112 protein-coding genes, 1 tRNA gene and 3 pseudogenes (2 of these 116 cut by a window edge) are annotated in these 112138 nt (G+C 64.2%); 69 read left to right on the forward strand and 47 right to left on the reverse strand.

All coding sequences use genetic code 11. The annotated features are described in order from the left end of the window. From flgF to flgB, 5 genes are all read right to left on the reverse strand, one after another. Positions 1-348, reverse strand: partial view of a flagellar basal-body rod protein FlgF gene (flgF, locus tag PXJ20_RS01655; RefSeq protein WP_017772134.1) — the start only. 411 nt of this gene lie to the left of the window's left edge; 348 of the gene's 759 nt are visible here — the first part of the coding sequence; it begins with the start codon at positions 346-348; the stop codon falls past the left edge of the window. Positions 349-365: 17 nt separating this feature from the next. Beyond that, entirely contained in the window at positions 366-1871 is a 1506-nt protein-coding gene (locus tag PXJ20_RS01660; protein ID WP_017772135.1) for a flagellar hook protein FlgE, read from the reverse strand. A gap of 82 nt (positions 1872-1953) precedes the next feature. Further along, on the reverse strand, positions 1954-2676 hold the full coding sequence (locus tag PXJ20_RS01665) for a flagellar hook assembly protein FlgD (protein ID WP_017772136.1): 723 nt from the start codon (positions 2674-2676) through the stop codon (positions 1954-1956). A gap of 44 nt (positions 2677-2720) precedes the next feature. Then, entirely contained in the window at positions 2721-3146 is a 426-nt protein-coding gene (gene flgC / locus PXJ20_RS01670; RefSeq protein WP_017772137.1) for a flagellar basal body rod protein FlgC, read from the reverse strand. Positions 3147-3364: 218 nt separating this feature from the next. After that, positions 3365-3859 (reverse strand): flagellar basal body rod protein FlgB, encoded by a 495-nt coding sequence (flgB, locus tag PXJ20_RS01675; protein WP_017772138.1) that lies wholly within the window; start codon positions 3857-3859, stop codon positions 3365-3367. 337 nt (positions 3860-4196) lie between these two features. Between flgB and flgA the strand changes: the two genes are divergently transcribed. The 3 genes from flgA to PXJ20_RS01690 all read left to right on the forward strand — a co-directional run bounded on the left by flgA (position 4197) and on the right by PXJ20_RS01690 (position 6891). Then, positions 4197-5669, forward strand: coding sequence for a flagellar basal body P-ring formation chaperone FlgA (gene flgA / locus PXJ20_RS01680; protein ID WP_421030017.1), 1473 nt, complete (start codon positions 4197-4199; stop codon positions 5667-5669). Positions 5670-5960: 291 nt separating this feature from the next. Continuing rightward, positions 5961-6314 carry a flagellar biosynthesis anti-sigma factor FlgM gene (gene flgM / locus PXJ20_RS01685; protein WP_017772140.1) on the forward strand — a complete coding sequence of 118 codons (354 nt, stop codon included), beginning with the start codon at positions 5961-5963 and terminating at the stop codon, positions 6312-6314. 133 nt (positions 6315-6447) lie between these two features. Continuing rightward, positions 6448-6891: a flagella synthesis protein FlgN gene (locus tag PXJ20_RS01690; protein WP_017772141.1), complete on the forward strand. Its 444-nt coding sequence runs from the start codon at positions 6448-6450 to the stop codon at positions 6889-6891. A 244-nt stretch (positions 6892-7135) separates the two neighbouring features. Here PXJ20_RS01690 and PXJ20_RS01695 read toward each other — a convergent pair whose 3' ends face one another. The 21 genes from PXJ20_RS01695 to flhD all read right to left on the reverse strand — a co-directional run bounded on the left by PXJ20_RS01695 (position 7136) and on the right by flhD (position 31184). Then, a complete protein-coding gene (locus PXJ20_RS01695; protein ID WP_126878133.1) occupies positions 7136-7579 on the reverse strand; it encodes a hypothetical protein in 444 nt (147 codons plus the stop codon). Between the two features lie 394 nt (positions 7580-7973). Beyond that, on the reverse strand, positions 7974-8708 hold the full coding sequence (locus PXJ20_RS01700; RefSeq protein WP_017772143.1) for an RNA polymerase sigma factor FliA: 735 nt from the start codon (positions 8706-8708) through the stop codon (positions 7974-7976). Between the two features lie 32 nt (positions 8709-8740). Further along, positions 8741-9637: an AAA family ATPase gene (locus tag PXJ20_RS01705; protein WP_017772144.1), complete on the reverse strand. Its 897-nt coding sequence runs from the start codon at positions 9635-9637 to the stop codon at positions 8741-8743. Further along, complete coding sequence (gene flhF / locus PXJ20_RS01710; protein WP_421030018.1) at positions 9630-11753, reverse strand: flagellar biosynthesis protein FlhF; 2124 nt, start codon at positions 11751-11753, stop codon at positions 9630-9632. Before flhF ends, PXJ20_RS01705 begins: the two co-directional genes overlap by 8 nt. Before the next feature lie 420 nt (positions 11754-12173). Then, positions 12174-14273, reverse strand: coding sequence for a flagellar biosynthesis protein FlhA (flhA, locus tag PXJ20_RS01715; RefSeq protein WP_017772146.1), 2100 nt, complete (start codon positions 14271-14273; stop codon positions 12174-12176). Then, on the reverse strand, positions 14270-15526 hold the full coding sequence (gene flhB, locus PXJ20_RS01720) for a flagellar biosynthesis protein FlhB (protein ID WP_277597021.1): 1257 nt from the start codon (positions 15524-15526) through the stop codon (positions 14270-14272). Before flhB ends, flhA begins: the two co-directional genes overlap by 4 nt. Before the next feature lie 473 nt (positions 15527-15999). Further along, positions 16000-17262 (reverse strand): DUF3443 domain-containing protein, encoded by a 1263-nt coding sequence (locus PXJ20_RS01725; protein WP_421030019.1) that lies wholly within the window; start codon positions 17260-17262, stop codon positions 16000-16002. A 61-nt stretch (positions 17263-17323) separates the two neighbouring features. After that, a complete protein-coding gene (locus PXJ20_RS01730; protein ID WP_421030020.1) occupies positions 17324-17890 on the reverse strand; it encodes a DUF2844 domain-containing protein in 567 nt (188 codons plus the stop codon). A 344-nt stretch (positions 17891-18234) separates the two neighbouring features. Then, positions 18235-18927, reverse strand: a complete 693-nt coding sequence (gene cheZ, locus PXJ20_RS01735) for a protein phosphatase CheZ (RefSeq protein WP_026120913.1) — start codon at positions 18925-18927, stop codon at positions 18235-18237. A 31-nt stretch (positions 18928-18958) separates the two neighbouring features. Then, entirely contained in the window at positions 18959-19354 is a 396-nt protein-coding gene (cheY, locus tag PXJ20_RS01740; protein ID WP_026120914.1) for a chemotaxis response regulator CheY, read from the reverse strand. A 67-nt stretch (positions 19355-19421) separates the two neighbouring features. After that, positions 19422-20510: a protein-glutamate methylesterase/protein-glutamine glutaminase gene (locus tag PXJ20_RS01745; protein WP_017772152.1), complete on the reverse strand. Its 1089-nt coding sequence runs from the start codon at positions 20508-20510 to the stop codon at positions 19422-19424. 5 nt (positions 20511-20515) lie between these two features. After that, positions 20516-21298, reverse strand: coding sequence for a chemoreceptor glutamine deamidase CheD (cheD, locus tag PXJ20_RS01750; RefSeq protein ID WP_017772153.1), 783 nt, complete (start codon positions 21296-21298; stop codon positions 20516-20518). Beyond that, complete coding sequence (locus PXJ20_RS01755) at positions 21295-22242, reverse strand: CheR family methyltransferase (protein WP_026120915.1); 948 nt, start codon at positions 22240-22242, stop codon at positions 21295-21297. The genes cheD and PXJ20_RS01755 overlap by 4 nt, the downstream gene beginning before the upstream one ends. A gap of 108 nt (positions 22243-22350) precedes the next feature. After that, positions 22351-24387, reverse strand: coding sequence for a methyl-accepting chemotaxis protein (locus PXJ20_RS01760; protein ID WP_421030021.1), 2037 nt, complete (start codon positions 24385-24387; stop codon positions 22351-22353). Positions 24388-24629: 242 nt separating this feature from the next. Then, positions 24630-25166, reverse strand: coding sequence for a chemotaxis protein CheW (locus PXJ20_RS01765; RefSeq protein WP_017772156.1), 537 nt, complete (start codon positions 25164-25166; stop codon positions 24630-24632). A gap of 45 nt (positions 25167-25211) precedes the next feature. Next, positions 25212-27473 (reverse strand): chemotaxis protein CheA, encoded by a 2262-nt coding sequence (cheA, locus tag PXJ20_RS01770; RefSeq protein WP_421057405.1) that lies wholly within the window; start codon positions 27471-27473, stop codon positions 25212-25214. Positions 27474-27578: 105 nt separating this feature from the next. Further along, the gene (locus PXJ20_RS01775; protein ID WP_017772158.1) at positions 27579-27956 is read right to left on the reverse strand and encodes a response regulator; all 378 of its coding nucleotides are present in this window, start codon (positions 27954-27956) and stop codon (positions 27579-27581) included. Positions 27957-28034: 78 nt separating this feature from the next. Continuing rightward, positions 28035-29069 carry a flagellar motor protein MotB gene (gene motB, locus PXJ20_RS01780; RefSeq protein ID WP_017772159.1) on the reverse strand — a complete coding sequence of 345 codons (1035 nt, stop codon included), beginning with the start codon at positions 29067-29069 and terminating at the stop codon, positions 28035-28037. A 22-nt stretch (positions 29070-29091) separates the two neighbouring features. After that, positions 29092-29952, reverse strand: a complete 861-nt coding sequence (gene motA / locus PXJ20_RS01785) for a flagellar motor stator protein MotA (RefSeq protein ID WP_017772160.1) — start codon at positions 29950-29952, stop codon at positions 29092-29094. Between the two features lie 308 nt (positions 29953-30260). Next, positions 30261-30812, reverse strand: coding sequence for a flagellar transcriptional regulator FlhC (gene flhC / locus PXJ20_RS01790; protein ID WP_017772161.1), 552 nt, complete (start codon positions 30810-30812; stop codon positions 30261-30263). Positions 30813-30857: 45 nt separating this feature from the next. Next, entirely contained in the window at positions 30858-31184 is a 327-nt protein-coding gene (flhD, locus tag PXJ20_RS01795) for a flagellar transcriptional regulator FlhD (RefSeq protein ID WP_026120916.1), read from the reverse strand. A 693-nt stretch (positions 31185-31877) separates the two neighbouring features. On the opposite strand from flhD, the gene PXJ20_RS01800 reads away from it, so the two are divergent. Further along, the gene (locus tag PXJ20_RS01800) at positions 31878-32942 is read left to right on the forward strand and encodes a glycosyltransferase family 4 protein (RefSeq protein WP_199544516.1); all 1065 of its coding nucleotides are present in this window, start codon (positions 31878-31880) and stop codon (positions 32940-32942) included. A 336-nt stretch (positions 32943-33278) separates the two neighbouring features. On the opposite strand, the gene PXJ20_RS01805 is transcribed toward PXJ20_RS01800, so the two are convergent. Further along, positions 33279-33578, reverse strand: a complete 300-nt coding sequence (locus tag PXJ20_RS01805) for an H-NS histone family protein (RefSeq protein ID WP_026120917.1) — start codon at positions 33576-33578, stop codon at positions 33279-33281. Positions 33579-33861: 283 nt separating this feature from the next. Here PXJ20_RS01805 and aqpZ point away from each other — a divergent pair, with 283 nt between their 5' ends. From aqpZ to PXJ20_RS01820, 3 genes are all read left to right on the forward strand, one after another. Beyond that, a complete protein-coding gene (gene aqpZ, locus PXJ20_RS01810) occupies positions 33862-34608 on the forward strand; it encodes an aquaporin Z (protein WP_421030023.1) in 747 nt (248 codons plus the stop codon). A 318-nt stretch (positions 34609-34926) separates the two neighbouring features. Further along, a complete protein-coding gene (locus PXJ20_RS01815) occupies positions 34927-35571 on the forward strand; it encodes a histidine phosphatase family protein (protein ID WP_421057406.1) in 645 nt (214 codons plus the stop codon). 354 nt (positions 35572-35925) lie between these two features. Continuing rightward, positions 35926-36255: a PXPV repeat protein gene (locus PXJ20_RS01820; RefSeq protein ID WP_199544518.1), complete on the forward strand. Its 330-nt coding sequence runs from the start codon at positions 35926-35928 to the stop codon at positions 36253-36255. A gap of 171 nt (positions 36256-36426) precedes the next feature. On the opposite strand, the gene PXJ20_RS01825 is transcribed toward PXJ20_RS01820, so the two are convergent. Together PXJ20_RS01825 and PXJ20_RS01830 are read right to left on the reverse strand one after the other, a co-directional pair. After that, on the reverse strand, positions 36427-37248 hold the full coding sequence (locus PXJ20_RS01825; protein ID WP_421030956.1) for a Cof-type HAD-IIB family hydrolase: 822 nt from the start codon (positions 37246-37248) through the stop codon (positions 36427-36429). A 116-nt stretch (positions 37249-37364) separates the two neighbouring features. Further along, positions 37365-38249 (reverse strand): BadF/BadG/BcrA/BcrD ATPase family protein, encoded by an 885-nt coding sequence (locus PXJ20_RS01830; protein ID WP_421030025.1) that lies wholly within the window; start codon positions 38247-38249, stop codon positions 37365-37367. Positions 38250-38440: 191 nt separating this feature from the next. Between PXJ20_RS01830 and PXJ20_RS01835 the strand changes: the two genes are divergently transcribed. After that, a complete protein-coding gene (locus PXJ20_RS01835) occupies positions 38441-39037 on the forward strand; it encodes a DNA-3-methyladenine glycosylase I (protein WP_421030026.1) in 597 nt (198 codons plus the stop codon). Positions 39038-39512: 475 nt separating this feature from the next. Continuing rightward, positions 39513-39938: a hypothetical protein gene (locus PXJ20_RS01840; RefSeq protein WP_017772171.1), complete on the forward strand. Its 426-nt coding sequence runs from the start codon at positions 39513-39515 to the stop codon at positions 39936-39938. Positions 39939-40128: 190 nt separating this feature from the next. On the opposite strand, the gene rpsU is transcribed toward PXJ20_RS01840, so the two are convergent. Together rpsU and PXJ20_RS01850 are read right to left on the reverse strand one after the other, a co-directional pair. Next, positions 40129-40341 (reverse strand): 30S ribosomal protein S21, encoded by a 213-nt coding sequence (gene rpsU, locus PXJ20_RS01845; protein WP_017772172.1) that lies wholly within the window; start codon positions 40339-40341, stop codon positions 40129-40131. 369 nt (positions 40342-40710) lie between these two features. Further along, a complete protein-coding gene (locus PXJ20_RS01850; RefSeq protein WP_421030027.1) occupies positions 40711-41652 on the reverse strand; it encodes an aldo/keto reductase in 942 nt (313 codons plus the stop codon). A gap of 292 nt (positions 41653-41944) precedes the next feature. On the opposite strand from PXJ20_RS01850, the gene PXJ20_RS01855 reads away from it, so the two are divergent. The 3 genes from PXJ20_RS01855 to fliT all read left to right on the forward strand — a co-directional run bounded on the left by PXJ20_RS01855 (position 41945) and on the right by fliT (position 44798). Beyond that, positions 41945-42763, forward strand: a complete 819-nt coding sequence (locus PXJ20_RS01855) for a flagellin domain-containing protein (RefSeq protein WP_017772174.1) — start codon at positions 41945-41947, stop codon at positions 42761-42763. A gap of 260 nt (positions 42764-43023) precedes the next feature. Further along, positions 43024-44457 carry a flagellar filament capping protein FliD gene (gene fliD, locus PXJ20_RS01860; RefSeq protein WP_017772175.1) on the forward strand — a complete coding sequence of 478 codons (1434 nt, stop codon included), beginning with the start codon at positions 43024-43026 and terminating at the stop codon, positions 44455-44457. 44 nt (positions 44458-44501) lie between these two features. Beyond that, complete coding sequence (gene fliT / locus PXJ20_RS01865) at positions 44502-44798, forward strand: flagellar protein FliT (protein WP_017772176.1); 297 nt, start codon at positions 44502-44504, stop codon at positions 44796-44798. Positions 44799-44965: 167 nt separating this feature from the next. Here fliT and PXJ20_RS01870 read toward each other — a convergent pair whose 3' ends face one another. From PXJ20_RS01870 to PXJ20_RS01885, 4 genes are all read right to left on the reverse strand, one after another. After that, a complete protein-coding gene (locus PXJ20_RS01870; protein WP_421030028.1) occupies positions 44966-46945 on the reverse strand; it encodes a tetratricopeptide repeat protein in 1980 nt (659 codons plus the stop codon). Next, complete coding sequence (locus PXJ20_RS01875; RefSeq protein WP_421030029.1) at positions 46942-49248, reverse strand: tetratricopeptide repeat protein; 2307 nt, start codon at positions 49246-49248, stop codon at positions 46942-46944. Before PXJ20_RS01875 ends, PXJ20_RS01870 begins: the two co-directional genes overlap by 4 nt. Positions 49249-49312: 64 nt before the next feature. Continuing rightward, positions 49313-51127: a tetratricopeptide repeat protein gene (locus PXJ20_RS01880; protein WP_421030030.1), complete on the reverse strand. Its 1815-nt coding sequence runs from the start codon at positions 51125-51127 to the stop codon at positions 49313-49315. After that, entirely contained in the window at positions 51124-51810 is a 687-nt protein-coding gene (locus PXJ20_RS01885; RefSeq protein ID WP_042302092.1) for a glycosyltransferase, read from the reverse strand. Before PXJ20_RS01885 ends, PXJ20_RS01880 begins: the two co-directional genes overlap by 4 nt. 373 nt (positions 51811-52183) lie before the next feature. On the opposite strand from PXJ20_RS01885, the gene PXJ20_RS01890 reads away from it, so the two are divergent. The 9 genes from PXJ20_RS01890 to PXJ20_RS01930 all read left to right on the forward strand — a co-directional run bounded on the left by PXJ20_RS01890 (position 52184) and on the right by PXJ20_RS01930 (position 60378). Beyond that, positions 52184-53047: a hypothetical protein gene (locus tag PXJ20_RS01890; RefSeq protein ID WP_017772181.1), complete on the forward strand. Its 864-nt coding sequence runs from the start codon at positions 52184-52186 to the stop codon at positions 53045-53047. 167 nt (positions 53048-53214) lie between these two features. Beyond that, a complete protein-coding gene (locus tag PXJ20_RS01895; RefSeq protein ID WP_126878115.1) occupies positions 53215-53640 on the forward strand; it encodes a sugar 3,4-ketoisomerase in 426 nt (141 codons plus the stop codon). Positions 53641-53689: 49 nt separating this feature from the next. Beyond that, positions 53690-54811: a DegT/DnrJ/EryC1/StrS family aminotransferase gene (locus tag PXJ20_RS01900; RefSeq protein ID WP_421030031.1), complete on the forward strand. Its 1122-nt coding sequence runs from the start codon at positions 53690-53692 to the stop codon at positions 54809-54811. A 4-nt stretch (positions 54812-54815) separates the two neighbouring features. Further along, on the forward strand, positions 54816-55766 hold the full coding sequence (locus PXJ20_RS01905) for a glycosyltransferase family A protein (protein ID WP_017772184.1): 951 nt from the start codon (positions 54816-54818) through the stop codon (positions 55764-55766). Between the two features lie 81 nt (positions 55767-55847). Then, complete coding sequence (locus PXJ20_RS01910) at positions 55848-56513, forward strand: acetyltransferase (RefSeq protein ID WP_277597038.1); 666 nt, start codon at positions 55848-55850, stop codon at positions 56511-56513. Positions 56514-56531: 18 nt separating this feature from the next. Further along, on the forward strand, positions 56532-57482 hold the full coding sequence (locus PXJ20_RS01915; protein WP_421030032.1) for a hypothetical protein: 951 nt from the start codon (positions 56532-56534) through the stop codon (positions 57480-57482). A 15-nt stretch (positions 57483-57497) separates the two neighbouring features. Continuing rightward, a complete protein-coding gene (locus PXJ20_RS01920) occupies positions 57498-58436 on the forward strand; it encodes a GNAT family N-acetyltransferase (RefSeq protein ID WP_199544542.1) in 939 nt (312 codons plus the stop codon). A 29-nt stretch (positions 58437-58465) separates the two neighbouring features. Beyond that, positions 58466-59287 carry a phytanoyl-CoA dioxygenase family protein gene (locus PXJ20_RS01925; protein WP_017772188.1) on the forward strand — a complete coding sequence of 274 codons (822 nt, stop codon included), beginning with the start codon at positions 58466-58468 and terminating at the stop codon, positions 59285-59287. Further along, positions 59284-60378: an FkbM family methyltransferase gene (locus PXJ20_RS01930; protein ID WP_421030033.1), complete on the forward strand. Its 1095-nt coding sequence runs from the start codon at positions 59284-59286 to the stop codon at positions 60376-60378. Before PXJ20_RS01925 ends, PXJ20_RS01930 begins: the two co-directional genes overlap by 4 nt. A gap of 31 nt (positions 60379-60409) precedes the next feature. On the opposite strand, the gene PXJ20_RS01935 is transcribed toward PXJ20_RS01930, so the two are convergent. Next, positions 60410-61441, reverse strand: a complete 1032-nt coding sequence (locus PXJ20_RS01935; RefSeq protein WP_421030957.1) for an aldo/keto reductase — start codon at positions 61439-61441, stop codon at positions 60410-60412. Positions 61442-61574: 133 nt separating this feature from the next. On the opposite strand from PXJ20_RS01935, the gene PXJ20_RS01940 reads away from it, so the two are divergent. The 5 genes and pseudogenes from PXJ20_RS01940 to PXJ20_RS01960 all read left to right on the forward strand — a co-directional run. After that, positions 61575-62483 (forward strand): LysR substrate-binding domain-containing protein, encoded by a 909-nt coding sequence (locus PXJ20_RS01940; protein ID WP_421030034.1) that lies wholly within the window; start codon positions 61575-61577, stop codon positions 62481-62483. 304 nt (positions 62484-62787) lie between these two features. Further along, positions 62788-65079: a nitric-oxide reductase large subunit gene (locus PXJ20_RS01945; protein WP_042302097.1), complete on the forward strand. Its 2292-nt coding sequence runs from the start codon at positions 62788-62790 to the stop codon at positions 65077-65079. Between the two features lie 111 nt (positions 65080-65190). Then, positions 65191-65502 (forward strand): metal-sulfur cluster assembly factor, encoded by a 312-nt coding sequence (locus tag PXJ20_RS01950; RefSeq protein ID WP_017772193.1) that lies wholly within the window; start codon positions 65191-65193, stop codon positions 65500-65502. Between the two features lie 4 nt (positions 65503-65506). Next, a complete protein-coding gene (locus PXJ20_RS01955) occupies positions 65507-66712 on the forward strand; it encodes a hypothetical protein (RefSeq protein ID WP_421030035.1) in 1206 nt (401 codons plus the stop codon). A gap of 42 nt (positions 66713-66754) precedes the next feature. Beyond that, positions 66755-66994 (forward strand): annotated as a pseudogene (locus PXJ20_RS01960) (DUF2249 domain-containing protein); the annotation flags it as partial. 287 nt (positions 66995-67281) lie between these two features. On the opposite strand, the gene PXJ20_RS01965 reads toward PXJ20_RS01960, so the two are convergent. Next, a complete protein-coding gene (locus tag PXJ20_RS01965; RefSeq protein WP_421030036.1) occupies positions 67282-67689 on the reverse strand; it encodes a putative zinc-binding protein in 408 nt (135 codons plus the stop codon). A gap of 251 nt (positions 67690-67940) precedes the next feature. Between PXJ20_RS01965 and PXJ20_RS01970 the strand changes: the two genes are divergently transcribed. The 3 genes from PXJ20_RS01970 to PXJ20_RS01980 all read left to right on the forward strand — a co-directional run bounded on the left by PXJ20_RS01970 (position 67941) and on the right by PXJ20_RS01980 (position 70164). After that, positions 67941-68411: an Rrf2 family transcriptional regulator gene (locus tag PXJ20_RS01970; RefSeq protein WP_026120924.1), complete on the forward strand. Its 471-nt coding sequence runs from the start codon at positions 67941-67943 to the stop codon at positions 68409-68411. A gap of 69 nt (positions 68412-68480) precedes the next feature. After that, the gene (locus tag PXJ20_RS01975; RefSeq protein WP_126878107.1) at positions 68481-68897 is read left to right on the forward strand and encodes a PAS domain S-box protein; all 417 of its coding nucleotides are present in this window, start codon (positions 68481-68483) and stop codon (positions 68895-68897) included. Positions 68898-68961: 64 nt separating this feature from the next. Continuing rightward, positions 68962-70164: an NnrS family protein gene (locus PXJ20_RS01980; protein WP_421030037.1), complete on the forward strand. Its 1203-nt coding sequence runs from the start codon at positions 68962-68964 to the stop codon at positions 70162-70164. Between the two features lie 70 nt (positions 70165-70234). On the opposite strand, the gene PXJ20_RS01985 is transcribed toward PXJ20_RS01980, so the two are convergent. Both PXJ20_RS01985 and PXJ20_RS01990 read right to left on the reverse strand, forming a co-directional pair. Further along, positions 70235-72010 (reverse strand): methyl-accepting chemotaxis protein, encoded by a 1776-nt coding sequence (locus PXJ20_RS01985; protein WP_421030038.1) that lies wholly within the window; start codon positions 72008-72010, stop codon positions 70235-70237. Positions 72011-72618: 608 nt separating this feature from the next. Then, the gene (locus PXJ20_RS01990) at positions 72619-73092 is read right to left on the reverse strand and encodes a hypothetical protein (protein WP_199544553.1); all 474 of its coding nucleotides are present in this window, start codon (positions 73090-73092) and stop codon (positions 72619-72621) included. A gap of 814 nt (positions 73093-73906) precedes the next feature. On the opposite strand from PXJ20_RS01990, the gene PXJ20_RS01995 reads away from it, so the two are divergent. Beyond that, positions 73907-74638, forward strand: coding sequence for a DsbA family protein (locus PXJ20_RS01995; RefSeq protein ID WP_277597048.1), 732 nt, complete (start codon positions 73907-73909; stop codon positions 74636-74638). A 224-nt stretch (positions 74639-74862) separates the two neighbouring features. Continuing rightward, positions 74863-75009 (forward strand): annotated as a pseudogene (locus tag PXJ20_RS02000) (sn-glycerol-3-phosphate ABC transporter ATP-binding protein UgpC); the annotation flags it as partial. Positions 75010-75436: 427 nt separating this feature from the next. Here the strand turns inward: PXJ20_RS02000 and PXJ20_RS02005 are convergent. From PXJ20_RS02005 to PXJ20_RS02020, 4 genes are all read right to left on the reverse strand, one after another. Beyond that, the gene (locus tag PXJ20_RS02005) at positions 75437-76426 is read right to left on the reverse strand and encodes a sulfotransferase family 2 domain-containing protein (protein ID WP_421030039.1); all 990 of its coding nucleotides are present in this window, start codon (positions 76424-76426) and stop codon (positions 75437-75439) included. A 438-nt stretch (positions 76427-76864) separates the two neighbouring features. Next, positions 76865-77938, reverse strand: coding sequence for an acyltransferase family protein (locus PXJ20_RS02010; protein ID WP_421030040.1), 1074 nt, complete (start codon positions 77936-77938; stop codon positions 76865-76867). A gap of 299 nt (positions 77939-78237) precedes the next feature. Then, positions 78238-78333: transfer RNA gene (locus tag PXJ20_RS02015), tRNA-OTHER, on the reverse strand. Between the two features lie 436 nt (positions 78334-78769). Then, complete coding sequence (locus PXJ20_RS02020; RefSeq protein WP_421030041.1) at positions 78770-79258, reverse strand: hypothetical protein; 489 nt, start codon at positions 79256-79258, stop codon at positions 78770-78772. 174 nt (positions 79259-79432) lie between these two features. On the opposite strand from PXJ20_RS02020, the gene PXJ20_RS02025 reads away from it, so the two are divergent. The 4 genes from PXJ20_RS02025 (at position 79433) to PXJ20_RS02040 (ending at position 85372) form a co-directional block, all read left to right on the forward strand. Beyond that, entirely contained in the window at positions 79433-80476 is a 1044-nt protein-coding gene (locus PXJ20_RS02025) for a DNA cytosine methyltransferase (RefSeq protein ID WP_421030042.1), read from the forward strand. 126 nt (positions 80477-80602) lie between these two features. After that, a complete protein-coding gene (locus tag PXJ20_RS02030; protein WP_421030043.1) occupies positions 80603-82495 on the forward strand; it encodes an ATP-binding protein in 1893 nt (630 codons plus the stop codon). Next, entirely contained in the window at positions 82495-82926 is a 432-nt protein-coding gene (locus PXJ20_RS02035; protein ID WP_421030044.1) for a very short patch repair endonuclease, read from the forward strand. Before PXJ20_RS02030 ends, PXJ20_RS02035 begins: the two co-directional genes overlap by 1 nt. A gap of 499 nt (positions 82927-83425) precedes the next feature. Continuing rightward, the gene (locus PXJ20_RS02040; RefSeq protein WP_421030045.1) at positions 83426-85372 is read left to right on the forward strand and encodes an AAA family ATPase; all 1947 of its coding nucleotides are present in this window, start codon (positions 83426-83428) and stop codon (positions 85370-85372) included. Between the two features lie 62 nt (positions 85373-85434). On the opposite strand, the gene PXJ20_RS02045 is transcribed toward PXJ20_RS02040, so the two are convergent. Then, the gene (locus tag PXJ20_RS02045; RefSeq protein WP_421030046.1) at positions 85435-86448 is read right to left on the reverse strand and encodes a phage portal protein; all 1014 of its coding nucleotides are present in this window, start codon (positions 86446-86448) and stop codon (positions 85435-85437) included. Further along, on the reverse strand, positions 86445-88253 hold the full coding sequence (locus tag PXJ20_RS02050; protein ID WP_421030047.1) for a terminase ATPase subunit family protein: 1809 nt from the start codon (positions 88251-88253) through the stop codon (positions 86445-86447). Before PXJ20_RS02050 ends, PXJ20_RS02045 begins: the two co-directional genes overlap by 4 nt. 139 nt (positions 88254-88392) lie before the next feature. Here PXJ20_RS02050 and PXJ20_RS02055 point away from each other — a divergent pair, with 139 nt between their 5' ends. The 12 genes and pseudogenes from PXJ20_RS02055 (at position 88393) to PXJ20_RS02110 (ending at position 94652) form a co-directional block, all read left to right on the forward strand. After that, positions 88393-89229 carry a GPO family capsid scaffolding protein gene (locus tag PXJ20_RS02055; RefSeq protein WP_421030048.1) on the forward strand — a complete coding sequence of 279 codons (837 nt, stop codon included), beginning with the start codon at positions 88393-88395 and terminating at the stop codon, positions 89227-89229. Positions 89230-89267: 38 nt separating this feature from the next. Next, complete coding sequence (locus PXJ20_RS02060) at positions 89268-90296, forward strand: phage major capsid protein, P2 family (protein ID WP_421030049.1); 1029 nt, start codon at positions 89268-89270, stop codon at positions 90294-90296. Continuing rightward, the gene (gene gpM / locus PXJ20_RS02065; protein WP_421030958.1) at positions 90293-90979 is read left to right on the forward strand and encodes a phage terminase small subunit; all 687 of its coding nucleotides are present in this window, start codon (positions 90293-90295) and stop codon (positions 90977-90979) included. Before PXJ20_RS02060 ends, gpM begins: the two co-directional genes overlap by 4 nt. Before the next feature lie 99 nt (positions 90980-91078). After that, complete coding sequence (locus PXJ20_RS02070) at positions 91079-91558, forward strand: head completion/stabilization protein (RefSeq protein WP_421030050.1); 480 nt, start codon at positions 91079-91081, stop codon at positions 91556-91558. Continuing rightward, positions 91558-91764 carry a tail protein X gene (locus PXJ20_RS02075; protein ID WP_421030051.1) on the forward strand — a complete coding sequence of 69 codons (207 nt, stop codon included), beginning with the start codon at positions 91558-91560 and terminating at the stop codon, positions 91762-91764. The genes PXJ20_RS02070 and PXJ20_RS02075 overlap by 1 nt, the downstream gene beginning before the upstream one ends. Positions 91765-91770: 6 nt before the next feature. Then, entirely contained in the window at positions 91771-92118 is a 348-nt protein-coding gene (locus PXJ20_RS02080; RefSeq protein ID WP_421030052.1) for a putative holin, read from the forward strand. Beyond that, the gene (locus tag PXJ20_RS02085; RefSeq protein ID WP_421030053.1) at positions 92118-92387 is read left to right on the forward strand and encodes a phage holin family protein; all 270 of its coding nucleotides are present in this window, start codon (positions 92118-92120) and stop codon (positions 92385-92387) included. Before PXJ20_RS02080 ends, PXJ20_RS02085 begins: the two co-directional genes overlap by 1 nt. Beyond that, a complete protein-coding gene (locus tag PXJ20_RS02090; RefSeq protein ID WP_421030054.1) occupies positions 92384-93184 on the forward strand; it encodes an N-acetylmuramidase domain-containing protein in 801 nt (266 codons plus the stop codon). Before PXJ20_RS02085 ends, PXJ20_RS02090 begins: the two co-directional genes overlap by 4 nt. A gap of 29 nt (positions 93185-93213) precedes the next feature. Further along, positions 93214-93534, forward strand: a pseudogene (locus PXJ20_RS02095) (protein lysB); the annotation flags it as partial. Next, positions 93455-93727, forward strand: coding sequence for an Rz1-like lysis system protein LysC (lysC, locus tag PXJ20_RS02100; RefSeq protein ID WP_421030055.1), 273 nt, complete (start codon positions 93455-93457; stop codon positions 93725-93727). The pseudogene PXJ20_RS02095 and the gene lysC, both read left to right, overlap by 80 nt. Then, the gene (locus PXJ20_RS02105; RefSeq protein ID WP_421030056.1) at positions 93724-94173 is read left to right on the forward strand and encodes a phage tail protein; all 450 of its coding nucleotides are present in this window, start codon (positions 93724-93726) and stop codon (positions 94171-94173) included. The genes lysC and PXJ20_RS02105 overlap by 4 nt, the downstream gene beginning before the upstream one ends. Continuing rightward, positions 94161-94652: a phage virion morphogenesis protein gene (locus PXJ20_RS02110; protein ID WP_421030057.1), complete on the forward strand. Its 492-nt coding sequence runs from the start codon at positions 94161-94163 to the stop codon at positions 94650-94652. The genes PXJ20_RS02105 and PXJ20_RS02110 overlap by 13 nt, the downstream gene beginning before the upstream one ends. 71 nt (positions 94653-94723) lie before the next feature. On the opposite strand, the gene PXJ20_RS02115 is transcribed toward PXJ20_RS02110, so the two are convergent. After that, the gene (locus PXJ20_RS02115; RefSeq protein ID WP_421030058.1) at positions 94724-95500 is read right to left on the reverse strand and encodes a dCTP deaminase domain-containing protein; all 777 of its coding nucleotides are present in this window, start codon (positions 95498-95500) and stop codon (positions 94724-94726) included. A 65-nt stretch (positions 95501-95565) separates the two neighbouring features. Between PXJ20_RS02115 and PXJ20_RS02120 the strand changes: the two genes are divergently transcribed. After that, positions 95566-96042 carry a deaminase gene (locus PXJ20_RS02120; RefSeq protein WP_421030059.1) on the forward strand — a complete coding sequence of 159 codons (477 nt, stop codon included), beginning with the start codon at positions 95566-95568 and terminating at the stop codon, positions 96040-96042. Between the two features lie 254 nt (positions 96043-96296). Here the strand turns inward: PXJ20_RS02120 and PXJ20_RS02125 are convergent, their stop codons facing one another. Further along, entirely contained in the window at positions 96297-97073 is a 777-nt protein-coding gene (locus PXJ20_RS02125; protein ID WP_421030060.1) for a DNA-methyltransferase, read from the reverse strand. 140 nt (positions 97074-97213) lie between these two features. On the opposite strand from PXJ20_RS02125, the gene PXJ20_RS02130 reads away from it, so the two are divergent. From PXJ20_RS02130 to PXJ20_RS02230, 21 genes are all read left to right on the forward strand, one after another. Beyond that, positions 97214-97900 carry a phage baseplate assembly protein V gene (locus PXJ20_RS02130; RefSeq protein ID WP_421030061.1) on the forward strand — a complete coding sequence of 229 codons (687 nt, stop codon included), beginning with the start codon at positions 97214-97216 and terminating at the stop codon, positions 97898-97900. Continuing rightward, complete coding sequence (locus PXJ20_RS02135; protein WP_421030062.1) at positions 97897-98253, forward strand: GPW/gp25 family protein; 357 nt, start codon at positions 97897-97899, stop codon at positions 98251-98253. Before PXJ20_RS02130 ends, PXJ20_RS02135 begins: the two co-directional genes overlap by 4 nt. After that, positions 98250-99161, forward strand: coding sequence for a baseplate J/gp47 family protein (locus tag PXJ20_RS02140; protein ID WP_421030063.1), 912 nt, complete (start codon positions 98250-98252; stop codon positions 99159-99161). Before PXJ20_RS02135 ends, PXJ20_RS02140 begins: the two co-directional genes overlap by 4 nt. Continuing rightward, positions 99154-99723, forward strand: coding sequence for a phage tail protein I (locus PXJ20_RS02145; RefSeq protein WP_421030064.1), 570 nt, complete (start codon positions 99154-99156; stop codon positions 99721-99723). The genes PXJ20_RS02140 and PXJ20_RS02145 overlap by 8 nt, the downstream gene beginning before the upstream one ends. Then, positions 99720-100946 carry a gp53-like domain-containing protein gene (locus tag PXJ20_RS02150; protein WP_421030066.1) on the forward strand — a complete coding sequence of 409 codons (1227 nt, stop codon included), beginning with the start codon at positions 99720-99722 and terminating at the stop codon, positions 100944-100946. The genes PXJ20_RS02145 and PXJ20_RS02150 overlap by 4 nt, the downstream gene beginning before the upstream one ends. An 8-nt stretch (positions 100947-100954) precedes the next feature. Continuing rightward, complete coding sequence (locus PXJ20_RS02155; protein ID WP_421030067.1) at positions 100955-101398, forward strand: phage tail assembly chaperone; 444 nt, start codon at positions 100955-100957, stop codon at positions 101396-101398. Between the two features lie 41 nt (positions 101399-101439). Further along, positions 101440-102612: a phage tail sheath protein gene (locus tag PXJ20_RS02160; protein ID WP_421030068.1), complete on the forward strand. Its 1173-nt coding sequence runs from the start codon at positions 101440-101442 to the stop codon at positions 102610-102612. Positions 102613-102639: 27 nt separating this feature from the next. Further along, complete coding sequence (locus PXJ20_RS02165) at positions 102640-103149, forward strand: phage major tail tube protein (protein ID WP_421030069.1); 510 nt, start codon at positions 102640-102642, stop codon at positions 103147-103149. A 59-nt stretch (positions 103150-103208) separates the two neighbouring features. Further along, positions 103209-103544 carry a phage tail assembly protein gene (locus PXJ20_RS02170; RefSeq protein WP_421030070.1) on the forward strand — a complete coding sequence of 112 codons (336 nt, stop codon included), beginning with the start codon at positions 103209-103211 and terminating at the stop codon, positions 103542-103544. A gap of 8 nt (positions 103545-103552) precedes the next feature. Further along, complete coding sequence (locus PXJ20_RS02175) at positions 103553-103666, forward strand: GpE family phage tail protein (protein ID WP_421030071.1); 114 nt, start codon at positions 103553-103555, stop codon at positions 103664-103666. 13 nt (positions 103667-103679) lie between these two features. Further along, positions 103680-106370 (forward strand): phage tail tape measure protein, encoded by a 2691-nt coding sequence (locus PXJ20_RS02180; protein WP_421030072.1) that lies wholly within the window; start codon positions 103680-103682, stop codon positions 106368-106370. A 5-nt stretch (positions 106371-106375) separates the two neighbouring features. Beyond that, positions 106376-106792 carry a phage tail protein gene (locus tag PXJ20_RS02185; protein ID WP_421030073.1) on the forward strand — a complete coding sequence of 139 codons (417 nt, stop codon included), beginning with the start codon at positions 106376-106378 and terminating at the stop codon, positions 106790-106792. Then, positions 106789-107874, forward strand: coding sequence for a phage late control D family protein (locus tag PXJ20_RS02190; protein ID WP_421030075.1), 1086 nt, complete (start codon positions 106789-106791; stop codon positions 107872-107874). Before PXJ20_RS02185 ends, PXJ20_RS02190 begins: the two co-directional genes overlap by 4 nt. Before the next feature lie 101 nt (positions 107875-107975). Then, entirely contained in the window at positions 107976-108392 is a 417-nt protein-coding gene (locus PXJ20_RS02195) for a PAAR domain-containing protein (protein WP_421030076.1), read from the forward strand. A gap of 57 nt (positions 108393-108449) precedes the next feature. Then, entirely contained in the window at positions 108450-108899 is a 450-nt protein-coding gene (locus tag PXJ20_RS02200) for a DUF4123 domain-containing protein (protein ID WP_421030077.1), read from the forward strand. Further along, entirely contained in the window at positions 108892-109359 is a 468-nt protein-coding gene (locus tag PXJ20_RS02205; RefSeq protein WP_421030078.1) for a hypothetical protein, read from the forward strand. The genes PXJ20_RS02200 and PXJ20_RS02205 overlap by 8 nt, the downstream gene beginning before the upstream one ends. Next, entirely contained in the window at positions 109247-109840 is a 594-nt protein-coding gene (locus PXJ20_RS02210) for a restriction endonuclease fold toxin 5 domain-containing protein (protein WP_421030079.1), read from the forward strand. The genes PXJ20_RS02205 and PXJ20_RS02210 overlap by 113 nt, the downstream gene beginning before the upstream one ends. Positions 109841-109858: 18 nt before the next feature. Continuing rightward, positions 109859-110575, forward strand: coding sequence for an immunity 52 family protein (locus PXJ20_RS02215; RefSeq protein ID WP_421030959.1), 717 nt, complete (start codon positions 109859-109861; stop codon positions 110573-110575). A gap of 100 nt (positions 110576-110675) precedes the next feature. Next, entirely contained in the window at positions 110676-111029 is a 354-nt protein-coding gene (locus PXJ20_RS02220) for a lysozyme inhibitor LprI family protein (RefSeq protein ID WP_421030080.1), read from the forward strand. Between the two features lie 408 nt (positions 111030-111437). After that, the gene (locus tag PXJ20_RS02225) at positions 111438-111965 is read left to right on the forward strand and encodes a hypothetical protein (protein WP_421030081.1); all 528 of its coding nucleotides are present in this window, start codon (positions 111438-111440) and stop codon (positions 111963-111965) included. A 128-nt stretch (positions 111966-112093) separates the two neighbouring features. Then, positions 112094-112138, forward strand: the 5' portion of a protein-coding gene (locus PXJ20_RS02230; protein ID WP_421030082.1) for a hypothetical protein. It continues 132 nt past the right edge of the window; the window shows 45 of its 177 coding nt (coding positions 1-45); it begins with the start codon at positions 112094-112096; the stop codon falls past the right edge of the window.

The following is a 112138-nucleotide window of genomic DNA, read 5'->3' on the forward strand; positions in this document are numbered from 1 at the left end:
GTTGGTGTCCACGTGCAGGTTGCCCGCGCGCGTGTAGGCCTCGTTGCCGTTGTTGTCGAGCACCGTGAGCCAGCCCGGGCCCTGCACCGCGACGTCGAGCGGATTGCCGGTCTGCTGGATCGGGCCCGGCGTGTAGTCCGCGCCGGGCGTGGACGCCAGCACGAAGGTGCGCGTGGTGTCCGTGTTCACCGTGTTGCCGTCGCCGAACGACATCGGCACGGCGCGAAACGCGGCAAGCTGCGCGCGAAAGCCCGTCGTGGAGACGTTCGCCAGATTGTTCGCGACGACAGCCTGCTGCTCGAGCGCCTGGGTGGCGCCCGTCATCGCGGTATAGATCAGCCGGTCCATGATGAGGCCGCCAGGTATTACAGGTTGATGAGCGTCTGGTCGACGGTCTGCTGGGTCTTGATCGTCTGCGCGTTCGCCTGGTAGTTGCGCTGCGCCGTGATCAGGTTCACCAGCTCGCTCGTCAGGTCGACGTTCGAGTTTTCCACCGCGCCGCCTTGCAGCGTGCCGTGGTTCGTGCTGCCCGGCGCGGAGATCTGCGCCACGCCCGAGGCCGAGGTGGCTTCGTACTGGTTGTTGCCCAGATCGACAAGGCCGTTCGGGTTGTTGAAGTTGGCAAGCACGACCTGGCCCAGCGCCTGGGTCTTGCCGTTCGAGTAGTTGCCCGTGAGCGTGCCGTCCGTGCCCACCGTGAAGTTGGTCAGCTGGCCTGCCGCAAAGCCGTCTTGCGTCAGGTTGTTGGTGCCGTCCTTGCCGCCGAACTGCGTCGTGCCCGCGATGTTGAACGTGAGCGACTGCGGCGTGGACGAACCGTCGCTGGTCGGAATCGTGAAGTTGAACGCGAGCGGCGTGGTGGTCGCGGCGCCCGAGGCATCCGTCGTGCTCACCAGCGTGCCGGACGAATTGAACGTGGCCGTGCCGATCTTCGAGATCGTGCCGCCGGCCACGCCGCCGTACACGGTCCATGCGCCCACGCCCGTCTTCGCGAAGTACAGGTCCACCGTCTGCGTGCCGCCCAGCGAGTCGTACGCCTGAATCGAGGTCGGGTAGTTGTACGTGCTCGCGCTGTTGGCGTTGAACGCGGTGGGGTTCGGCGTAATGGCCACGCTGTCGCCCGCAACCGGGGTGCCCGTCAGCGTGACGGTCTGGCCCGTGCCGAGCGAAATCGCCGCGCCCGTGCTGTAGGTCTGCGCCGAGCCGGTCACGCCCGTGGTCGTGTCCGTCACCGTGTAGGTGGTGGGCGACGTGAAGTTGATCGTGTAGTGGTCCAGGTTCGTGCCCGTGGCGCCGTTCGTGATGGTGGAGCCGCTGGTGGCGAGCGAACCCGTGGTCGTCACGGCCACGGTGGGCGCGCCCAGCATGAGCGAATCCTGCGCGTTCAGGTTGAACTGGCCGGTAATCACGCTGGTGGCCGTGGGCGCGATGTTGGTGGTGGGCACCTGCAGCGGCACCGTGCTGGCCGTGTTGATGACGCCGCCGTTGCTCGCGGCGTAGCCCATCAGCTTGAGGCCGCTGGTGTCGGTGATATAGCCCTGGTTGTCCAGCTGGAACACGCCGTTACGCGAGTACGTGAGCGTGCCGTTGTTCGACATCTGGAAGAAGCCGTTGCCGTTGATCGCCACGTCCAGCGCCTGGTTGGTCGTGGTGATCGTGCCCTGGCTGTACTGCTGCTGCACGGCCGCAAGGCGCGAGCCGAGGCCGATCTGGTTGTTGACCGCCGTGGCCACCGAGTTCGCGTAGACATCCGCGAAAACCGCCGCGCCCTGCTTGAAGCCGATCGTGTTCGCGTTCGCGATGTTGTTGCCGATCACGTCGAGGTCGTTGGACGCGCTCGACAAACCGCTCAAACCTTGTTGATAACCCATGACGATCTCCGTATCGGGATATATCGATGAATACTGTGCTGTGAATCTGCCTGAGAGCTCCGGGAGCCCTGTGGCGCGCGCCTTACAGGATCGCGGCCACGCCCGTCATGCCGATCGTGTTGCCGTTCGAGAGCACGAGGCCCGGCGTGCCGTCCGTCTGCTGCACGACGCTTTGCACCGTGGCGGCCGACAGCGTGGTGGGCGAGCCCGACTTGCCGGCAATCGTGCCGGTCGCGCTGATGGTGTACGTGCCGTCGGCGAGCGTGTTGCCCTGCGCATCGGTGGGCGTCCACGAAATGGGCGTGACGCCTGCCGGCACGCTGCCCACGTTGATCGTGTTGACCACCTGGCCCGACGAGTTCTTGATGGTGATCTGCACGTTGCTCGCCGCGGTGGCCACCTGCAAGCCGATGGCCGATGCCTTGCCGCTCGCCACCGTCGAGGTCGATCCCGGCGCGAGCACCGTGGAGCCGATCAGGAGCGCCGCCTGGCCCTGCTGGCTCGCATTCAGTTGCGTGGCGAGCGAGCTGAGCGACGTGTTGAGCTGGCTGATGCCCGTCACCGTGTTGATCTGGGCGAGCTGCGAGGTCATCTGCGAGCTGTCCATCGGGTTGGTCGGGTCCTGGTTCTTCATCTGCGCGATGAGCAGTTGCAGGAACGTGTTCTGCAGCGCGGTGGGCGACGTGCTCGACGTGCTGGACGAACTCGACGACGAGCTGCTTGCGCTCGAAGTGCCGTTCATGGTGTCGAGCAGCGTCTGCGAAATGGTCGTGCCGTTGCTGCCGATCGTGGTCTGGGTGGTCAAGGCGGTTCTCCGTCTGTTCTTCAGGTGCCGATTCAGGTGCCGGTTCAGGTGCCGATAGTGAGCGTCTTGAGCATCAGCGTCTTGGCGGTGTTCAGGGTTTCCACGTTCGCCTGGTACGAGCGCGACGCCGAAATCATGTTCACCATTTCCTGCACCGGATCCACGTTCGGCAAGGTCACGTAGCCGTTCGCGTCCGCCGCCGGGTTGCCGGGGTCGTAGGAAGTCTTCATGGGCGTCGGGTCGTCGACCACGCCCGTCACCTGCACGCCGCCCACCTGCTGGCCGCTCTGCGTGCGCGCGCCGCCCAGCGGCTGCACCGCGAAGACGACCTGCTTGGCCTTGTACGGCTTGCCGTCCGGTCCCGTCGTGCTGTCCGCGTTCGCGAGGTTCGACGCGGTCACGTTGAGCCGCTCCGACTGCGCGGACAGCGCAGAGCCGGCGACGCTAAAGATGTTCATCAGCGATGGCATGGCGAATCTCACCTCTCGTTGCCGGCCTGCGTTGGCCGGCGGTTGTGGCGGGCCGCGCCTGTCACCTTTGCGCTTTCGCGCTTCCGGTGCCTCCTGCGCACGGCCCGCCTGCTTTCCCGTAGCGATTTGTCTCTTGCCTGACCGGCGCAGCCTGCTGCCTGTGCCGTGGTCTGGCTTCCTGCTTTCCTGCTTGCCCTGCACGAATGCAGGCCGCCGCGTCAGCTGCCTGACGTGATGGCCGCGAGCATGCCTTTGATCTGCTGCGTGAGCACGGTCATGCCGGTCTCGAAGTGCAGCGTGTTGTCGGCGAACTGCACCCGCTCGCTGTCGAGGTCGACGGTGTTGCCGTCAAGCGCCGGTTGCGTGGGAATGCGGTACTGGAGCTGGCCGTAGTCGTCGGGGGAACCGCCCGTGGGCGTCAAGCGCGCCTTGCCGGCCATGTGGCCCGCTTCGGTCGTCGCCATGGTCATGCCGCTCGTCACGCCGGCCGGCTGCGCCATGGCGAGCGGTGCCGCGTTCGAGGTGGCCGTTCCGGTCGCAGCGCCGCTCTTCCTCAGCGCACCGGCGAGCGACGACGCGAAATCGACGTCGCGTGCCTTGTAGCCCGGCGTGTCCGAGTTGGCGATGTTCGACGAGAGCAGTTCCTGACGGTATGCGCGCACATCGAGCGCCTCGCGCCCAAAGGCGAATTCGGCATCGAGTTTGTCCAGCATTGCGGTTCTCCGAAAAAACGCTTCTTCCTTGCGTCACGCTTGCAGTAGCGGCTGCGTGGAAGGCCTTTTTGCTTGTGGAGCATCTTAGGTCTGGGACGCAAGCAGCAATCGGAGGAATAGCCGGGGAAGGGGGCCTCTATTCAACGTTTGCGCGAAGGGGGGTGTCTCTAGAATGCCTCTCGTATTGTTGGCCCTTGGTTGGCCCCTGGTTGGCCCTTGGGTTAGCCCTTGGGTTAGCCCTTGTCTGGCCGCCTTGTTTGGCTTCTTCTTGTCTTGCTTCTTGTCCGGCTTCTTGCCTGGCGCCTGTCTGGTCCCCCGGGGGCCGTGGAGAGTGGCGATGAACGAGCCCGCTTCAAATGCTCCGACCGCCTTGTTGACCGCTGAAACCGCTGCTGAAACGGCTTTCGATGCTTCGCCCGCGCCGGGCGCATCGACATCGGCCACTTCGCACGCACCGGCTGCTCCGGCGCGAGCGAGGCGCGCGCCTGCGCTGCGCGGCCTCCTCGTCGCGCTTGCGTGGACGCTCTCGGTGAGTGCCGGCACGCTGGCCCTGCTCGCTTCGAACGCCGCGCATGCGCAAGGCACGGGCGAGCCGATCGTGATCCCGGGTCCGGGCGAAAAGAACCCGGATGCACTGGCCGCCATGAGCAAGATGGTGACGAGCCCGTCCGCGCCTGCCGGCGTGACGGCGCAACGTGCGAATGCCGGGATGCAGCCCACCCCAGCCGCCCTCGCCGCGTCGATGCGACCGGCCGCCGCTGCCGGCGACCGCTTCGAGCAGGCAGCGAAGGCCGACGGCGCCATCGTGATCGCGGGGACGGGCGAAGCGTCGGCGGCCCGGCCCGGCATGGCATCTGGCCTGACGCGCGTGAACCTGCCCGTGGCGGCCAGCCAGGTCATGCCGGTGGTCGTGACACCCGCTGTGGCGACCCTCCCGGCGCGCGGCCGCGAGGCGAATCTCGCGCCGCAGGCCATCGCGATGAACCCGCCTGCCAGCGGCGGCTACGCAGCAACCGCGCCGCGCTTCGAGCGCATGGTGCCGCGCGCTGTGCCGGCCCAGGGAACCCAGGCGGCACAACCGTATCAACATGTGCAGCCGGCGCAGGCGCCTGCATCGAACGTTCAGCCCGCGCAACCGGCCCAGTCGGCCCAGGCCGCCACAGTCGCGCAAGCCGCCGTGCCCGAAGGCCAGCAGGACGGCGAGTCGATCCGGCGCGCTGCGCTCGCCTGGCTTCAGCAGCAGGTCGTGGGCCTTCCCGGCAAGGTCAACATCACCGTGGCCAACGTATTTCCGCGCGGCCTTGCGGCCTGCACGACGATGCAGCCGTTCGCGCCCGCCGGCACCCGCATGTGGGGCCGCACCACGGTGGGCGTGCGCTGCGCGGGCGAGCGTCCGTGGACGCTCTACCTTCAGGCGAAGATCTCGGTTCAGGCCACCTACTACACGGCGTCGCGCGCGATTGCCCCGGGCGAGCCGCTCAGCGCCGCCGACCTGGTGGCACGCGACGGCGACCTCACGCTGCTGCCGCAGGCGGTGGTCACCGACCCATCGCAGGCGATCGGCGCCGTGGCGCTGGTCCGCGTGCCTGCCGGGCTGCCGCTGCGCCAGGACATGCTGCGCAGTGCGAGTTCCGTGACGATCGGGCAAACCGTGCGCGTGGTCGCGCAGGGCCCGGGCTTTTCGATTTCGTCCGAGGGCAGCGCCATGAACAACGCGTCGCCCGGCCAGCAGGTCCGTGTGAAGACGGCGGGCGGCCAGATCATCAGCGGCATCGTCAAAGAAGGCGGCACCGTGGAGATCCAGCTTTGAACGTTGCAGGTTGGGTGGATTTGAACAGGAGATTGGACCGGCGCCTGCTGCGCCTCGAATGATGTGAAGTGGTTTCGACCGGGGCTGTTATGGCCCCTTGCGTGCAGCCGTCGCGCCTCGCGGCGCTTTGGCGGCCTTGCCGTCCATGCACTAAAGTTTGATTGGTACCTGCCGTTAATCCGGGCAAAGCGGCGCCCATGACGCGCCCCACCGTGGCCGAAGAAGGCCACGCGGAAGCCGGATTCCTCAGTCGAATCCGGGCACCGCGGTCAACCGTTCAGGAAGCCAATCGTGAAAGTCGATTCCACCAGCAATTCGAGCCTGCAGTCGCTAAAAGACGGGCTGCAGCGTACCCAGCAAGGCGAAACGGCCGCGTCTGGCGCGCAAGGCGCAGCCAGCAGCCCCGTACCGTCCACCGGCGGCGGCGCGTCCGGCGACGCGAACGTGAACCTGTCGGCGCTGTCGGCGCAACTGCGCGGCCTCGCCGCGTCCGGCGCGGCGGACATCGATACGGCACACGTCGAGTCGATCAAGCAGGCGCTGCGCGACGGCACCTTGAGTATTGATACCGGCAAGATTGCCGACGCCGTTCTCGAAACGGCACGTAGCCTGCTGCAAACGCGCGCGGGGTCGGCGGGGAGCTAACCCCGGTTGGCCAGCGCGTTCAGCGTGCCTCGCCGCACCTTCGGGCGAAGCGCGCACGTGCAGCAGCCAATTGACCACGGCTTGTGCGCCCCAGTCAGGGCGCGGCAAGCCGACTGCGAGTTGAGTGATTGTGATGAAAGACGCCCTCCTTGCCACCGTCATCGACGAATATGCCGCCGTCGAAGCGTTCGCTTCGGTGCTCGCGTGCGAAGAGAAGGCGTTGACCGCCGTCTCTCCGCTCGAACAGCTGCCGCCCATCATCGAGATGAAGACCGAACTGGTCGAAAAGCTCTCGGCGCTGGAAAAGCAGCGCGACGCGCAGCTTGCGGAGCTGGGCTTTCCGCCGGGCTGGCGCGGCATGGAGCTGGCCTCCGGCGCCGACCCGAGGCTCGCCACGCAATGGGCGCTGCTGCAAAAGGCGGCCGAACGCGCGAAACGCTCCAACGCCACCAACGGCGTGCTGATCCATACCCGCATGGAATACAACCGCCGCGCCCTCGACGTGCTCAAGGGCGCGCAGCATAAGGCCGGTTTGTACGGGCCGGATGGGCGAATTCCCGCGTTCGGGCGAGTTTGATCGATTTCCCCGGAGCCGGGTTTTGAGGCGCGCGGCGCGATGATCCGGGCGCAGCATCCTCGCTGAATTCGCCGGCCAGCCGCACCAAAAACCAACGGGCCGCACATCCTTGCGAATGTGCGGCCCGTTGTGTTTTCAAACCCTGGTTTTTAAACCCGGTTTTCAAGACCGGTTTTCAACCCCGGCCTTCAACCTCAGGCGTCGTTGCGCCTTTCTCGATCCTCTTGCCTTTGCTGCTCGCGGCTCAATCCCAGTGCTTGCGATGCTTGCGGTGGTGGCCGGTGCTGCGATAGCCGCGCTCGCCCTCGTCCGCGTAGGAGTTGCTGCGCGAGATGTTGCCGCCCAGTGCCGCGCCGGCACCACCGCCCAGTCCCGCACCGATCAGCCCGCCCGTGCGGCCGCCCATCGCGTTGCCTGCCGCCGTGCCCGCGCCGCCGCCCAGCGCACCGCCCACGATGGCGCCCGTACGTTCGCGCCGGTTCGACGTGACCGCAGCGCCTGCACCGCCGCCCACCGCACCGCCGATCACGGAGCCCGTGCTGCCGCCCAGCGCGCCGCCCACTGCGGCACCCGCCACCCCGCCGAGGCCCCCGCCGAGCGCATTGTTCAGGTCACCCGCCATAGCGGGCAGCGATACAGCGGCCGAAGCCGCGGTCAACACGGCGATTCCTGCGATTTTTTTGAGCATCTGGTTTAACCCCATTGTCTTCGTAATAACGCGGCGCAAGTGTAGCCACCCGTCAGAAAGGGTGGTGTAAGAAAATGTTAGTGGTGTTACGGCCTGAAGCGGCCCGATGAACGAGCCGGGAAGCCGGCCCGAAAGACGGCGAAAAAGCCGCCGAAGAATTGGAGGACGCGCGGACAGGGTGCGAATGACGTACCGCTCACGCAGCGGTGAAACGGCAGCAAAGCAGCCGCCCCACACAAGCCAGCACAGCGCCAGCCGAACCGATGCCGCCCGAGGCCCGGCGCCTTGGGCCCTGGGGTCCGGGGTCCGCTACCCGGCGCCCTCTAACGCCAACAACAGCGCCACCCGCCCGGAAAGGCGCGAACGCCCCTCGAACGCACCCCGCTCGGGTTTCTCAGTCGGCCTCGGCGCCCGCCCAGGCCAGTTCGCGCAGACGCGTGCGCAGACGCGCCACGGCCTGGCTGTGCAGCTGGCACACACGCGATTCGCTCACTTCCATCACCGCGCCGATTTCGCGCAGGTTCATGCCGCGCTCGTAGTAGAGCGACATCAAGAGCTTCTCGCGCTCAGGCAGCTTGTCGATGGCTTCCACCAGCGCCGCGCGCAGGCTTTCGTCGAGCAGCGCGGAAAGCGGATCCGAGTGATCGACGCAGTAGCGGTCGAGGAACGGCTCGTCGTCCGCGGACCGGTCGAAGTCTTCGTAGTAGATCAGCTGGCTGCCATGCAGGTCCTGCAGCATGGACTGATATTCGTCGAGCGGCATCTTGAGATGCCCGGCGATCTCCGTCTCGCTCGCCGAACGGCCCAGCTGCTGCTCCACCTGGTGCACCGCGCTCTCCACCTCGCGCGACGTGCGCCGCAGGCTGCGCGGCAGCCAGTCGTTGCTGCGCAGCTCGTCGAGCATGGCGCCGCGAATGCGCTGGCTCGCGTAGGTTTCGAACTGCGCGCCCTGATCTTCCTTGTAGCGGCTCGCCGCATCGAGCAGACCGATCATGCCGGCCTGGATCAGATCGTCCAGATCCACGCTCGCCGGCATCTTGGCCACGAGCTGCAAACCGAGACGTCTTACGAGCGGCGCGTACTTCGCCAGCACCTCGTCCTGCGAAATCTTTCCCTGAGCGTTATACATCGTGCTCTCCTGCCTGAAGTCCCCGAGTGGCGTCACGCATGCTGCGCCGACGGCCATTCGGCGGCCGGGTCGGCCTGCCACATGGATGGCGATGGGGCCGACGTTGTTACGGTCGGGCGCGTCATGGCCGCGCGCGACGACATGGCTGGCCGCATGGGCCAGTACTGCAGTTCTGCGGCGACATGCCGGTAGTCGCGCGCGGCGGCCGTGGACGGAAAAGCGTCCACGATGCAGCGTGCGAGCTCGACGGCCCGCGCCATGTGTGGGTCAGCCGCAATGCAGCCTGCGTTTTCGAGCGAGACGGTGAGGTAACGACCCGCCACGCCTGCGAGGTTCTCGAATGCCGTGTGGGCATCGGCCGCGCTTTGGACGTAATTGACGAGCACGCGGAACTGCGCGATTGCGTGCGCGAAATGAAGACGTTTCATGGCGGCGTAGGCATCGGTGATGGCCTGCGCCGAGACGCGCGTCACGACCATCACGTCGTGCGAGCGCATGGCGAGCCCGGAGAGCGCGCCGTTTCTGTCGAGCCCGGCGTCGATCAGCACGACGTCGGCGGGGCCGTTCAGCACGAGTCCGTACTGTTCGGCGCTATAGCCTTCCTGGCTGCCGCGCCAGGCCGAGAGCACGCCGAAGCCGAGCGGATGCCGGCTCACGGCCGCCGCGAGAGACACCTCGCCGCGCATCACGCCGGCGAGATTCCCCACGCGTTGCATGCCGCCAAGCGTGGCGCTCACCGACCGGTCGCCCAGGCACTCGTCGATGACGAGCACGTCTTTGCCCTGCTCGGCCAATGCCGCTGCAAGGTTCACTACTGTCGTGGTGCGTCCGACGCTCTCCGAGCCGCCGGTCACCGCGATCACTCGCGAGCCGCTGCGGGCGAGCAGCCGCCGCAGCCCCTCCGCCTGGTCGGCTACGAATTTATCCAAAGCGAACCTCGTGCAGGTCGGCATTCGAACGCGTGGACAGCGCCGAGAGCAGCGCCGGGATGTCGTCTTCGTGCGGCACGAAGGGCGAGTGCTCGCGCGGAATGCAGAACGCGCTGCGGATCAGGAAACGCTTCGTCGCCACATAGAGGTTCTCGGGCACCTTCTGGCCGGTCGACACGTAGTGAACCGGCAGCCGGTAGCGCAGCACGGTGTCCAGCGCGCCGCCCAGGTTGGTGGCCTCGTCGAGCTTGGTGAGAATGCAGCCCGCGAGCGGCGCCTTGTCCGGCGTGCTCTGGTAGGCCTGCACCACTTCGTTGAGCGTGTCGCCGTGGCTCGTTGCGGACATCAGCAAGAGACGCTGCACCGGCTGGCCGGCGCTGCACAGCATGGCGATCTGGTCGGTCACGGCGCGGTCGCGCTGGCTCATGCCGATCGTGTCGATCAGCACGATGTGCTTGTTCTTGAGTTCGGTGAGCGCGAGCTGCAGGTCGGCGCCGTCGCGCACCGCGTGCACCGACACGCCGAGAATGCGGCCGAAGATGCGCAGTTGCTCGTGGCCGCCAATGCGGTAGCTGTCCGTGGTGAGCAGCGCCACCTTGCTCGCGCCGAAGCGCATCACGCAGCGCGCGGCGAGCTTCGCCGTGGTCGTGGTCTTGCCGACGCCCGTGGGGCCCATCAGCGCGAACACGCCGCCGCGTTCCATGAGCGCGTCTTCGTTTTCGAGCACGGGCAGGTTCGATTCGAGCACCGACTGCGCCCATTCCAGCGCGCCTTCCGGGTCTTTGCCTTCGGGCAGGTTGTCCACCACCATCTTCACGAGCTGGGCCGAGAAGCCGGCGGCGAACAGCTGCTTGGTGAGCGCGCCGTGCGTGGGGCTGCGGCGTTGGCGCTCGCCCCAGAGGAGTCCGGCGAACTGCTCTTCCATCATGCCGCGCATGGAGGCCAGCTCGCTCATCACCGTTTCGTTCACCACCTGTTCGATGCGGGCCTTGATGGCTTCCGTGACGCTGGCCGAGGCGTTCGCGCCTGCGGCATCGGCGGCGGTCCTGGCGTTGCCCGAGGGCGTGGCCGATTGCGTCGGCGGCTGGCTGTTGCCCGGCAGATCGAAGGCCGGTGAGATGCGCTGCGTGGCGCGGCGCGCCGCCAGTTGAGCCGCTTCGCGCGCCCAGTCCGGCGTGCTGACGTTGAGCACGCCCTCGCCTTGCGGGCGGGGCTGGCCATGTTCGGCGTGCGGGTCGGCGGGCATGCCGAGTCCCTTGGCCATGGCGTCGGCGGGCGTCATACCTGCGGCTTTCGTGCTGTGACCCGCGCTGTGACCCGCGCCTTGACCTTCGCTGTCCTTGTCGGCAATGCGGCGTGCGTGGTCGATGAGCCAGGGGTTCGTTTCGGCCATGGTGCGCGGAGCGTGTGCCTTGTCCGAGTAGGACGGCACAGCCGATGCCGGCATGGTCACGCCTGCGGCCGGCGTCGCGAACCCCGCGGCGCGGCTCGCCGCCGGCACATGAGCGGCCGGATGAGCGGCCGGATGAGCGGGAGCGTGCGCCGGCGTGGGACGCGCAGCCGGACGAGCCGGTGCACCCGCCTGGATAGTCGCGGGTTCGGCGGCGAAGCGGTCCGCGCCGCCGCCGGTATCGGCCTGGCCTGCGGGCTGGGCCGCAGACTGAGCCATAAACGCGCCCGGGCGGTCCAGCGCGGCACCGCGCGTGGCGAGCGCGCCGCCTGCTTGCGCTTCGGGCTTGGCCACCGGTTGCGCGGCGGCGTTCATGTAGGGCGAAGCGTCGTCTTCGTCGTCCGACGCGGACAGGCGGTCCGCGCCCGCTTCCGGGCTTGCCCCGAACACCGACGAGAACACGTCCGGCATGCCGTTCGCGTAGGGGTTGCCGGCAACCGGCGCGGCGGCGCTGCGCGGCAAGCCGCGCGAAGCAGCACCCGCGTTGGCGCCTTCACCCGCGGCAGGCGCGATGGCCGCGAGTTCGCGGTCGGCTACGGCGACGATCTCGACGCTGCCGTCGTCGAGCGTGCGATTCGACAGCACCACTGCGTCAGGACCCAGCACTTCGCGCACTTGGCGCAGCGCGTCGCGGCTGGTGGCACCGATAAATTTGCGGATGTTCAAGCTGACCCCCGATGAGGTTGACGACCCTGACGTGGCGTTTCAATTGCGAGGCGCCAGCTTCGTTGCGCGGTGGCTCCGCAGGAACCTGGTGCGCGGCAAAGCCTTTGCCGATGGTGAAATTATTGAGGAGGTGAACGCCGGACTATCGATGGATCAGCGCGGGGAAAAGCAGGCAATTCGTTTGATCGGGTCGAAAGGGGGGCTGCGGGGAGGCGCTGAGGGGAGACTGCGGAGGTACTGCGGAAACACTGAGGGAGTACTGCGGAGGCACCGCGAAGGCACTGCGAGAGTACTGCGGACGTGCCCGCCGCAGCGCCGAACGGCACACCGGACAGGCCGGCGTCGCGCCAACCCAAGCCATGCCCGGCCCCGCCCCAGGCACAGCGAAGACGGCAAGCGCCGCAACCGGCGCCCGCCCCGTCAAGCCGTGCCGATCAGATTGACCACCTTGACGTGCCGCGTGTCCGGCACTTCGGCGTAGGAGAGCACCTTCAGCTGCGGCAGGCTGCGCCGCAGGAAGCGCGCGAGCATGGCGCGCAGCGAGTGCTGCACGAGCAGCACTGGCGCAAGCCCCAGGCTTTGCTGGCGCGTCATCGCCTTCTGGGTCTGTTCGAGCAGCGTATGGGCGAGCCCCGGTTCCAGGCCCGGGTTCGCCCCCGTGGTGAGCGCCTGGGACAGCACGCGCTCAAGATTGGCGTCCAGACCCATCACCTGCATGTCGCCGTTGCCGGGGAACCACTGCTGCGTAATGGCGCGGCCCAGCGCGAGGCGCACGATGGCCGTGAGGTCGTGCGGGTCGCTGATCTTCGGCGCGTGTTCGGCCAGCGCTTCGAGAATGGTGCGCATGTCGCGGATGGGCACCGCCTCGTCCAGCAGGTTTTGCAGCACCTTCTGCAGCGTCGTGACGGGCAGCGCCTTCGGCACGAGGTCGTCGACGAGCGAGGGCGTGTCCTTCTGCATGCGCTCGAGCAGCGCCTGCACTTCCTGGCGGCCCAGCAGTTCGGACGCGTGCGTCACCACGAGGTGGTTCAGGTGCGTGGCGACCACGGTGCTCGAATCCACCACCGTGTAGCCGTACACCTGCGCCTGCTCGCGCAGGTTGGTATCGATCCAGATGGCGGGCAGGCCGAAAGCCGGGTCCTGGGTGGGCGTGCCCGGCAGCGCGGCCGTGACCTGCCCCGGGTTGATAGCGAGCCATTGGCCCGGATACGCCTCGCCCGTGCCCACCTCCACGCCTTTGAGCGCGATGCGGTAAGCGTTGGGCCGCAGTTCGAGGTTGTCGCGAATATGAATCACAGGCGGCAGGAAGCCGATTTCCTGCGCGAACTTCTTGCGGATGCTCTTGATGCGCTTGAGCAGCTCACCGTCCGAATTCTTGTCGACGAGCGGAATCAGGCGGTAGCCCACTTCGAGGCCCAGCGTGTCGATGAGCGCCACGTCGTCCCAGCTGGCTTCGGTGTTCTCGGCCGGCGCGAGCGCAGCGGGCGCCACGTCCACGAGTGCCGCGGAGGTCTTCTTTTCCTCGCCGCGCTTCTTCATGACGCGGCCCAGCTGGATGGCGCCGCCGCCCAGCACCAGAAACGCGAAGTGCGGCATGCCCGGAATCAGGCCCATCAATACGAGAATCACGCCCGTAATCATCAGCACGCGCGGATTCGTGAAGAGCTGGCCGGTGAGCTGGGTGCCGATGTCCTCGTTGGTCGCCACGCGCGACACGATCACGCCCGCCGCCGTGGAGATCACGAGCGACGGAATCTGCGCCACGAGGCCGTCGCCGATGGTGAGCAGCGTGTAGTTCTTGCCCGCCGCGGCGAAGCTCATGTCGTGCTGCACGACGCCCACAATCAGCCCGCCGATGATGTTGATCACCATGATGAGCAGGCCGGCAATGGCGTCACCGCGCACGAACTTGCTGGCACCGTCCATGGAGCCGTAGAACTCGGCTTCCTGGGACACCTCGGAGCGGCGCTTTCTCGCCTGCTCTTCGTTGATGATGCCGGCGTTCAGGTCGGCGTCGATGGACATCTGCTTGCCGGGCATGGCGTCCAGCGTGAAGCGCGCCGCCACTTCGGCAATACGCCCCGCGCCCTTGGTGATCACCATGAAGTTGATGACCATCAGGATGATGAAGACGACGATACCGACGGCGAAGTTGCCGCCCACGAGGAAGTGGCCGAACGACTCGATCACCTTGCCCGCCGCGTCCGGGCCCGTGTGGCCTTCCAGCAGCACGACCCGCGTGGAGGCCACGTTCAGCGAGAGGCGCAGCAGCGTGGAGAACAGCAGCACGCTCGGGAAGGCGGCGAAGTCGAGCGGCTTCATCGTGTACATGGACACGAGCAGCACCATCACCGAAAGGGCGATGTTGAAGGTGAACAGCAGATCCAGCAGGAACGGCGGCAACGGCAGGATCATCATGCCGAGGATCATGCAGATCAGGATCGGCCCCGCCAGCGCGCGCAGGTTCGTGCCCTGAAGCACGTCGGGGCGTCGCGCGAGCAAACCAGTGCGGGCGTTCATGCAGAAGCTCCTTCGTTACCACGTTTGTTGCGGCCGCCGGACGGGGCGCCCGGTGAGCCTTCGCCGTCTCCTTCGCCCGAAAGCGTTTCGGCGGCTTCCTCGGCGGCGTCTTCGTCGGAGACACCACCCTTGTCGAGTTCGGGCGGCACGTCGAATTCGGTGGGCGCGACGGGCGCCTCGCCGCCTTCGGTCTTGAAGCGGCGCAGCTGATAAACCCACGCGAGCACCTCGGCCACCGCGCCATAAAGCGGGCCCGGAATCTCGCGGTTCAGATCCACGTTGTGATAGAGCGCACGCGCAAGCGGCGGCGCTTCGAGCAGCGGCACGTTGTTTTCCGTCGCGATTTCGCGGATGCGCGCCGCCACCAGGTTCACGCCCTTGGCGATCACCTTCGGCGCGCGCATCTCGCCGTCCGTGTACTGGAGCGCCACGGCGAAGTGCGTCGGGTTGGTCACCACCACGTCGGCCTTGGGCACCTCGCTCATCATGCGGCGGCGGGCCATGGCGCGCTGCTGCGAACGGATGCGCGCCTTCACGTGCGGGTCGCCCTCGCTTTCGCGGTGCTCGCGCTTCACCTCTTCCTTCGTCATGCGCAGCTTCTTGTGGTAGCTCCACATCTGGTACGGCACGTCGAGCGCCGCGACCACGAACATGCCGGCCACCGTCATCGCGCAGCAGACGGCCACCAGGTGCGTGGCGTTGGCGAATGCCGTCAAGAGCGGCTGGGTGGCGAGCGCGAGGATGTCGTCCTTATGGCGCCAGATCGCGACGCCGCCAATCAGCCCCACCACCGCCGTCTTCGCGAGCGACATGCCGAGCTGGATCGGTCCGTTGATCGAGAAGATGCGGCCGAGGCCCGCCACGGGGTCGAGCCGGCTGAAATTCGCGCCGATCGACTGGGTGGAAAAGAGCCAGCCGCCCAGCGCCATGGGCGCAAGCAGCGCAGCCAGGCCCGTCAGGCCGAGCACCGGCAGCAGCACCCAGGCGGCTTCGCGGACCACGCCGCCCGCGCCCACCAGCATGCGGCCGGTGTCGAAGGCGGTGGCGTGGTCGAAGGTGAGCGAGCTGCGCAGAATGGTCTGGAAATGCTGGCCGATAGGCCCGGACATCGCCCAGACGCCGAAGAACCCCGCCGAAAGCAGCGCGAACGTCGCGAGCTCGCGCGAACGCGCCACCTGCCCTTCCTCACGCGCCTTTTCGAGGCGCCTGGGAGTGGCTGATTCGGTTTTTTCGAGGTCGCTGTCCTCTGCCACAGGTTCTCCAGTCGATCGCGGCGCAATGCCCTTTTTCAGTGAGAGCGATTATTCCCGCGCCGCGCAATGGATGATCGACGGATAAAGACGGAGAAACGGGGGTATTTCGGCGGATGAGGCGGGGTGGGCGCGTGCGGTTGTTACGGCGGAGTGCCTTTGGCGGGGAGCCTGCGGTGGCGGGGGCGGCTGGGGCGGCTTTGGGCGGAGCGCTTTGGGCGGAGCGCTTTGGGCGGAGCGCTTTGGGCGGAGCGCTTTGGGCGGGGCGGCTTTGGACGGGGCGGCTTTGGACGGGGCGGCTTTGGACTGAGCGGCTTTGGACTGAGCGGCTTTTTGGACTGAGCGGCTTCGAGCGGAGCGGCTTCGGCCGCCCGCTCAAGCCGCCGCAGGCGGACGCTCAGGCGGCAAGCCCCTCCAGGCTGGCCGCCTGAGTGGCCGGGCCGCCTGCGCGGCGACCCGGCCAGCGGCCCGTTGGACTAGAAGGCCACGAACGGCGCCGAACCGCCCGAGCCTGTGCGGTCCATGCCCACGAAGACGTTGCGGCCGAAGTGGAACGGCAGACCGAGGTCGAGGGTACCTGCGCCGACACCAGTCCCCGCCAGGTCGTTGAAGGCGAAGTTGCTGCCGTTGCCGAACAGCGCGGAGGCGCTCGCCACGTTGAAGCTCACCGTGGCCTTCGCGCCGTTGGCGCCTAGCAGCGTGGCGTTGAGCGTCTGCGTTGACGGCGGGCAGTAGAAGCCCTGGAAGTTGCTGCCGCACTGCTGCAACGCGCTGTCCTCGAAGAAGAGCCCGTTGGAGCCCGAATCGAGGAACGCCGTCACCGTTGCGCCGTTGAACGTGCTGCCCACCAGGTCGCCCCACTGCGTGGTCTGGAACTGCTGCGAGGCCGTCATCGTGTTGTTGGCCGACGTGCCGATGCCGAACACGAGCGTGCCGCTCGCCGACGCCTGGCCCGAGTCCGAGATCTGCGGCAGTTCCAGAATCAAGCCGTTGTTGTCCGTGGCGAAGTGCGGCACGGGGTTGGCGACCTGCTGCGAGATCTGCACGGCGGTCGCGGTGCAGGTGGTCGAGGTCAAACCGCCTGGGCACGTGTAGTAATTGCTGCTCGCCGCCGAGCCGACGCAGGCCGCGCCGCAGTCCGCAGGCGCCACACCCACGCCGAGAATGCCGTTCGCGCCCAGATCCTGCGCCGTGTTGTTGCCCACGCCGAAGTTCTGGCACGCCTGCGGAACCGTGCCGCTGCCCATGTCGCCAATCACCTGGATCGGGATGTTGCCGGCCGCCTCGCCGCCCAGCTTGACGTCGGCGTTGCGAATGGAGCCCCAGGTGTAGCCGTCGGCGAAGTGCGGGCATTCGGCAAGCGGCTGGCCGCCCACGCTCGCCTGCTGCAACTGGGCGAGCATCGTGGAATTGAGCGCCGTGTTGACCACGCGAAGCCCGTAGGACGCGGTGTCGAGCTGCACGTGATCGATGGTCTGGCACGTCGATGTCCCCGGCACGCAGATCGTCACGCTCACGCTGGGAATGTTGACCACGCCGAAGAGCCCGCGGTCCACGGTGACGGGCACGGTGTTGGCCGCGCTCGGCGTGCCGCCTCCGCCCCCTCCACCACCGCCTCCGCCGCCCCCTCCGCAAGCCGCGACGATGCCTGCCGCCACGACGAACGTGGCCGCCTGCCCCCATTTGACGAACCGGGCCGCGACCTGCCCGGCGAATCCGCTGCGAAGTCCGATGCGCACGTTATGTCTCCCTGGCTCGATGGCCTGCTTGAATCTGCTTGAACCTGCTTGTGCCTCATTTTCACTGGATGTCGGACGTGCTCACGCCCGCGGGCAGCGCCTGCGGCAGCCATGCCTGTCCGGAGAAAGCGCCCATGTGGCCGCCCGAATGCACGACGAGGCCGCTCTGTTCCACCGCGGCCGGGCCGCGCACGGCGCCCGCCGCCCGGTTCGCCTTGAGGCCCGCTATGTACTGCGGGAAATACGTGCCGAGCAGCGCCGAGAGATCGGGCATCTGCTGGCCCTGCCATGCCACGCCGAACACGGTGCCGTCTTGCCCGACGTACTCGCGCACCACGGTGCCGCTGGCAAGCCTCGTCTCGCGCACGGTGTAGGAGGTGGAAGCGGCGGTGCCGCTGCTGGCCGCCATGCCCGCCGACGAAGCCTGCGTTGCCGCGCGTGCGACGGCGGAGGTAGAGGCGGCGCCCGCGCCGGGCGAGCGTGTCGTTACGCCCGTTACGGCGGCGCCCGCGGGCGTCGTCATGGGCGCCGCGCCCAGGCCCGCAAAGGCATTGGTGCTGGCGACGAGCCAGCCAAGCGTGAGCGACGTCGCTGCGACGCCGCGCGTGATTCGGTTCAGCGCGCTCATAGTCCTCCCGATGCACGGCCAGGGTGGCCGCTGTGATGAGGGGGCGCAACGCCGGCCAGACAGACGACGCTGTGCCGCGGCGGCCTCGGTCCCGCGCCGGGCGGCGGGCGATGCGCTGCGGCATGAGCGCCGCGCGGGGCCGGGCTTACGGCGTAGTATGCCTGCGCTTGCGACGGGCGGCCAAACGCACCGTCCGCGCTCAAGGCCGGGCAAGCGAAGCACGGGGCGTGCCGCACAGGCGGCCGCCCCGGCTTGCGGGAAGGAGGAACGGGAGAGAACGGAAGCCGGTCGGGAACCGGCCTGACCCGGCCGAAGGTCCGGCTACGAGGGGACGCGAAAGCGGACTAGAAGCCCAGGCTCGCGAGCAGGTCGTCCACTTGCGACTGGTCCTGCATGACGTCGGCCTTGCCTTCGGGATTGATCTGCGGGCCGTTGAGCAACCCTTCGGGGCTGCCGGTCGACGACTCGGCGGCGGCCAGCGCCGCCGCCGTGGCCGCGAACTGCTCCCGGCGCTCCGGTGCGATGTTCTCCACGAGCACGCCCAGCAATTGCTGCTCGATCACGTAGACCACGTCCATGATCTTCTTGATCACCTGGCCCGTCAGATCCTGAAAGTCCTGGGCGAGCATGATTTCGAGCAGCTGCTGGCTGGTCGCCGAAGTAGCGTCGGGCACCGTGGTGATGAACGCGCGCGTGTCGTCCACGAGCGTGCGCACCTCGTCGCGGCCGAGCGGCGCTTCGTACCACCGCGCCCAGCGCTCGTTGAGCGCGCCGGCGTCGCGCTCGAGGCGCTCCTGCAACGGCTTGGCGATTTCGATGGCGTTGAGCGCGCGCTCGGCGGCCTGCTCGGTCATCGCGACCACGTACTTGAGGCGGTCGCGGGCGTCCGGCACGGCTTCGGCGGCGCGTTCCACGTGCTTGTCGAGCCCGAGTTCTCGCATCGAGTCGCGCAGCGTGCGCGTCAATTGTCCGATGCGGGCAAGAATGCGGTCGGTCGCGAATTCTCCCGCGTCCTCCTGGCCGCCCTCGCGCGGCATGGCGGCTTGCGCACTGGTCGGCTGGTTCACGTCAGCTCCCGGCTTTCGCCATCTTTTCGAGGATCTTGTTGAGCTTCTCGTCGAGCGTAGCCGCCGTGAAGGGCTTCACCACGTAGCCGCTGGCGCCTGCCTGCGCTGCCGCGATGATGTTTTCCTTCTTCGACTCGGCGGTCACCATCAGCACCGGCAGGTGCGAGAGGCTCGCGTCGGCGCGGATCTCCTTGAGCATGGCGAGACCGTCCAGGTTCGGCATGTTCCAGTCCGAGATCACGAAGTCGTAGCCGCCGCCGCGCAGGCGCGAGAGCCCCGCCGCGCCGTCTTCCGCCTCGTCGACGTTGGCGTAGCCCAGTTCCTTCAACAGGTTGCGGACAATCCGGCGCATCGTCGGAAAGTCGTCCACCACCAGAATTTTCATTCCCTTATCCATCTTGGTTCCTCTGTGCAAATTGTGTGTGCGGCGTGCGCGCGCCCGTTCGCGTCGCAGCCGAACGGCATCATACGCGCTGCACGCGATCGCCCATCAACGCAAGGCGTGCCATCACGCGGCGGCTCATGTCGGCAAGCGGCGCGATTTCGTCGGCGGCGCCCATCGCAATAGCCTCGCGCGGCATGCCGAACACGACGCAGCTCGCTTCGTCCTGGGCGAGCGTGTAAGCACCCGCCTTGCGCATTTCGAGCAGCCCCGCCGCGCCGTCGCGGCCCATGCCGGTCAGGATCACGCCGATCGCGTTCTTGCCCGCATGCTGGGCCGCCGAGCGGAACAGCACGTCCACCGACGGACGGTGCCGGTTCACCGGCGGGTCGTCGGACAGATGGGCGATGTAGTTCGCGCCGCTACGCGCGAGCAGCAGGTGCGCGTGGCCCGGCGCGATATAAGCATGGCCCGGCAGCACGCGTTCGCCGTGCTCAGCCTCTTTAACGGTAATCCGGCACAAACCATTGAGCCGTTGCGCAAAAGATTTTGTGAAACCGGGCGGCATGTGCTGCGCGATCAGCACCGCGGGGGCGTCCGGCGGCAGCGGCACGAGCACTTCGCGAATGGCTTCGGTACCGCCCGTGGAGGCGCCCACGATGATGAGCTTTTCCGTACTCACGAGCGGATTGTTAATGAGCGGCGCCGCCGCGCCGGCACCTGCCGCCGCAGCCGCCGCCGCGACGTGCGCGGGCGCGGCCTGGCGAACCCGCGCGCGGGCTGCTGCGCGAATCTTGTCGGCGAGCTTCTCGGAATATTCGAGCATGCCGTCGCGAATGCCCACCTTCGGCTTGGTCACGAAGTCCACGGCGCCCAGTTCGAGCGCGCGCAGCGTGATTTCCGAGCCGCGCTCGGTCAGCGACGACACCATCACCACCGGCATGGGCCGCAGACGCATCAGCTTCTCGAGGAAGTCGAGACCGTCCATGCGCGGCATTTCCACGTCGAGCGTGAGCACGTCGGGGTTGTGCTGCTTGATGAGCTCGCGCGCGACGAGCGGATCCGGCGCCGTCGCCACCACCGTCATGTCCGGCTGGCTGTTGATGATTTCCGTCATCAGGCTGCGGATCAGCGCTGAGTCGTCCACACACAAAACCTTGATCTTTTGCACAGCTGTCACGCCTCCTCTACTGTCTTGGCGTTGTTGTCCTGGTTATTGGGGCGGGGGCGCGCACCGAACAGTTCGATGCGCGGCTTCGCGGCGCCGCCCGGGCGCGCAGGCGCACCGGCGGGGCCGGCTCGCGGCAGGTCGGGACGTGCGGCGCCCGTCTGCGCGCCGGCGAAGAGTTCCATGTGGGCGCGCGCTCTGGCGAGGCGCTCGGCGCGGGCTTCGGCGGTCTGCCGCGCGAGCGCCTGTTCGCGCTCGGCCACACTCGGGTCCTGCTGCAGGCGCAACTTCTTCACCATGACCTGGCCCGTGCGCGGCAGGAACGCCACCTTGCGCGGATGCTCGCCCTGCAGGTCTTCGGCCACGATGGGAATTTTTTCCAGCGCGAGGTAGCGGCGCACGAATTCGGAGTTGCGGTCGCCGATGTTGATGGTGGTCATGCCCGCCAGCACTGCGGCGCCGCCGAACACTTTCGCCTCGAAGCGCTCGCGCCGGCCGCCCGCCTTGATCATCTCGTTGATGAGCACTTCCATCGCGTACGCGCCGTAGCGCATGGAGTCCGACGCGGCGTGCCCGGCATCCGCGCCGTCGTCGGGCAGCATGAAATGGTTCATGCCGCCGATGCCCGCGGTGCGGTCGCGAATGCACGCCGCCACGCACGAGCCCAGCACCGTGACAAGCACCATGTCTTCGCTCGTCATGTAGAACTCGTTCGGCAGCAGCTTCACGCCGGGGCGCTGGAAGTGGTTGTCGTAGTAGAGGTTGGTGGCAACCGGCAAGGTCGTGCTCATGCGATCGCTCCGCTCGTTGCCGCGGTGCCGGCGCGCGCGCTGCTGCGCGCGTGGTCGGCGCTGTCGCGCGTGAGTTCGTAGACCGTCTGGCCGCGCAGGCGGAACGCCTGCGTGACGTAGGTGAAGTTCTCCGAGTGGCCGGCAAACAGCAGCCCGCCCGGCTTGACGAGCGGCTCGAAGCGCGAAAGCACCTGCGACTGCGTCGGCTTGTCGAAATAGATCATGACGTTGCGGCAGAAGATCGCGTCGAACTGCGTACGCAAGCCGTAGTCGGCATCCGTCAGATTGAGCTGTTCGAAGCGGATCATCGCGCGCAGCTCGGGCCGCACCTTCACGAGCCCCGCGTGCGCGCCGGTGCCCTTCAGGAAGAAGCGCTTCAGGCGCTCCTGCGAAAGATGCTTCACCTGGTCGAACGCGTAGACGCCGGCCTCGCCTTTGGCGAGCACCTGGGTGTCCAGGTCCGTGGCAAGGATGGTGGCGTGGCGCGCGGCCTGCTCGCCGAGCGCTTCCACGAGCGTCATCGCGATCGAATACGGCTCCTCGCCCGTGGACGCCGCCGAGCACCACACCGAAACGGGCTGCTGGCGGCGCTTCACGAAGTCCGCGAGGATCGGGAAGTGATGCGCCTCGCGGAAGAATGCCGTGAGGTTCGTGGTGAGCGCGTTCGTGAACGCTTCCCACTCGGCCGGATCGTTGGTGGCTTCCAGCCGGTCGAGATAGTCGCGAAACGTGTCGAGCCCGAGCGCCCGCAGACGCCGCGCGAGGCGGCTGTACGCCATGTCGCGCTTGTGGTCCGAGAGCGAAATGCCCGCACGGCGGTGAATCAGCTCGCGAATGCGTGCGAAATCCGCCGACGTGAACTCGAAGTCCCGACCGGGCTCGCCCATTTTCTGCCGGTCAGACAGATCGGGCTGTGCGGACTGTGGTGTGCGCCTTGCCATCATGATGTTTCGTGCCTGTCATGCAAGGCATTGCGCCTGTTCACGTTCGTGGGGACATGCCTTGCAGTTGCCTGCAACTACTTGTGAATTGCCTGCAACGCAGCATGCCTGCTAGAAAGTTTCCCAATCCGCATCCGAGGCGCTCGTCTCGCTTGCGCGCGACGCGGCGGCGGATGCACCTGTCTTCGGTCTCAAGAGCGGCTCGGCGCGAGGCGCCAGCGCCGCTTTGGCGGCCGGGGCGGCAGCTGCGCGGGTAGCGCGGGCCGGGGCGGCGCGGGTCGCGCTGCCGGCTGCGCTGCTCCGGGCTTCAGTCGCCGCCTCGGTTGCGGCCTCGGTTGCGGCCCCGGTTGCGATTTCGCCTGCCGCGGCTGCGCCATGCGCTTCGACCGCTGCGGGCTTGTCTGCTGCCTTATCTGCTGCCTTATCCACCGCCAATGCCGCCGCGCTACGTTTGCTCGTCGCCGTCGTCACAGCCTTTGCCTTCGTCGATACAGCCTTCGCCGAGGTCGCCAACGCGCCACTCGTGTTCGAACCCTTCGCCGACGTCACGGCCGCTGCCGGCCGCGCGCTGTACGACGCCTGCTGGCGCTGGCCGCCCGTCACGCGCCAGCCGCCCACTACGGTCTGAAGCTGGCGCGTCTGCTCTTCGAGCGATGCCGCCGCGGCTGCGGCCTGCTCCACAAGCGCCGCGTTCTGCTGCGTGACCGTATCCATCTGCACGACGGCGCGGTTCACCTGTTCGATTCCGCTCGACTGCTCTTCGGACGCGGCGCTGATCTCGCCCATGATGTCCGTCACGCGGCGCACGGCCTGCAGGATTTCGTCCATCGTGGTGCCCGCGCGGCCCACCAGTTCGGAGCCGCTGTCCACCTTCCCGGCCGCGTCGCTGATGAGTTCCTTGATTTCCTTGGCGGCACTCGCGCTGCGCTGCGCGAGGCTGCGCACTTCGCCCGCCACCACGGCGAAGCCGCGGCCCTGCTCGCCGGCGCGTGCGGCTTCCACCGCCGCGTTCAACGCGAGGATGTTGGTCTGGAACGCAATGCCTTCGATCACGCCGATGATGTCCACCACCTTGCTCGAACTCGTCGCGATGTCCTGCATGGTGTGAACCACCTGGCTCACCACTTCGCCGCCGCGCGTGGCGATGTCCGACGCGTTCACGGCAAGCTGGCTCGCCTGGCGCGCGTTCTCAGCGTTCTGCTTCACCGTGCCGGTGAGCTGTTCCATGCTGGAGGCCGTTTCCTGCAGCGAGGCCGCCTGCTGCTCGGTGCGCTGCGAGAGGTCCGTGTTGCCCATCGCGATTTCGCGCGCGCCGGTGTCGATGGATTCGGTGCTCGTATGCACGGACTTCACCATCGTCGTGAGGCTGTCCTGCATGCGGCGAATGCTGCCGAAGAGCCGGCCGATTTCGTTGTCGCTGCGCACTTCGACGGGCTGCGTGAGGTCGCCCGAGGCCATGCGCTCGAAGCAGTTCACGGCGTCGGCGAGCGGCTGCACGATGAGGCCGCGCAGCATCAGGCGAATCGCCACCACCATCACGAGCGCCACCGCGATTACCGCGCCGATCAGCGTCTGCATCAGGCTGATCTGCGATTGCGCACCCGCCTGCTGGTTCTCGGCGTGGTCCTGAAGCGCCTTCACGATCTGCGCGGCCGTGTTGTCGTAGGAGACGAACATCGGGCTGATCTTCGTGTCCGCAATGGCGTGGTACGCGTTGAGGTCGCTTGCGCGCAGCGCGGCGAGTTCGGCGTCCACGCCGTCGCGCAGCAGCGCCGTGCGCTTCGTGCCGAGTTCGTCGAGCGTTGCCTGTTCGATGCCGGCCTTCGGCGTATCGAGGAATGTCTTCCAGTTTTCGTTGGACTTGCCGTACAGCTCCTGGGCACGGTCCAGCACCTTCTTCGCTTCGTCCGTGTTGCCGCCCGCCGTCAGCGTGCTAACGCGGTCGATCGCCACGCGCGTGCGCAGCATCAATGAAGACGCATCGTTCAGCGCGCGAATGGCCACGAGGTCGCCGTGCGCGATCGTTTCGATGGAGCCGTTCGCGCGCGAAAGCGCGACGAGCCCCAGCGCGCCCACCACCAGGGTCAGCGCGACCAGAATGAGTCCGACCACCGTCAAGGTCGTGCGGATCGACCACTTCTGCAACATCGTCATACTCCTTGCCTGAGCTGCAGTTGCCCTGCCTGAAAACCGTGCGCGCACGTGCGCGTGTCCATACCCCGTTCATTCCATGTGGGCGTTGCGCCGCTTCTCATGAACTGCGTCCTGTCGGCTTGCACCCTTTTTCACTGCTTTTCCCCGGTCAGGCAACGAACGCCCGCCTGCTGCGAGCCCGCAGGCATCCGTCACCGCCGACTGCGCCCCCCGGCGTAACTTTTAATGCACCCGGCTTATACGCCCAGCGCTTCGATGAGCGCCATTTCGCGGCTCGTCATCAGCTTTTCGATGTCCATCAGAATCAGCATGCGGCCGTCCACGGTGCCAAGGCCCGTGAGGTACTCGGTGGTGAGCGTCGCGCCGAATTCCGGCGCCGGCATGATCTGGTCGGTCTGGAGCGTGAGCACGTCGGAGACGCCGTCCACCACCATGCCCACCACGCGATGCGCGACGTTCAGGATGATCACCACGGTCTGGTGGTCGTACTCGACGCGGCCCAGGTGGAACTTGATGCGCATGTCCACGATCGGCACGATGATGCCGCGCAGGTTGATCACGCCCTTGATGAAGTCGGGCGCGTTCGCGATGCGCGTCACGCTTTCGTAGCCGCGAATTTCCTGCACCTTCAGGATGTCGATGCCGTACTCTTCCGCGCCCAGCGTGAAGACGAGGAATTCCTGACCGCCCGCCTCGGCCTGCTGCGCGTCGCGGCGATGCGCGAGGGCGCCGCCGCCCGCGCCGCTGTTCTGGATGGATTGGACTTCTGCCACGTTAGCCCCCAAACGGTTGGGAAAAGGTTCAGTTAATAGGTCTGCTTATGCGAGCGCCGCGAGCGAACCGTGCGCGGCGCGCGTCTCGCGGTTCAATGCCGCCACGTCCACGATCAGGGCGACACTGCCGTCGCCCAGAATGGTCGCGGCGGAAATGCCGTGCACCTTGCGGTAGTTCGTTTCGAGGTTCTTCACCACCACCTGCTGCTGGCCGACCAGTTCGTCGATCAGCATCGCGAAGCGCCGGCCTTCCGTCTCCAGAATGGTGACGATGCCCTGCGTCGGATCCGTACGCGCGCCTTCCACCGAGAACACTTCGTGCAGCGCCACGAGCGGCAGGTACTCGCCGCGCACGCGCACCACGCGCTCGCCGTTGGCGACCGTGTAGATGTCTTCGTTGCGCGGCTGGAGCGACTCCATCACGAAGTTGAGCGGCAGGATGAAGATCTCGTTGCCCACCTTCACCGACATGCCGTCGAGAATGGCGAGCGTGAGCGGCAGCACGATGCGTGTGGTCGTGCCCTTGCCCGCGTGCGACGTGATCTCGACGTGGCCGCCCATGGCCTGGATGTTTCGCTTCACGACGTCCATGCCCACGCCGCGGCCCGAGACATCGGTGACCTGCTCGGCGGTGGAGAAGCCCGGCATGAAGATGAGTTGCCAGACTTCGTCGTCGCTCATCGTGTCGGAGACGGGCAGGCCTTGCTTGACCGCCTTCGCGAGAATCTTGTCGCGGCGCAGGCCGGCGCCGTCGTCGCTCACCTCGATCACGATGTTGCCGCCGTGGTGCGCGGCGGAGAGCACGAGCTGGCCCGTGCCGTCCTTGCCCGCGGCGCGGCGCGCTTCCACCGTTTCGATGCCGTGGTCGAGGCTGTTGCGCACGAGGTGCGTGAGCGGGTCGATGATGCGCTCGATCAGGCTCTTGTCGAGTTCCGTGGCCTGACCGAACGTGACCAGTTCCACTTCCTTGCCGAGCTTCGACGCGAGGTCGCGCACGAGACGCGGGAAGCGGCTGAACACGTAGTCCATCGGCATCATGCGGATGGACATCACCGCTTCCTGCAGGTCGCGCGCATTGCGTTCGAGCTGCGCCATGCCGTTGAAGAGCCGGTCGTGCAGCGCCGGGTCGAACGTGCTGGTGGTTTCGGCCAGCATGGCCTGCGTAATGACGAGTTCGCCGACGAGGTTGATGAGCTGGTCGACCTTTTCGACGCCCACGCGGATGGAGCTGCCTTCGCTGCCCGCAGCGGCGGCGGCGGGGCGCGCCTTGCGGTCGTTGTCGGCAGGTGCGGCGGCTGCGGCAGACGCGGCGGAGCCGCAGCCGGCGGGGCTCGCCGGCGCGCTCGCTGCGGCATCGGTTTGATTCGAAGAAGTGGCGGGCGGCGGCGCAACGGGTTGCGTGGCGGCCGCCGCCGGCAACGCCGGTTCATGAGCGGCAGCGGCAGGCGTTCCAGGTTCGCCCTGCTGTTCGCCCTGTCCCGGCGCGGAGCCGCGGCCAATCGAGATCTGACTTTCGTCGATCACGAAACAGCACACGGCAACGATGTCGTCGGACGGTACGTCGGTGTCGACCCACAGTGTGAGGTCGTTTCCTTCTTTTACCTGTCCGGCAATGTGACCGAGGTTGCCCAGTTCTTCGACGAGCAGTTCCTGGTCCTTTTCCCCTACGCCCCGTAGCGTAATTTTCAGGTGGGGTCCTTCTGCCGCGCCGGCGCCGGCGGCTGCGCCTGCGCTCGACGGTGCGGCTTGAATGGCTTCATCGACAACGTGGTCGGGCACGCCGTTGGCCGCCCCCGGTCCGCTCGCGGCCGGTTCGGCCGCCGCGGCTTGCGGTGCGGGTGCGGGCGCTGCCGGCGCAGGTGCCGGTGTCGGTGCCGCTGCGGCAGGCTGCGCCGCTTCGGGCGCGGGCGTGCCGCGGCTTTCGGCGTAGAGCCGCTCCAGCTTCGCGCGCACGGCGGCTGCCGCGGCGGCGTCCGGTTCGGCGCTCGCGCGGTAGTCGGCGAGCTGGCCCGAGAGCACGTCCTTCGTTTCGAGGAACGTGTCGATCATGTCCTTGCGCAGCACGAGTTCGTTGTTGCGTGCGCGGTCCAGCAGCGATTCGAGAATGTGCGTGGTTTCGGTGAGCGCCGTGAAACCGAACGTGGCCGCACCGCCCTTGATGGAGTGCGCCGCGCGGAAAATCGCTGCGAGGTCTTCGGGGTCGGGCCGGCCGATGTCCAGATTGAGCAACAGCTGCTCCATCTGCGCGAGCAGTTCGTCCGCTTCGTCGAAGAACGTCTGATAGAACTGTGTGATGTCGAGTGTCATGCCTGGGTCACCGCGAAATATCTGGTCTGTGCTTCGTATGCCGTCTGTTGCCGTCTGTTGCTGTCTTTTGGCCGGCCCCAACCCTTCCTGGCCGGGCCGTTCGCGTCAGGACGCTTCCTGCTCCGACAGCGACGCGACGAGGTCCGTGAGCAGGTCCGGGTCCACGGGCTTTTCGATCCAGCCCGTCGCGCCCGCCGCGCGCGCCGCGTCTTTGAACGGCTCGCTGTCTTCGGTCGTCAGCAGCAGGATCGGCGTGGTCTGATACGCCGGATTCCTGCGTAGCCGCCCGATCAGGTCGAGACCGCTCACGCGCGGCATGTGCTGGTCCGTGAGCACAAGGTCAAACTGGACCGCCAGCGCGTTTTCGAGCCCTTCTTCACCATCCGACGCCACCGTGACCTCATAGCCGGCCGCCGTCAGCGTGGCGGAGATGATTTGCCGCATCGCGGCCGAATCGTCGATCGCCAGAATGTTCCTGATCATGAAGTCCTCACTGCCCTGCCTGTTCGTGTTGCTGCGCTTGTTCCTGCTTGTTCCTGCTTGTTCCTGCTGCTGCGTCCGTTACTGCTGCGCCGGCTGCTGCCCCTGTATCAGCGGCGGCTGCGGCCGCGCCTGCACCGGTGCCGGCGCCGCGTCCGGCGCGATCTTCGGAATCAGCTGCCGGCCTGAGCCCGCAGCGTCGTCCGAGAGCGTCGTCGTGGTCGTGTCGTCGCGCATCAGCGCCTCTTCCGACTTCTTGTTGAGCACGATGATGCTGATACGGCGGTTTTCCGGCGCGAGCGGATCGTCCTTCACCAGGTTCTGCGTGGAGGCGAGGCCGAGCACGCGCAGCACCTTCGATTCGTCCATGCCGCCTGCAATCAGCTCGCGGCGCGACGCATTCGCGCGGTCCGCCGAAAGCTCCCAGTTGCTGTAGCCCTTCTCGCCGCCCGCGTACGGCACGGCGTCGGTGTGGCCCTGCACGACGAGGCGGTTCGGCACGTCGTTCAAGGTCTTGCCGATTTCGCGCAGGATGTCGCGCATGTACGGCTCGACCTCGTCGCTCGCGGTCGCGAACATCGGCCGCTTCTGGGTATCCACGATCTCGATGCGCAGGCCCGTGAGCGTCGAGTCGATGCGAATCTGCTGCTTGAACTGGCGCAGCACCGGGTTCGCCTCGATGGCGGCCATCAGCTTCACCTGCAGGTCATGCAGACGAGCCTGCTCGCGGCGCTCCAGCTCGCCTTGCAGCTGCTTCATGGTCTGGTCTTCGGCGTGCGGCTGGCTATGCTGCGCGCGCGACGTCGAGCCGTCGCTCATGCGCGTAATGCCTTGCTGGTCCGTCGAGATGTCGCGGCCGCCGCCGCGCAGGATGCTCGAGTCCTCCGCGCTGCGGTCACCGCCCCAGAGCGTGATCTTGAGCGGCTGGTTGAAATACTCGGCAATGCCCTTCAGCTGCGTGGTGGACGCCGAACTCAGCAGCCACATCAGCAGGAAGAACGCCATCATCGCGGTCATGAAGTCCGCGTAGGCGAGCTTCCACGCGCCGCCGTGATGCCCCTTCTTCGCGGGGGCAGCACGCTTGACGACGATGGCGCGGTCCTTGTCCTTGCTCATTGGATGCTCCGGCGCGCCCTGGTTACTTCGCCTTCACGCGACGCACGTGCTCTTCGAGCTCGGCGAACGAGGGACGCTCGGTGGAGAAAAGCACCTTGCGGCCGAACTCCACGGCAATGGCCGGGGCGTAGCCGTTCAGGCTCGCGAGAATCGTCACCTTGATGCACTGGAACATCTTCGTAGACTCGGTCACGCGCTGCTCCGCGAGGCTCGCGAGCGGGCCGATCAGACCGTACGAAAGCAGAATGCCGAGGAACGTACCGACAAGCGCCTGCGCGATCATCTCGCCCAGCACCGCAGGCGGCTTGTCGGCGGAGGCCATGGTGTGCACCACGCCCATCACCGCGGCCACGATGCCGAACGCGGGCATGGCGTCGCCCACCTTCGCGAGCGCATGCGCGGGCGCCTCGCCTTCGGAGTGATGCGTTTCGATCTCCTCGTCCATGAGGCTTTCGATCTCGAAAGCGTTCATGTTGCCGCCCACCATGAGGCGCAGGTAATCGGTCAGGAATTCCACGATGTGGCGGTCGGCCAGGATCTTCGGGTATTGCGTGAAGATCGGGCTCTTGTCCGGATCGTCGATGTCGGCTTCGAGCGTGAGCGTGCCTTCCTTGCGCGCCTTGGCGAGCAGGACGTAAAGCAGGCCCATCAGCTCCATGTACACGTCTTTGTTGTATTTCGACCCTTTGAAAAGGGTCGGAATAACGCGTGCCGTTGCCTTGATGGTCTTGATGCCGTTGCCGAGGATGAACGCGCCGAAACCGGCGCCCGCGATCATCAGTACTTCGACCGGCTGCACCAGCGCGGCCAGATGACCGCCCTCCAGCGCGTAGCCGCCGAAGACGGACAACAGCGTTACGAGTGTTCCCACGAAAATCAGCACTGCCGAGCCCTCACAAGAATCGACCGAGGCCGTCGTTGGCCGCGTCGTTTACCCGGTTTACGGCAGTGCAGCGGAAAACTTTGGTGGAAAAGGGGACCGTCGCGCCGGTGTAAACCCAGAGGCGGCGGCGGCTTCCGGGCGGTCCGGGCGCACCGCCAGTCAAGGCTGACCTGCCGACGCACTTGACCGGTGCATCGGCCCGCCCGTCGGGGGCGACAGGCGGTATCTGCTTTACGGCTTCACTGGGCGCGAACTTGAGGCGCCGTGGCGCGAAAGCCTTACCGGCGTAAGGACTGGTGGGCTTTGGCTCAGGAGGCGAGCAGCGGGGTTTCGGCCGCCATGGCCGGCTTTTTCGTCTTGCCCGCGCGTGAAGGCGGCTGGCACAGGCCGCAGACGAAGCCCTGCTGGGGATCGTGCGCATGCGCGACGAAATGCCCGCCGCAGCGCACGCAACCGGTTGTCTGGAGCATGCCCGAGTCGAAGAAGCGCACGAGTGTCCACGCCCGCGTGAGGCTCAGCACCGGCTCTTCGCCCTGTAACTGCACGTGTTCGAGGTAGAGCCGGTAGCTCTTCACGATGGACTGGATGGTCTCGCAGCCGCCGTGGTCGATCATGAACCGGTAGATGTTGTAGAACAGCGACGAGTGGATGTTGGGCTGCCAGGTCATGAACCAGTCCGTCGAGAACGGCAGCATGCCCTTGGGGGGCGAAACGCCCTTCAGCTCCTTGTAGAGCTTGATGAGCCGGTCGCGCGACAGCCCTGTCTCGGCTTCGAGCAACTGAAGGCGTGCGCCCAGCTCGATCAGCTCGATCGCGAGCGTGATCTCGCGAACCTCGAGTACCACACTCTTATAGGCCATGCGCCTCGTGTCCCGTATGCGGGTGGTGCGCGCGTGGAGCGCGCATCAACCGATCTGCTCGACCGGCTGGCCCGCCATCAGAATGGCGGAATGCGTTTGCGCGTGCGCAAGCGTTTTGCCCTTGTCGGCGAGCGAGGAAAGAATGGCGTGGTCGTCGAAGCGGAAGCGGCACAGCATCTGGTTCGAGGCCGCCAGCCGCACCGTCTGCGCGAGCGAGAGGTTGGCCAGAACGTCGGCGAGCTGCTCGGAGATGCCCATGCGGAACATGCCCATCGGTTTGTCCTCGCGCAACAGGCGCTGGGCGAGCAACAGGTACGACAGATTCACTTCCTTGATCTCAGTGAGCATGTCACTGGTCGTGGTGGCGCTCATGGTTCCCCCGAAATCGAAGCTGGCTGGTCAGGCCTCTAGCGGAAACGTTTGCTCGCCCGCTTCTGCGCAATACAGAGCGAACGGCCCGTTTATGGTCGTGGGAGCATTGTGGCCAAAGGGAAATGGATCGGAAATCGGACAGACGCCCCGGCGCTTTGCCGGAAAACTCCATAAATGCTGTCAGATTTTTTCCTACACGCGGGCTGGAAGGTAATGCCAGGAAAGGATTGGGGAGTCAGGCGAAGATAAAGCAGATGCAAAAGGCATTTTTGGCCGAATTTGCGTTGGAATTTCGGCGCGCGGCGCACGAATTATAGAGATTTTTCATGGGCCGGACATCCGTCTGTTGTAACAGCGGCCGGCCAGGACGCGAGCGCTCCGGCGCCTTGTCGGGTGCCCCTTCGTGCCTTGTTGTGCGTGCGTTTGCCGACGTCGCGCGGGGTCGGCCGGGGCGCCATTTCGCGCTGTAACAACATTAAGCGAATGCAAAATACCTCGAATTGGGCGGCTCAATCCCGATAATGAGCCTTAAGGGATAACCCGACATTGCATCGGACACGGGCTGGCCTGCGCCAGCAACCGCGGCAAGCTTTTTGCTCCGTGTCGCCTGCGTTGTATCCCCTTTTATCCGGTTGCTTTGCCGTGCGAACGCACACTGTCGCGGCACAATCGCCCTCTCAAGGAGATCACAGAATGCGAATCGCACAAATCGCGCCGCTATATGAAGCCGTTCCGCCGAAGCTCTATGGCGGCACCGAGCGTGTCGTGTCCTATCTGACCGAAGCCCTGGTGGAACTGGGTCACGACGTGACGCTTTTTGCGAGCGGCGATTCGGTGACTTCCGCGAAGCTGGAGGCGGCGTGGCCGCGCGCCCTGCGGCTCGACCCGACCATTCGCGACGCCATGGCGCCGCATGTGCTGCTGCTCGAGCAGGTGCGCCGCGTCGCACACGAGTTCGACGTGCTGCACTTTCACCTCGACTACCTGCCGTTCCCGCTGTTCTCGTCGCTCGATACGCCGTTCGTGACCACGCTGCACGGACGGCTCGATCTGCCGGAATTGCAGCCCGTTTTCGACGCCTTTTCCGAAGCGCCCGTCGTTTCGATTTCGGATTCGCAGCGCCAGCCGCTCAAGCAGGCGAACTGGCTGAACACGGTCTATCACGGCCTGCCGTCGCAGCTGCTGACGCCGCAGGCGCATCGCAAGCCGGAGTACCTCGCGTTTCTCGGGCGCATCTGCCCGGAAAAGCGCGTCGACACGGCCATCAAGATTGCGGCCCAAAGCGGCCTGCCCCTGAAGATTGCCGCGAAAGTCGACAAGGTCGACGAGGAATATTTCAAGCGCGATATCGAACCGCTGCTTTCGCAGGCGCACGTGGAGTTCGTCGGTGAGATCAACGAGGCGCAGAAGCCGGAGTTTCTCTCCGGCGCGAAGGCGCTGCTGTTCCCGATCGACTGGTCGGAGCCGTTCGGCCTCGTGATGATCGAGTCGATGGCCTGCGGGACGCCCGTGATCGCCTTCAACCGCGGGTCGGTGCCCGAAGTGATCGACCAGGGACTGACGGGCTATATCGTCGAGGACGTGCAGGGCGCCGTGGCGGCGTTGACGCATATCGACGAGCTTTCGCGCGATGCCATCCGCGAACAGTTCGAGCGCCGGTTCACGTCGAAGACGATGGCGCAGAACTACCTGGATAGCTACGCTACTTTGCTCGAGGCTACGCGCCGGCCGGTGTTGCGGCGGGTGGCGGCAGGTTGAGGGGACGGGCCGGCGTGACCGCCGGCATACCCAAATGCAGCCGCGCGCTCCCGTCTTTTAGCTTGCGGCATATTACGGTTCAAAAAGAAGTCTTGCGGGCGGCGCAATGCTGCCGCCCCTCGCCGTCTTGGGCTGTCATGTAAATACCGGGAGATTGCCGCAGTGAATCGTTTGCCTGGCGTTAAATGACAAAGATTGTCGATATTTCATGAAAAGCCGTCCATCAAGGACGGCTTTTTTCATTGCCGCGGTTGCATGACAACATGAAAAAGCCGCTCCGCCCGAAGAGGCGGAGCGGCCCGGATGCCATCCGCTGCGTGCGCAGCCGCACACTAATTACTGGGTAATCAGGAAGCGCTCGCGATTTTTGCCGGCAATCCACTTCGGCGGCTTGCCCCGACCGCTCCACGTGCTGCCCGTCTTCGGATCCTGATACCGCGGCGGCAGGGGTGCCTTCTTCGGCGGGCGGCCACGGCGGGCGCCCGTGGGGAACCCCAGGTCCTGCGCGGTCAGGCCGTATTCCGTGATTTTCTGGCGAATCGACGCAATCACGTCCGCCACTTCAGTTCGCCGTGCCTCGTCGGCCTGAGCCTGGAGCTGGGCGATCTGAGCCTTGAGTTCTGCGTACTGCGACATTTCCATTCTCCCTTTTCTTTGAAACAGGTTGGCGGCAGATTAACCGCAAATAAGGGAATTCGCAATGCACGATAATACCGCACCGCCGATATCGTCAGATAATTTATTGGTTATCGGCAAGTGTTAAATTTACTGAAGGGCATCCGCAAAATAGTAAACGCTTTCTCTCTGGAATTTACAATCCTTGACATCCCGCAGCGTGCAATCTCCGTAGAATCCCCTGCGCACTTGGCATTGGCATTTTGCGATGCCGTCATATCGACCTTACTTGAGATCACGCACCATGCACCTCTCCAAACGACTCGCGGCCGAACTCATTGGCACCTTCTGGCTGGTCTTCGGCGGCTGCGGCAGCGCTGTGCTCGCCGCCAATTTCGCAGGTCCGGTTCATGGCCTTGGCATCGGTTTCGTTGGCGTTTCGCTCGCCTTCGGCCTCACCGTACTGACTATGGCCTACGCTATCGGGCATATTTCGGGATGCCATCTGAACCCGGCCGTGAGCGTCGGCCTTGCCGTCGCCGGGCGCTTCCCCGCTAAGGACGTGATTCCCTACATCGCGGCACAGGTGGTGGGCGCCGTGCTGGCCGCATTCGTGTTGTCGCAAATCGCGCTGGGCAAGCCGGGCTTCGACCTTGTCGCAAGCGGCTTTGCGACCAACGGCTACGGCGAGCACTCGCCGGGCCATTACACGCTCGCTGCCGCGTTTCTCTGTGAAGTGGTGATGACGGCGTTTTTCCTCTTCGTGATTCTGGGTGCTACGGACACGCGCGCGCCGGCCGGTTTCGCCCCGATCGCGATTGGCCTGTGCCTCACGCTCATTCACCTTGTTTCCATTCCGGTCACCAATACGTCGGTGAATCCGGCACGCTCGACCGGTCCCGCGCTGTTCGTCGGCGGTGATGCCGTCGGCCAGCTTTGGCTGTTCTGGGTGGCGCCGATCATCGGTGCCGTGATTGCCGGCGTGATTTATCCGCTCGTGGCCGGCAAGAAGCCGGAAAGCCAGGCAGTGTCCGCTGCTTCGGCTGCGTGACCCAAGCCATGTGAGCCGCGACTCGAGGCGGCTTTAGCGAGGCGCCAAGGGCTCTCGCGGCAGATTGAACTTATGTGTATGAATGGGCGCTTCGGCGCCCGTTTGCTTTTTCGCCGCTCTTCCGCTCCGGTTGGCAGCGCTCGTCGTGGCCGCGAATACACAGGCGCTGACGGGCACCAATAGGCTGAAAGAAGTGCCGAATCGCGCTGCTAGAATCGTTCGATCTTGATCCGACCTCTGGTGCCCACCATGCCCCGTTCGACCGCTTTTCTGCCCGCTATGGCGTTATGCCTTGCCGTCGCCGCTGGCGCGGCAATAGTGCCTGTCGCAGCATGGGCCGCGTCGGGCGATGTAGAGACGCTCGTGTTCGTGCGCCACGGCGAAAAGCCTGCGGAAGGACTCGGACAACTCAATTGCCAGGGCCTCAACCGCGCGCTCGCGCTACCCGCCGTCATTGCGGCGAAGTTCGGCAAGCCGGACGCCATTTACGCGCCCGATCCCGGCGAAAAGAAAGACGACAACGGACGCGCATGGAATTACGTGCGCCCGCTCGCGACCATCGAGCCCACCGCAATCGCCTTCGGCATGCCGGTTCAAACGCCCTACGGTTATTCGCAGATCGAGCAGCTTGGCAATACGCTGGTGGATCCCTCGTGGCGCAACAAGACCGTCGTTGTGGCGTGGGAACACCGCCTCATCGAACAGCTCGTGCGTCGGATGGTGACCGCGCATGGCGGCAATCCCAACGACGTGCCGAAGTGGGCGAGCAACGATTTCGACAGCATCTACGTTCTCAAACTCGACTGGCGCAATGGCTCACCACAGGCGTCTTTCAAGCATGACCACGAGGGACTGGACGGCAGGGCGACCGACTGCCCCTGCGCGGCGCTGCCAGGCGGTGATGCGGTTCAGTCGTCCGCTTCGGGTTCTGCGGCGGCATCGGCACCGGCATCGGCACCATGAGGACGCCTTGGCCCGGCATCCGCGCTGCTTTTCGGGCGCACCAGCAAGCCCACATCCGATCGCATTTAAAGAATTGGTACAGATGTAAGGCCGGTTTACGGCAGCCGTAGGCAATGTGAGTTACGGCCCGATCGCCGACGCGTCACCACATCGCCACGCCCCCGCGCTGCGCCGCGGAGCGCGGCACTTTCGCCCCTACCCCGCACGCCCGGAACATCGTCGGTTCGATATAGACCTGCTATTCGACACCGCGACGTACGCTTGCACCCCGTAACATCTCGTCGCAGAACGCCCAGCTCGCCGCGCGTAGATTGAACCTGTGCGACAGACACGTCGCGTCACAGGAGAACAATCATGAAGCGCATCGTCACTCAAGTGCTTGTTGCAGCAGGTCTCGCGGCTGGAGCGTGCGGTGTCGCCGAAGCGCACACGGATCTCAGCATCGGCCTTTCGCTGGGCGCACCGGCGCCCGTCTATGTGCAGCCTGCGCCTGCCTATGTGGAACCGGCACCGGTTTATAGCGCGCCACAGCCTGTCTATTACGGACGCCCGCGCTGGCACGACGACTGGGACCATCGCGGCTGGGATCGCCGGGGCTGGGATCGCGACGGCCACGGCTGGCGTGACGGCGATCGCGGCGGCTGGGATCACGACCGCGGCCGTGGATGGGGCTGGCGCGGGTAAGCGGTGCTGAGTTGTCTCGAACAGGACGGAGCAGCGTGGGCATGTGCGACGCGCTCTCGCGCTCGCGGCAGCTTGAGCTGTGCCCCCGTCCTGCTGTTCGGTCCTCTTCGCAACTGATGGTTGGTCGCTGCCGATCCCTTTGCGCTGCGGACGCCTCAGCCGGCCGCTTCCCTACGACGCCAGTTCGTCATCCAGTTCGAAGAGCTTGCGTAAATGGTGTGCAACGCCAGCTTCGAAGTTGTTGCCGATACGCGGTACGTGTGGCAGACGGGCAATCAGCTTCGGGTTGGCATTGTTCATCATGAACGGATGCCCCGCGGTCTCTAGCAAATCGATGTCGTTCAGGTTGTCGCCGAACGCGACACAACGCGACGCATCAACGGTGAGGCGAGCCAGCACAGCCTGAAGCGCGCGCCCCTTGGATACGCCCGCGGCCATGACTTCCAGGCAATCGGGCAGCGAATAGGTGATGTACACGGCGTCGCCAAATTCACGTTCGATGCGCGCGGCGATTTCGGCCAGATCCGCCGGCTCGCCGACATAAAGCACCTTGGCGATGTCCTCGCCGCTGTGGCCCGTCAGGTCCATCACCTGATACGTGAAACCAGAGTCCTGGTGAAAAGCCAGAAGCTTCGGCGCTTCGCGGTCGATCAACCACGCGTCGTCGGCGAAAAGACTCACGATCACACGTCCATGCTTGCCCACGATTTCGGGCTGCACGATGTGTCGCACTGTACCGGCATCCAGATCGCGTGCGTGAATCACCGTATCGTCGGGTGCGTGCACGCGTGCGCCGTTCGAGGTAATGAGATAGGAGCGGATGCCGAGCACATCGCGGATACCCGCCACGTCGGCATAGTGCCGGCCGGTCGCGATCACGAACTGCAATCCTTTCGCCTCCAGCCGGTTCACGGTTTCCACGGTAAACGGGTCCACCTGGTGATCGGCGTTGAGCAGGGTTCCGTCGAGATCGGTGGCGATAACCTGATACATGAAAAACGTCCGGCAGTTTGGAAAGCAAAAATGGTAGCACCGAGGGGCGGCGTTCTCAGCGCGCGGCGCCGGTCGCTCGCCGCTCAGCGTCGCGATCTGCGCCGGCGTCTCCGGGCTCACGCCATACCGAGCCTTGCCGCCTCCTGCTGTGCGAGGCGCAGCGCACCACGGGCCGAATCGGCAAACGGCGCGCGCAAGCGCATGCCAAACGCTTTGGGCACCCATTGCGCGAGCGGCCCGGCCAGTCCACCGGATAGCGCCACCGGCAGATTGCCCGACGGATCGAGCGCCGCAATGAGCTTGCCGATTTCCTCGCCCGCCTGCGCAAGCAGACTCGCAGCAAAGGGATGCGCGCGATGCGCAAGCACGATGGGCGCGAGACGCGCATAGGCTGTCTGGTTGGCCTCGCACAGCCATACGATCAGACTGTCGCGATCGTGCGCATCCACCTTTTCGAGCAATGCGGCAGCGAATGAGTCGGCAGGCGCGCGCCCATCAAGTGCCTGCTGCGCGTAACCGATCGCGTGCAGACCCAGCCATGCACCGCCCGCCTCGTCCCCGGAGGGAAAGCCATAACCGCCGGCCATACGGCACGCGCCCGCCTCGTCCAGTACAGCCGCGATACTGCCGGTGCCCAGCGCCACCACTACCCCGGGCGCGCCACCGTGGGCACCAAGCAACGTGGTGTACGCATCGCTTTCTACCGCGAGTGCCGCCACCTGCGGCGCCTGCGCACGAAACGCGGCAAGCCAGTCGCGATTGTTGACGCCGGCCAGACCGCAGCCCAGCACGCAACGCGACCAATCGAGCGGATGGTTCGCCGCCGCGAAGGCATCGCGGCAGCCGGCCTCGATGGCTTGCCACGCGAGCCCAATGCCCAGCCCGAGACCTGACGGTCCGCTGGACGCCTGCGCGAGCTCGACGCCCTGCGCGTTCCCGAGCACGACGCGCGTGCCTGTACCGCCGCCGTCGACGCCAACCAGATAGAGAGTGGATTCCATGTTCATCGCGAGAGCCGCTCGCCAAAGCCAGGTTGAGCCCGATATCGAGCCGTGCCGCAGAGACTATCTGCTCCGAAACGTCCCGGCAATCGGCCGAACGGCCGGGTTGCGCTGCGGGCTCGATCCGCTATGCTTGGTTCGCCCGACCCGCAAACCCCGCGAGATCGGCGCAGACGGACGGAGGCCGCCACGTGACACAGCGATGCAACTGGGCAACAAGCGATGCGCTCGCGCATTACCACGACACCGAATGGGGCGTGCCGTCCCGGGACGACCGCCATCTCTTTGAAATGCTCGTGCTGGAGGGCGCGCAGGCAGGGCTGTCGTGGTCGACGATTTTGAACAAACGCGAAGGCTACCGCCAGGCGTTTGCGCAGTTCGACGTGGATGCGGTGGCGCGCTTTACGCCGAAGCAGATCGAGACGCTGATCGCCAACCCCGAGATCGTGCGTAATCGCGCCAAGATCGAATCGGTCGTGGTCAATGCGCGAGCCGTGCAACAGATTCGCGCCGAGCACGGCTCGCTCGCGAACTTCGTGTGGTCGTTCGTCGATCACACTCCGGTTCAGAACGACTGGGAGACCTACGGCCACGCGCCGGCTTCCACCGATATCTCCGATGCGCTCAGCAAGGCGCTCAAACGCTACGGCTGCAAGTTCGTCGGCACCACCATCTGCTATGCGTTCATGCAGGCCGTGGGCATGGTGAACGACCATCAGCGGAACTGTGCGTGCCGCGCGTCCTGCGCCGCGCTCGGCAAGAAAATGCGCGCGAAGAAGGCGGGGTGAACGCGAGCAGGCCCACGGGACTGTATCCGGATCGCGCCGCCGCTCGTGCACTTGAAGAGAACCGCGTATAGGCGTGTGTGCCTCACATGCAGCGCCAAGGCCTTTGGTGTTTGCGCAACACTCTCGCCCGATGAACGCCCACATTCGGGAAAGTCCTCACAGGCGCTCCGTCGATGCTGGCAAATGCCTGCACTGCAAGGCTTTGCAGGCAGCGGCGACGCATCTGTACGGCCGCAACGTCACGTAGCACGTGCTTGCCGCCTCACCGAACGCTTCATCTGCGGTACCACAACTCGCTATAACTATGACCGTCGCGACGGTGTGCGCGGCGTAATCGGAGGCTCGTCATCCAAGCGTCGAACTAAGGGACTTTTGTCCGTTTCGTCGAAGCTTTGCTCGGCGTCGATCGCGGGATACTGACCACATCCCGTTACACCCAAACAATGGCCAGGCGCACGGCGCAGGGAACAAGCAAATGACAAATCTGAACTTCCTGACGCACCAGGAAATTTTCAATCAGGCTGTTGGCCATCTATTCGGCCAGGGCCGCGCTGCGCTGCTGCCGCGGGGAGGCGGCGCCTATCGGGGCTACTGCGGAGGCTGTCCTGTGGGCAGTTTCATCAAGCCGCGCGATTACATGACGGCCATGGAAGGTATTCCCGTGCGCTACATCGGAAAGTCGTCCGACGAAACGCCCGCCTACATGGATGTCGGCGTCGCCGCGTTGAAGCGCGCACTGCTGCGTGCACGCATCAACGTCTACGATCCCACGACGGTCGAACTGCTCAGTTGCCTGCAGAACGTGCACGACGTCTTCGGCACATGGGAATGGCAGGAGCGATTCACCTCCATCGCGCGCCAGTTCGGGCTCTCGCCGGACCGCGTGAAAAGCGCCGCGTAATCGCGCTTCGCGCGCCGGCCCGTCCATGGCGAGCCACGCCGACACACCAGCGCGAATCCGCCCTTCGCGGCACACCAGAAGACACCAGGCAACAAACACCAAGAGAGAAGCAATAAAAAACGGCGGTGCGAGCTACAGAGCTCGCACCGCCGTTTTCGTTCCGCCTGCCGGCGTGGCCGGCGAAGACTGCTTAGTGCAGCTTCTTCGGCAGCATCTGGCTGCGCAGACGCTTGTGCAGACGCTTCACCGCAGCCGCCTTCTTGCGCTTGCGCACAGCGGTCGGCTTTTCGTAAGACTGGCGCTCGCGCAGTTCGGCGATCAAGCCATTCTTTTCGATGGTGCGGCGGAAGCGGCGCATTGCCACTTCGAACGGCTCGTTTTCCTTCAAAACAATCGTCGTCATGTCATTCCTGAGTCAATTTACGGTTCAAGGCGTGGCGGCAAAGCCGCCCACGCACCGGCCCTCCGGTCGCTCCAGCGCGGTGTCCCACATTGAAGCGAAAGGCAAGGCGGCCACGGAGGCCGGAATAGAGAAGTGGGGGAGTTCACTGCGGAACGCGGTCAGACGCGTCTTGCAACTACACGTAACTCCACGCCTGACCGCCGGTTTGGCTGGCAAAACTGGCCGGCAAAACATATAACAGCGGGCCACCAAACCGGGCAAGGATCTCAATTCGCCGGGTAGGATAGCAGAAAAACCCAGCCCCGGCCACACTTTCGTCAGTCGGCTCAGGCACTTGCGTCGCGCCTGGGCCGATGTCGGGCACGGAAGTCACGCGCTCGCGTCATTCAGCGCCTGGATATCGGCGGGATCGAGTTTCAGGTGAACGGCCGCCACCAGGCTCTCGAGCTGCCCCAGCGAGGTCGCGCTCGCAATGGGGGCCGTAACGCTGGGCCGCGCCATCAGCCACGCGAGCGCCACTGCAGCGGGCGTCGCGCCCCGGCGCTCGGCCACGTTGTCGAGCGCGCCGAGAATGCGCATGCCGCGGTGGTCCAGATACCGTTCCACCCGTCCGCCACGCGCACTTTTCGCGAGATCCGCGCGGGACCGGTACTTGCCTGTCAGAAACCCGCTCGCGAGGCTGTAGTACGGCACCACGCCCAGCCGTTGCGCCAGCGCGACAGGCTCGATGTCGGCCTCGTAGCCCGCCCGGTCGTACAGGTTGTATTCGGGCTGAACCAGCTGATACTGCGGCAGGCCGTTGCGCCGCAACACGTCGAGCGCCTCTTCCAGGCGCGCCCCGCTGTAATTGGAGGCGCCGATCACACGCACCTTGCCCGCCTCGATCAGCCGCTGGTAGGCCCCGAGCGTCTCTGCGAGCGGCGTCTCGCCATCGTCTTCGTGGGAAAAATAGACGTCGAGATAGTCCGTCTGCAGGCGCCGCAACGAATCTTCGGCCGCCAGAAGGATGTTGCCTGCCGAAAGTCCGCGCCGCTTCGCGTGCTTGCCCACCTTGGTCGCGAGCACAACCTTGTCGCGCTTGCCGCTCTTCGCGAGCCACTTGCCGATGATCGTTTCCGACTCCCCGCCTTCGTTGCCCGGCACCCAGGCCGAATAGACGTCGGCGGTGTCGATGAAGTCGAGCCCCGCGTCCACGAAGGCATCGAGAATCGAGAACGAGGTCGCCTCGTCGATCGTCCAGCCGAACACGTTGCCGCCGAACATCAGCGGCGCGACCTGCAGCGACGACGTACCAATGGTGCGTTTCTGCATGACACAACTCCACGAGTCCCGTTGACAGAACGTTCAGCATACGCCGCCTCGCCAAGCCTCACAGCCGCGCCAGCAATGGGCGAGAGGCGCGTCGAGCGAGGCTGCGCGCGGTCAGCCCGCCCACCTCGCCGCAAGCAAGGCGTAAGTTCCCGCCCCGATTTGCAAAGCACGTCCCTAAAGTTTTCCGCAACCGCCGCCGACAACCAGGAAAGACGGTCAGCGCCAGCCAAGAAGCGCATCGTCTACAACCGAACCAGCCTACATCCGAGGCACATACCAAACGAGGAAGCAAATGCTGAACATCAACACCAACATTCTGTCGTTGACGACGCAGACGAACCTCTCGGGCTCGCAAAGCGCCCTGTCGCAAGCCATTACGCGTCTGTCGTCGGGCAAGCGCGTGAACACCGCCGCTGACGACGCCGCCGGCCTCGCGATCGCGACCAGCCAGACCGCCGCCATCAACGCACTGAATCAAGGCGTGATGAACGCGAACAACGGCATTTCGATGGTGCAGACCGCCTCGGGCGCGATCTCGTCGACCGTGGCCAACCTGCAGCGTATCCGCCAGCTGGCCGTGGAATCGGGCGACGGCTCGCTCGGCTCGGCAGCACAAGCGAACCTGCAAACTGAAGTCACGACGCGTCTGACGGAAATCAACCGCGTTGAAACGCAAACCACGTTCAACGGCCAGAGCGTGCTGGGTGGCCTCGGCAGCGTGAACTTCCAGATCGGCGCATCGGCCAACCAGACGATCACGGCGAACTTCGGTTCGACGACGTGGAACGCGTCGGGCCTCGGCGTTTCGGGCATCGACATCTCGACCACCTCGGGTGCCCAGAACGCGATCACGGCAATCGACGCCGCGCTGGCGCAAGTCAACAACTTCCAGGCAACGCTGGGTGCAACGCAGAACACGTTCCAGTCGGCCATCACGAACACGCAGACGGAATCGACCAACCTGAGCGCCGCCCAGTCGCAGATCGTCGACGCGGACTTCGCTTCGGAAACGGCGAACCTCTCGAAGGCGCAAGTGCTGCAACAAGCCGGTATCTCGGTGCTCGCGCAAGCGAACTCGCTGCCGCAGCAAGTGCTGAAGCTCCTGCAGTAAGCATGACCTGCCGGGCGCGCGCCGCTTGCGGCCGCGCCCGGCGCCGCGCCTGCTGCCGCATGCAGGGCGCGGCGGCGTGGAAAGAACCACACGCAACACAACACGAAGAACAACGCGGAGAGCGGCATCGGGAGGCACGGCCTCCCGATGTGCATTGTCCGCATGACAGCAACCCGCTGGCACTCGACCGGAAACGGGCACGCTCCCGCCTCCATCTGGGCGCCGCGACCTGACCCCGCTCGTTACGAACGGAGCTACGCATGACCACGACCACCTCGACGACGTCCTCCACCGATGTAAGCGCGCTGCTCGCGCAAGCGGCGCAGTCCGTCATCAGCGGCGCGACCAAGTCGACGCTCGACGTGAACTCGCTCGTCTCGGCCCTCGTAACCGCGAAGACCGCGGGCCAGGCCGCGACCTTGACGAGCGCGCAGACGAGCGACAACACCGAACTCTCGGCCATCGGCCAGATCCAGTCGTCGCTTGCCGCGCTGCAAACCAAGCTTTCCGGCCTCTCGGACGGCACCTCGCTCACGCAGCTGACGGCGACCCTCTCGGGTACCGGCATCACCGCGACGCCCAAGAACGGCGTCGCTGTGCCCGGCTCGTACTCGATCAACGTGCAGCAGATCGCGACGGCCAACAAGATTTCGTCGGGCGCCTATGCGAGCAGCGCGACGCTTGGCACCGGCACGGTGACCATCGGCGTGGGCAGCAGCTCGATGACGGTGAATCTCACGTCGGCGAACAACACGTTGAGCGGCCTCGCCTCGACAATCAACAACGCATCGAACAACCCCGGCGTCACCGCCACCGTCATCACCGCGGCAGACGGCCAGCACCTCGTGCTCACGTCCAACGCCACGGGCGCGGCGAACACGGTGTCCATTTCGGCGGGCAGCGGTGTGGACACGGGGCTCAACACGGCGAGCTTCACGCAGGTCACAGCCGCGCAGGACGCGAAGTACACCATCGACGGCAACGCTGTCACGAGCGCAAGCAACACCGACACCACGGCACTCACCGGCGTCACGCTGAACCTCACGAGCGCGGCGGTGGGCACGACCCAGACGCTGACGGTCGCAAACGACACGAACGCCTCTGTCACCGCGATCACCGACTTCGTCAACGCCTATAACTCGTGGGTCTCCACCACGTCGTCGCTCACGTCCTACAGCGCCGCTTCGTCCACGAGCAGCGCAACCGCGGGTCCGCTGCTGGGCGACGCCATGACGAACTCGGCCGTGAACGGCCTCGCGAGCATCATCAGCGGCGGCGTCACGACGGGCGGCTCGACCTACAGCCTCGCCTCGATCGGTCTCGATCTTCAGCCCGACGGCACGATCAGCATCGACAGCTCGAAGTTGCAGGCCGCCGTCACCAGCAGCCCGACCACGGTGTCGGCGCTGTTCAACACGACCAACGGCATCGGCACCACGCTCAACACCTACGCGAACCAGTACACGCAGGCTGGCGGCATGATCAGCCAGCGCACGTCGGCGCTCAATTCGGACCTCTCGAACCTGACGCAACAGCAGAGCGATCTGACGGCGTACCAGGCCACGCTCACCAGCCAGTACAACGCGCAGTTCACGGCGCTGAACACGCTGATGACAACCATGCAGAGCAACACGACGTACCTGAACCAGCTGTTCGGCGGCAACGGCAGCGCCGGCACGCTGAACAAGGCGTAACGCCTTACCCGCCTCACTGACGGACTCGTCGAGGATCGAAACAGATGTCACAGCACACGCTTGATCGCGCCTACGAACTGACCGAGGCCATGAGCGCCGCGGCGTCGGCCGGAGACTGGCTGCGCGCGGCCCAACTCGCCGAGGAACGTTCGCCCTTCATCATGTCGCTCACGGCGAACCAGCCGCCCGAGGCAATGGCGAAGATCCGCGCGATCCAGCAATTCGACGCCGCTATCACCGGGCACGCAACGGCCGGCCGCGACGTCATGACGAACCAGCTGGGCGACGCGTTGACGCGCATCGCCGCAGCGGGCTTCTATCAGCAGACGGGAAAGCTTTGAGGTGATGTCGGGGCGAACATGCCCGACATGCCATAACACGTACAACCAGCACAACCGCATACGAAATGCGGGAACGTCGATTCACCCTGAAAGCCGCAGCGATGCGGCTTTTTTCTTTTTGGCTTTTTCTCGAGCGGCGTAGCAGGCGTCAGCTACAGCAAACGCGCCTACGCACCCTGCGCGCCGCCTGAGCGCGCCTGCCACATCGCGTGGAACGCGGCCTCCAGCGTGCGCGCAAAGTGCGGCGCGTCGCAGAGCGGCGAAGCCAGCACGCGCGCCGCAAGTCCCGCCCGCAACGCAGCGAGCCGTTCGCGGTCGTGGGCGAGAGCGACAGCCTTCGCGACGTAGTCTTCGTCGTCGGCCGCAATCCAGTCTTCGAGTCCCGCGCTCGTCACCACCGTCTCGCACAGATGCGCAAGGAACCGGTCGCCGCGACGGCAGAGCACAGGCACGCCCATCGCAAGGCTTTCGGCCGTCGTTGTGCCGCCCGGATACGGGAACGTACTCAGCGTGATGTCGACGCGCCGGTACGCCGCGAGATAACTGGCGCGCGGCGAAGCACCTTCCATCACGATGCGTGTGCTATCGATGCCGTGCGCCGCGAAGCGCGCCAGCGTGGCACGCCGTTCGATTTCGTCGCCGAGTTGCTTCGCCTTCAGGAAAAGACGCGCGTCCGGCACCTCGCGCAGAATCCGCGCCCAGACCGCCGTCACGCGATCGTTCACCTTCACGAGGTCGCCGAAGCTGCCGAAGGTGAGGGGGCGGGCGCTCTCCGCGGCCGCGTCGCTCGCCACATCGGCCGGCGGCGTGAAGCACAGATACCCGCGCGGCAGCCGCCAGGGGCGTTCGATGAAGTGATGCGCCTCGTTCGCGGGCAGTACGCAATCGTCGCCGATCACGTAGTCGATGGCGGTAAGCCCCGTCGATGCGAAATAGCCGATCCAGCTTGCCTGCACCGGCGCCGGCTTCCAGGCGAACACCGAGACGCGGCTGCCGTCGGTATGCCCTGCCAGATCGAGCAGGATATGGATGCCGTCGTCGCGAATGGTGCGTGCGGCGGCTTCGTCGGCGAGTCCGGTCAGGCTGCGCCAGCCGTTGAAAAGCGGCTTGATGCGCGCCGTGAGGTCGTCTTCCTTGGGTTTCGTCGTGTAGGCGAACAGCTCCACGCGTGTTCGATCGAGTCGCCCGAGCACGCCTTCCAGGAAGAAGCCGACCGGATGCGTTCTGAGGTCGCCCGAAACGAAACCGATGCGCAGCGGCCCCGCATCGGCACTGCGCGTGAGCCAGTCCGTGTAGGGCCGCGCCTGCGCGGCGGTGCGTTTGCCGTACTCGATGGCCGTGGCGAGGTATTGCTCGGGCGACGCCCCTTCGGCAAAGCTCAGGCTGAAGAGCAGGTTCCCCCAGGCGTTTTGCCACGTGGGCTGCAACGTCAGCGCCTGCTTGAAGCATTCGATGGCCGCCTCATGCCGGCCCTGCTCGCGCAACACGATGCCGAGGTTGAGCGGTACCTGCGCGTCGTGCGGAATCAATGCAAGCGCCTGCCGATAGCACGCTGCGGCCTCGGCCAGCTTGCCCTGCTCTTTGAGCGCGTTACCCAGGTTGTTGTGCGCTTCGCCCAGCGTCGGCTTCAGCGCAATCGCCGTGCGGCAGTGCTCCGCGGCACGCTCGAAGTCGCCCATCTCGCGCAGCACGTTGCCGAGATTGCAATGCGCGTCCGCGAAGTTGGGCCGGCATTCCACAGCACGCCGAAAACTCGCGGCCGCTGCGGCCGGCAGCCGCATCTGCAACAGCACGAGCCCGAGGTTGTTGTGCGCGCTCGCGCTGCCGGGGTCGAGCGCAATTGCCTGCTGATGACTCTCCGCCGCTGCTTCCAGCTTGCCCCAGCCGCGCAGCGAACAACCCAGGTTGTCGTAGTACATCGCCTGCGGGCTGATTTCGATGGCACGCGCAATCAGGTCCAGCGCGTCGGCGTAGCGCGCCTGCTGCATCGCGATCACGCCGAGCAGATGCAGGGCGTCGGCATGCCGCGGCATCTGTTGAAGCACGCGCTCGTAGAGTGCGCGCGCCTCATCGAGCCGGCCCGCCTGGTGGAGCGCGAGGCCCGCTTCGACCCATTGCGCAGGCGTATCGGTCACACCCGGGGTCATTGCGCGCCCTCCGTGTCTTGCGCGAGCCGACGTTCCCACATCTGGGCGAACGCGGCTTCGAGGTTTCTCGCGAAGCGCGGCGCGTCGCAGAGCGGCGAGCCGACAATGCGTTCGCGCAAGCCCGCGCGCAGCGCCGCGAGCGCCGGCAGATCGCGCGCGAAGGCCACGGCGCGGGCGACGTAGTCGTCATCGTCGGTGGCGATCCATTCGGGCAGCCCCGCCGTGTGCAGTACGGTCTCGCCCAGATGCGAGAGGAAGCGGTCGCCACGACGGCTCAGCACGGGCACGCCCATCCAGAGTCCTTCCACGCTCGTCGTGCCGCCCGGGTAAGGAAATGGATCGAGCGCGATGTCCACGCGATTGAACGCGGCGAAATACGCGTCGCGCGCCGACGGCCCTTCGAGCAGCAGCCGGTCTGCGCCCACGCCATGCGCCGCGAAGCGTTCCAGCGTCAGCTCGCGCAGCTTCGGTTCGGCAAGCTGGTGGTTCTTCAACAGCAACCGCGAGCCCGGCACCGCATGCAGCACGCGCGACCACAGTGCCACCACGCCGTCGTTGAGCTTCTTGTGATTGTTGAAGCAGCCGAACGTGACGCCACCCGCAGGCGCCGAGAGCGCGGGCAACGGCCCCACCGGCACGTCGCCGGCGGGCAGCGTGAAGCAGAGGTAGCTGTCCGGCAGCCGCCAGACGCGCTCCACGAAGTGCGATTCCTCTTCGGGCGGCGACACATAGCGGTCGCCCACGATGTAGTCGATCTCCGTGAGCCCCGTGGTCGCGAAATAGCCGAGCCAGCTCACCTGGAGCGGCGCGGGGCGCCACGTGAAAACGGGCAGGCGGTTGCGTCCGGTATGGCCGGAGAGATCGACGAGGATATCGATGCGGTCATCGTGAACGAGGCGCGCGGCAGCTTCGTCGCTCATCTCGTTGATGGCTTGCCATGCCGCGAATTGCGGCTTCAGGCGCGCCGTGAGTTCGTCGTACTGCAAGCCGTTGGAATAGGCGAACGGCTCGATGCGCGTACGGTCCAGGTGCCGCAGCACGCTTTCGAGGAAGTAGCCGACCGGATGCTTGCGATAGTCCGCGGAGACGAAGCCGATGCGCAGCGGCCGTCTGCCCTGCACCGCATCCGCGCCGTCCTCGAGCGCCGGCCACGCGTCGAAAGGCTTCGCCCGCGCCGTCATGCGTTCGCCGAAATAGCGTGCGTCCGCGAGATGCGCAGCCGCCGACCACCCCGCGCAATACGACTGCCCGAACAGCACGCAGGTATGCGATTCCGCGAAATCGGGGTTCAGCGCGAGCGCTTTGCGGTAGCTCTCGACAGCGGCATCGAAGGCATTGAGGTCCGCGAGAATCGTGCCCAGGTTGTTGTGAAACGACGGCGAATCATGGCGCAGCGCAATGGCGCGCTGCGCGTACTGCAGCGCCTGTTCCGGCCGCCCCACGCGCTTGAGCGCATTCGCGAGGTTGTGATACGGATCGGGAAAGTCCGGCTGCAACGCGATGGCGCGCTCGTAGCACGGCACCGCCTCGCCCACGCGACCCGCCGCGTTCAGCGCATTGCCCAGCGTGTTGTGCGCCGCGGCCACCTGCGGCTGAAGCGCCGCCACATGCCGGTAACTTTCGATGGCGCCGTCGATATCGCCCTGATGCATGAGCGCGCCGGCGAGACTATCGTGGGCCACGGCCAGTTGAGGCGTCAGCGCAATCGCCGCCCGATAGCACGCGATCGCCGCTTCGATCTGCCCTTGCGCCTTCAGCACGTTGCCCAGGTTGTTGTGCACTTCGCTGAAATCGCGCTTCGCCGCAATCGCCTTGCGATAACTGGCCGCCGCGGCGTCCAACTGCCCCATGTCCTTCAGCGCGTTGCCGAGATTGTTGTATGCCTCGGCGTAGCCGGGCCGCAGTTCGATAGCCTGCGCGCAGCTTTGCATCGCGCCGGCAGCGTCGCCGGACTCGCGCAGTGCATTGCCCAGGTTGTTGTGCGCTTCCGCGTAGTCGCGCTTGCGCGCAATGGCTTGCCGATAGGCGTCGATGGCGTCGGGCAGTTGACCATGCTCGCGCAGCATGTTGCCGAGGTTGTTGTAGTAGATCGGGCTCGGGTTCGCAGCAATCGATTCGCGGATCAGCACGATGCCCGCCTCGTGCTGCGCCAGCTGGCACGCGAGCAGCCCCATGAAGTGCAGCGCATCCGGGTGCTTGGGCTGCACGCGCAGAATTTGCTGATAGAGGCTGTGGGCGTCACCCAGGCGCCCTGCCTGGTGGTGCGCGAGCGCCGTATTCAGCAGCCGGCCGATGTCATGCATGGGGTGTCCGTGTATCAAGTAGCGCTGCGGTTCGTCAGATGAGGCTCGCGATCAGGCGCTGGGGTCACGAAGCGCTCGCCACGCGCGCCTGCCACATGCCTTCGAACGCGGCTTCCAGGTTGCGCGCGAAGCGCGCCGCATCGCAAAGCGGCGAGGCCAGCATGGACGCACGCAACGCGCCGCGCAGCGCAGCCAGCCGTTCGCGGTCGTGCGCAAATGCCACGGCCTTCGCGACATAGTCGTCGTTGTCTTCGGCGATCCAGTCGGGCAGCCCCGCTGAATGCAGCATGCTCGTGCAAATGTTCGAGAGGAAACGGTCGCCGCGGCGGCACAGCACCGGCACGCCCATCCACAGCCCTTCGACGCTCGTCGTGCCGCCGGGATAAGGGAACGGGCTCAGCGCGATATCCACGCGGTTGTAGGCCGCGAAGTATTCGTTGCGCGGCGAACGCCCTTCCAGAATCAACCGTTGCGCGCCGATGCCGTGCGCCCAGAAACGGCGCAGCGTGGTCTCGCGCGCGAACGCGGCATCCAGTTGCGCGGCCTTGAGAAAGAGCTGCGAGCCCGGCACCGCGTGCAGCACGCGCGCCCACACGGCCACCACCGCATCGTTCATCTTCATCAGATGGTTGAAGCAGCCGAAGGTGACGTGCTGCTGCGCAAGCATCGGCAGCGGGCCGACGGCCACCTGGTCGGCGGGCGGCGTGAAGCAGAGATAGCTGTCGGGCAGACGCCAGAGCTTCTCGACGAACTGCGCCTCGCTGCCCGCGGGCAACACGTGCGGGTCGCCCAGCACGTAATCGATCGACGCCAACCCCGTGCTCGCGAAATAGCCGAGCCAGCTCGCCTGCACCGGCGCGGGCCGCCACGCGAACACGGGCAGCCGGTTGAAGTTCATGTGGCCCGAGAGGTCCACGAGAATGTCGATGCGGTCGTCGCGAATACGCTGCGCCGCGGCTTCGTCGGAAAGGACGGCGAGATCCGTCCATGCGGCGAAGCGCGGTTTGATGCGTGCGGTGAGCGCGTCTTCGAGCCGGCGCGTGGGGTATGCCACGAGTTCGAGCCGGCGCGGATCGATATGCGCGAGGATGCTCTCCAGAAAGTGCCCCGTCGGGTGCACCTTGAAGTCGCCGGAAACGAGGCCCATGCGCAAGGGGCGGCCGTCACGATGCGGCGTGAGCGGCACGTTCCAGCTCGTCCATGCACGCGCCCGCGCACTCACTTCTTCGCCGAACGCCCGAGCCTCCTCCAGATACGCGGCCGGGCTCAAGTCCTCGCGATAGCTCAAGATGAACAGCAGATTGCTGCGCGCCGACGCCAGATCGGGCCGCAACGCAATGGCGCGGCGATAGCTCGCAATCGCGCCGTCGAGGTCGCCCAGATCCACCTGCGCGTTGGCGAGGTTGTTGTAGGCCTCTGCGTGATCGGGCTTGAGCGCGATCACCGTCTTGAAGCACTGCACGGCCTCGGCAAACTTCCCGTCGTCGCGCAGCATGTTGCCGAGGTTGTTGTGCGCGTGGATGTAGTCGGGCTTGAGCGCAATGGCCTGGCGATAGCTTTCCATCGCCGCCGCGCGCTTGCCCATGGCCCCCAGCGCGTTGCCCAGGTTGCTGTAGTAGATCTCGCTCGCGCGATGCGTGAGCGCGGCCATGATGAGCTCCATCGAGCCCGCGTAGTTGCCTTCGTGATACGCGATAAGCCCGAGCAGATGCAACGCGTCCGGGTGATTCGGCTGCACCGCGAGAATCTGCCGATAGACGGCCGCCGCTTCAGCGAAGCGCCCCGCGTGCTGAAGCGCGAGGCCGCTTTCGATGGGCGGCACGGCACCTGCCGGCGCCGCCGCACCTTGAGGAAACGAAGCGCCAGGCAACGTGCTCATTCGCCGTATTTGCGCAGATAGCGCTCGTAACCGGCGCGCCACGACGGCGTGCCGAACGCGCCGCCGCTCTCGTGCACGACGCTGATGGGCCAGGTGCCCATGCGCAGGCCCTTGAGCTCGGCCTGGCGGCAGAAGTCCATGTCGTAGAAGTGGAAGTCGAACTGCTCATCGAAGCGCACGCCGCTTTGCACGAGGCGCTCGCTGTCGGCAATCAGCATGAGTCCGTCCAGCAGCTTGCATTCCAGGCCCGCCGGACCGAAGCGCGACACGTTCGTGCACGGAAAGCCCTTGCCGTGCCCCACCACGCCGCTCAGGTACTCGCGCGCGTCCCACTGGAAGTCCGGCGTGACGAAGGCCCACGCCGGCTGGCGCGGCACGCGCCGCGTGTTGCCCGCAAGGCCCGCCACGTCGAAATGCTGGACCGCTTCGTAGATGCGTTCCATCCAGAAGAAGTCGCACAGCGAGATGTCGTCGTGGATGAAGACGAGGATCGCGGGGTTCTGCGCGGCGTGGTCGATAGCGCGGTTGTAAATGGTGGACAGGCCCGTCGTGTTGTTGTCGAACAGCAGCAACTGCGCGGGCGGCGTGTGGTGATAGAGCTTCAGCGAGCGACCGAGCGCGGAGTTCGCGACGAAGTCGGCTTCGTTGTGGCGGGTGCCGCAGACGAGGCGGATGGGCTTCATGGGAGACAGACAAAAAATGGAGACGGCCCGGCCCGGCGCGTACTGGCGGCCTTCCGGCGGATAAAGGAGCTTAGCGCTGACGCCCGGCTTTCAATCGACGGAAAAGCACCTTGTTTTCAGTCCATTTTGGACAGCAACGCGAGAGCGTGAAGGCCGGCTGCCGTGCGTTTGCGGCACCGCGCCTCGTGCGCTGCGGCGCCGCAAGCCGTCCGCCCCGCCACCGCCTTGGCCCCGAAATAGGCGGGAATTGGCTTGCTGTTCCAGCGATAAGAATCGGCGCCCGGCAGTCAAACTGCTGCCTTGTGTGGCCCCATGGGCCCTCTCGCACGGACGCGAAACAAGCAAACCCGCGAGCAACTTTCAGAGGCAGATCATGCTTGAACCCTCACGGCAGGCGGCCGGCAACCGGCGCATCGAGATCCACCAGATTTTTTACTCGGACGAAACGCGCCTGCTGCTCGACCCCGGCTTCATTCCGCTCGACAACCGCGACGGTCGTGCGGACTGGCGTGAATACTGGCCCATTCGCACGTTCCTGTTCTCGCGTCCGCTGAAGGAAAACACGCTCTACGGCTTCCTTTCGCCGCGCTTCGCGCAAAAGACGCTGCTCGACTCCAACGTCGTCAACGCCTTCATTGCGAGCGTGCCGGCCAATACGGACGTCATCAGTTTCTCGCCCTACTTCGATCAGGGCGCGTTCCATCTGAACACCTTCGAGCAGGCGGCCACCAATCACCCCGACATCTGGCGCGTGTTCGAAAGCGCGGTGCCCTATGTCGCGCCCGGGTTCGACCCGCACACGCTCGCCATGGACTCGCGATCGAGCATCTTCTGCAACTACTTCGTGGCCACGCCCGCGTTCTGGCGCCGCTGGCTGCTTGCCTGCGAAATGCTGCTCGGCGTGGCCGAAGGCGGCAACGGCGAGCTTGCCGCGCTGCTCAACGGGCCGGTGGCCTACGGCAGCACGATGGTACCGGCCAAGGTATTCGTGATCGAGCGCATCGCGTCTTTGCTGCTGGCCACCGAGCCGCACTGGCGCGCCGCGCGTTTCGATCCGTTGAGTCTGCCGATGTCCGGCTCGATCGTGTGCCCTTATCCGGGCGAACTCGCCATGCTGGATGCGCTCAAGCTCGCGGCCATCGAAACCGGCGACGCCGGCTACCTGGAAGTTTTCGAACGCACGCGCGGCGCATTGGTGGATGCCGCTATCGAAGCGAAGCGCGCGGTCACGCAGTAAACGCGCTGGAGAGCCCGCCCATGGAATTGGGGCAAAACGCCCATTCTGTTTGGCGGATTGAAAGGCAGCCCACAGGGCTAAGCTTTATCCAGTCATAAAGCCGTGCGCGGCGGCTCCCGCGCGACGCGCGCTCAATGTCAATGGATAGAGCCAGGAGGAACGTGGTCATGCCACTCAACGACTGCCGGATCATCGAGTTGCCCAAGATTACCGACCCGCGCGGCAATCTCACGTTCGTTGAAGGCGACAACCACGTCCCGTTCGATATCAAGCGGGTCTACTACCTCTACGACGTGCCGGGCGGCTCGGACCGCGGCTCGCACGCGCACCGCAACCTGCATCAGTTCGTGATCGCGATGTCGGGCAGCTTCGACATCGTGCTCGACGACGGCGACCGGCAGCGGCGCTTTCATCTGAACCGCTCGTATTACGGCCTCTACATCTGCCCAATGATGTGGCGCACGCTCGACAACTTCTCGTCGGGCGGCGTCTGCATGGTGCTCGCCTCGGCAGCATTCGATCCCGCGGACTACATCCGTGACCACGACGAATTCCTGCGTCTTGCGCGCAACCCCGAAGCCGCCACGGCCTGAAGCGAACCGTCCGGGCACATTCTGGCTGCCGGCGCACCGGCAACGACGCATGAAAATCGATTTCCTGAATCTCAAGCTGGCCAACGCGCGCTACGAAGACGAGATACGCAGCGCGGTGGGCCGCGTCATCGACTCCGGCCGTTACGTGTTGGGCGAAGAAACCCTCGCCTTCGAACGCGAATTCGCCGCGTATTGCGGCGTGGAACACTGCATCGGCGTGGCGAACGGGCTCGATGCGCTGCATCTGATTCTGCGCGCCTACGGCATTGGCCCCGGCGACGAAGTGATCGTGCCGTCGAACACGTTCATCGCGACGTGGCTCGCCGTGAGCCAGGCCGGTGCGCGCATCGTGCCTGTCGAACCGGACCCGACGACCTGCAATCTCGACCCGCAGCGCGTCGAAGCCGCCATCACGCCGCACACGCGCGCCATCATGCCGGTGCACCTGTACGGCCAGCCTGCCGACATGGATCCCATCAACGCGATTGCGCGCAAGCACGGCCTGCGCGTGATCGAAGACGCCGCGCAGGCGCACGGTGCCCGTTATCGCGGCCGCCGTGCAGGCGGTCTGGGCGACGCCGCGGGATTCAGCTTCTACCCCGGCAAGAACCTGGGCGCACTGGGCGACGGCGGTGCCGTGACGACGAACGACCCCGAACTCGCCGCCACGTTGCGCAAGCTGCGCAATTACGGTTCCGAGGTGAAGTACCGGCACGATCTGGCCGGCGTCAATTCGCGTCTGGACGAGATACAGTCGGCCGTGCTGCGCGTGAAGCTGCGCTATCTCGACGAGGACAACGCGCGCCGCACCGCGCTGGCAAGCGCCTATGCCGAAGCGCTCGGCCAGGCGCCGCTGCAGTTGCCGGTTGTGCTGCCGCATGTGGAGCCGGTCTGGCATCTCTTCGTCATCCAGACGCCGCATCGCGATGCGCTGCAGGCGCACCTGACCGAACGCGGCATCGGCACGCTCGTCCACTACCCGATTGCGAGCCACCATCAGCGCGCTTACGCGAACGAGACGTGGCCCGATCTGCCCATCGCCACGCGTTTGCAGTCTGAAGTGCTGAGCCTTCCCTTTGCCACGTATTTGCAGGCCGAGCACGTGCATACCGTCGCGCAGGCCGTGATGGACTACTTCGACGGCGTTCGGGCCCATAAGCCGCGCCCATAAACTCATGACCATCACGACGCTCATTCCGGCTTACAAGCCGAAGTACCTCAACGAACTGCTCATCGCGCTCAAGCACCAAACGCTGAAGCCGGCGCGCATCATCGTTTCCGACGACAGTCCCGACGGCGCGTTTCTCGCCGCGCTGCAAAGCGAACCGCTCAAAAGCGCGACGGCGGACATGAACATCGAAGTGATCCAGGGTCCGCGCGCGGGCGGGATCGAAAACTGCCGGCATTTGCTGAGGACGTGGAATGGCGCAACGCCGCTGGCCCATCTGCTCTTCGACGACGACGTCATCTATCCCGAGTTCTACGCGTTCCACGCCGCGGTACACGCAGGCGGCTCGTTCGACTGCTCGGTAAGCCGCCGGTGGACCGCGCTCGAGTCCGGCCAGCCCGTGAGTCAGTTGCCGCGTCCGGACGCGGTCGTCCAGCATCAGCAGCGCGTGTTTTCGCTGCCGCCCGAGCTTGCCTTCGCGTTGACGGTGCCGGCGTGCAACAACTGGCTCGGTGAATTTTCGAACGCGGTATTCACGCGCGACGCTGCGAACCTGCTGCTCGACACGACGCTTGCCGGCATTTCGTACGTCGGTCTCGCGGACATCGGGCTCTTTCTCACGGCGAGCCTGCGCAAGCCGCTGTGCGTGATCAACGACCCGCTCGGCTACTTTCGCCTGAGCCCGCAACAGATCACGCAGCAGACGACGAGCCACGCGTACAAGCTCGCCGTTCTCGCGTGGGCCGCGCTGGGCGTGGCAGGACAGCGCCTCGGCAAGCTACAGCACGAGCAGGCCGCGCAGTGCTACCGGACCGTGGACGCCCTGATCGCGACCCGCATGGCGGATGTGGCAGACATGGCGCCCTTCAGCGCGTTGATGCGGGAACTGGCGGCGGGCGTGCCGGGTGCCGACGACCGCTTCCTCGGGCAATGGCACGCATTCATTCCCGCAGGCTGAGATACAAGTAACGCGGCACAGGCAGTCGCGGTATGAGCAGACCCGGTTATCCATAGCCGGGTCTTTGAAGGAGGAGCAAAGATGACCAGGAAACTCGTATTGATCGGCGCCGGCGAAATGGCCGAGATCGCAGACGAATACTTCACGCACGATTCCGACTATGAGGTCGTGGCGTTCTCGGTGGAGCGCGACTACATCCGCCAGCCTGAACTCAACGGCAAACCCGTGGTTGCATACGAAGAGCTCGAAACGCTCTATCCGCCGTCGGAATACACCGTGTTCGTGGCGATTCCGTCATCGCAGCTCAACGCGCTGCGAACGCGTTTCTACCTGGACGCCAAGAAGAAGGGCTATCGCTTCGCCACCTACATCAGCTCGCGTGCGTTCGTGTGGCGCAACGCGGTGGTCGGCGAAAACACGTTCATCTTCGAGAACAACGTGATTCAGCCGTTTGTCACCATCGGCAACAACTGCATTCTGTGGAGCGGCAACCACGTGGGCCACCGCAGCGTTGTCAAAGACCACACGTTCATTTCGTCGCACGTGGTGATCTCGGGCTACTGCGAGATTGGCGAATACTGCTTTCTCGGCGTGAACAGCACGTTCAACGACCACGTGAAGGTGGGCGATCAATGCGTGATCGGCTCGGGCGCCCTCATCACCAAAGACACCGAAGCCAACCGCGTCTACGTTGCCACCGGCGCGAAGCAGGTGCCGGGCAAGCTCGCCACCGAAGTGGACCTGTAAGACCTCTGCCGCACGCACATGACGACGATTCATTGGGAAAAACTGGGCGCCGTTTTTCATACCGCGACGCAGGGCAAGCCGTGGATGAAGAACTCGGCGCTCACACCCACGCCCTTCAGGCTCGATGACCGCACGATTCGCGTGTATGCGGGCTTTCGCGACGAAGCGGGCGTGAGCCGCATCGGCTACGTGGATGTGGACGCCGAAGACCCTCGGCGCGTCGTTCATGTGTCGGATGCACCCGTGCTCGACATCGGCCGCAACGGCTGCTTCGACGACAACGGCGTCATTCTGGGCGACGTCGTGCGCGGCCCGCGCGGCGTGTACCTGTTCTACGTGGGCTTTCAGCTCGTGGCGAAGGCCAAGTTCCTCGCCTTCAGCGGTGTCGCGCTTTCCACCGACGGCGGCCACTCGTTTGCGCGTATCAGCGAATCGCCGATTCTCGATCGCGCAGCGGGCCAGTCCACCATCGGCGCGATCCATACGGCGCGCTTCGAGAACGGCCGCTGGCGGCTCTGGTACGCATCCGGCGACGATTGGGAAATCATCGACGGCAAGCCGTTTCCGCAATATCACATTCGCTACGTCGAAGCCGACGACCTGCTCGACGTGCCGCGGCAAGGCGATCTTTGCGTCGACGTGCGCGGCAGCGAGTACCGCATCGGCCGGCCGCGCGTCTACGTGATGGGCCGCGAGCACGTCATGTATTACACGAAGGGCACGCGCGAGGGCGACTACTTCCCCGGGCTTGCGCGCTCGCCCGATGGCAGGCGCTGGACGCGGCACGACGATCAGCTCGGCATCGCGCTCTCGGCAACCGGCTGGGACGCGCAAACGCTCTGCTACCCCGCGTTGATTACCGTGCGCGACGACACCTACATGTTCTACAACGGCAACAACATGGGCTACGACGGCTTCGGCTGCGCAAAAGCGACGGGCGTAACGCTCGACGAGATCGAACCACGCTGAACCTCGACACCGGCCGTGGACACGACAATCTCGCTCAAGCCCTATTCGACGGAAGACGCTGCCCTCTGGGACCAGACGGTGCGGCAGTCGTGCAACGGCAATCTGCTGCATCTGCGCGGCTACATGGATTACCACCGGGACCGGTTCGATGACTGCTCGCTGATCCTGTTGCGCAACCAGAAACCCGTGGCCGTGTTTCCCGCGAGCCGCAGCAGCGACACGGTGAGTTCGCACGGCGGGCTCACCTACGGCGGACTGCTTCACACCGAAGACCTGGGCACGCACGACACCTTGCTCGCCTTCGCCGCGATTCGGGAACACTACCTCGCGCTCGGCATCCAGACGATCGTCTACAAGGCGATTCCCACGGTATTTCACCGCCTGCCTTGCCAGAACGATCTCTATGCGTTGACCTGCGCCGGCGCGAAGCTCATTCGGCGCGATGCGTCGTCGGTGATTCATCTGCAAGAGCCATTTTCGTTTTCGAAGGGCCGCAAGTGGGCCATCAACAAGGCGAAGAAATGCGGCGTCACGGTTCAGCAGTCGCAGGACTTCGAGGGCTTTCACGCGCTGCTTTCGCAGGTGCTCGGGAAGTTCGGCGCGAAGCCTACTCACTCGTGCGCTGAGCTGAAGTTGCTGTCGGGACGCTTTCCCGACGCCATCACGCTGCACGTCGCGCAACGGGACGAGGCGCTGCTTGCCGGTGTCGTCGTGTACGACTTCGGGCACGTCGTCCACACGCAATACATGGCGAATTCCGATGACGGCCGCGAAATCGGCGCACTGGACCTGCTGGTGGCCGAACTGATCGCGAAGTATCGCGACCGCAAGTTTTTCAGCTTCGGCATTTCGACCGAAGAGCAGGGATTGAAACTGAACGCGGGGCTCATCGCCCAGAAAGAGGCGTTCGGCGCGCGCACCGTCGTGCACGATTTCTATTCGTGGCCGCTTTGAATCCGATCGCTTGATATCTCACCCAGACAATGAGCACGCTCGACCAACACGTTATCTGCCACGGCATCACCGAACGGCACACATCGGCCACGGACATCGACTTCTGCGTCGAAGAGATTTTCACGAAGGGCTATAGCATCATTCCAGGCAGCTTCGATGCCGCCACGATCGCGCTTGTCTCGGAGTATTCGGACAAGTCGTACCAGAAGCAGTGCGAGATTCTGGGCGGCGAGCAAAACCTGGCTCGAATCAACGACGCGAACATCGCGAGAGCGCCCTGCGCCGATTTCGACCTGTTCGTCGATGTCGCGATGGACCCCAAGGTGCACGCCGTGGCAAACGCGCTACTGGGCAGGAACTACATCCTGTATTCCCAGAACGCGATCATCAACGTGCCCACGACGAACCACTATCAGTTCTCGTGGCATCGCGACCTGAACTATCAGCACTGGACTTCGTCGCGCTGCCTCGCACTGAGCGCGCTGCTTTGCGTGGATCCGTTCGACGACGTCACGGGCGGCACTTATGTGCTGCCCGCCACGCACAAGGTCGAACAATTTCCGTCGGACCGCTACGTGCTGGAAAACCAGTTGTGCGTGCACGCGCAGCCCGGCGACTGGATTCTGTTCGACAGCATGCTGTTTCACCGCACCGGAAAGAATTCGTCGAACGCGAAGCGGCGCGCCGTCAATCACATCATCGTGCCGCCGTTCATGGCCCAGCAATACGACTTCATGGGCATGCTGGGCGACCGCCTGAAAACGAACGAAGAGCGCGTGTTCTTCGGCCAGGGCCGAAAGACGGCACCGTCTGCCATCGAATGGCGGCAAAGCAGGATCAACAGGCTATGACATCCCTCCACGAAACCATCGACGCGCTGTTCGAGCGCGCGGCCCGCGAACTCGAAGCGAAGACGGCTGCTTTCGATCCGAACAACTTCTGCCTGCTCGGTGCGGGCAACATGGGACGCGCGGCGCTCGCGCAGTTCAGGCAGATCGGTGTCGAGCCGCGTGGATTCATCGACGACACGCCCGGCAAGCGGGGCACGACGATCGAAGGGTTACCGGTGTTCGGCGAGCGGCCCGATCTTTCGACCACGGTGATCGTGTGCATCCACAATCCGCGCCACGACTACCTCAAGACGCTGCAGCGATTCGGTCCGAACACGCTGTCGTTCATGCATATACCGTGGCTCTTTCCGCAACTGACGTTTGCACACGCCGCACATCCGGACGTCTATCGCCGCTATCGGGACGACATCGTGGCGCTGTACGAAGCGCTGGCCGATGAAACCTCGCGCCGCACGTTCCTGGAACAGCTCACGTTTCGCCTCACGCTCGAATGGAACTTCGAGGAGCATTCGGCCACGCCGTATTTCCCGGACGGCATCGGCTTACCGTTCGAGGAGAAGGTCAGTTTCATCGACGCCGGCGCCTTCGACGGCGACACGGTGAAGCTCTTCGTCGAGCACTTTCCGCGTCCGGGCAAGATCATCGCGATCGAAGCAGACCCGCAGAATTTCGCGAAGCTGCGAGCGTATCTCGCGGCGCTTGGCATCGATCACGTCGCGCACCACGCGGCGGTGGACGGCAAAGAAGGCGAACTCCGGTTCGATGCGACCGGCGACATGGCGGCGCGGCTGTCCGAAACCGGCCAGGTCGTGGTGCGCTGCCATACGCTCGAACATTTCATGAAGGACGTGGACGGCCCGTGCTACGTCAAGTTCGACGTGGAAGGCGCGGAGTCGGCCATCATCACCGAATCGCTGGAGCTTCTTCGCGAGAAGAAGCCCATGCTCGCCGTGAGCATCTATCACCACGCGCCGGACATGATCGAGATTCCCTTGCAGTTGCATCGGCTCGGGTACCGGCTGTCGATGCGCTATCACGGCATCGACGGCGCTGATCTGGTCTTGTACGCAATGCCGGGCGAACCTCATTAAGGCATTTCGCCCTCTCACCCGCATCGGCACATTAAATCGGCGCATTAAGCCGCGCAAACGCCTCCTGCCGCCGATACGGAAAGTACGGATAAGGCGCCGTAACGGCGCTGGCCGCATCCAGCCGCGCCACCTGTTCGGCAGTAAGCGCCCAGCCCACGGCGCCCAGGTTCTGCCGCAGTTGCGCCTCGTTGCGCGCCCCGATGATCACCGACGACACCGTGGGCCGTTGCAGCAGCCAGTTCAACGCGACCTGCGGCACCGTCTTGCCGGTCTCGGCGGCCACTTCGTCCAGCGCATCGACCACGCGGTAGAGGTAGTCGTCGTCCACCGGCGGCCCGTAGCTTGCCGTTTCGTGTAGCCGGCTGCGTTCGGGCAGCGGCGCGCCGCGCCGGATCTGGCCCGTCAGGCGCCCCCAGCCCAGCGGGCTCCACACCAGCGCGCCCAGCCCCTGGTCCGCGCCGAGCGGCATCAGGTCCCACTCGTAGTCGCGGCCAATCAGCGAGTAGTAGACCTGGTTGGCCACATAACGCGGCCAGCCGTGCTGCTCTGCTATCGCGAGCGACTTCATGATCTGCCAGCCCGCGAAGTTCGACACGCCCACGTAACGCAGCTTGCCGGCGCGCACGAGGCTGTCGAGCGTGGCCAGCACTTCTTCGATGGGCGTGGCCGCGTCGAAGGCGTGCAGTTGCAGCAGGTCGATGTAGTCGGTGCCGAGCCGGCGCAGCGCGTCGTCCACCGCGCGGACAAGACGAAAGCGCGAGGTGCCGGCGTCGTTCGGGCCGTCGCCCGTCGGCAGGCCGGTCTTGGTCGAGATCAGCACGCGGTCGCGGCGGCCCTTGATGGCGGCGCCCAGCACTTCCTCGGAGGCGCCGTTCGAGTACACGTCCGCGGTATCGAAGAGACTCACGCCTGCGTCCAGACAGATGTCGATCAGACGGCGCGCCTCGGCGGCGTCCGTATTGCCCCACGCGCCGAAGAGCGGCCCGGCGCCGCCGAACGTGCCAGCCCCGAAGCTCAGCACGGGCACCTTGAGTCCCGAACGTCCCAGCGCGCGATATTCCATGTCCATGGCGGATTCCTTTCCCTGTTGAGTCCGTTGATGCCGTTGAATGGCAATTGCGCGGCAGACTGTAGCCCTTGCGGCTTTTCCTGATAATCGGGTACGTTTCGAAAAAATATTTCGGGAGTGCCGAAAAGTGATTCTGGAAAACCTCGCGCTGTTCCTGCGCATCGTGGAGAAAGGCGGCCTCGCGGCGGCGGGGCGGGACTTCGGGCTTTCGCCGGCCACGGTCTCCGAGCGGCTGGCCTCGCTCGAGAAGTACTACGGGGCGGCGCTCCTCGTGCGCACCACACGCGCCATCAGCCTCACCGACGAGGGGCGCATGCTCGTGGCCGGCGCGCGGCGGCTGCTGGCCGAGGCGGAGGAAGTGGAAAGCACCATCAAGCTGGGCATGCACACGCTGTCCGGGCCCATTCGCCTGAGCGCGCCGCTCGACATGGGCCGACGCCGCATCGTGCCGATTCTCGACGCCTTCATGGCCGACCATCCCGGCGTCACCGTGGACCTGCACCTGAGCGACGGTTACGTCGACCTGGTGGGCCAGGGGCTCGACTTCGCCATCCGCCACGGCATGCTTGCCGACAGCTCGCTGCGCAGCCGGTCGCTGGGCGGGTATCGGCGGCTTGTGTGCGCTTCGCCAGCGTACCTCGCTGCAAACGGCACGCCGCAGCATCCCAACGACCTCACGGCGCACGACTGCATCGTGGTGCGCTTCGGCCAGGATCTCTACGGCGAATGGCCGTTCCGCATCGACGGCGCCATCCAGCGCGTGATGGTGCGCGGCCGCCGCGTGGCCAACGACGGCGGGCTCGCGCGTCAATGGTGCCTGGACGGCCACGGCATTGGGCTGAAGTCGCTGTTCGACGTGGAGGCGGACCTCGCCTCGGGCGCGCTCGTGGAGCTACTCAGCGACTATTCGGCGGGCGACATCGATCTGCGCATCGTCTACCCGGCAAGCGCCGTGCAGCCGCGGCGCGTGCGTACGCTGATCGACTGCATCGCGAAAACGTTCGAGCCCGCGGCCTCCGTCACGTCCTCTATATAAGAGCGCCCGGGCGCCGCCTTCCGCTGTTTCTCCACCACGCGCGTCGCTTCAAGAGGCTGCGGCCAAACAGCGCAGCCCACCTGCGGCGCTGTGGCCGTCAGCGCGCCTAAATACATATTTTCAATATATTTTTCCTTCGGCACCGCTCCGGCGGTGCCGTCGCGACGCTTGCTTTTCGCGCTTTACATCCCTTTTGAGCGCGACCTATGATGCCGATAACATTTACGAGAAATGAATGTTTAACGCCTGCGAGCCCAACGCGATCGCAGACACATTTGCGGCATCCGCTGGGAAGGAGAAGAAAGTGCAATCTACGCGTCGTTTATGGACATGGCTCGGGCTCGTCTGCCTGCTGTCATTTGGGGCCCTGCTGTGGTTGGGCAGGGAAATCTATCTGTCGGCACCGCCGATTCCGAACGAAGTGGTGACCGAAAGCGGCCAGCCGCTCTTCACGGGCGACCAGATCCGCCGCGGCCAGCAGGTGTGGCTCGCCGCGGGCGGCCAGCAGGTGGGCACGGTGTGGGGCCACGGCAGCTATGTGGCGCCCGACTGGTCCGCCGACTGGCTGCACCGCGAAGCGCTGCGGCTGCGCGACGTCTGGGCCCAACAGCAGTTCGGCAAAACCTGGCAGGCGCTGCCCGCCGACCAGCAAGGCTTGCTGGACGCACGGCTGCAGCGCGAAATGCGCGCCAACCGGTACGACGCCGCCTCGGGCCGGCTCACGGTATCCGACGCGCGGGCGGTCGCCATTCGCGAGGTCGCCGCGCACTACGAAGGCCTGTTCGGCACGGACGCCTCGCTCGACACGCTGCGCGACCAATACGCGATGACCGCGGGCTCGGTTCCGAATGCCGCGGACCGCACCGCGCTCGCCTCGTTCGTGTTCTGGTCGGCGTGGTCGGCCACCACGAACCGGCCCGGGCAATCGGACATCACGTACACCAACAACTGGCCGCATGAACCGCTTGTCGGCAATACGCCCACGGTGGCGAACGGCATGTGGTCGATTGCGAGCGTGATCCTGCTGCTGGGCGGCATCGCCGGCATGATCTGGTACCACACCGCGCACAACAGCGACGAAACGCCGGCGCAAACGCCCGCTACGGACCCGCTCTTCAGCGTGGAACCCACGCCTTCCATGCGTGCGACGAAGAAGTACTTCTATGTGGTGATCGCGCTATTGCTCACGCAGGTCGGCATGGGCGCCATCACCGCACACTACGCGGTGGAAGGACACAGCTTCTTCGGCTTGCCGCTTGCCGAAGTGCTGCCCTGGGTGGTGAGCCGCACGATTCACACGCAGCTCGGCGTGCTGTGGATCGCCACGGCCTGGCTCGCTACCGGTCTCTACATTGCGCCGCTGCTCTCGGGGCGCGAGCCGAAGCTGCAAAAGCTCGGCGTCGACGTGCTGTTCTGGGCGCTGATCTTCATCGTGGCGGGGTCCACGGCGCTGGGCTGGATCGGCTCGTTGCAGCATCTCGGCACGAACTTCAGCTTCTGGCTCGGTAATCAAGGGCTCGCCTATACGAGCATGGGCCGCGTGTGGCAACTGCTGCTGTTCGTCGGCCTGCTGTTCTGGCTGTTTCTGCTGGGCCGTGCGCTGCTGCCCGCACTCAAGGACCGCAACACGAGCGGACGCGGCTTGATCGCCATGGTGTTCCTCTCCGCGACCTGCATCGGGCTCTTCTACGCGTCGTCGCTCGCGTGGGGCCAACACACGCACTACTCGATGATCGAGTACTGGAGATGGTGGCTCGTGCACCTCTGGGTGGAAGGCTTCTTTGAAGTGTTCGCCACGGCGGTAATCGCGCTGATTTTCTCGAGGCTCGGGCTGATTCGCATCGAAAGCGCCAATCGCGCGATCGTGCTCGAAACCATCGTGTTCCTCTCGGGCGGCATTCTCGGCACGCTGCACCACCTGTACTTCACCGGCGCCTCCACTGCCGTGATCGCCGTGGGTGCGGTGTTCTCCGCGTGCGAAGTGGTGCCGCTCGCGCTGATTGGTCTGGAAGGCTGGCACACGTATCGCAGAACGGAAGCCGCGCCGTGGGTGCAAACCTACAAGTGGGTGATTCTCTGCTTCGTGGCCGTGGGCGTGTGGAACACGGTGGGCGCGGGCCTGCTCGGCTTCGCGATCAATCCGCCCATCTCGCTCTACTACGTGCAGGGTCTCAACATGACGCCAGCCCACGGCCATGCCGCGCTCTTCGGTGTGTACGGCATGCTCGGCATCGGTCTGATGCTGTTCTGCCTGCGTGGCCTCTCGCCGCGCGCCGCGTGGGACGACACGCTGCTCAAGCCCGCCTTCTGGCTGCTCAACGTGGGGCTCTTCATGATGGTGTTCCTCTCGATTCTGCCCTCGGGCATCTACGAAGCCTGGGCGAGCGTCAGCAAGGGGCTCTGGTACGCGCGTTCGCCTGAGATCGTGCACGCGCCCATCATGCAGGCCCTCGTGTGGATGCGTGTGCCGGGCGACGTGCTGTTCGCCGCGGGCGTGCTCTACCTGGGCTGGTTCGCGCTGCGCCTGCTGCGCCGTGTGGAGCCTACGCGACTGCAACCGGTCGCAACGGCGAAGCGGGTTACGCAACGCGTTTGAGTAGCACGGCGCGGGCTGTGCGCGGCCCGCGCCACGCGCTCGCATTGCATTGCATTGCATTGCATTGCATTGCATCGCATCGCATCGCATCGCATCGCATTTAGGATTGCCATGAACACGATCATTGCCGGGATGCGCGAGGCGCTGCGCACCGTGGTAGACCCCGAGGTGGGCGTGAACGTTGTCGACCTCGGGCTCGTCTACGACATCGTTCCTGCGGACGGCCGCATCAGAGTCGACCTCACGATGACGTCGCCCGCCTGCCCGATGGGCGAAATGATGCTCGAAGAGGTCAAGGCCGCCGCCGAGGCAGCCGCGCCCGCCGGCGTACAGGTGGACGTGGAGTTGGTGTGGGAACCCGCATGGGACCCGTCCATGATGAGCGACGCGGCACGCGACGCGCTGGGCTGGCTCGAGAGCTGACACCATGAACGTCGCACGTTTGCTCATTCGCTGCGCCAAGGTGCTTGCTGCCGTCGTGATCGCGCTGACGCTCGCGTGCGCGCTGCTGGCCGGCCTCGCGCGGCTCGGTGTGAGCGTGCCCGCGCACGCGGCGGCGAATGCGGCCTGGCATGGCGTGCTCATACTGCCCGTGTTCTTCGGTGGACTCGTGAGTCTCGAGCGGGCCGTCGCGCTGCAACGGCGCCTCTATTTCGTGGCGCCTACCGCGGCGATTCTCGCGGGCGTCATGCTGGCCGCGGGCGCGTCGCCTGTGGTTGCTCAAGTGTTGCTCGTGATGGCTGCCACCGTCGCGCTCGGGGCGAATCTTCGCGTCCTGCAACGCCAGCGCGCGTTTCATCTCTACGTGCTCGCGCTGGCGGGGCTGTGCGGATGGTTCGGCAACGTCGTCTGGTTCGCGACAGGCGGCGTGCCGGACGCGGTGCCCGCATGGCTCGCGTTTCTCGTGCTCACCATCGCGGCTGAGCGCCTCGAACTCACGCGCATGCTGCGTCTGCCGCGTTTCGCGCGGCACAGCTTCTGCATGCCGGTGGCGGGACTCCTCGCGAGCCTTCCGTGGTCACTGTGGCAACCCGCGAACGGCATGCGGCTCTTCGCTGCGAGCCTCGTGTTGCTTGCCGCGTGGCTCGCGCGATACGACATTGCGCGCTACACCGTACGTCAACGCGGGCTCACGCGGTTCATCGCGGTGTGTCTTTTGAGCGGCTACGGATGGCTCGCGGTGAGCGGTGTGCTCGGCTTCAGCGGCGCGCTGTTGCCGGGCCACCCGTGGCACGACGCAGCGCTGCACGCGCTCACACTCGGCTTCGTGTTTTCGATGGTGTTTGGGCACGCTCCCATCATCTTGCCGGCGCTTACGCGGCTGCCGGTGAAGTACCACCCCGTGTTCTATCTGCCCCTCGTCGCGCTTCACGGCGCACTCGCGCTGCGCGTAACGGGCGGGCTCACCGATGTATTCGCACTGCGTCAGGCAGGCGGCGCAGCGAGCGGCGCGGCCATTGCTGCCTTTGCGCTGACCTTGCTGGCGGCGGTGGTGTCGGCGCAGCGCACCCGCGGCCGAGGCGGCCCGGATGGTCCGCATCGCAAGCGCGGTCCGCACGACTCCCACGGTCCGCGCGACGGCGAACAACGCGCGTTCGCGCTGCGTCCCTCGCGCCGCGCGAACGTGTCCTGATCTTTCCCGATCCTAACTTTTTCCTTCTCAAAGGAGCTTTTCATGACCGACAGTTCGAGCCTCAACACATTCATCTTCGACGCACGCGGCATTGCGAAGCGTCTGCGGCATGGCGCCATATTCGGCGCCATCGAATCGCTCGCGGATGGCGAGCGCATGCGCTTCGTCAACGACCACGATCCGCTCCCGCTGCTGTACCAGATCGAGCAGCGCTACGGCGGACAGGTGCGCATCGAGTACGTGGAGCGCCGGCCGCAGCAGATCGTGATCGACTTCGTGGTCGCGCTGGATGCCGCACAGGCTGCAAACGATGCGGGCGAAACGGCGGGTTGTGCCGGCGGAGCCGGAGGCGGCGGCTGCGGGTGCAGCAGCTGAGATTTGTGGCGCGGCTGAGCGCGGCGATCGTCGCGAATACATGCGAAGCGGCGAACGCCGCTGGCTCAGTCGCATCGCGGCACTAAAGCGCAGTTGAAGGCCGCTGCCAGGCGACGCAGATGAAGCGCAAAGCGGCTGAGAGGCCTCGTTAAAGACCCCTCAGCCGCTTACGTTTTTCGGATGGCGCCGATCAATCAGGCGACGTCGTGCTCCTGCACAACCGACGCATCTGCCGCAAGCTCGAGCGCCACGTCCTCCGCTGCTGCGAGTACGCGTTCAGCGTCGGCGGGATCGAAGTCCATGTGGAAGCGCTTTCTCACGCCCTGCTGGTCAAGCTGGAGATGCTTCGCCGGCGTGATGCCATGACGGGCCAGCGCGCTCTTCACGCAAACGAGGGGGCAACCGTCGATTGCGAGAATGGGCCGTCCCGAATGGGCAATTTTCAGCAGCGCGGGAACATCCCCGCCTACGCCCGCGATGCACGACATCTCGGCCTTGCCGCGGCGGTCCAGCTGCAGCGCCACGTGGTTGGCCAGTTGCGCGGCGCTCGAACAGCCCGAGCACGAGTACACAAGCGGTAACGCTTTTCTTTCGTTGCCCATCTGGTTACTTCTCCCTGTTACGTTGAGACGCTGCCTCCTGCTCCATATGATTTCTCACCGTTAGAACATTTAGCGTTGCGCGGCACGCGGGCTGCACTTGGGTGATTGTCTCGCTACAGGGTTGCAACGGCTTGATATCGATCAGTATGGTGGCGCGTTTCTCTGCGAGAGTTCGTTACGGCGACTTACCACACAGACTGGCGCGACGGCAGCTTAAAAGATATAGTATTCGCATATCTTAAAGGTGTTCCATGAGACTTACGGACTTTACGGACTACAGCTTGCGCGTGCTGATCTACGTGGCGGTACGCGACGACGAGCTGGTGACGATCCAGGAAATTTCGGACACGCTCGGCATTGCGCGCGGCCATCTCGTCAAGATCGTTCACGCGCTGGGGCGCGCCGGCTACCTGAACACGATTCGGGGCCGCACCGGCGGGCTGCGCCTTGGCCGGCCCGCGAATCGCGTCACGGTGGGCGACGTGGTGCGCACCACGGAGCCCGATTTCCGCATGGTCGAATGCTTCGACACCGAGGGCAACAAGTGCGTGATTACCGCGGCATGCGGCCTGCGTGGCGTCCTCGGGCGTGCGTTGCGCGCCTATATGGAAGAGCTGGACAAGTACACGCTTGCCGACATCGCCGCGGAACGCAGCACGCTCGCGCGGCTGCTGGGAAGCGCGGCAACGGTTCAGCCACTTGTCAGGATGGCGAAGCAGTAGCCGCTTCTTCGCGAAGCAACGTAAGCCATGACAGAGGCAACGGCGCGAAACCGATCCGGGAGCAGCACGATGGAAGAGGCAACTGCATTGAGCGAGCGAATCATCGACGACATGGCCGACGCCATGATCTACGCGAACCGGTCGGGTGCGATAGCGCGCTGGAACCGCGCCGCCGAGGCGCTGTTCGGCTTTACCGCTGCCGAGGCGCTGGGCAGCCGGCTCGACCTGATCATTCCCGAGCATTTGCGCGCTGCCCACTGGCGCGGCTTCGACGCAGCCATGGCCAGCGGCACGACGCGTCTGCATGGCCGCGCCACGGTCACGCGTGCCGTGGACAAGTCGGGACGCAAGCTTTACGTCGAAATGAGTTTTGCACTGGTGCACGACCGGCAAGGAGCGGTCTGCGGAACAGTGGCGGTCGCGCGCGACGTCACCGCGCGCGTGGAACAGGAACGGATGATGGCGCGTCACGGCGGTGCCGTGTAGTCGTCGCGTGGGCGGGTCCACCTGGGGTGGAGCAGGATCGCGCCCGCGAATCAGGAGAAGCAACATGATGAAAATCAGCGAGCCCTTTTCGGGTCACCCGCATCGGCCTGGAACAGCACTGCCTGTTCTGCGCCTCGGCTTTCGGCCGTTTTATCTGGGCGGTGCCGTGTTCGGCGCGGTCGCAATCGCACTGTGGCTGCTCGGGCTACACGGCACCGCGGTGGCGGGCCGTTCGTCGGCGATCAGCGGCGTGATCTGGCATGCCCACGAGATGATTTTCGGGTTCGTCGCCGCAATCGTCGTGGGCTTTTTGCTCACGGCCGTGCGCGCGTGGACACAGCTCGATACGCCGCGCGGCGCGTCCCTTGCCGCGCTCTGGCTGCTGTGGGCAGCGGGGCGCGTGTTGGTGTGGTCGGGACCGGAACCCGTGGCCGCGGTGGTCGATTCCCTCTTTCTTCCGGTGGCGGCCGTGGTACTGCTGCGCGTGCTCAAGGCGGCCGGCAATCGACGCAACATGTTCCTCGCCGTGGCGCTCGCGCTGCTCGGCACACTGAATGCGCTCTTTCACTGGTGGGCGTGGGACGGCCGCGCCGACCTCGCCTTGCGCGCCGCCTATGCGGCCACCGGGCTAGCCGTGATGTTCGTGGCCGTGATAGCGGGCCGCGTGGTGCCGATGTTCACGACAAACGCCATCCCCGGTTTCACGGTGCGCCGCTTCAAGCCCGTCGAAACGCTTGCTGCGCCGCTCGTGGTCGTGACGCTCGCTGCGGACGCAGCCGGTGCGCCGGCATGGCTCGTGGGCGCGTGCGCCGCGGCAGCGGCCGTGGTCCACGCCGTACGGATGTACGGCTGGCGCTCGTGGCGCGTGGGTGCGCGGCCCATTCTCTGGATCCTGCACGTTGCTTACTTCTGGCTGCCCATTGGCTTTGCGATGCTTGCGCTTGCCGCGTTCGACGTGCTGCCCCATTCGCTCGCCATCCACGCGTTGACAGTGGGCGCGATGGGCTGCGCGATCATCGCCATGATTACGCGCACGGCGTTGGGTCACACTGGGCGCAGGCTCGTCGCGGGACCGTACGAAATCACGGCTTACTGGCTCATGATCGCCGCCGCCGTGGTGCGCGTATTCGGCCCGCTGCTTGTGCCCGCGATGACGGGCGCCTGGATCGATGGGGCCGCTGGATGCTGGTGTGCGGCGCTGGTGGTCTACCTGCTCAGGTACGCGGGTTATCTGACGTCGGCGCGCGCCGATGGTAAGGATGGCTGAGAAAGCGCCGGAAGCACACTGAGATCGCGCGTTGTTGCGCCCCTTCAGCGCGCTTCTGCGAAGTCCGGAATCAGAACGTCTCCCAGTCCTGATTCGATTGCGTCGATGCCACTGTTGCCGCCACAGCAACGGGCACGGGTGCGGGTGCGGCTGCCGCACTGGCAGCAACAACCGGTCGCTTCTCGACGGGCCTGCTCGCCCGTGCGACTGCTGCTGACTTGTGCGCCGTGGTCTTCGGCGCGGAAGCCTGAACGCGCGGCTTGCTATATGCCGCGACCGCAGACGTGGGAGCCGCGCCCGAATTGGCGAGCTTGAAAACGGCAACCGTGCCGGTCAGATTGACTGACTGCTCTTCGAGCGAATGCGCGGCCGCTGCGGCCTCTTCCACGAGCGCCGCGTTCTGCTGGGTCACTTCGTCCATCTGCATGACCGCTTGATTGACCTGCTCGATGCCGCGGCTCTGTTCTTCAGAGGCCGCCGCGATTTCGCCGACGATATCGGACACCTGTTTGATGGCCTGTTTGACGTCGGCCATCGTGGTGCCCACGTCGCCTGCCTGCTTCGCGCCGTCTTGGATCATCGAGACCGAGGTCCCGATCAGTTCCTTGATTTCCTTCGCCGCCGAAGCAGAGCGCTGCGCCAGGCTGCGGACTTCGCTCGCCACCACGGCGAAGCCGCGGCCTTGCTCGCCTGCGCGTGCGGCTTCCACTGCCGCGTTGAGCGCAAGAATGTTGGTCTGGAACGCGATGCCTTCGATCACGCCCGTGATGTCGGAAATCTTCGTCGAGCTGCTGCTGATGCGTTCGATCGTGCCCACCATCGATTGCACCGCGTCGTTGCCTGCGTCGGCCATATCGGTGGCGCGCGTGGCGAGTCCGTTGGCTTGCCTCGCGTTGTCGGCGTTCTGCTTCACGGTTTCGGTGAGCTCCGTCATGCTGGACGCCGTTTCTTCGAGCGATGCGGCCTGCTCTTCGGTGCGCGCGGAAAGATCCGTATTGCCTGCGGAGATCTGGCGTGCCGCGACTGTCACCGACTCCGCGCTCGACTTGATGCCACGCACGGTCTCGCTCAACTGCTGGTCCATCGTCTTCAGCGCGTCGAGCAACTGGCCGAATTCGTCGCGCGAATGCACGGTGATGCGGTTCTCGAGCTGGCCGCCGGCGATGCGGTTCGCCACGCCCACGGCTTCGCCCAGCGGCTTCGTGATGGCGCGCGAGAGGTAGAGCATTGCGCCCGTTGCGCCCACAATTCCAAGGCCAATCAGTGCGACGGATATCCAACGGATGGTGCCGAAGGTTGATTCGCTGTCCGTAACGGCTTCCTTGGTCTCGTGCTCGTTTTCGACGAAGTCTTCGTCGATCGATTTGGCGAGCGCCGCGTTCAACTGCCCATTCCGGGTGATAAGTTCCGCGACCGCGTCGTAATTGCCGGCCTCGAGCCCGGAGACCTGTTCGGCGGTACTGGCCTTGAACTGCGAGAGCGCGTTGCTCAAGCGGTCCGCAATTTCATGTTCCTTCGCACTGGTGACGCGAGCCGGGTAGTAGTCGTGCCAGCTCTTGTCGATTTGCTCCAGATCCGCACGCATGAGATCGATGGCCGACTTCGTCGCCGTGGCGTCGCGAAAAGACACGGCGCGACGGACCTGCAGACGGACGTCGAGTTGCGCTGCGCGCACATCCGAGAGATCGATGATCGGGATGAGATTGCCCGTGTACGTATCGCTGACGTTCGCGTTCAGCCGCGAGAGGCCGATTTGTCCGAACACGCCAACCGCGATGATGAGCCCGATGCAGACGGTGAAGGCGAGAACGATCTTGAACTTGATGCTGTGCGCGAGAGTGTGCATGTTGCGTCCGTGCTGAGCCGGGTTGTTATGTTGGGCGCTGCCGTGCGCCATTTTTGTGGCTGATATTTTGTGGCTGACAGTCAGCATGTTTTACGGCCGTTTTCACAAGGACTTGAGCACGGTGGACGTCCTGCATTCCTGAACGTTTTTGCCGGGTAAGGACGTGGCGCGCAGCGTATGCGGACAAATTACACATTCACTTCATCAGCATGCACATAGCCTTTCACCGCAAGTGCTGGGGCGTGTGTTGCCGTCGGCGTCGGCGGCCGGTCCGCGACGTGCTCAGCGCGGGCGAGCAAAGCAACGCGGCGTATGAATTACCGCTTGCGACGAATCCTTGCAATGTGTAGGCTATGCCGCGCTATAAAACGACTACAAATAAAGGCTCGGCATGCGACGGCGTTCGGGGTTGCTACAAGCGGATCTACGTCCTCTTCTTGATCGAGGAGGCCCGGCAGGGCAGCCGGATAACACTCCAGAATGCGGGTTGGCCATATGAAATGGGCGACCCGCATTGCACGCGGGCTACTCGCCTGCGGTTTCGTCTCGCTTGCAGCGGGCTGTGGCGGAAACGGAAGCTCCAGCACCACGACTTCGCAGGGAAGCGGCTACTCGATTGGCGGCTCTGTGACAGGCTTGTCCGGATCGTTGGTGATGCAAAACAACGGCGGTGACAACCTCACCGTCAATGCCAACGGCGTGTTCACCTTCGCAACCCGTGAGCCAAACGGCGCGGCGTACAAGGTGTCGGTGTTGACGGCGCCGGCCAGGCAGACGTGTACCGTGGCCAACGGCGCAGGTTCCGTATCCGGGTCCAATGTCACCAGCGTATCCGTCGTCTGTTCTGCCAACGCGTATAAGGTGAGCGGCGCTATCACCGGATTGAACGGCACTGTCGTGTTGCAGAACAACGGCACCGACAACCTTGCAAGGTCTGCGAACGGCGCATTCGTATTCGCGTCGCCCGTTGCACAGGGCGGCAGTTTTTCGGTCAGCGTGCAGGCCAATCCGGCGGGACAAAGCTGTAGCGTGGCGAATGGCTCGGGCGTGATGGGAACGGCCGATATCACCAGCGTTGCCATCACGTGCACCACGAACGCCTACACGGTAGGCGGCAATTTGACGGGCCTCTCCAGCGGCACCGTGGTATTGCAGAACAACGGCGGCGACAGTCTTTCTGTGGGCGCAAACGGCCGGTTCACCTTCCCCTCCGCTGTTGCTTACGGCAATCCGTATAACGTCACGGTGTCCAGCGAGCCCGCTAACCTCAGTTGCCCCGTGAGCCATTCTTCGGGCACCGTGAGCACCAATGTGACGGACGTGGCCGTGAGTTGCTCGTGCGCCTCGGGCTACAGCCTGTGCTCAGGGGCGTGCGTCAACACTTCCAGCGACGCGTCGAATTGCGGTGGGTGCGGTGTTGTCTGCGCGGCTAACCAGGCGTGCAGTTCAGGGTCGTGCGTGGCGGCGCCGTGTTCCACCAACGCCAATTGCACGGGCGGCGATGTCTGCCTGGGAGGCACCTGCCAGGCGCCCACCTGCAGCGACGGTGTGAAGGACGGCAATGAAACAGCTACGGATTGCGGAGGAGGCACCTGCTCGACGTGTTCCGCGGGCAGCAGCTGTCTTGTACCGAGCGACTGTCAATCAGGCGTGTGCACTTCGGGAACGTGCCAGGCGGCCACCTGCACGGACGGCGTAAAAAACGGCTCAGAAACCGGCGTGGACTGCGGCGGCGGCGCATGTGGCGCCTGTAGCGCGGGTAACGCTTGTCTGGTATCGACCGACTGCCTGTCAGGCGTCTGTTCAGGCGGCATCTGTCATTAGCCGGCTCGCTCTCAATGCGCAGATGGGCGCTGCCGCCCGTCTGCGATTCAATCGTTATAAGCAGGGAATTGCATGAAGTTCTGGACCACCACGTTGTTGTGCCTGTGCGGCGCTCTGCTTTGCGCCAAAGCCTTTGCAGACGAACCCATGACGAAGCAGCAAGGCGAAGCCATTCTCAGCGAGCTGCGCGAGATCCGGCAATTACTGGCAAAGCAGGCCGCCCCCACGGCGGCGGCGAGGCCAGCACCGCGCACGTTGGCGGTGAAAGCTACGGCCGCGCACGTGCTCGGCAAGCCCGACGCACCCGTGACGCTGGTGGCGTTCACGGATTTCCAGTGCCCGTATTGCGCGCGATTCGAATCCACTACCTTTCCTGAACTCAAACGAAAATACATCGATACCGGCAAGCTGCGTTATATCTTGCGCGACGTGCCGCTCGATTTTCACCCTCTGGCCATCAACGCTGCTCAGTCGGTGCGCTGTGCCGGCGATCAGCACAAGTTCTGGGAAATGAAGGAGCTGGTCTTCAAGAATCAGAACAAGATCGACACCGATTCGCTCGCATCGTATGCGCACAGTCTCGGTCTGAACGATGAGCAGTATCGCGAGTGCATGGCCGACAACAAGTATCTGGCCGACATCACCGCAGACAGCAAATACGCCCAATCGCTGGGTATTTCCGGCACGCCCTCTTTCGTGGTGGGTGCTCAAAAGAACGGAACCGTGCAAGGCGTTCTGATCGTGGGCGCACAGCCGTCGGGCGTATTTGAAGACGCAATCGAGAAGGTCCTGGCGAAGCGGTGAAGCCGCGCGAAGCCATAGAGATTCAGTTCTGGCGACGCGGGTCGAGAACCCGGTCGCGAACACCCCTCATCACCGGGTCATGCCGCACATACACGGGTAACGCGGCCTTCACGTTGGGCCCGATAGCGGCGTAGCGTCTGCCCTCCAAAGGCGCGCGGCAACGGGCATTCGCCTCTGCTCACGCGCGGAGCTTGCACTGGCCGCTCAGCCGGGCCATCGCGTGATCGTCCCTCTACGTGACGCACGACCAGACCGAAGCAATGGGAATGGCCGACCGCATCGTGCTGATGCAAGGCGGACGCATCGAACAGGTCGGCACACCGGAGACTATCTATCGGGAGCCCGCCAACACCTTCGTCGCCGGGTTCGTCGATGAGCGGCGTGGCCGCAACGCTGGAGGACGTGAACAACCTCGACCACAGCTCACGTGTGAATAACGCGATCAAGTACAGGTCGCGGACCTTTAGTGGTTGGACTGGCGAGGCGCTTTACGCGCTCGGCGGCGTGGCGGGGAGCTTCACGCAGCAGGGCTCGCTCGGCTTGGGCATCCGCAACGTACCACCAAGGCAACCTGGCTGCGTTCGACGATCTCCCGAAGCGCACGGAACTGTATGCGCTCGTGGGTTATCAGCGTGCAAGCGGCACGACGCTCGATGCCTACGGGAACGTGATTGCCGCGACCGCCTCGGTCGGCGATGCGGGGAATGGCCTGTCATCGCCGTCAGAGGCCGTCGCGCGGCCAGACGCTTGTGCGCCCTGGAATGAGTCACTCGTTCTGATCGGACGCCCGGTTGCCGCTTAGCGTGGGGTCACCTGCGCCGGTTGGCGACCTGTGTATTCAAGGCTACCGCCGAACTGGCGGTCGAGTTCACTGGCATTTGTTCTGGCCGCTTCGTACAGATTTCGGTCGATCCAGTAGTACTCCTCGATCGCGTCGCGCAATTCCTGGTTCATGGCGTCGCGCGAGCCGTCGCGAGTCCCTCGCGCGTTGCGCGACTCGATGTGCAAACGCTTACCGCTCCGAGCCGCGACGATCTTCTCCAGGATGTCGAGTCGTTCAATTGGCACGATATGATCGATTCGCAAGCCCTTGATATATTCGTATTGCGGCGCCCAGTGCGGATCGTGCTCAATATGCCGGTTTAACGCCAGAAACTTTATTAATCTTCGCAGCCAGAATTCGCACGGATTGCTTATCGTGTGCGTATCGGGCGCGTGCTCGAAGGCGTTCACCACCTGCGCCGCGTGCTGCTGAGCAAGCGGATTTTTCGCCTCCTGAACGAAGAAGTGATTACATGCGCTGACGATTCGATCCAATGGATCGCGGAATACCGTCACGCGGAGGTATTCGGGATCTCTGAGAATTTTGTCGATGCGATCTGGCGATAAATCCTTGAGCAGCAGTCCCGTGTCATGACTGGCCAGTACCGCGTGGACCTTGTCATCATCGGTTCCAAATCGGGCGCATAGCTCGTCGTGGATGGGAAAGGCTCGCCAGTCAATGCCTCTAAGTTTCAGCAGTGCTGACAAGATAGAAGTGTGCGCATTCTTGGCGATCGGCACGAATATAAGCTTCGCCTCTTCCAGGATGCAGATTTTCCAGGCCACCAGCGTGCCCGGAAACCGGACAAGCCGGTCGTTCCGCCTGAACTCGTCGGAACCAATGATGGCACGCTCGACGTCGATCGGCACATCGTACTGGTGGAAGTGCTCCAGCCCCGGTATATCCGGCTGCCGACCCAAATACTTTTCGTAGAAGCTTCCAATACGTTCCTTATCCACAGGCATGGCGAAATGAAATCAAAAATTGGATGACATGAAAGCTTATATGAAAATATAAAAACCTGCAGAGACGCCTTCTGAATAAGCAGCCAAACTCTTTGATGACGTTGAATTACAAAAAATTACCATCAATTACCTTCGCCCGGTGGAACCTCCCGTTTCCAAAACCGCAATTCGCGGAAAGCGGAGGATCTTTTCTGGCAAGGCTTGCGGTGGGCCTGCAAACGCGCTTGCAGCGTATCAATCTCGTTGCGCACAAACCCATGCGTCGCAGTGTTGGTCGCGACGTAACCAGACAGGAATGATCCGCAAGCCCCCGGCAAAAGGGCGACAACATATCCGGCAAAAGGCTGCGGAAAGAAATGCCCGTCCAAACCCGAACATTCCACAAGAAGAAAGACCTCGTCGCGTGAGTATGGGCGAAGTCACGCGAGAGAAACTCCGTCAGGTAGCGATCGTTCCCTCCACCTTGTTCGCATCAGCGGGTCGTGCCAACCAACGCCCCGCCACTCGCGTCAATGGACGTTCCAACAGGCGGTAGCAGGCGAACGCCGCGACAATCGAGCAGGCGACCACAAGTAGACAAACCAGGTCGCCCGGGAGCCGGTGCTGCCTGTCCGCCATCTGGATCACCTTCAGGGCAAACGGCAGCGACAGCACGTGGGTCAGATAGAGCGAATAGGAAGCATCGCCGAGTTTGCCGAGAAAACTGCTCCAACGGATGCGTGCCTCCAGTGCCAATGCAGCGAACACAATCCCGAATGCAGGCACGCCAAACACGATAAACCGGTTATCGTCAGTGAGCGTGGGCGCGTACAGCTTCCTAAGCACCAGAACGCCCAGCAACACGACGAATGCCGCGCCAGGCAGAATTGGCTTTCCGCGCGCGCAGTAGGTGGCAATGCAGCAGCCCGCGACAAACTCAAGCACGATGGGGTCTGTGTACACGAGAAACGGAACGCCAGAACCGTGCGCCAGCCGAAGGAGCGAAGTGATGCCGAGAAACGTCGCAACCACGATCAACGGGCGACTGGTGATACACATGGCAGCGGCAAACACGACGTAAAACCACGCTTCGTAGTTGAGCGTCCATCCCACGTTTATGACCGGCGCGATAACTCCGGACCAATTGATCGACGGCAGGAACAGGAACGACGTGACGACATGCCAGACATTGAGCCGGGGATGACCGAAGGCGGACGGCACGATGGCGAGAAGCGCGAGGAACAGCAAGGTGAGGGCCCAATACAGTGGGACAATGCGCGTGATCCGGGCCGCAAGAAATTTGCGTGCTGCCTGAAAGCCTTGCGGCTCCCCGTAGCTGACAAGAGCAATGACGAACCCCGAGATCACGAAGAACACATCAACGCCGAGTTCGCCGTATCGGGAAAAATGCGGGAATACGCGGGGCGCCCATCCGTACGCACCGACGTCCCCTTCCGTGTGAAACGCCACAACCCCGAGTGCCGCAAGTGCGCGGAGCACTTGAATTGACTTATACCGTTTTATTGTCGTCATTCTTTCCGCGCGAAATATTTGGAAAGGATGAATCTTACCTGAACGAGCAGTCCAGACGACGAATCTCGGCTCGTCAGTAGCGGCCCCATTTCCAGATTTCTGCCATCCCTGTTCCAGACATTAAATAATTTTTGTTGAGTCTGGATTATTCTTAATTCCGCCGCTATTCCGCCACGTGACGCAGAAAGTGGAATTTATGACGGCGCCGGAAATGAAAAAGGCCCCTCGGCATTTGCCTTAGGGGCCTTGATTTCGACAGGTCAGATTTCATCGGCCCGACCTGGCATCACTTCGAATTTTGGCGCGCCCGGCTGGGATCGAACCAGCAACCCCTGCCTTCGGAGTTTTACAGGCGCACCACAGTCCCTTAAAAATCAATGCCTTGCGCAACTCGCAAATTGCAAAACCAAGGCTAATCAAGGTCAATCAGGCGCGTCCAAGTTCGCCCACACTGTATTTTCACTGTACAGCCGAACTCGCGGCAGCATGCTCGACATGGCGGTCCACGCCGCTCTCGCGGCATTCCAAGGACAACCCGCCACACCACGCTGAGACCATTGCAGTTGATTACAAAGCCGCAGCAATTTCGGGGAATATCAGGTAGATAGAAGCTTATTGCGTTTCCAAAATGTTCGCGCCCGCGGTTCTCAGAAGCTTATCTGATGGGCCTCGGTGCTGAATTGGAAACACCGAACTGCCTGGGGGCGATAGCACGCAGTCGGCTTGAATGCCGCCTACCAGTGCACCGGGCGACTATCGAACTGTCCCGACTTAGGCCACCCGCGAATGGGGTCGCGCGGGTGGTCCTAAAAAGGCTGTTTGGACTAGCCTTTACTCGTCGCCATCCGCGTCACCAGAAGAGTCGGGAAGGTGCGAGTCGTACTTGTCGAATATGTCTTCGTCAGAAGCGTCAAGCAAGCCTGCTTCGCCAAGACGCTTGTTTCCCAACTTCGGCCAGACATCGATTTTCGCAACCTGTATCGTTGCGAGTTCAGTGTCGCTCAGATCAATTAGTTTCCATCCCAAGGCCTCCAATTCTTCGGCGAGACTTTCAAGAAATGGCTGGCTGAGCCGGTACCAGCCGGACGTATGCCGAAGCGACTCGCGGGAAAAGCGGTAACGCGACACATCGCGGCCTTTTTCTTCGGCATACAAGGCGGCATTGAGGAGGACCAGCGCGGCGGTGACCGCCGGCGAGCGTTTAATTCGTCTACGCACAAAACTCTCCAGAAAGGTAGTCGACAGACTGGCATCAAGGATTGCACCGGGGTTGCACAGTGCGGGTTTGCGTCCGAGCTTCGGACAATGCTCATCATACAACAATTTCCTTATGTGCGAGCTATTCGCCTGATCAGGTGTTTTATTGCGCGTGCGCCGGAGGCCCTGGCAAGCGTCACCTCTCACAGTCACCTTGACGGGCTGGCACAACGCTGATAGGCCACGATTTTTTGGGAAGTTCCGCTAGAATCTCGCGCCATGAGCATAGGGAGAGCTATGGCGATCAATGCGATTGATTTGTTTTGCGGCGCCGGGGGACTCACGCACGGACTTATCCGGTCCGGCATCAGAGTGACGGCGGGTATAGACATCGACCAGGCGTGCGAGTGGCCGTACGAGACCAATAATGGGGCACGCTACGTTAGAGCGGACATTGCTACGGTATCTGGCAATGACTTGGCTCGCCTGTGGCCCAAACGGGGGACTCGCCTTCTGGCCGGATGTGCCCCCTGCCAACCCTTCTCCACATATCGACAAGGAGGCGACGCGAAGGCCGACAAGAAATGGCGCCTGCTATATGAATTCGGCCGCCTGGTTGTCAACACGCAACCGGAGTTGGTTACGATGGAGAACGTTCCGCAGCTCGCAAAACACAAAGTGTTCTCTGACTTTCGGAGAGGACTTGAGCAAGCTGGTTATTACACGTGGGCAGAGGTAGTAAATTGCCCTGACTATGGCCTTCCCCAGAAGCGTCAACGACTAGTTTTGCTGGCATCACAGCTCGGCCCAATTGCTCTCAAGCCGCCCACACACGCTGCTGATAAGTACGTCACTGTGAGGGATGTAATCGGACACTTGCCGACCTTAAAGGCGGGTGGTAAAGACGAGGACGACCCTCTACACTGTGCAAGTGGTCTGTCACAGATAAATCTAAAACGCATAAAACAATCTAAACCGGGCGGCACTTGGCGAGACTGGGCCCCAGAACTCGTAGCGAAGTGTCATCTAAGGGAATCGGGTGCAACGTATGCCAGCGTATATGGAAGAATGTCATGGGATGCTCCAGCGCCCACAATGACCACGCTTTGCTACGGTTACGGAAATGGTCGCTTCGGCCACCCCACTCAACATCGCGCGATTTCTTTGAGAGAGGCTGCTATCTTCCAGAGCTTCCCCGAGACCTACCAATTCGCACCGGATGAGGAATCAATCAATTTCCGGACAATTGGCCGCATGATCGGGAATGCAGTACCCGTGCGGCTCGGCGAAGTTATCGGGGAAACGCTGCTGGAACACACGAAACGTCACAAGAACGCGTAACAGATAACCCGTACTGAAGGGGACCAAATGTCCGCTGTTCCATCCGAATTCGACTCCCGATCCGCAAGACAGCACAAGTATGAGATGCGGGTGAGTCTCAGTGTCCTTAGTCACCTAGGCATAAACTTGTACAGTAACGTCGCCGCAGTGCTAACAGAAGTCGTGGCAAACGCCTGGGATGCCGACGCGCTTCGCGTGGACATTTCATTGAGTAGTGACCGGATAGTCATTTCGGACAACGGCTTCGGAATGACGGTCGCGGACATGAATGACCGGTATCTGCTCGTGGGTTATCAAAAACGCGACCACGTGGAACTACGGAAGACGCCGCGCGGACGGGATCCGATGGGACGTAAAGGCATCGGCAAGCTCTCGTTATTTTCTATTGCAGGGGAAGTAGAGGTTCAGTCAGCCAAAGATGGTGAGCTTCACGGCCTCACGATGACAGTTCAAGGCATCCAAGAAGCGATTAACGAGGGCGAAGGTACCTACTATCCGCCCGAGCTACCGTCAGAAAGCGTGACCGTTCGTGAGGGAACCCAGATTACGCTAACCGACCTCAGGCGCGGACGTATTCCGGCAACTGCAGCCGCCCTTCGAAAGAAGTTGGCGCGACGTTTCTCGGTAATCGGGAGTAACGAATTTCGTGTGTTCGTCGACGACGTCGAGGTGACACTTAAAGATCGGGACGATCTCAGAAACGTCCAGTTCCTTTGGTCCATTGGCCAAACAACAGACTATGGTAAATACTGCGATGACCTTAGAAAGCAGGATGCACTAGTTGACTACATCGAATGGAAGGGAGCGCCCCCTCCTCAGGGCTGGATTATTAATGGGTGGATCGGTAGCGTACGCTCTCCGAGCCAACTCAAAACATCCGAGGGCAATCTGAACTCTGTAGTGGTGCACGCGCGTGGACGATTGTTCCAAGAGAACATCCTTGAGGCAATCAACGATGGTGGCATTTACACAAAATACCTCACGGGTCAGTTAGAAGCAGACTTCCTAGATAGCGACGACCTCGAAGACATTGCGACAAGCGACCGGCAGCGTGTGGTCGAAGACGATGAAAGATATAGTTATTTGATCTCCTTTTTTCGGCAAGCGTTGCGCAAAATCGCGAGGCAATGGGATATTTGGAGGGAAGAGGAAGGGGCAAGCGATGCATCAGAAGAAAACCCAGCTATTCGGGAATGGCTGAACACATTAAGCGACGGCGTCCGGCCCCACGCCGTGAAGTTGGTCGCACGCATTAACGCCCTTCCTCTTGAGGACAAACCGGAAGAACGTAAAGAACTTTATCGGCACGCGATTTATGCGTTCGAACGCCTGCGCATCAAAGAAATGACGGGAGCATTGGCCGATGCGATATCGTATGGGGCTGAGCGATTGATACCATTGCTTGAACGGCACGATGACCTCGAATCTACTCTCTACTACGATATAGCAAAGGGTAGGATGGACGTTATCTCGTCGTTCAAAGGTCTCGTAGACGCAAACGCGAAGGAGAAAGTTCTTCAGAAATATCTCTTCGATCATCTGTGGCTGCTTGATCCGTCGTGGGAGCGTGCAGACGATACACAAATTATGGAGAGTCGCGTCATGCACGAATGGGGAGATATTGACGCGAATCTAACGGATGAGGAGCGCAAGGGAAGATTAGATATCAAGTACAGAACTACTGCTGGCCAGCATCTGGTGATCGAACTAAAGCGGGCAACAGTTTCATGTGATGTTATGACGCTCGTCCGGCAGGGGCGAAAGTACAAATCTGCGATTGAGAAGTGTGCACAGGTCGCATTGCCGGGTAAGCCAGCGCGAGTTGAAGTGATCTTTGTGCTGGGAAAGCCTGTGGAGGACGAGGCCGACCAAGCCTTCGTCGCAACTCAACTTGACTCAATCAATGGTCGAATTGTTTACTACGACTCCCTCATCGATAGCGCGCAACGTGCGTATATGGAATACACAAAAAAACAAGACAAGGCGGCGACCATCGCCAAGCTAATTGGACAGATCTAATGGGCTCCCGCCACCTTGAGACGTCAGCGGCTCGACGGTCGCTGATGGCTAAGGTACGGCAGCGAGGCACCGCGCCCGAGCTTGTTTTGCGGCAGGCGCTATGGGCTGAGGGACTACGGTATCGGCTAAGGCTATCGCGTCGTCTGCCGGGGAGCCCAGATATTATCTTTGCCGGCCACAAATTGGCCATCTTCGTCGATGGCTGTTTTTGGCATAGTTGTCCACTGCATGGCAGCAAGCCGAAAAACAACGAAGATTTCTGGGCAAGCAAGCTGCTGCGAAACCAAGAGCGCGATAGAGCGGTCGACGCGAGGCTAGAATCTGAGGGTTGGACCGTACTGCGAGTCTGGGAACACCAAACTAAGACAGCTGAAGCGTTAAACTCGGTTGTGCAAGCAATCCGGCGACTTATTCACCAAGGGAAAGCATAGGCGTTGTAAGAAACGCTCATGCTAATCGACCGATGACCCGTTAATTAGTCGATACATGATCGCGCATCAAAACGCACCATTTCCGCGTGGCACGGAAGCCACTCAGCGCCGCAGCGCGAAGCCCGACATGCAACGAGGAAGACGCAAGAAAACTGACCGACAAACGGAGCCCGCAGGCGCGGAGGGGACTGCAAACCACTCTTGCTCGGCCGGCCAAAGCCTATCAGCGCAATCCGCCATTAGGCGGCATGGAAGCGAGCCCGACAGGTCACGCGAGCTAGGTTATAGCCGGGTAACACTTCGGATAAAATTTGAGCTAAGGTGTTTCTTGCTTTGACTGCTTGATGCTTTATCGGTAGCTACGCGAGTCAGTTTCTACCAAGACAAAAATAGCGCCACAAAATCCAAAGTACAAATCCGAATCATCCGACGGTCGATAGAAGGCAGCTTCAACAGGCGCAGTAAAAAAAGCGATCTATTAATTCACGTCCTCATATCCATGTTCTTAGTAAATTGTAAACTTTCAGGGCTCGCCGGCTTTTCCACTCTTGAGCTGAAAGATCTCAACTCGCTCACCGCCCTGATTGGCCCTAATGGAACAGGGAAGAGTAGCATCCTTAATACGCTACGGCTTGTTTTCGAGATACTCGGCAAAAACACACTGTCCGATTTATTACCGAAACACGATCCTTGGAACCGATTCAACTCAGCATATTTGGAGTTCTCTAGCCAAAACCCACTAAATACTAGTGGATTGTCGGAGCATGTTGGAGAGGGGCATCAAACGATGCGCATAGAAGTGATCTGTGACGACTCCACGTTCTGTGTCAATCGTATTGAGTTCCCCGATCACTCTCTTGACTTTTCTGCTTCGCAGCAACTCACACGCAGCGCTATCAGCGACGCGGAGAGATCCGTCCAAGAAGCAATGGAAACGATTCGTTCAATAGAAACACAGATGCGACAGTTGCCCCCACAAAATCAGCACACCATGACTCCTCAGCTTGATGTCGCGCGGAAATCTCTGCCCGAGCGTCAGGAACAGTTAAGACTCAAGAATCTAGTAAAAAGCACTTCAAGCTCAACTGGCGAGCAAACATTTCAGCGCTCAGATGTAGACTCATTTTTGAAAGAATTATCACTGCCATCTTTCGAGTATATCGATGTCGATGCCAGTCACCTCCTAGAAAGCAATATCCCGAAATTCATCCATCAATTAATGGCTCAAAAAAAAGGACGAAAATCAGAATTCAAAAAATATGATCTAACGGTGAAGCGACTAAATCACCTGCTACAAGCAGACATTGATTTATCCGAAGAGGCGGGTGGAGGACAGTCACTACACATCAATGGAGCACCATATGGCAAAGCGTCAACAGGTACCAAGGTATCGCTAAGTTTCTTTGGCCTTACAAGGCTCATAGATCAGAATTGCATCGTTCTCTGGGACGAACCCGAAAATGGCTTGCATCCAACTCGTCGCTCACGCATTTTAGATTTGATTTTCGAAGACGGTCGCCAATACGTTATCGCAACACACGCCTCCGAGTTTGCACCGGTCTTCACGTCCGGCGGGCGCGTTTTTAGATGCATAGCGGATTACAACGAAGAAAATCTCGACGTGCGTCTTGGGGTCAACCCCATCGCAACACGTCGCGAGGCATATTCGGCGCTTGAAGCACTCGGAATACATCCAGCGAAGACGCTCTTCACTGCCAACGTGGTGATATGGGTTGAGGGACCAACCGAGTTGTTGTTTTATCGGCGATGGCTCACAAAACGGCTATCAGACAAAGGGCTGAGGGAGGGGTTCCATTACACATTTATGCAATATGGAGGAGCACTTATCTCTTATATGTCCGCGGCCGACGACGCGCATTTCCTTTCTGCATTCGACACACTAAGCGTGTGTCGACATCCAATCATCGTCGTTGACTCCGATTTGCGACACGCTCCAGAGAAAAACTCGTCCCCAAGTGACTATCTGAAGGCAGGAGCACGTCGCATTTTTAATCAAATTAATTTACTAAATAAGGAGCGTCCGCGGGCGGCAATGTTTGCATGGACCGGCGGCCGGGAAGTGGAAAACTATCTTCCCGAGAAGGCAGTCGCGCATGCCGTGACAGTAGTCTGGAAGAGTTTCGAGAAGTACGCAGATCAAGTGTCGCTGGACGGTTTAAAGATTGGACAATACGAAGCCTATCACGAGGCGATTAGCGATTTTCTAACCACCGCCGACATCGTCGATAGCGGCACGAACGGAACCTCGAAGGCACTTGCAAAGGGCCGCAGCGCGTGGGGATCCGACAACAAGGTGGAGTTTATGGAGGCCGCGCTTTCAATGCCTGGACTTAACGAAAACGACCTGCGCTGGGACTGCGTTGAGCTACTCGACAAGATTGAGCAGTTCGTACTGGAGAAGTGCGAGCACAATCCAACAATCTAGCCGAGTAGCGCATCGGATATTTCCGCGCACAAGGCCGCAACTTTCCAGATATCCGCACACGTCTAGTGGCCAGTTATTGCAGGTAGCGCGTACGGCCTGAAGCTCACCACCTCCTCCCCCAGCCACGCATTCAGCTCCATGAACCGCGCCTGCAGCGGTTCAATCTCGTTGCGAGCAAACACGTTCGCCGCGGTGTCGGCCGCCCCGAACCCGCCGTTGTTCGCCGGCACGATCCCGAGCAGCTGAGGCGGCACACGATGCGCCGCCAGCAGGTCATCGCGCGTCACGTTCTTGATGTTGAAGAACTCGTCCTTCGCTGCGACCTCGGACACCGGAATCAGCTGGATGCCGTCCTTCTTCCCGTTCGGTGCATAGACAAACAGGTTACGGAAATTCCCCGGCCCCTTGCTCTTCCTGAGCGCCTCGCGCATGTCGTCCACGTCCTGCTGGTTCTGCGCCGCGTCCGTCATGTACAGGATGAAGCCGGCGTGCGAGCCGTTCTCGTAATACCTGCGCCGGAACAGCGTCGACGATTCGTTCAGCCACGCCGCGTGCAGCGAGCTGAGGTATTCGGGCAGGCCGTACACCTCCTGGTTGATGTCCGGGCGCATCAGGTGGAACACGCTGTCGCGCGCGAACTCGTGCGTACCCTTCCAGCCGCTCACGAACACGTAGCCGCTGAAATCCGCCCTGCGGCGCATGTACTTCGCGAGCGCCGGCTCGAGCGCGAGCGTGCCGCCGAGCCGGTTTGCGCGCCGCTCAAGGTACGCATTGCCGAACGTCAGGAAGTCGAGCGCGAACCGCTCGAATGCGCTGCGTGTAAGCCAGCGGTGCGGCACGAAGGTCGAGGCCAGTACGTTGGCCTTGAAGAACAGCGCCGAGCTGTGATGCGTGCTGGCGCGAAACGACTTCGCGAGGCCGGCGAAGCTCACGGGCGGCTCGAACCACTGCCCGTTCGACCAGCACTCGGTGTAGTCGAGAATGTCCCCGGTGTTCATCACCGGCACCGGATCGCCGAACGTGAACGCCTCGACGTGTGTTGCTGCGCCGCCCGCGGCGGCCGTGTCCTTCGTCACGCGTAAATCTCCATGAATGAGGTATTGCAGCCGTCGCTGCCCGCGAGCGGCTCGTGGTCGAGCGCGTGCAGGCAGGCCCACGCGAGGTCGGCGTGGCCGGTCTCCTCGTTGCGGTCGGCCGCGAAGGTGGTCTGTCTGCCGCTCGCCGTCACCGTCTGCCGGATCGCCATGAAGGCCGCGGCCAGATCGGTCCAGCCTGCGTCGAACTGCAGGCGACCGTTACGCACCACGGACAGCCCCTTGAGCACGAGGCGCGTCTTGATCTCGGGCGAGTAGTTGAGCGCCACGGCCGCCGGGTAGAACCGGCGCACGAGCTGGTACACGCCCTGCCCCATGCCGGTCGTGTCGATGGCGATATAGGTCACGTTGTAGCGCTGCGTCACCTCGCGGATGCGGTCCGCCTGCACCTCGAAGTCGTTGCCGCGGAACTGCAGCCGCTCGAGCACGCGAAACGGTCCGCCGGCGACGCGCGGCGGCGCCACCACCACGAGGCCCGCCGAGTCGCCCGAGAGCGCCGGGTCATAGCCGACCCACACCTCGCGGTAGCCGAACGGGCGCAGCAGCAGCGGCGAGAAGTCTTCGGCCCACTCTTCCCACGAGTCGACCATGCAGCGCTGCAGCTCGGCGAGCCTGAACACCGACGCCGTGTCGTCGATGAACTGGCACATGAGCAGGTTGGCGTACTCCTCGGCGCTGTATTCGCGGCGCAGCTCGTCGAGGTCGAACAGGCTGCAGCCGCCGGCGACCGCATCCTCCACCGTCACCAGCTGGCGCCATTGCGCGTCCTCGCACAGGCGCCCACGCGCGAGCGCCGCGTGGCTCGTGTCGAGGTGCAGGTGCTCTTCCTTCGGGCGGCCGCGGTTCGCGTGCGCGCCGCTCCAGAACGGGTACGCCTCGTGCCCGACGCTCGACGGCGTGCTGAAGTACGTCTTGCGCCACCGTTTGTGCATCGCCATGCCCGAGGCGACCTTGTTCAGCTCGCGAAACTTCGGCACCCAGAAGTACTCGTCGAAATAGAAGTTGCCGTGATAGCTCTGCGCCGTGCGCGCGTTCGTGCCGAGGAAATACAGGATCGCCTCGTTGGGCAGCACGATGGGGTCGCCCGTGAGATCGACTTCGGCGGCCTCGCGCGCGAACTGCGTGATGTACTGCCGGAACACGTGCGCCTGCGCCTTGCTGGCCGACAGGAAGATCTGGTTGCGCCCGGTCTCCAGCGCATCGACGAGCGCCTCGCGTGCGAAGTACCACGTGGCGCCGATCTGCCGCGACTTCAGGATGTTGCGCGTGCGCTGGTCGCCGTTGCGGTACCACACGCGCTGGTAGTCGAAGAGCGATTCGCGGAACGCGTCCACGATGCGTTCGTGCTGCTCTTCGCTCATCTCGTTGCGGGCAACGCGTCTGCCCTGGCCACTGCGCGCCCTGTTCCGGTTCGCCTCCGTGCGCGCCTCGATGGCGGGATTCAGGTCCGATTCGCGCCCCGTCTCACCGTACTTCCGCACGCGCGCGAGGCGCTCGATCTGCCGGCCGAGCAGGTCGATCTCCTTGAAGTCGCGACCGTCCTTCTCCGTCTTCGCGATCAGCGTCATCAGCCGCGCCTCGAGCGACGACTCGACGCGCGCCACGGCGCTGGTGTCGCTCCACCGTTCACGCCGGCGCCACGACTCCACCGTGGGGCGCTTCACACCGAGGTGCCGCGCAATCGACGAGATGCGCCAGCCCTGCCAGTAGAGCGCACGCGCGGCGGTGCGCAGGTCGCTGTCAGGCGATGCGGTCTCGTGTGCGGTGGAAAGCGGCGTTTCTGTCATGCCGGCAAGCGTAGGGCTCCACGCGCGCGCGGGCACGTCCGGCCATATGTCGGCGGCGCCAGTACATTCGCCGTCCGTTGAGGCGTGGCGGGCAAACGCGGAACATGGCCTCCATCGACAACCGCACACCAATCACCGCATGGCAAACAGATCGAAGTTCTTCCGCGTCGCGACCGAAGGCGCGACCACCGACGGGCGCACCATCGAGCGCGCGCAGATCGAGCAGATGGCCGCGCAGTACAGCCCCGCCGTCTACGGCGCACGCGTCAACCTCGAGCACTTCCGCGGCATCCTGCCCGATGGTCCGTTCCGGGCCTATGGCGACGTGCTCGCACTCGAAGCACGCGAGGTCGAGGACGGCAGGCTCGGCCTCTTCGCGCAGATCGAGCCGACCGACGACCTCATCGCCATGACGAAGGCGCGGCAGAAGGTCTACACGTCGATGGAGATCGACCCGTCCTTCGCCGACACGAAGCAGGCGTACCTCGTGGGCCTCGCCGTCACCGACAGCCCCGCGAGCCTCGGCACCGAGCTGCTGAAGTTCGCCGCGCAGAACCCGGCCGCCTCGCCATTCGCCGCACGCAAGCTATCGCCGCACAACCTGTTCTCCGCCTCCGTCGAGGCGGTCATCGAACTGGAGTCCGAAGGCGCACCGCCTAAAGACGGCGTGTCGGTGTTCTCGAAGGTCGCCGAGCTGCTCGGTCTCGTGAAGAAGAAGACCACCGACGACGACACGCGCTTTGCCGACGTGACGCAGGCCGTCGAGGCGCTCGCCTCGCATGGCGCCACGCAGGCCCAGGCGTTCGCCACGGAACGGCAGCGCGTCGACGCCACATTCGCCTCGCTCACCGCACGCGTCGAGACATCGGAGAAAGCGTTCAGCGAGCTGCACGCGAAGCTCTCGGCCACGGGCGACGGCAGCCCCGTGCGCCCGCCCGCGACCGGCGGCAACGGCGCCGTCGTGACGGACTGCTGAAGCGGCCACACCCCACACCCTTACGGAGATTCACCGACATGCAGAACCGTACCCGCGAGCTGTTCACCGCGTATCTGACGCAGCTCCAGCAGCTCAACGGCGTGGCCGACGCCACGCACAAGTTCACGGTGGCGCCCACCGTGCAGCAGACGCTGGAAAGGAAGATCCAGGAATCGAGCGCATTCCTCTCCAGCATCAACGTGATGCCGGTGAACGAGCAGGAAGGCGAGAAGCTCGGCCTCGGCGTGGGCGGCCCGATTGCCGGCACGACCGACACCACGAAGCAGGACCGCGTCACGACCGATCCCGGCACGGTGGACGCGCAGAACTACCGCTGCGAGCAGACGAACTACGACACGCACATCACGTACGCGAAGATGGACGCATGGGCGAAGTTCCCCAACTTCCAGACGCTGCTGCGCGACGCCATCGTGCAGCGCTGCGCTCTCGACCGCATCATGATCGGCTTCAACGGTGTGAAGCGCGCGGCGACGTCCGACAAGGCCACCAACCCGCTGCTGCAGGACGTCAACGTGGGCTGGCTGCAGCACTACCGCAACACGGCCCCGCAGCGCGTGCTCGATCACGGCAAGGTCGAAGGCAAGGTGACGCTGGGCGTAGATGGCGACTACGCGAACCTCGACGCGCTCGTGTTCGATGCGGTGAGCAGCCTGCTCGAGCCGTGGTATTCGGAAGACACCCAGCTCGTCGTGATCTGCGGGCGCAAGCTGCTGCACGACAAGTACTTCCCCATCGTCAACGCCACGCAGCCGCCCACCGAGCGCATCGCGGCCGACCTCATCATGAGCCAGAAGCGCATCGGCAATCTGCCGGCCGTGCGCGTGCCCTCGTTCCCGCCGAACGCGCTGATGGTCACGCGGCTGGACAACCTGTCCATCTACTACCAGGAGGGCGCGCGCCGTCGCTCCATCGTCGACAACGCGAAGCGCGACCGCGTGGAGAACTACGAGTCGAGCAATGACGCGTATGTGGTCGAGGACTTCGGCGCGGGCTGCGTGGTCGAGAACATTGCGCTGGCCGCGACGGCAGCACAGCAGGCGGGCTGACGATGAAGAGCCCCGCACAGGCCCATTTCGAACGCGTGAGCGCGGCGAAGGCCGCGGCCTCGGTCGAGGGCCGCACGATGGCCGGGGCGAGCCGCTACGAGCTGATGCTCGCCAAGCTCGCCAGCGACCGCCGGCGCCTCAAGGCCATCCAGTCCGTGAAGCAGAAGATCGCGGTCAAGGCCGAACTGCTGCCCGAGTACGCGGAATACGTCGCGGGCGCGCTCGAGGGCGGCCGCGGCGCACAGGACGACGTGCTGGTCACCGTGATGGTGTGGCGCATCGACACCGGCGACTACGCCGGCGCGCTCGATATCGCCCGGTACGCGGCCGCGCACGGCCTCGTGCTGCCCGACCAGTACGAACGCACGCTGCACGCCGTGATTGCCGAGGAATTCGCCGACGCGGCGCTCGCAGCCTTCGCCGCCGGCGAGACGTTCGACGCGGATCTCCTGCAGGGCGTCGACGTGCTGACGGCCACCGCCGACATGCACGACCAGGTGCGCGCGAAGCTCTGCAAGGCGCTCGGTCTCGCGCTCGAAGCCACGCGCCCCGCCACCGCGCTCGAATACCTGCGCCGCGCGCTCAGTCTCAACGAGCGCGTGGGCGTGAAGAAGGACATCGCGCGCCTTGCGCAGGCACTGCAGGACACACAGGACACGGCCGGCGGCAACGCCGCGCCATAAGGAGCCCTCCGGCATGGCGGCACCGGTACCGGATACGCAACACCTGATGGCAACGCGTTTCCGGTGCCGGTCCACCGCCATCACTTCACGGGTGCAGGCATGAACAGTTTCATTGCGACCGCGCCGGCCGGCACGGTTTCCGGCACGCCGGCCACGGTCATCGCGAACGACGGCTGGTTTCCCGACATCGACCTCACGGCGCTGCGCGCGGCGATGCGCCTCGACGGCACCGTCACGCAGGAACGCCTGCGCGAGGCGGCCACCGCCGCGATGGCTTCGGTCAATGCCGAGCTGGCGACGTGGCGCGACACGCAGCTCGCCGCAGGACACGCGGGTCTCGCCGACGTACCGGCGCCGTCTATCGGCGGCGAAAGCGTGCAGCTCGCGCGGTACCGGCGTGCGGTGTACCACCTCGCGCATGCGGACCTGACCGAACGCTACCGCGACTACGACGCCACGAAGTCGGGTGGCCAGCGCGCCGAGGATCTCGAGGCGACCGTATGCGACGCGCGGCGCAATGTGCGCTGGGCACTCAGTGACCTGCGCGGCATCCCGCGCACCACCGTGGAGCTGATCTGATGATCGTGACCGCCCTGCAGGGCGACACGGTCGACGCGCTGTGCTGGCGCCACTACGGCCGCACGGACGGCACCGTGGAAGCGGTGCTCGAAGCGAACGCGGGGCTGGCCGACCACGGCGTGTTCCTGCCGGTGGGCCTGCCCGTGTATCTGCCCGACATGACGGCGGCAGCCGTTGCCCAACCCCTCCTGCAACTCTTCGACTGAAACCCCATGGCCGAACCCAACACCACCACCGCCGCCGCGCTGTCGGCCGCCATTGGCCTCACGGGCCTGATGCCGGGCATCGACGGCAACGCGCTCGTGGGCGCCTTCGCCGGCGCAGCACTTGTCGTCGTGACCTCGAAAGACCTCGGCGCCGTGCGCCGCATCGCGTGGCTACTCATCTCGCTCGTGATGGGCTATCTCGCGGCGCCCGAGATCGTGAACATGACGCCCGTGCACTCGACGGGCGTGGCCGCCTTCTTCGCGGCCGCGCTCGTCATCACCGTGACGCTGCAGCTCATTGAGCGCGTGAAGAGCCTCGACCTGTTCGCGTTCTTCAGGAAGGGGGGCTCGTGATGCAGACGGTGCTTACCTTCATCGCTGTCGCCGCATATGCGGCCGCCATCGTGCGCATGCTCGCGTACCGCAGGAACGGCGCCCGCCACCGCCATCACGTTTCGTGGATCGCCTGGGCGCTGGTGGCCGTGATGGGCAGCTCGGCTATCGGACACGCACTGCATGCCCACTCGACGGGTCTGCCGGACGCCGCCACCGCCGTGCTGCTCGCGCTGTTCGTGTTCGGCGCGCGCGGCAACGTCGCGCGGCTCGTCGGGAGCGGCACATGAGGACACTGCGGCTGGAAGATCACGGCGACGACGTCGGGCTGCTGCAGCGGCGCCTCGCGCGTGCGGGCTTCGGGACCGACGCCACGCACCTGTTCGACGCCAGTACCGAAGCGGCCGTGATGGCGCTGCAGCGGGCCACGGGCCTCGTGGTGGACGGCATCGCGGGCACGAAGACGTACGCGGCGCTCGCCACGGGCCGGCGCGATCCGAAGCACCTTGCAGACGCGGATCTCGTGCGCGCGGCTGCCACGCTCGGTGTGCCGGTGGCCTGCGTGCGGGCCGTCAACGAGGTGGAGTCGCGCGGCGCCGGGTTTCTTGCGGACGGGCGGCCGGTGATCCTCTTCGAGCGGCATGTGTTCTGGAAGCGTCTGCAGTTCCGGGGCATCGACCCTGCACCGCTGGCAGCGAAGTATCCGTCCATCGTGTCGCAGACGCGCGGCGGCTACCTCGGTGGTGCCGCCGAATACACGCGGCTCGCCACGGCGGAACAGATCGACGCGGGCGCCGCGTACGAGTCGGCGAGCTGGGGCGCATTCCAGGTGATGGCGTACCACTGGAAGCGGCTGGGCTATGCGGGCGTCGACGAGTTCGTGGCGCGCATGGAAAGCGGCGAAGCGGAGCAGCTCGAGGCGTTCGTGCGGTACGTCGCGGCCGACCCGGCGCTCGTCGCGGCGCTGAAAGGCCGGAAGTGGGCCGCGTTTGCGAAGGGTTACAACGGCGAGGGCTACGCCGCGAACCTGTACGACGTGAAGCTCGCGCGGGCCTTCGACCGGTACGCGCAGGCGGTGCCGGCATGAGCGTGACAGCAAGGCTTGCCACCTGCCTGATGGCGCTGCTCGCCATCGTGGCGTGCGTGCTTTACGTGCGCGTGCTGCGCGCGGAGCTGGCCGATGCCGGGCGGCAGCTCGCCGGCGCGAAGGCGGACATCGGGCAGCGCGACGGCGTCATCAGGCGGCTCGAGCGGGCAGAGAAAGACCGGGCCGCCCAGCAGGCCCAGCTCGACCATACGAACGGCGCGATTGCCGCGAAGCTCGCGGCCGCGCAGCAGGACAACCGGAGACTTCTCCATGAAAACGCCGCGCTCCGGGCGTGGGCTGATACCCCTCTGCCTGACGATGTTGTGCGCCTGCACGCAGCCCCCGCCCTCACCGGCGCCCGTGATTACCTTGAACACGTGCCAGCCGGTGAGCCCGTGCACGCTGCCGGCGATGGAGCCACGGACCAACGGTGAGCTGGGCGATGCGCTCACCACGACGAAGGGCGCGTGGGCACTGTGCGCGGCGAAGGTCGACATGATCGTGTCGTGCCAGCGCGAGGCCGATGGCGAGGCCACGCCATGAAGAAGCCCGCCAGCCTGCGCGCAGCGCTTGTTGCGGCCATCCCGTCGCTCGCGGCCGAGCCCGACCGGCTCGCCGTGTTCATCGACGAGGGATCGATTGCGGCCACCGGCGGCCGCTCGCTCTCGTTCGAGTACCGCTACACCATGCACGCGCTCGTGATGGACTTCGCGGGCGACTCCGACGCCGTGTTTGTCGCGCTTGTCGAATGGGTGCGTGCAAACCAGCCCGACCTCGTGACGAACGCCGGCGAGCGCGGGCACGGCATCACCTTCGAGGTGGACATCCTCAACCACACGACCGTCGATCTGTCGGTGAAGCTGCAGCTCACGGAGGGCGTGGCGGTGTCGACCGGCGCGGACGGCGAACGGGTCATCGGGCACGTCGACGACTCGCAGGCCGGCGCCGACCGTGACTTCACCTGGGGTGCACAGACGTGGACGAGCTGAGTGCGGTCGAGACGTGGGCCGGTGCACTACTCGGCCAGCTCTCGCCGGCCGGGCGCCGCACCGTCATGCGCGACGTGGCGCGCGAGCTGCGGCGCAGCCAGCAGAAGCGGATCGCCGCGCAGCGCAACCCGGACGGCAGCGCGTACGAGCCGCGCAAGGCGAAGCCCACACAGAAGAAGGCGAAGGGACGGGACAAGCGCGGCCGGATCAGGCGCACCGCGATGTTCATGAAGCTGCGCACGGCGCGGCTGATGAAGGTGGACGCGGAGGCGGACGGGTTCGCAGTAGGCTTCGCGGGCCGCGTAGGGCGTATTGCCCGCATCCATCAAGGCGGCGAGCGGGTACCGGTCACGCCCGGCGGACCAAAGTACCGCTATCCTGCCCGAGCTCTGCTTGGGTTCACGGACACAGACAGAGCAATAATCCTCGACTGGCTGACCACTACGTTGCGGGTAGGATCGGCTACCCGCAGGGGATGATCTCGTCTTCGGCAACTGACCTGCGAACACCTCCACGCGCTTGCTAGCGTCAATACAATGTTCCGTTGCTCTCAGCCCGTTACACCAGCTTTCTTTGCAGAGGGTTGCATCTCCATTTCCCGGGTTTTCGACGGTGGCGCCGATGGCGCCGGTCGAGCTTGGCCCGGACTATCTTTGCTTAGCGTCTCGACCTCCACCTCCAGCTTGGCGATGCGCTCGTTCGCACTGCGACTCTCGGTCCAAACTTGAATACAGATCGGGACAAAAATGGCTGCGACAGTGGCGATCAAGGCGGCTATGGCTAGCCTGTTGGCCCATCGCGGAAACCGTAGGACCTCATCCGCTACCTCACTCGCAAGCGATGTCATATCCAAGAACGTATCCGAGAATTTCAAAGACTTTTCGCAAATTCCCTTTACGTAGGTGTCCCGACTTGCCGGGCTATGCGCGCTCGTCGCGGCCTGAGCGTGCTCATGGAAAAGGATCCGAAAGAAGGGATCCCCCTTCCGCACGATGAAGGGCCTCTTGCTGAAGTTAACAAGTGCCGTTGCCACTGGCCCCGTCCATCCCGGGTCAATGACGCCAACATTCAATGCCAACACGCCTTCGTGTGTCCACGTAGTCTTAAGCGTTGCGAGCCCGGTTACGGTCAGAGGTAGAGTAAACTGTTCCGCAGAGATGACCCAAACGACTCCACGCGGCTCCAAAATGTGGCTCTGGCCAGGCAACACTTGGCCTTTGAACAAGATCTCGCCGACGGTCGCGTCGTATGTTGTCTCACGCTGGCTTGCCACGGAGGGGTTGGAGACAATGTTATTTTGTGTTATTGCGTTTTTGTCTAACAGCATGTTAATCCTTAGTGAGGGCTAGAATCGCAACCTTCTCAAATCAAACAGAGGCTGACCGGTACTACTTGGAGGTAGCTTTTGGCGTTCGCCAATACACCGATGATCCCAAGGGAAAGATATTTAAACAGTCGGCAGTAGGTTCAGTAATCGCCGACCGGCACGGAGTCATTAGCCAGTCTGCGAACGTTCTTCCTCCCGCGATTCGTTCGACGTTCGCTCAGGAAGGAAGAATGGTATCCGAGGCTGACCGTTATTTTCTAATTGAACACGCCGAACGTGCAGCAATTTTTGACGCGTTAGCATCTCACGCAGATCTATCGAACGCAACGATTTACTGTACTCGGTTTCCATGCAGCGACTGCGCGCGGGCGATCGTATGGTCGGGAATCAAACGGGCAGTATTCGGCAGCGGCTTTGCGGGAGAGAAAAGATGGCTGACTTCGCAGCGTGCGGCGCTGCGCATTCTCAGAGATGGAGGAGTAACGGTCCGCTATCTCGTCTTCGAAGAAGCTGCGACGGAGAACCGCGTAAAATTGGGTTGATTCGTTCGGCATAAGTAATTTTCCTAGACCGTATCAATGAATAGATCCGATGGCATGCTGATATAAGCCCCCCTCTTAAGAGAACGAAAAGGTAAGGAAGCGAAAGGGAAACGTTAAAACTGTGAATTTATAGGGCCACTTCATCGGTGACATAAATACGGCCGCGCACATGATAGCGATCGGTTCCCAAACGCGGCGGCCTGAGGCCACGAAGCGCGCGACAGATTTTCAGAAAACGGAACTGCGCCAGCTCCTCAGGTTATTTTGTGTTCAGTCGATCTCACGCGTCGAAGTCGTTGCGCCGCAACGGCGTGATAAACGTCGTTCGTCTCGCACCCCATCCAGCGAAGCCCTGCCTCCTGCGCTGCCACGAGGAACGTGCCCGAGCCCGCAAACAGGTCGCACACCACACCACCTTCCGGCACGAGTTTCACCACCTCGCGCGCAAGGTCGACCGGCTTCTCCGTGAGGTGCTTCTTCGGCATGTCGAGCGCATGCGCAAACACTCCGGGTAGACATACGTCGCGCGTACTCATCGCCCCCTTGCTCGCCCACACCATGAATTCGGCCTGCTGCCGGAACCCGCCCAGTCGCGGCCGTGCGCGCCGCACCGTCTTGTCCCACACAGCGATACCCCGGTGAATGAAGCCCGCAGCCTGCACCACATCGGTAAGCGCGGGCAGTTGCCGCCAGTCGATGAAGCAGACCACCAGACCGCCAGGCTTCAGCGCACGGTAGGCCTCGGTGAGCCACGCGTGACACCAGAACGACCACGAGCGCTGGTCCATGTTGTCCGATTCGAAATCGGTATAGGTGGTCTTCGCCCCGCCTGATGTGTACTTCTGCGAAGTCGTCTGCGCCCGCGTGCCGGCGTGCAGGCCACCTGAAGAGTACGGCGGATCGGTAAAGAGCATGTCGATGGATTCGTCCGGCAACGTCCGTGCGAAATGCAGCGCATCCGTGCGGTGCAGGCGATTGATGAGCGGCTCGATATCCGTTGCGGCTTCGATAATGGCAGTGCTGTTTTTCATGCGTTATCCATAGCAATGTCAAAAGAGCCGCGGATTGTGCATTCCGTACATACCGCATCGCACGGTCCGCGCGATGTCGCCAGCGCCGGTACGGACGCCATTGCTCGCATCGCGCGCGTGCGATGGGCACCATGCCTGGCATGGACACGAACGAAATCCGCCGGCAGACACGCAACACCGTACGCAAGGGCTCGATCCTCGATATCGACCACGCGGCCGCCCTGTGCCGCGTCGCCATCGGCGACACGGCCGAGGACGGCGCGAACCTCCAGACCAACTGGATTCCGTGGATCTCGCCCGCCGCGGGCACCACGCGCGAATGGTTGCCGCCCACGCGCGGCGAGCAGGTCGTGCTGCTGTGCCCGATAGGAGACCCCGCGCAGGGCGTGGCTTTGCGCGGCTTCTTCTCCGACGATGCGCCAGCGCCCGACAGCAGCGCCAGCACCCACACGCGCCTCTATCCCGATGGCGCGCGCCTCACCTATGACCACGCCTCGCATGCGCTGAAAGCTGAGTTACCCGCCGGCGCAACCGTGCTCGTGGTCGCACCGGGTGCGGTCAACGTGCAGACGGAAACGGCCACCGTCAAGGCATCGAGCGTGACGCTCGACGCGAAGCAGACAACCTGCACCGGCGCGCTGCTCGTGAAGGGTCCGTTCGCATTCGAGTCCGGCATGACCGGCAAGGGCGGCGAAGGTGGCGGCGCCACCATGAAGATCGACGGCCGCGCAGACTTCACGGGCGAAGTCACGTCGGAGGGCGTGAGCCTGCCGCATCACCGCCACCTCGAAGAGGGCGACGGCGAACTGGTGGGCGAGCCGCAATGAGGGGAATGAACGCCACCACGGGCCGCGCCATCGGCGGGCTAGACCATCTCTACCAGTCGGTCGCGAAGATCGTCACGACGCCGCTCGCGTCGTGCGTGAAGCGCCGCACGTTCGGCTCGGAAGGGCCGGACCTCATCGACGCACCGGGCAACGGCGCGACCACGACACGCCTCTATGCGGCCATCGCCACCGCGCTCATGCGGTGGGAACCGAGGCTCACGCTTACGCGCGTGCAGCTCGTCATCGACGAATCCACCACGGATGGCGTGCACGTCGTCGATATCGAGGGCTACACCACCGAGACAGGCGACGCCGTGTCGACATCGGTGAAGCTCACCGGAGGCATGGCATGAGCGCGGTCGACCTCATCGACCTCGCCACGCTGCCCGTGCCCGACGCGCTCGAGGTGCTCGACTTCGAAACCATCTACGCACAGCGCAAGGCCGCGCTGATCGCGCTGTGGCCGGCAGACCAGCAGGCAGAGATCGCGGCCACCGTGGAGCTGGAATCGGAACCGCTCGCACGGCTTCTGCAGGAGAACAGCTACCGCGAACTCGTGTGGCGCCAGCGCGTGAACGATGCACTGCGTGCCGTGATGCTCGCCTTCGCAAAGGGCGACGACCTCGAGCAGCGCGCGGCGCTGTTCAGCCTGAAACGCCTCATCGTCACGCCCGCCGATCCGGCGAACGGCATCGACGCCGTGAAGGAAGATGACGAGGATCTGCGCCGGCGCGTGCAGCTAGCGCCGCACGGCTTCAGCGTCGCGGGCCCGGGCGCCGCGTACGAATCGAAGGCGCTCGCCGTCGATGGCCGGCTGCTCGATGCGAGGGCCTCGCGGCCGGCACCGGGCGACGTGCTCGTGACGCTGCTCTCGCGCGAGGGCGACGGCACCGCGAGCGACACTCTGTGCGATGCCGTGGCAGCAGCGCTCTCCGCCGAGGACGAGCGACCGCTCAACGACACGGTGGTGGTGGCGTCCGCGCAGATCGTGCCGTACCGCATCCGCGCGAAGGGCTACACGCGCTCTGCCGTGGGCGCCGACGTGCTCACCGGGCAGGCGCAGAAGAACGCCATCGCGTTCGCTTCGTCTGCGCGACGTATCGGCAGGGGCATTGCCGAGTCGGCCATCAAGGGCGTCTGTCAGGCCGCCGGTCTCTCGAAGACCGAACTCCTCGAGCCGGCCGGCGATCTGGTGATCGGCCCCACGCAGGCGCCGTACTGCACCGAAGTTCTCATCGAATGGGGAGGCCTCTATGCCTGATCTTCTGCCACCGAACGCAACGCCGCTCGAGCGGCGCACCGCGACCGCGCTGGCGGCCGTGGATTCGCTGCCCATCCCGATCCGCGACTACTGGAACCCGGACACGTGCCCGGCCGCGCTGCTGCCGTATCTCGCGGCCGAGGTGTCCGTCGATGGCTGGGAGCTGGCCGAGTCCGACGACGCACGCCGCGCGCTCATCAAGGGCGCCATGCAGCTGCACCAGAAGCGCGGCACGCCGTGGGCAATCCGCGAAGTCATCCGGCGTCTGGGCTTTGGCGAAGTGGAAATCGTGGAAGGCCGCAACGTCCGCCGGCGCAACGGCACCGCCCGTTACAACGGCGACTGGGTGCACGGCAACAAACGCGGAGAGTGGGCGCAGTACATCGTGCGCCTGAAGGTTCCCATCACGCGCGACCAGGCCGAGAACCTGAAAGCCGTGCTGGAACGCTACGCGCCGAAACGATCCGAGCTGTATCGCCTCAACTACAGGGCCGCGCCGCTGCGGCACAACGGAGTGGGCCGCTATGACGGCCAGTACACAAGAGGAAGTATCGACGTATGAGCTATCTGGAGGAAAAGCCGGAATGGGCGGAAGGCATCCGGCAGATTGAAGACTCGGATTCGGTCGAGGGGGGCCCGGATGGTGTGGACAACATTGCGCCGCGCCAGCTCGCCAGCCGCACAAGCTGGTTGCGTCGTGTGCTCCAGTTTGGCCGCACCACGTGGGCGCCGGACACGGGCACGAAGAACAACATCGTCGCGAACCTGTCTCCGGCCGTGACCGAGCTGCTAGACGGCATGGAAGCGAATTTCCGTGTGGCGTTCACCAACGATGGCGCATGCACGTTCACGCCTAACGGGGCCGCCGGAAGCGTCATTCCGAAACTGCCGCTCTATGGTGGCGACCACGCCGACCTTGACGCGGGCGATCTCCCGGCGGGCGCGCAGGTGCGCGCGCAGCTCAACAAGGCCCTCAACGTAGCGGACGGCGGTGCATGGGTCATCAAGTCGGTCTCGGGCGGCATGGCGCGCACGCTGACACCGCCTGTGGGCGACATGTCCACGCGCGTGGCCAACATGGCCGCCCTCTTCGCTGCAACCGATGGTTTCCAGACCGTGGACGTGGCGGGCAAGACCGACACGCTGCTCACGGCCGCACAGTACGGCGTCGCCATGCTGCGGCTCACCGGCGAGCTGACAGGCAACAAGTCGGTCCTGCTGCCGAAGCAGCCGGGTCAGTGGACTGTCGAGAACGCCACAACGGGAAACTACAACCTCAACGCTGCCGTCACGGGAGGCGGTGGCTCGTATGTCGTGGTGCCGGCCGGCCAGCCCGTGGTCATCTGCAGCGACGGCAGGAACGTGAAGTTCACGAGCACGGTCGGGCCGGCAACCGAAGCCAGCCAGGGCGCCGCGAAACTCGCCACCCAGGCGCAGACGAACGCGGGCACCGATGACACCACCATCGTCACGCCGAAGAAGCTGCGCGCCGGCTTCTCTGTCTCGCTGGGCGTCATCGGCTATATCGCGTTTCCCACGTGGCTGGGCGGCCTGATTATCCAGTGGGGCGTTCTCAGTGACACGTCATGGACCGCGGGCGCATTTCGCACCATCAACTACCCGGTGGCCTTTCCGGCCGCGTGCCTTGAGCACACCGCGGTCATCGCGAACAGCGCCGGAACAATGGGCTATCTCAACACGAACCAGCTTTCTGCGAGCCAGCTTCAGATGCTTGTCAGTTATACGGGCGCGGCGACAGTTCGCTGGATTGCTGTGGGCTACTGAGGAAGAACATGGGACAGAAATTTGCAGCGCATGACGCCGCCGGCGCCATCACGGGCTTTTACGACGACGCCATCAGTCCGCCACCGGCCGGCGCGAAGACCATCGCGATCACGGCGGCGCAGTACCGGATGCTGCTCGACGGGCAGGCAACGGGCGGCCGCATCGTGATCGACGCCAACGGCGCGCCGGCCGTGCTCGACCCCGCGCCAGCATCACCCGAACTCATCGCCAGCGCGAAGCGCGCGGAACGCGACGCGGCACTTACCGCGACGGACTGGCTTGTTGCGCGCCATCAGGACGAAACGCTCGCCGGCGGCGATACCACGCTCACATCGGCCCAGCTCGACGCGCTGCTCGCGTGGCGCAGGGCGCTGCGCGAGCTGCCGGACGCCGCAGGCTGGCCACTGGTGGATCTACCTGCCGCGCCGGACTTCACGACGGCATCCGCATAGGCGTCTCCCGTTTCATCTCACCTCTCACGCAGGAGCAACTCATGCCGCAGGACTACCACCACGGCGTACGCGTCGTGGAAATCAACGAGGGCACGCGCCCCATCCGTACCGTGTCGACCGCCGTCGTCGGCATCGTGTGCACGGCCGACGATGCCGACGCCACCGCCTTTCCACTCGACACGCCCGTGCTCATCACGAACGTGATTGCGGCGCTCGGCAAGGCGGGCACGAAGGGCACGCTGCGCCGCACGCTCGATGCCATCGGCCGGCAGACCAAGCCCGTCACCATCGTCGTGCGCGTGGCCGAAGGCAAGGACGCGGCCGCGACCACTTCGAACGTCATCGGCACCGTGACGCCCGAGGGCAAGTACACCGGCATGAAGGCGCTGCTCACCTCGCAGGCACGGTTCGGCGTGAAGCCGCGCATCCTCGCCGCGCCCGGACTCGACACGCAGCCCGTGGCCTCCGCGTTCGGCACCATCGCGCAGTCGCTGCGCGCCTTCGCCTATGTGTCCGCGTACGGCTGCAAGACGAAGGAGGAAGCCACCGCGTACCGTCGCCAGTTCGGCCAGCGCGAAATCATGGTGATCTGGCCGGACTTCCTCGCGTGGGACGACGTGACCAGCTCGACCGTGGTGATGCCTGCGCCCGCCTTCGCGGCAGGCCTGCGCGCGAAGATCGACAACGACACGGGCTGGCACAAGACGCTGTCCAACGTCGCGGTCAACGGCGTGACGGGCATCAGCGCGGACGTGTCGTGGGATCTGCAGGATCCGGCCACCGATGCGGGCTATCTCAACGAGCAGGACGTCACGACGCTCGTGAACCGCAACGGCTTCCGCTTCTGGGGCTCGCGCACGTGCTCGGACGACAAGCTGTTTGCCTTCGAGAACTACACGCGTACGGCGCACGTGATCGCGGATTCGATTGCCGAGGCGCAGATGACGGTGGTGGACGGGCCACTCAATCCTTCGCTGCCGCGCGACGTCATCGAGAGCGTGAACGGCAAGTTCCGCGAGTGGACCTCGCAGGGCTATCTCATTGGCGGCGCATCATGGTTCGACCCGGAGCCCAACACCACCGACGTGCTCAAGTCGGGCAAGTCGTACATCGACTACGACTACACGCCCGTGCCGCCGCTCGAGAATCTGATGCTGCGCCAGCGCATCACCGACCGCTATCTCGCCGACTTCGCCGCGCGCGTGAACGCGTAACGGCAGCACCACAAGGAGAACAACACGATGGGAATGCCCCGCAAACTGAAGGGCTTCAACCTCTTCCAGAACGGCGAGAACTTCGTCGGCCAGGTGACCGAGGTCACGCTGCCCAAGCTCACGCGAAAGATGGAGGACTGGCAGGGCGGCGGCATGTCTGGCCCGATCAAGGTGGACTTCGGGCAGGAAGGCATCCAGCTCGAATGGACGTGCGGCGGCTTCATGCGCGCGGTGCTCGGCCAGTACGGCATCACGAAGCACGACGGCGTGCTGCTGCGCTTCGCCGGCGGCTACCAGTCCGAGGACTCCACCGCCGTCGATTCGGTCGAGATCGTGGTCAAGGGCCGCCACTCGGAGATCGAGCCGGGCACGGCCAAGGCGAAGGAAGACACCGCCTTCAAGGTCACCACGGTGGCCAGCTACTACAAGCTCTCCATCAACGGCGAGGACGTCATCGAGATCGACTTCATCAACATGATCGAGAAGATCAACGGCAACGACCTGCTCGCCGCGCTGCGCAAGGCCATCGGCCTTTAACGCCATCCGGCCCGCACGTGAGCGCGCGGGCCGCAACTCTTACCCACACAGGAATCACCATGCAGAACAGCGAACAGGCCATCACCGAAACCGCGGCCGCAGACCCGAACACGCACGTGCTCGATACGCCCATCGTGCGTGGCACCCAGACCATCGACCGCATCACGCTGAGGAAGCCCCGCTCGGGCGAGCTGCGCGGCGTGTCGCTCTCCGACCTCGTGAGCCTCGACGTCATCGCGCTCTCGAAGGTGCTGCCGCGCATCAGCACACCCACGCTCACCGAAGCGGACGTGGCCGGCCTCGACCCTGCGGACCTCGTGCAGATCGGAGGTGTGTTCGCGGGTTTTTTGATGTCGAAGGCCGTCAGATCGAAGCTGGAATCCCAGACCGCGTAGAAGACCCGATGGCCGATATCGCCACGGTGTTTGGCTGGGCACCGCCCGTGATGGACGCATTCACGCTCACCGAGCTGATGGACTGGCGCGAACGCGCGCGTGTGCGCGCCAGCGCCGAATGACAGGCAACCGACGATGGACAACACGCTGAAGCTGCGCGTCATGTACGACGTGATCGACAACATGACGCGGCCACTCAGGAACCTGCTCGCGGGAAACCGGGGTCTGTCGAAGTCGCTGGGCGAGACCCGCCGCGCGCTCGCGGAAATGGGCAAGACGCAGAAAGGCATCGCGGAATTCCGCGAGCTGCGGGGTGGCCTAGCTTCCACCGCCTCGCAGCTCAACTCCGCGCGTGAGCGCGTGTCGGCGCTCGCCGCATCGCTGCGCGCGGCGGGGCCGCCCTCGCGGCAGATGGTTGCCGAGTTTGAGAAGGCGAAGCAGGCGGCCGTGCGCCTTTCCACCGAGCACGACAGGCAGGCGGTTCGCGTGCGCGAGCTGCGCGACCGGCTCGCTGATGCCGGCATCAGCACGCGCAACCTCGCGCAGCACGAGCGGGAGCTGCGCACGAACATGGCGTCCACCACGGCCACCATGAACGACCAGATGCGCCGCCTCGAGGCGCTCACCGAACGCGAGAAGCGCCTCGCGGCCGCGCGGAAGAACATGCAGGCGATGCAGGGCGTGGCCGCCGGCATGGCGGTGGGCGGCTATGCCGCGAAGAGCACCGGCGCGCACGTGCTCGGCGATCTGCGCGGGACGCTCGACGAGTCGAAGAAGTTCGAGGCCGAAGCCATGCGCATCCGGGCACTCGGTCTCGGCGATCACGCATCGGCCGACGCTGCGAAGTACGCACGTGCGATGAAGCAGTACGGCACGAGCACCACCGACAACGTGCTCATGATGCGCGACGCACTGACCATCTTCGCGGACGAGCACCACGCGCAGATGGTGATGCCCACGCTCGCGAAAATGAAGTTCGCCAACGAGGCAATGTTCGGAGGCGAGGACGCGCACGCCAACGAAGAGAAGTTCATGAACATGCTCAAGGTCATCGAGCTGCGCGGCGGCACAAAGGACGAAAAGACCTTCAGGGACGAAGCGAACATGGTGCAGAAGGTGCTCACCGCCACGGGCGGGCGCGTGGGCGGCGACCAGTGGCGCGACTTCATCCAGACCGGCGGCGTTGCGGCCAAGCAACTGCGCAAGGACGCGTTCTACTACCAGATGGAGCCGCTCATCCAGGAAATGGGCGGGCACGCGGTGGGCACCGGACTCATGTCCGCCTACAGCAACGTGTACCAGGGCAAGACCACGGTGCGGGCCGCGAAGCAGATGATGTCGCTCGGCCTGCTCGATCCGAAGATGGTCGAGTACACGAAGATCGGCACCATCAGACAGATCCGGCCGGGTGCGCTCAGGGGTGGTGACCAGCTCAAGGCATCGCCGCTCGAATGGCTGGAGAAGGTGTTGCTGCCGAAATTCGCGGCGAAGGGCATCACGGACCCGGACCGGGTCAAGGACATGATCTCCACGATCTTCACGAACCGCACGGCCGCGAACCTGTTCACGACCATGTACATGCAGCGTGAACAGATCCACAAGAACGAGCGGCTCAACACCGGCGCGGACGGCATCGACCAGCTCGACGCAAAGGGACAGCAGCTCACGCAGGGCCGCGAGATCGCGGCGCTCGCGCAGCTGCGCGACCTGAAGCTCGAGATTGGCGAGAAGGTTTCACCGCTCTATAACCAGGGGCTCGAATGGATGGCAAACGCCACGGAGAAGGTGGTGGGCTTCATGAAGGAGCACTCGACCGCGGCGAAGGTCATCATCACGGTGCTGGCCGCGCTCGCGGCAATCCTTGTCGTGTGCGGCACGTTGACCATCGCGCTCGCCGGTGTGCTCGGGCCGCTCGCCATCGTGCGCTTCAGCATGGCAACGCTCGGCATGCAGGGCGGCATTCTCGGCACAGTGTTCCGGGCACTCACCTCACTGTTCCGGGGTAGCCTCATAGGTTCGCTGAAGCTCGCGGGCAACGCGCTGATAACACTCGGGCGTCTTGCGATGGCTAACCCGCTGCTCGCAATCATCGGCCTGATCGCAATGGCCGCGCTGTATATCTGGCAAAACTGGGACACGCTCGGCCCGAAGTTCGCCGCGCTCTGGAAGACCATCACGGACGCATTCGGGGCCGCCGGTGACTGGATCACCGGGAAGTGGGACGCCACGGTCAAGTGGCTGAAGACTGCGTTCGACGGTGTCTGGGATTGGTTCGGCAACATCGGATCGCGCTTTATGGAATTCGGCGGAAATCTGGTTTCGGGGCTCGTCGACGGGATCACGAACGGGCTCGGTGCCGTGAAGAACGCCATCACGGGCCTTGCGGACAGCACCGTCGGATGGTTCAAGGAAAAGCTCGGCATCCACAGCCCGTCGCGTGTGTTCGGCGAGCTGGGCGGGTTCATCGGCCAGGGCGCGGCGCTCGGCATGCAGGGTGAACAGGGACGTGTCGCGCGCGCGGCCGTGGGCCTTGCCGCGGTGGCCACCACGGCGTTTGGTACGCCGGCCTCTGCAAACGGCGCGCAGCTCGCGCGTGAAACCGCGCCACTCGTGCGGCCGTCCGTGCCCATCGACCGGCGCCCGCCAATTGCCGCCGCATCGGGTTCGGCTGCCGCCGCGGCCGGTGCCTCGTCCATCGTCATCAACATCTATCCGGCCGCCGGCGCCGATCCCGCGGAGATCGGCCGGGCCGTGCGCGCCGAGCTGGACCGCCGCGAGCGCGAGAAGCGCGCGCGGGCCGGCTCGCGCCTGTCCGACCAGGGGTAACGATCATGATGATGTCCCTCGACCAGTTCGTGTTCGGGCTCGCTACCGCGCCGTGGCGCGAGCTGCAGCGGCAGCGCAGCTGGAAGCACCGCACCAGCCCGCGCGTGGGCGCGCGTGATGCGAGCCAGTACACGGGGGTGGGCGACGATACGGTCACGCTCAACGGGATGGTTGCGCCCGACAACGGTATCGGCTCGCTCGCCTCCATCGACAGCCTCGCGAAAATGGGCGACGCCGGCGACGCGTACGTGCTCGTCGATGGCATCGGGAACGTCTATGGCGCCTTCGTCATCGAGAGCCTGAACGAGACCGCCACGTACCACACGAAGGAAGGCATACCGCGCAAGGTCGAATTTACGCTGACACTCAAACGGGTCGACGACAGCGTGATGTCGGCGGCGAAGGACGGGGCGCAGGCATGAGCACGCAGCAGACGGCAGGCAACGAACGGGCGGTGCGCGCCGGCCGCATCCAGCCGCAGGCCGACTACCGCATCACGCTCGACGGCCGCGACCTCTCGCGGCTCATCGCGCCCTCGCTCATCAGCCTGTCGCTGGACGAATCGCGCGGCGAAGAAGCCGACATGCTCGACCTCGTGCTGGACGACTCGCGCAACACCTTCGCGATTCCGAAGCGCGGCGCTGGCATCAAGGTATCGATCGGATGGGTCGGCGAGCCGCTCGTGGACAAGGGCACGTTCACGGTCGACGAGGTCGAGCACAGCGGCGCACCGGACATCATCACGATCCGCGCGCGCTCCGCATCCATGACGAACGCGATGCACGAGCGGCGCGAGCAAAGCTGGCACCGGCAGACGCTGGGCGCCATCGTGCGCGCCATCGCTACACGCCACTCGCTGACGGCGGCCGTGGCCGACACGCTCGCGAAGGTCCTGATCGATCACATCGACCAGACGCACGAATCCGACATGTCGTTTCTGACGCGCCTCGCGAAACGTTACGACGCCGTCATGAACGTGAAGGATCTGCGGTTGCTATTCATGCCCATCGGCACCGGGCGCACCGTGAGCGGCCGGGCGCTCGACGTGCTGACCCTCACGCGTGCGAGCGGCGACCAGCACCGCTATCACATCGCGCAGCGCGAGAGCTACGCGGCCGTGCGCGCGCACTACCACTCCAACGGCAAGGCAAAGCGTAAATCGGTGGTGGTCGGTGGCGAGAACAACCGCAACGTGAAGGTGCTGCCCGAGGACTACGCGACCGAGAAGGAGGCACGCGCCGCGGCCGAAGCGGAATATGCGCGCACGCAGCGCAGTCTGGCGACGCTCGACTACACGCTCGCGCTGGGCAGGCCGGAGCTGTTTCCCGAAATGCCGGTGATCGTGTCGGGCTTCAAGCCGGAGATCGACGAAACGCCGTGGCTCGTGAGGAAGGCAAAGCACACGATTGGCGAAGGCGGATTCACCACGGCGCTCGAGCTGGAGGTGCGGGACGATCCCACCACGGACAGGCATCGTTCGCACTTCAGGAAAGGCGGGAATTAACACGGGCATCCGGGCGCCGCTACCTCTCTGGGCAGGCAGGTAGCGTAACGGGTTTGACTGTGCCAGCCTGCGCTGTTTCTGTAACGCATAGCGGGGGCCAATTGGGCAAGCGCGCCATCATCCTTGTGGGCGATACGACCACACACGGCGGCCGGGTACTCGAAGGCACGGACAGTGCCACAGTGGACGGCAAGGCGATAGCAGGTGTTGGCCATATGGTGGAGTGCCCCAAGTGCAAGGGCGTGTTCCCGATCCTGCCGGACACGCTCGGGCGCCTTCATCCACACCAGCTACACGGGCGCGATACTGCTGTCGAGGGGATGCGCACCGCGTGTGGTGCCACGCTCGTGGCCTCCCAATCCGTCGCGACGATTGATGACGTCGGCGCTGGCGACGCCAGCCACGGCGCAGGCGCTGCAGTGGCCGCGGCACAATCGCTCGCTCCGAGTCCTACGCTGTGCCTCGAATGCCTGAAGGCCGCAGCTGAAAGCGGCGCGACGACCGTGATGCGGGGCTAGCCGGTGCAGTCTTCGAAAATGGCCGCTTACTTCGCCCAGCGGCAGACGCAGATATCGATGCCGGTGCGGCTCTACGCGCTGTTCGATGCGCTGCTCTACACGCACGCAGCTGATGCCCCCGCACTGGAACGCTCAACGGCCGCCATCGCACTGTTCGACGGTACCCCCGATGCCTCACTCGCCGATGCCGGTCCTTGGCTCGTCGACGTCGACGCAGCATCGGACGCGGTACGCAGCCGCCTGCACGAGCTGGGCGCCAGCGGGGATGGCGTGTCGTGGCTCATCAGCGCATACGCGTTTCCGGCGCTCGCCCACGAGTTGCGCGGGAAACTGGACGCACGCATGCCCGACGGCCGCACGGCGCTGTTGCGCTTCTACGATGCACGCATCATCGGTGACATCGCAGCGTTGCTCTCCTTCTCCCAGCACGCCGAATTCTTTGTACCGACGTTCGACTGGCTGGTGGAAATCAACGGCGAACTGAGGAGGGTGCATCCCCATGCTTGAGCTGAACGCCGAACAGGTAGCGGGGCTTGCCGAGATCGACGCCAGAGGTTTCGTGGCCCGCGTGCGCGAGGATCTCGTCAGAGACGACCCGAAGCTTGGCGAGGACCGGACGCTTCCCGAACGCCTGTGGCGAGCGTTCAAGGCCGCACGCGAACTCGGCATTCGCGACGACGACAATCTCGTCGCGTTCCTTCGCATCGAGGCCTATGCGCCTGAGTTCTACGACAAGCCGGCCACGCGCGCGTGGCTGACGCGCCCCGGTCGCTCTGCCGACGAGCGGTTCCATGACTATCTGCGCGTGATGCGCTGGAAAATTCAACACCCCGACTATGTTGGAGGATTGACCGATGGCGGGACTCATCGTACCGGTAGTGGAGGCAGCAGCGACGGAGCTTGGGCCAGTCTTGGTGCGCGCTGGCGCAGCCTTATTGGGCGGAGCGGCGGTAGCGGGAACAGCTAGTCTGTCCGGCGACACACCGAAAGACAAGAGCAAGGCCACGCCTGCTACGCGCGCTCTGCCGCGCACCGACGAGAAGTGCAAGAAGTGTCCGCCCGAGGCTGGCACGTTCAAGAACGCCAACCATTACATGACCGCAGCAGCGCGCGAGTATCAAGGCCGAATCACCGGATGGCCGTACAGCGTTTCAGAGGGATGGAGCCAGGAGTGGGACTGGCAGGGCATTGATTTCGATGGCTTCATCCCAGCTCAATGCATGTTGCAGGAAGCCAAGGGCAACTATGACCAGTTTCTGGAAATGCCCTGGGCGGAGGGTTCGTTTTCCGGCTTTGATAGCATGGAATCGACGATCATGAGGCACGGCCGTATCGTCCGGCAGAACCCGCCGACGCAGCTGACCTGGTATTTCCAGGGGCCGAAGACCCGCGCACGCATGCTCCGGTTTCTGACGCAATGGGGCATTCAGTCCGTTGTCGTACCTTGAGGCATGAATATGGCGAAGATGGAAATTAACGCGCAGTTTCGGGATACCACCCTGTCGCCAACTGACTTCGAAACGGTGCTTACCCGGCTTGGCAGGATCATTGATGCCATCGGCGAACGCCGTGGCGAACTGGCGCGAAGTGAATGGCGCCTAAAGGGCGAGACACAAAAAGAAGCCTTGTTGTACCGCGCATTCGAAGGAGATGTGCCGTCAACGGCCGCACTCGCCGTATTGAAAGAAGAGTTCCGGAAGTCGCAGGATCAAACGTTTGTCGCGATTTGGGCTCATCCCGATGGCTCCGAAGTGGGTGCGAACATGACGTGCCACGTAGGCCCGCAAGGCGAACTAAACTCGATTTCCGTAGCGTTGACAGGCGAAGACGACCTCATTGGCTTCGATGCCTTCACCATTTATGTGAGCAGGGTCGCGGAGGAGTTCGCCCCGCTATATGCAGAAGTATCGCCGCCCGACTACTTCGAGAAGAGAGTGTTCGACGACAAGCCGGGAGTGGGCTGGATGTTTTACCTGCCTAGAATCGTCACCGTACAACAGGTTCCCGAGGCACGCGCCCTGGTGCCCGTACCCGAAGCCGGCAAGAAGCAGACCGGCACGATCATTGCGAGCGTCACTGATGCCGTGTTCTCCGCGGACAATGCCGAGCACGTCGAGGTGGCGAACCGTATCGAGATCCGCCTCGTCGATCAGGACTTGCTGCCTCGCTACGCTGACCTGTGAAAGCGAGCCGCGCGTTTCATCCCCGGCAGCGCGCTCAATGAAACTTGCGCTCATCGTTGCTTTCGTTTCCGTTTCTGCGCTCGCGGCTGGCCGCGACCCCGTGGACGTCATTTCGCAACGCAGCGGCCTGCCAGCAAGCGAAGTGAACGCGATGCTCTCGCATTGCGACGCGAACCAAACGAGTACGAACTTCTGCGCGTGGCGCGATCAGGTCGTTGCCGAGCAGGAGCTGCAGCGGGTTGTGGATGAGAAGAGCGCAGCTTCACCAGCCTGCAACGAAGCACTGGAGAAGAAGATCGAGGCGTGGAAGAAGCGCCGCGACGCGAGCTGCCAGAAGTCGGCACAACGGAAATGGGGTGGCGGCTCGATGCTGCCTACGGCCGTCGCGATCTGCGCTACAGCGGAAACGAAGCGCATGACGAAAAGGATCGACACACGTAAGGCGTGTCGGTAATGCACGCAAGCGCCGCAGACGGAACGTTACGAGGTCGTGGCGCCGCGCGACATGCACAGGTCTCGTGAGAATCACAGGCGCCGAGTGATGTGCTCGCGGTGCGCTCTTGCGTCTGCGGCCGACCGAGGCTGTGTGAAAACTCCCGTCGAGCGCACCGCCTGACAAACTCGGCTCGCCAGATCGCCGCATACGGGCTTCGAAGCGGTTTGGGAGGGGTAAAGCGACACCCGAAAACCGAGTGCTTCCGCGTTTTCACACAGCCTCGACCCGAAGGTGACAGTCGGTCCTCTACAAAGCGGTCATTCGACGTGACTGGAAGGATTCCGCTCTTTGATAGGACATCCGCTATGCCTTAAGCTTGTCGAAGAGCCCGTAGTTGGCCACACACAGGCCTCTATCGAGAACGAAATGCACAGCTACACCGAACTAGCACTGAGAAACACAGAGCTCATACTTTCAAAGCTGGAGGAAGTTACGACGGCGGCTACGGCGGCACTGCAAACAAGCGCCGCGACGACACATATCAAAACGCTGCAAGCGGTACAGCTTGAGAAGGCAATTCATGCGGTCGGCGTCTTTTCAATTTTTGAGGCTCGGTTGCAGGACGGACTAGCCTGTGCGGACGGATTCAAAGAGGCAAAGGCCATTCTTACCCAGGCCGGATTGACAGACCTAAATGAGCGATTCGAAGACTTGTACTTCGCAATTAATGTCTTGAAGCACGGTCGCGGAAAGAGCTATAACGCTCTCTGTGCGAAGGCTGGCCAACTACCGTTCCGTGTGAAGTTGCATGGACAGGATTTCTTTAACGAGGGCGATACAGCAGAAGTTGCGACCTTGATCGAAGTTGACGACGAATTTGTGCGACATTGCTCCGATACGATTACGAAGGTTTCGGAGGCTATTCGGAATCACAGACCGGACTACATCGGTTAGAAACAAAGCCCGCTCGAAGCGGGCTTTCTTGTATCTGGGGGCAATTCAGGCGGCGAACTTTTGACTTCTGCCAGCGGCTCGCATGCGTTGTTTCGGTGTCGCGGGCGTCAGGCGTCAGGCGCTTTACCGTGCAGATTTTACGAAGGCTGATCAGCGTCGAACAGCAACAAGGC

This window comes from Paraburkholderia sp. A1RI_3L, from assembly GCF_048957895.1.
GTDB lineage: Bacteria > Pseudomonadota > Gammaproteobacteria > Burkholderiales > Burkholderiaceae > Paraburkholderia > Paraburkholderia kururiensis.

Bases quoted from the DNA above. Each gene is read 5' to 3' on its own strand.
- PXJ20_RS01755 (WP_026120915.1), bottom strand. From the start codon at position 22,242: ATGATGGCAAGGCGCACACCACAGTCCGCACAGCCCGATCTGTCTGAC.
- PXJ20_RS02145 (WP_421030064.1), top strand. From the start codon at position 99,154: ATGCCTGATCTTCTGCCACCGAACGCAACGCCGCTCGAGCGGCGCACC.
- PXJ20_RS02225 (WP_421030081.1), top strand. From the start codon at position 111,438: ATGCACAGCTACACCGAACTAGCACTGAGAAACACAGAGCTCATACTT.
- fliD (WP_017772175.1), top strand. From the start codon at position 43,024: ATGACCACGACCACCTCGACGACGTCCTCCACCGATGTAAGCGCGCTG.
- cheZ (WP_026120913.1), bottom strand. From the start codon at position 18,927: ATGCCGCGCGAGGGCGGCCAGGAGGACGCGGGAGAATTCGCGACCGAC.
- PXJ20_RS01925 (WP_017772188.1), top strand. From the start codon at position 58,466: ATGAGCACGCTCGACCAACACGTTATCTGCCACGGCATCACCGAACGG.
- PXJ20_RS01955 (WP_421030035.1), top strand. From the start codon at position 65,507: ATGAACGTCGCACGTTTGCTCATTCGCTGCGCCAAGGTGCTTGCTGCC.
- PXJ20_RS02035 (WP_421030044.1), top strand. From the start codon at position 82,495: ATGGGCTCCCGCCACCTTGAGACGTCAGCGGCTCGACGGTCGCTGATG.
- PXJ20_RS02175 (WP_421030071.1), top strand. From the start codon at position 103,553: ATGGCCGATATCGCCACGGTGTTTGGCTGGGCACCGCCCGTGATGGAC.
- PXJ20_RS02140 (WP_421030063.1), top strand. From the start codon at position 98,250: ATGAGCGCGGTCGACCTCATCGACCTCGCCACGCTGCCCGTGCCCGAC.
- flhD (WP_026120916.1), bottom strand. From the start codon at position 31,184: ATGAGCGCCACCACGACCAGTGACATGCTCACTGAGATCAAGGAAGTG.
- PXJ20_RS01825 (WP_421030956.1), bottom strand. From the start codon at position 37,248: ATGTATCAGGTTATCGCCACCGATCTCGACGGAACCCTGCTCAACGCC.
- PXJ20_RS02150 (WP_421030066.1), top strand. From the start codon at position 99,720: ATGAGCTATCTGGAGGAAAAGCCGGAATGGGCGGAAGGCATCCGGCAG.
- PXJ20_RS02085 (WP_421030053.1), top strand. From the start codon at position 92,118: ATGCAGACGGTGCTTACCTTCATCGCTGTCGCCGCATATGCGGCCGCC.
- PXJ20_RS01910 (WP_277597038.1), top strand. From the start codon at position 55,848: ATGACCAGGAAACTCGTATTGATCGGCGCCGGCGAAATGGCCGAGATC.
- PXJ20_RS02040 (WP_421030045.1), top strand. From the start codon at position 83,426: ATGTTCTTAGTAAATTGTAAACTTTCAGGGCTCGCCGGCTTTTCCACT.
- PXJ20_RS01975 (WP_126878107.1), top strand. From the start codon at position 68,481: ATGGAAGAGGCAACTGCATTGAGCGAGCGAATCATCGACGACATGGCC.
- PXJ20_RS02210 (WP_421030079.1), top strand. From the start codon at position 109,247: ATGGCGGGACTCATCGTACCGGTAGTGGAGGCAGCAGCGACGGAGCTT.
- PXJ20_RS01935 (WP_421030957.1), bottom strand. From the start codon at position 61,441: ATGGAATATCGCGCGCTGGGACGTTCGGGACTCAAGGTGCCCGTGCTG.
- PXJ20_RS02135 (WP_421030062.1), top strand. From the start codon at position 97,897: ATGAGGGGAATGAACGCCACCACGGGCCGCGCCATCGGCGGGCTAGAC.
- cheY (WP_026120914.1), bottom strand. From the start codon at position 19,354: ATGGATAAGGGAATGAAAATTCTGGTGGTGGACGACTTTCCGACGATG.
- PXJ20_RS01695 (WP_126878133.1), bottom strand. From the start codon at position 7,579: ATGCTCAAAAAAATCGCAGGAATCGCCGTGTTGACCGCGGCTTCGGCC.
- flgC (WP_017772137.1), bottom strand. From the start codon at position 3,146: ATGCCATCGCTGATGAACATCTTTAGCGTCGCCGGCTCTGCGCTGTCC.
- PXJ20_RS01970 (WP_026120924.1), top strand. From the start codon at position 67,941: ATGAGACTTACGGACTTTACGGACTACAGCTTGCGCGTGCTGATCTAC.
- flgB (WP_017772138.1), bottom strand. From the start codon at position 3,859: ATGCTGGACAAACTCGATGCCGAATTCGCCTTTGGGCGCGAGGCGCTC.
- PXJ20_RS01950 (WP_017772193.1), top strand. From the start codon at position 65,191: ATGAACACGATCATTGCCGGGATGCGCGAGGCGCTGCGCACCGTGGTA.
- PXJ20_RS01855 (WP_017772174.1), top strand. From the start codon at position 41,945: ATGCTGAACATCAACACCAACATTCTGTCGTTGACGACGCAGACGAAC.
- PXJ20_RS02170 (WP_421030070.1), top strand. From the start codon at position 103,209: ATGCAGAACAGCGAACAGGCCATCACCGAAACCGCGGCCGCAGACCCG.
- PXJ20_RS01775 (WP_017772158.1), bottom strand. From the start codon at position 27,956: ATGATCAGGAACATTCTGGCGATCGACGATTCGGCCGCGATGCGGCAA.
- PXJ20_RS02010 (WP_421030040.1), bottom strand. From the start codon at position 77,938: ATGACGACAATAAAACGGTATAAGTCAATTCAAGTGCTCCGCGCACTT.
- PXJ20_RS01995 (WP_277597048.1), top strand. From the start codon at position 73,907: ATGAAGTTCTGGACCACCACGTTGTTGTGCCTGTGCGGCGCTCTGCTT.
- PXJ20_RS01880 (WP_421030030.1), bottom strand. From the start codon at position 51,127: ATGAGCACGTTGCCTGGCGCTTCGTTTCCTCAAGGTGCGGCGGCGCCG.
- PXJ20_RS02070 (WP_421030050.1), top strand. From the start codon at position 91,079: ATGAACAGTTTCATTGCGACCGCGCCGGCCGGCACGGTTTCCGGCACG.
- PXJ20_RS01965 (WP_421030036.1), bottom strand. From the start codon at position 67,689: ATGGGCAACGAAAGAAAAGCGTTACCGCTTGTGTACTCGTGCTCGGGC.
- PXJ20_RS02105 (WP_421030056.1), top strand. From the start codon at position 93,724: ATGAAGAAGCCCGCCAGCCTGCGCGCAGCGCTTGTTGCGGCCATCCCG.
- PXJ20_RS01690 (WP_017772141.1), top strand. From the start codon at position 6,448: ATGAAAGACGCCCTCCTTGCCACCGTCATCGACGAATATGCCGCCGTC.
- PXJ20_RS02130 (WP_421030061.1), top strand. From the start codon at position 97,214: ATGGACACGAACGAAATCCGCCGGCAGACACGCAACACCGTACGCAAG.
- PXJ20_RS01980 (WP_421030037.1), top strand. From the start codon at position 68,962: ATGATGAAAATCAGCGAGCCCTTTTCGGGTCACCCGCATCGGCCTGGA.
- PXJ20_RS01930 (WP_421030033.1), top strand. From the start codon at position 59,284: ATGACATCCCTCCACGAAACCATCGACGCGCTGTTCGAGCGCGCGGCC.
- PXJ20_RS01805 (WP_026120917.1), bottom strand. From the start codon at position 33,578: ATGTCGCAGTACGCAGAACTCAAGGCTCAGATCGCCCAGCTCCAGGCT.
- PXJ20_RS02060 (WP_421030049.1), top strand. From the start codon at position 89,268: ATGCAGAACCGTACCCGCGAGCTGTTCACCGCGTATCTGACGCAGCTC.
- cheD (WP_017772153.1), bottom strand. From the start codon at position 21,298: ATGAGCACGACCTTGCCGGTTGCCACCAACCTCTACTACGACAACCAC.
- lysC (WP_421030055.1), top strand. From the start codon at position 93,455: ATGAAAACGCCGCGCTCCGGGCGTGGGCTGATACCCCTCTGCCTGACG.
- PXJ20_RS01885 (WP_042302092.1), bottom strand. From the start codon at position 51,810: ATGAAGCCCATCCGCCTCGTCTGCGGCACCCGCCACAACGAAGCCGAC.
- PXJ20_RS02200 (WP_421030077.1), top strand. From the start codon at position 108,450: ATGCCGGTGCGGCTCTACGCGCTGTTCGATGCGCTGCTCTACACGCAC.
- PXJ20_RS02125 (WP_421030060.1), bottom strand. From the start codon at position 97,073: ATGAAAAACAGCACTGCCATTATCGAAGCCGCAACGGATATCGAGCCG.
- rpsU (WP_017772172.1), bottom strand. From the start codon at position 40,341: ATGACGACGATTGTTTTGAAGGAAAACGAGCCGTTCGAAGTGGCAATG.
- PXJ20_RS01985 (WP_421030038.1), bottom strand. From the start codon at position 72,010: ATGCACACTCTCGCGCACAGCATCAAGTTCAAGATCGTTCTCGCCTTC.
- PXJ20_RS02115 (WP_421030058.1), bottom strand. From the start codon at position 95,500: ATGCTGTTAGACAAAAACGCAATAACACAAAATAACATTGTCTCCAAC.
- flhC (WP_017772161.1), bottom strand. From the start codon at position 30,812: ATGGCCTATAAGAGTGTGGTACTCGAGGTTCGCGAGATCACGCTCGCG.
- PXJ20_RS01660 (WP_017772135.1), bottom strand. From the start codon at position 1,871: ATGGGTTATCAACAAGGTTTGAGCGGTTTGTCGAGCGCGTCCAACGAC.
- PXJ20_RS02165 (WP_421030069.1), top strand. From the start codon at position 102,640: ATGGGAATGCCCCGCAAACTGAAGGGCTTCAACCTCTTCCAGAACGGC.
- PXJ20_RS01730 (WP_421030020.1), bottom strand. From the start codon at position 17,890: ATGAGCGCGCTGAACCGAATCACGCGCGGCGTCGCAGCGACGTCGCTC.
- flgA (WP_421030017.1), top strand. From the start codon at position 4,197: ATGAACGAGCCCGCTTCAAATGCTCCGACCGCCTTGTTGACCGCTGAA.
- PXJ20_RS02155 (WP_421030067.1), top strand. From the start codon at position 100,955: ATGGGACAGAAATTTGCAGCGCATGACGCCGCCGGCGCCATCACGGGC.
- flhA (WP_017772146.1), bottom strand. From the start codon at position 14,273: ATGAACGCCCGCACTGGTTTGCTCGCGCGACGCCCCGACGTGCTTCAG.
- PXJ20_RS01820 (WP_199544518.1), top strand. From the start codon at position 35,926: ATGAAGCGCATCGTCACTCAAGTGCTTGTTGCAGCAGGTCTCGCGGCT.
- PXJ20_RS01915 (WP_421030032.1), top strand. From the start codon at position 56,532: ATGACGACGATTCATTGGGAAAAACTGGGCGCCGTTTTTCATACCGCG.
- PXJ20_RS02075 (WP_421030051.1), top strand. From the start codon at position 91,558: ATGATCGTGACCGCCCTGCAGGGCGACACGGTCGACGCGCTGTGCTGG.
- cheA (WP_421057405.1), bottom strand. From the start codon at position 27,473: ATGACACTCGACATCACACAGTTCTATCAGACGTTCTTCGACGAAGCG.
- fliT (WP_017772176.1), top strand. From the start codon at position 44,502: ATGTCACAGCACACGCTTGATCGCGCCTACGAACTGACCGAGGCCATG.
- aqpZ (WP_421030023.1), top strand. From the start codon at position 33,862: ATGCACCTCTCCAAACGACTCGCGGCCGAACTCATTGGCACCTTCTGG.
- PXJ20_RS02080 (WP_421030052.1), top strand. From the start codon at position 91,771: ATGGCCGAACCCAACACCACCACCGCCGCCGCGCTGTCGGCCGCCATT.
- PXJ20_RS01870 (WP_421030028.1), bottom strand. From the start codon at position 46,945: ATGACCCCGGGTGTGACCGATACGCCTGCGCAATGGGTCGAAGCGGGC.
- PXJ20_RS02215 (WP_421030959.1), top strand. From the start codon at position 109,859: ATGGAAATTAACGCGCAGTTTCGGGATACCACCCTGTCGCCAACTGAC.
- PXJ20_RS01760 (WP_421030021.1), bottom strand. From the start codon at position 24,387: ATGTTGCAGAAGTGGTCGATCCGCACGACCTTGACGGTGGTCGGACTC.
- PXJ20_RS01850 (WP_421030027.1), bottom strand. From the start codon at position 41,652: ATGCAGAAACGCACCATTGGTACGTCGTCGCTGCAGGTCGCGCCGCTG.
- PXJ20_RS02190 (WP_421030075.1), top strand. From the start codon at position 106,789: ATGAGCACGCAGCAGACGGCAGGCAACGAACGGGCGGTGCGCGCCGGC.
- PXJ20_RS01895 (WP_126878115.1), top strand. From the start codon at position 53,215: ATGCCACTCAACGACTGCCGGATCATCGAGTTGCCCAAGATTACCGAC.
- PXJ20_RS01830 (WP_421030025.1), bottom strand. From the start codon at position 38,249: ATGGAATCCACTCTCTATCTGGTTGGCGTCGACGGCGGCGGTACAGGC.
- PXJ20_RS02055 (WP_421030048.1), top strand. From the start codon at position 88,393: ATGGCAAACAGATCGAAGTTCTTCCGCGTCGCGACCGAAGGCGCGACC.
- PXJ20_RS02005 (WP_421030039.1), bottom strand. From the start codon at position 76,426: ATGCCTGTGGATAAGGAACGTATTGGAAGCTTCTACGAAAAGTATTTG.
- PXJ20_RS02185 (WP_421030073.1), top strand. From the start codon at position 106,376: ATGATGATGTCCCTCGACCAGTTCGTGTTCGGGCTCGCTACCGCGCCG.
- motB (WP_017772159.1), bottom strand. From the start codon at position 29,069: ATGAGCAAGGACAAGGACCGCGCCATCGTCGTCAAGCGTGCTGCCCCC.
- PXJ20_RS02205 (WP_421030078.1), top strand. From the start codon at position 108,892: ATGCTTGAGCTGAACGCCGAACAGGTAGCGGGGCTTGCCGAGATCGAC.
- PXJ20_RS01700 (WP_017772143.1), bottom strand. From the start codon at position 8,708: ATGTATAACGCTCAGGGAAAGATTTCGCAGGACGAGGTGCTGGCGAAG.
- PXJ20_RS02090 (WP_421030054.1), top strand. From the start codon at position 92,384: ATGAGGACACTGCGGCTGGAAGATCACGGCGACGACGTCGGGCTGCTG.
- PXJ20_RS02180 (WP_421030072.1), top strand. From the start codon at position 103,680: ATGGACAACACGCTGAAGCTGCGCGTCATGTACGACGTGATCGACAAC.
- PXJ20_RS01890 (WP_017772181.1), top strand. From the start codon at position 52,184: ATGCTTGAACCCTCACGGCAGGCGGCCGGCAACCGGCGCATCGAGATC.
- PXJ20_RS01905 (WP_017772184.1), top strand. From the start codon at position 54,816: ATGACCATCACGACGCTCATTCCGGCTTACAAGCCGAAGTACCTCAAC.
- PXJ20_RS01990 (WP_199544553.1), bottom strand. From the start codon at position 73,092: ATGGCAACGCTGGTGATATCGGCCGTTCCCATCACGCCCGAGCCATTC.
- PXJ20_RS02025 (WP_421030042.1), top strand. From the start codon at position 79,433: ATGGCGATCAATGCGATTGATTTGTTTTGCGGCGCCGGGGGACTCACG.
- PXJ20_RS01875 (WP_421030029.1), bottom strand. From the start codon at position 49,248: ATGCATGACATCGGCCGGCTGCTGAATACGGCGCTCGCGCACCACCAG.
- PXJ20_RS02160 (WP_421030068.1), top strand. From the start codon at position 101,440: ATGCCGCAGGACTACCACCACGGCGTACGCGTCGTGGAAATCAACGAG.
- PXJ20_RS01900 (WP_421030031.1), top strand. From the start codon at position 53,690: ATGAAAATCGATTTCCTGAATCTCAAGCTGGCCAACGCGCGCTACGAA.
- PXJ20_RS01800 (WP_199544516.1), top strand. From the start codon at position 31,878: ATGCGAATCGCACAAATCGCGCCGCTATATGAAGCCGTTCCGCCGAAG.
- PXJ20_RS01840 (WP_017772171.1), top strand. From the start codon at position 39,513: ATGACAAATCTGAACTTCCTGACGCACCAGGAAATTTTCAATCAGGCT.
- PXJ20_RS02050 (WP_421030047.1), bottom strand. From the start codon at position 88,253: ATGACAGAAACGCCGCTTTCCACCGCACACGAGACCGCATCGCCTGAC.